The sequence below is a fragment of the Streptomyces sp. JLBJ103 genome (assembly GCF_058215575.1).
This window is the reverse complement of the sequence record NZ_CM177089.1, coordinates 172156-287498: the sequence shown is the minus strand read 5'-3', so window position 1 is coordinate 287498 and position 115343 is coordinate 172156. Positions and strand designations below refer to the sequence as shown.

95 protein-coding genes and 6 pseudogenes (2 of these 101 only partly in view) are annotated in these 115343 nt (G+C 70.1%); 51 read left to right on the top strand and 50 right to left on the bottom strand.

From position 1 onward, the window contains the following. Positions 1-254 carry the start of a GNAT family N-acetyltransferase gene (locus AC4BEG_RS01155; RefSeq protein WP_490704017.1) on the bottom strand. The gene continues 325 nt to the left of window position 1, outside the view, so the window shows 254 of its 579 coding nt (coding positions 1-254); the start codon lies at positions 252-254; its stop codon lies beyond the left edge, outside the window. 274 nt (positions 255-528) lie between these two features. On the opposite strand from AC4BEG_RS01155, the gene AC4BEG_RS01150 reads away from it, so the two are divergent. From AC4BEG_RS01150 to AC4BEG_RS01140, 3 genes are all read left to right on the top strand, one after another. Next, positions 529-972 carry a PTS sugar transporter subunit IIA gene (locus tag AC4BEG_RS01150; RefSeq protein WP_490704016.1) on the top strand — a complete coding sequence of 148 codons (444 nt, stop codon included), beginning with the start codon at positions 529-531 and terminating at the stop codon, positions 970-972. A gap of 78 nt (positions 973-1050) precedes the next feature. After that, positions 1051-2739: a phosphoenolpyruvate--protein phosphotransferase gene (gene ptsP / locus AC4BEG_RS01145; protein WP_490704015.1), complete on the top strand. Its 1689-nt coding sequence runs from the start codon at positions 1051-1053 to the stop codon at positions 2737-2739. 36 nt (positions 2740-2775) lie between these two features. Further along, complete coding sequence (locus AC4BEG_RS01140; RefSeq protein WP_490704014.1) at positions 2776-3846, top strand: SIS domain-containing protein; 1071 nt, start codon at positions 2776-2778, stop codon at positions 3844-3846. 48 nt (positions 3847-3894) lie between these two features. Here AC4BEG_RS01140 and AC4BEG_RS01135 read toward each other — a convergent pair whose 3' ends face one another. Beyond that, positions 3895-5187, bottom strand: a complete 1293-nt coding sequence (locus AC4BEG_RS01135; protein WP_490704013.1) for a hypothetical protein — start codon at positions 5185-5187, stop codon at positions 3895-3897. A 204-nt stretch (positions 5188-5391) separates the two neighbouring features. Here AC4BEG_RS01135 and AC4BEG_RS01130 point away from each other — a divergent pair, with 204 nt between their 5' ends. Further along, positions 5392-5532, top strand: coding sequence for a hypothetical protein (locus AC4BEG_RS01130; RefSeq protein WP_490704012.1), 141 nt, complete (start codon positions 5392-5394; stop codon positions 5530-5532). On the opposite strand, the gene AC4BEG_RS01125 is transcribed toward AC4BEG_RS01130, so the two are convergent. The 4 genes from AC4BEG_RS01125 to AC4BEG_RS01110 all read right to left on the bottom strand — a co-directional run bounded on the left by AC4BEG_RS01125 (position 5513) and on the right by AC4BEG_RS01110 (position 9176). Continuing rightward, positions 5513-6322 (bottom strand): VOC family protein, encoded by an 810-nt coding sequence (locus AC4BEG_RS01125; protein WP_490704011.1) that lies wholly within the window; start codon positions 6320-6322, stop codon positions 5513-5515. The genes AC4BEG_RS01130 and AC4BEG_RS01125 overlap by 20 nt on opposite strands. 49 nt (positions 6323-6371) lie before the next feature. Next, a complete protein-coding gene (locus AC4BEG_RS01120; protein WP_490704010.1) occupies positions 6372-6545 on the bottom strand; it encodes a CsbD family protein in 174 nt (57 codons plus the stop codon). Between the two features lie 217 nt (positions 6546-6762). Beyond that, on the bottom strand, positions 6763-8352 hold the full coding sequence (locus AC4BEG_RS01115) for an FAD-dependent oxidoreductase (protein ID WP_490704009.1): 1590 nt from the start codon (positions 8350-8352) through the stop codon (positions 6763-6765). 248 nt (positions 8353-8600) lie between these two features. Beyond that, positions 8601-9176 carry a TetR/AcrR family transcriptional regulator gene (locus AC4BEG_RS01110; protein ID WP_490704008.1) on the bottom strand — a complete coding sequence of 192 codons (576 nt, stop codon included), beginning with the start codon at positions 9174-9176 and terminating at the stop codon, positions 8601-8603. A gap of 102 nt (positions 9177-9278) precedes the next feature. Between AC4BEG_RS01110 and AC4BEG_RS01105 the strand changes: the two genes are divergently transcribed. Further along, on the top strand, positions 9279-9725 hold the full coding sequence (locus tag AC4BEG_RS01105; RefSeq protein WP_490704007.1) for an anthrone oxygenase family protein: 447 nt from the start codon (positions 9279-9281) through the stop codon (positions 9723-9725). A 94-nt stretch (positions 9726-9819) separates the two neighbouring features. On the opposite strand, the gene AC4BEG_RS01100 is transcribed toward AC4BEG_RS01105, so the two are convergent. Next, positions 9820-10527, bottom strand: a complete 708-nt coding sequence (locus tag AC4BEG_RS01100) for a class I SAM-dependent methyltransferase (RefSeq protein ID WP_490704006.1) — start codon at positions 10525-10527, stop codon at positions 9820-9822. Positions 10528-10734: 207 nt separating this feature from the next. Here AC4BEG_RS01100 and AC4BEG_RS01095 point away from each other — a divergent pair. Both AC4BEG_RS01095 and AC4BEG_RS01090 read left to right on the top strand, forming a co-directional pair. Further along, positions 10735-10834: pseudogene (locus AC4BEG_RS01095) on the top strand (DUF2662 domain-containing protein); the annotation flags it as partial. Between the two features lie 106 nt (positions 10835-10940). Beyond that, entirely contained in the window at positions 10941-11111 is a 171-nt protein-coding gene (locus AC4BEG_RS01090; protein ID WP_490704005.1) for a hypothetical protein, read from the top strand. A 12-nt stretch (positions 11112-11123) separates the two neighbouring features. On the opposite strand, the gene AC4BEG_RS01085 is transcribed toward AC4BEG_RS01090, so the two are convergent. Continuing rightward, complete coding sequence (locus AC4BEG_RS01085; RefSeq protein ID WP_490704004.1) at positions 11124-12041, bottom strand: alpha/beta fold hydrolase; 918 nt, start codon at positions 12039-12041, stop codon at positions 11124-11126. 131 nt (positions 12042-12172) lie between these two features. Here AC4BEG_RS01085 and AC4BEG_RS01080 point away from each other — a divergent pair, with 131 nt between their 5' ends. Then, positions 12173-12811, top strand: coding sequence for a TetR/AcrR family transcriptional regulator (locus AC4BEG_RS01080; protein WP_490704003.1), 639 nt, complete (start codon positions 12173-12175; stop codon positions 12809-12811). A 176-nt stretch (positions 12812-12987) separates the two neighbouring features. Here AC4BEG_RS01080 and AC4BEG_RS01075 read toward each other — a convergent pair whose 3' ends face one another. Both AC4BEG_RS01075 and AC4BEG_RS01070 read right to left on the bottom strand, forming a co-directional pair. After that, the gene (locus tag AC4BEG_RS01075) at positions 12988-13503 is read right to left on the bottom strand and encodes a nitroreductase family protein (RefSeq protein WP_490707327.1); all 516 of its coding nucleotides are present in this window, start codon (positions 13501-13503) and stop codon (positions 12988-12990) included. Next, positions 13481-13669, bottom strand: a complete 189-nt coding sequence (locus tag AC4BEG_RS01070; RefSeq protein ID WP_490704002.1) for a nitroreductase family protein — start codon at positions 13667-13669, stop codon at positions 13481-13483. Before AC4BEG_RS01070 ends, AC4BEG_RS01075 begins: the two co-directional genes overlap by 23 nt. Before the next feature lie 576 nt (positions 13670-14245). Between AC4BEG_RS01070 and AC4BEG_RS01065 the strand changes: the two genes are divergently transcribed. Together AC4BEG_RS01065 and AC4BEG_RS01060 are read left to right on the top strand one after the other, a co-directional pair. Next, complete coding sequence (locus AC4BEG_RS01065; RefSeq protein WP_490704001.1) at positions 14246-14467, top strand: alpha/beta fold hydrolase; 222 nt, start codon at positions 14246-14248, stop codon at positions 14465-14467. Positions 14468-14625: 158 nt separating this feature from the next. Beyond that, positions 14626-15852, top strand: coding sequence for an NHL repeat-containing protein (locus AC4BEG_RS01060; protein ID WP_490704000.1), 1227 nt, complete (start codon positions 14626-14628; stop codon positions 15850-15852). Positions 15853-16101: 249 nt separating this feature from the next. Here AC4BEG_RS01060 and AC4BEG_RS01055 read toward each other — a convergent pair whose 3' ends face one another. After that, complete coding sequence (locus AC4BEG_RS01055) at positions 16102-16665, bottom strand: PadR family transcriptional regulator (protein ID WP_490703999.1); 564 nt, start codon at positions 16663-16665, stop codon at positions 16102-16104. 121 nt (positions 16666-16786) lie between these two features. Here AC4BEG_RS01055 and AC4BEG_RS01050 point away from each other — a divergent pair, with 121 nt between their 5' ends. Further along, entirely contained in the window at positions 16787-17353 is a 567-nt protein-coding gene (locus AC4BEG_RS01050) for a hypothetical protein (RefSeq protein WP_490703998.1), read from the top strand. A gap of 224 nt (positions 17354-17577) precedes the next feature. Here AC4BEG_RS01050 and AC4BEG_RS01045 read toward each other — a convergent pair whose 3' ends face one another. From AC4BEG_RS01045 to AC4BEG_RS01030, 4 genes are all read right to left on the bottom strand, one after another. After that, positions 17578-27405, bottom strand: a complete 9828-nt coding sequence (locus tag AC4BEG_RS01045; RefSeq protein ID WP_490703997.1) for a Tc toxin subunit A-related protein — start codon at positions 27403-27405, stop codon at positions 17578-17580. Positions 27406-27422: 17 nt separating this feature from the next. After that, positions 27423-34991 carry a SpvB/TcaC N-terminal domain-containing protein gene (locus tag AC4BEG_RS01040; protein WP_490703996.1) on the bottom strand — a complete coding sequence of 2523 codons (7569 nt, stop codon included), beginning with the start codon at positions 34989-34991 and terminating at the stop codon, positions 27423-27425. Positions 34992-35271: 280 nt separating this feature from the next. Next, on the bottom strand, positions 35272-36432 hold the full coding sequence (locus tag AC4BEG_RS01035) for an alkaline phosphatase PhoX (protein ID WP_490703995.1): 1161 nt from the start codon (positions 36430-36432) through the stop codon (positions 35272-35274). Positions 36433-36622: 190 nt separating this feature from the next. Then, complete coding sequence (locus tag AC4BEG_RS01030; RefSeq protein ID WP_490703994.1) at positions 36623-36835, bottom strand: hypothetical protein; 213 nt, start codon at positions 36833-36835, stop codon at positions 36623-36625. A gap of 227 nt (positions 36836-37062) precedes the next feature. Here AC4BEG_RS01030 and AC4BEG_RS01025 point away from each other — a divergent pair. Beyond that, a pseudogene (locus tag AC4BEG_RS01025) lies at positions 37063-37398 on the top strand (ACT domain-containing protein); the annotation flags it as partial. A gap of 341 nt (positions 37399-37739) precedes the next feature. On the opposite strand, the gene AC4BEG_RS01020 reads toward AC4BEG_RS01025, so the two are convergent. The 5 genes from AC4BEG_RS01020 to AC4BEG_RS01000 all read right to left on the bottom strand — a co-directional run bounded on the left by AC4BEG_RS01020 (position 37740) and on the right by AC4BEG_RS01000 (position 43804). Continuing rightward, positions 37740-38903: a M20 metallopeptidase family protein gene (locus AC4BEG_RS01020; protein ID WP_490703993.1), complete on the bottom strand. Its 1164-nt coding sequence runs from the start codon at positions 38901-38903 to the stop codon at positions 37740-37742. Then, positions 38900-40048, bottom strand: coding sequence for an amidohydrolase family protein (locus AC4BEG_RS01015; protein ID WP_490703992.1), 1149 nt, complete (start codon positions 40046-40048; stop codon positions 38900-38902). Before AC4BEG_RS01015 ends, AC4BEG_RS01020 begins: the two co-directional genes overlap by 4 nt. Next, positions 40038-41345: a type I glutamate--ammonia ligase gene (locus AC4BEG_RS01010; protein ID WP_490703991.1), complete on the bottom strand. Its 1308-nt coding sequence runs from the start codon at positions 41343-41345 to the stop codon at positions 40038-40040. Before AC4BEG_RS01010 ends, AC4BEG_RS01015 begins: the two co-directional genes overlap by 11 nt. Beyond that, the gene (locus AC4BEG_RS01005; protein WP_490703990.1) at positions 41342-42817 is read right to left on the bottom strand and encodes an APC family permease; all 1476 of its coding nucleotides are present in this window, start codon (positions 42815-42817) and stop codon (positions 41342-41344) included. The genes AC4BEG_RS01010 and AC4BEG_RS01005 overlap by 4 nt, the downstream gene beginning before the upstream one ends. A 105-nt stretch (positions 42818-42922) precedes the next feature. Next, entirely contained in the window at positions 42923-43804 is an 882-nt protein-coding gene (locus AC4BEG_RS01000; RefSeq protein WP_490703989.1) for a MurR/RpiR family transcriptional regulator, read from the bottom strand. A 414-nt stretch (positions 43805-44218) separates the two neighbouring features. On the opposite strand from AC4BEG_RS01000, the gene AC4BEG_RS00995 reads away from it, so the two are divergent. Then, positions 44219-45784, top strand: coding sequence for an alpha/beta hydrolase (locus tag AC4BEG_RS00995; protein ID WP_490703988.1), 1566 nt, complete (start codon positions 44219-44221; stop codon positions 45782-45784). 959 nt (positions 45785-46743) lie between these two features. On the opposite strand, the gene AC4BEG_RS00990 is transcribed toward AC4BEG_RS00995, so the two are convergent. From AC4BEG_RS00990 to AC4BEG_RS00980, 3 genes are all read right to left on the bottom strand, one after another. Further along, complete coding sequence (locus AC4BEG_RS00990) at positions 46744-47208, bottom strand: GNAT family N-acetyltransferase (RefSeq protein WP_490703987.1); 465 nt, start codon at positions 47206-47208, stop codon at positions 46744-46746. After that, on the bottom strand, positions 47205-47816 hold the full coding sequence (locus AC4BEG_RS00985) for a TIGR03086 family metal-binding protein (protein ID WP_490703986.1): 612 nt from the start codon (positions 47814-47816) through the stop codon (positions 47205-47207). Before AC4BEG_RS00985 ends, AC4BEG_RS00990 begins: the two co-directional genes overlap by 4 nt. 174 nt (positions 47817-47990) lie before the next feature. Then, a complete protein-coding gene (locus tag AC4BEG_RS00980) occupies positions 47991-48890 on the bottom strand; it encodes a LysR family transcriptional regulator (RefSeq protein ID WP_490703985.1) in 900 nt (299 codons plus the stop codon). Positions 48891-49104: 214 nt separating this feature from the next. Between AC4BEG_RS00980 and AC4BEG_RS00975 the strand changes: the two genes are divergently transcribed. The 4 genes from AC4BEG_RS00975 to AC4BEG_RS00960 are packed head-to-tail and all read left to right on the top strand — an operon-like array spanning position 49105 to position 53865. Next, positions 49105-50382: an MFS transporter gene (locus tag AC4BEG_RS00975; protein ID WP_490703984.1), complete on the top strand. Its 1278-nt coding sequence runs from the start codon at positions 49105-49107 to the stop codon at positions 50380-50382. Between the two features lie 43 nt (positions 50383-50425). Next, positions 50426-51796, top strand: a complete 1371-nt coding sequence (locus AC4BEG_RS00970) for a M20/M25/M40 family metallo-hydrolase (RefSeq protein ID WP_490703983.1) — start codon at positions 50426-50428, stop codon at positions 51794-51796. Between the two features lie 45 nt (positions 51797-51841). Beyond that, complete coding sequence (locus tag AC4BEG_RS00965; RefSeq protein ID WP_490703982.1) at positions 51842-53068, top strand: CaiB/BaiF CoA transferase family protein; 1227 nt, start codon at positions 51842-51844, stop codon at positions 53066-53068. After that, positions 53065-53865, top strand: coding sequence for an enoyl-CoA hydratase/isomerase family protein (locus AC4BEG_RS00960; protein ID WP_490703981.1), 801 nt, complete (start codon positions 53065-53067; stop codon positions 53863-53865). Before AC4BEG_RS00965 ends, AC4BEG_RS00960 begins: the two co-directional genes overlap by 4 nt. Positions 53866-54427: 562 nt before the next feature. On the opposite strand, the gene AC4BEG_RS00955 is transcribed toward AC4BEG_RS00960, so the two are convergent. Next, entirely contained in the window at positions 54428-55900 is a 1473-nt protein-coding gene (locus tag AC4BEG_RS00955; RefSeq protein ID WP_490703980.1) for an MFS transporter, read from the bottom strand. A gap of 299 nt (positions 55901-56199) precedes the next feature. Between AC4BEG_RS00955 and AC4BEG_RS00950 the strand changes: the two genes are divergently transcribed. Beyond that, positions 56200-57060, top strand: a complete 861-nt coding sequence (locus tag AC4BEG_RS00950) for a helix-turn-helix domain-containing protein (protein ID WP_490703979.1) — start codon at positions 56200-56202, stop codon at positions 57058-57060. A 28-nt stretch (positions 57061-57088) separates the two neighbouring features. On the opposite strand, the gene AC4BEG_RS00945 is transcribed toward AC4BEG_RS00950, so the two are convergent. Together AC4BEG_RS00945 and AC4BEG_RS00940 are read right to left on the bottom strand one after the other, a co-directional pair. Next, positions 57089-58444 carry an aldehyde dehydrogenase family protein gene (locus AC4BEG_RS00945; RefSeq protein WP_490707326.1) on the bottom strand — a complete coding sequence of 452 codons (1356 nt, stop codon included), beginning with the start codon at positions 58442-58444 and terminating at the stop codon, positions 57089-57091. A 67-nt stretch (positions 58445-58511) separates the two neighbouring features. Further along, positions 58512-58964 (bottom strand): FAD-dependent oxidoreductase, encoded by a 453-nt coding sequence (locus AC4BEG_RS00940; protein ID WP_490703978.1) that lies wholly within the window; start codon positions 58962-58964, stop codon positions 58512-58514. 352 nt (positions 58965-59316) lie between these two features. Between AC4BEG_RS00940 and AC4BEG_RS00935 the strand changes: the two genes are divergently transcribed. Next, positions 59317-60744, top strand: coding sequence for an IS110 family RNA-guided transposase (locus tag AC4BEG_RS00935; RefSeq protein ID WP_490701905.1), 1428 nt, complete (start codon positions 59317-59319; stop codon positions 60742-60744). Here the strand turns inward: AC4BEG_RS00935 and AC4BEG_RS00930 are convergent. Further along, on the bottom strand, positions 60727-61458 hold the full coding sequence (locus AC4BEG_RS00930) for a flavin monoamine oxidase family protein (RefSeq protein ID WP_490707325.1): 732 nt from the start codon (positions 61456-61458) through the stop codon (positions 60727-60729). The two genes, AC4BEG_RS00935 and AC4BEG_RS00930, sit on opposite strands and share 18 nt — an antisense overlap. Here AC4BEG_RS00930 and AC4BEG_RS00925 point away from each other — a divergent pair. Together AC4BEG_RS00925 and AC4BEG_RS00920 are read left to right on the top strand one after the other, a co-directional pair. After that, positions 61438-62187, top strand: a pseudogene (locus tag AC4BEG_RS00925) (3-hydroxybutyryl-CoA dehydrogenase); the annotation flags it as partial. The gene AC4BEG_RS00930 and the pseudogene AC4BEG_RS00925 overlap by 21 nt on opposite strands. 45 nt (positions 62188-62232) lie before the next feature. Continuing rightward, positions 62233-62520 carry a TetR family transcriptional regulator C-terminal domain-containing protein gene (locus AC4BEG_RS00920; protein ID WP_490707324.1) on the top strand — a complete coding sequence of 96 codons (288 nt, stop codon included), beginning with the start codon at positions 62233-62235 and terminating at the stop codon, positions 62518-62520. A gap of 93 nt (positions 62521-62613) precedes the next feature. Here the strand turns inward: AC4BEG_RS00920 and AC4BEG_RS00915 are convergent, their stop codons facing one another. Next, positions 62614-64581 carry a carbohydrate-binding protein gene (locus AC4BEG_RS00915; RefSeq protein ID WP_490703977.1) on the bottom strand — a complete coding sequence of 656 codons (1968 nt, stop codon included), beginning with the start codon at positions 64579-64581 and terminating at the stop codon, positions 62614-62616. A 235-nt stretch (positions 64582-64816) separates the two neighbouring features. On the opposite strand from AC4BEG_RS00915, the gene AC4BEG_RS00910 reads away from it, so the two are divergent. From AC4BEG_RS00910 to AC4BEG_RS00885, 6 genes are all read left to right on the top strand, one after another. Continuing rightward, complete coding sequence (locus tag AC4BEG_RS00910) at positions 64817-66178, top strand: ABC transporter substrate-binding protein (RefSeq protein ID WP_490703976.1); 1362 nt, start codon at positions 64817-64819, stop codon at positions 66176-66178. Continuing rightward, positions 66175-67101 carry a carbohydrate ABC transporter permease gene (locus AC4BEG_RS00905; RefSeq protein WP_490703975.1) on the top strand — a complete coding sequence of 309 codons (927 nt, stop codon included), beginning with the start codon at positions 66175-66177 and terminating at the stop codon, positions 67099-67101. The genes AC4BEG_RS00910 and AC4BEG_RS00905 overlap by 4 nt, the downstream gene beginning before the upstream one ends. Next, positions 67098-67925 (top strand): carbohydrate ABC transporter permease, encoded by an 828-nt coding sequence (locus tag AC4BEG_RS00900; RefSeq protein ID WP_490703974.1) that lies wholly within the window; start codon positions 67098-67100, stop codon positions 67923-67925. The genes AC4BEG_RS00905 and AC4BEG_RS00900 overlap by 4 nt, the downstream gene beginning before the upstream one ends. A 2-nt stretch (positions 67926-67927) precedes the next feature. Then, positions 67928-69694 (top strand): glycoside hydrolase family 36 protein, encoded by a 1767-nt coding sequence (locus AC4BEG_RS00895; RefSeq protein WP_490703973.1) that lies wholly within the window; start codon positions 67928-67930, stop codon positions 69692-69694. Positions 69695-69696: 2 nt separating this feature from the next. Beyond that, positions 69697-70686 carry a LacI family DNA-binding transcriptional regulator gene (locus AC4BEG_RS00890; protein WP_490703972.1) on the top strand — a complete coding sequence of 330 codons (990 nt, stop codon included), beginning with the start codon at positions 69697-69699 and terminating at the stop codon, positions 70684-70686. A gap of 184 nt (positions 70687-70870) precedes the next feature. Then, positions 70871-71968: a fatty acid desaturase family protein gene (locus tag AC4BEG_RS00885; RefSeq protein WP_490703971.1), complete on the top strand. Its 1098-nt coding sequence runs from the start codon at positions 70871-70873 to the stop codon at positions 71966-71968. 34 nt (positions 71969-72002) lie between these two features. On the opposite strand, the gene AC4BEG_RS00880 is transcribed toward AC4BEG_RS00885, so the two are convergent. Both AC4BEG_RS00880 and AC4BEG_RS00875 read right to left on the bottom strand, forming a co-directional pair. Further along, on the bottom strand, positions 72003-74390 hold the full coding sequence (locus tag AC4BEG_RS00880) for an ATP-binding cassette domain-containing protein (protein ID WP_490703970.1): 2388 nt from the start codon (positions 74388-74390) through the stop codon (positions 72003-72005). Between the two features lie 215 nt (positions 74391-74605). Then, positions 74606-74698, bottom strand: a pseudogene (locus AC4BEG_RS00875) (VOC family protein); the annotation flags it as partial. A gap of 189 nt (positions 74699-74887) precedes the next feature. Here AC4BEG_RS00875 and AC4BEG_RS00870 point away from each other — a divergent pair. The 5 genes from AC4BEG_RS00870 to AC4BEG_RS00850 all read left to right on the top strand — a co-directional run bounded on the left by AC4BEG_RS00870 (position 74888) and on the right by AC4BEG_RS00850 (position 78033). Continuing rightward, positions 74888-75262 carry a helix-turn-helix transcriptional regulator gene (locus AC4BEG_RS00870; protein ID WP_490707323.1) on the top strand — a complete coding sequence of 125 codons (375 nt, stop codon included), beginning with the start codon at positions 74888-74890 and terminating at the stop codon, positions 75260-75262. Positions 75263-75272: 10 nt separating this feature from the next. Further along, positions 75273-75689: a VOC family protein gene (locus AC4BEG_RS00865; protein WP_490703969.1), complete on the top strand. Its 417-nt coding sequence runs from the start codon at positions 75273-75275 to the stop codon at positions 75687-75689. Between the two features lie 117 nt (positions 75690-75806). Beyond that, positions 75807-76697 (top strand): YwqG family protein, encoded by an 891-nt coding sequence (locus tag AC4BEG_RS00860; RefSeq protein WP_490703968.1) that lies wholly within the window; start codon positions 75807-75809, stop codon positions 76695-76697. A 27-nt stretch (positions 76698-76724) separates the two neighbouring features. Continuing rightward, on the top strand, positions 76725-76859 hold the full coding sequence (locus AC4BEG_RS00855) for a hypothetical protein (protein WP_490703967.1): 135 nt from the start codon (positions 76725-76727) through the stop codon (positions 76857-76859). Positions 76860-77031: 172 nt separating this feature from the next. After that, positions 77032-78033: a pyridoxal-phosphate dependent enzyme gene (locus AC4BEG_RS00850; protein ID WP_490703966.1), complete on the top strand. Its 1002-nt coding sequence runs from the start codon at positions 77032-77034 to the stop codon at positions 78031-78033. A gap of 25 nt (positions 78034-78058) precedes the next feature. On the opposite strand, the gene AC4BEG_RS00845 is transcribed toward AC4BEG_RS00850, so the two are convergent. Beyond that, positions 78059-79735 carry a serine/threonine-protein kinase gene (locus AC4BEG_RS00845; protein ID WP_490703965.1) on the bottom strand — a complete coding sequence of 559 codons (1677 nt, stop codon included), beginning with the start codon at positions 79733-79735 and terminating at the stop codon, positions 78059-78061. A 158-nt stretch (positions 79736-79893) separates the two neighbouring features. Here AC4BEG_RS00845 and AC4BEG_RS00840 point away from each other — a divergent pair, with 158 nt between their 5' ends. The 6 genes from AC4BEG_RS00840 to AC4BEG_RS00815 all read left to right on the top strand — a co-directional run bounded on the left by AC4BEG_RS00840 (position 79894) and on the right by AC4BEG_RS00815 (position 87490). Beyond that, the gene (locus AC4BEG_RS00840) at positions 79894-80445 is read left to right on the top strand and encodes a TetR/AcrR family transcriptional regulator (protein ID WP_490703964.1); all 552 of its coding nucleotides are present in this window, start codon (positions 79894-79896) and stop codon (positions 80443-80445) included. A gap of 20 nt (positions 80446-80465) precedes the next feature. Then, on the top strand, positions 80466-82163 hold the full coding sequence (locus AC4BEG_RS00835) for an MFS transporter (protein WP_490707322.1): 1698 nt from the start codon (positions 80466-80468) through the stop codon (positions 82161-82163). Between the two features lie 312 nt (positions 82164-82475). Continuing rightward, a complete protein-coding gene (locus AC4BEG_RS00830; protein ID WP_490703963.1) occupies positions 82476-83747 on the top strand; it encodes a haloacid dehalogenase-like hydrolase in 1272 nt (423 codons plus the stop codon). 201 nt (positions 83748-83948) lie between these two features. Next, the gene (locus AC4BEG_RS00825) at positions 83949-84938 is read left to right on the top strand and encodes an FkbM family methyltransferase (protein WP_490703962.1); all 990 of its coding nucleotides are present in this window, start codon (positions 83949-83951) and stop codon (positions 84936-84938) included. Positions 84939-85090: 152 nt separating this feature from the next. Beyond that, the gene (locus AC4BEG_RS00820; RefSeq protein WP_490703961.1) at positions 85091-85648 is read left to right on the top strand and encodes a PadR family transcriptional regulator; all 558 of its coding nucleotides are present in this window, start codon (positions 85091-85093) and stop codon (positions 85646-85648) included. A gap of 117 nt (positions 85649-85765) precedes the next feature. Further along, entirely contained in the window at positions 85766-87490 is a 1725-nt protein-coding gene (locus AC4BEG_RS00815) for an acyl-CoA dehydrogenase family protein (protein WP_490703960.1), read from the top strand. A gap of 159 nt (positions 87491-87649) precedes the next feature. Here AC4BEG_RS00815 and AC4BEG_RS00810 read toward each other — a convergent pair whose 3' ends face one another. Then, positions 87650-89200 carry a hypothetical protein gene (locus AC4BEG_RS00810; protein ID WP_490703959.1) on the bottom strand — a complete coding sequence of 517 codons (1551 nt, stop codon included), beginning with the start codon at positions 89198-89200 and terminating at the stop codon, positions 87650-87652. Positions 89201-89384: 184 nt separating this feature from the next. Here AC4BEG_RS00810 and AC4BEG_RS00805 point away from each other — a divergent pair, with 184 nt between their 5' ends. Beyond that, entirely contained in the window at positions 89385-90632 is a 1248-nt protein-coding gene (locus AC4BEG_RS00805) for a PucR family transcriptional regulator (RefSeq protein ID WP_490703958.1), read from the top strand. Between the two features lie 28 nt (positions 90633-90660). Here the strand turns inward: AC4BEG_RS00805 and AC4BEG_RS00800 are convergent, their stop codons facing one another. The 4 genes and pseudogenes from AC4BEG_RS00800 to AC4BEG_RS00785 all read right to left on the bottom strand — a co-directional run bounded on the left by AC4BEG_RS00800 (position 90661) and on the right by AC4BEG_RS00785 (position 92930). Then, positions 90661-91047, bottom strand: coding sequence for a PPOX class F420-dependent oxidoreductase (locus tag AC4BEG_RS00800; protein WP_490703957.1), 387 nt, complete (start codon positions 91045-91047; stop codon positions 90661-90663). Between the two features lie 218 nt (positions 91048-91265). Next, positions 91266-92159, bottom strand: coding sequence for an alpha/beta fold hydrolase (locus AC4BEG_RS00795; RefSeq protein WP_490703956.1), 894 nt, complete (start codon positions 92157-92159; stop codon positions 91266-91268). Between the two features lie 76 nt (positions 92160-92235). Next, a pseudogene (locus AC4BEG_RS00790) lies at positions 92236-92415 on the bottom strand (SAM-dependent methyltransferase); the annotation flags it as partial. A 38-nt stretch (positions 92416-92453) separates the two neighbouring features. Next, entirely contained in the window at positions 92454-92930 is a 477-nt protein-coding gene (locus AC4BEG_RS00785; protein WP_490703955.1) for a DUF6233 domain-containing protein, read from the bottom strand. 100 nt (positions 92931-93030) lie between these two features. Here AC4BEG_RS00785 and ku point away from each other — a divergent pair, with 100 nt between their 5' ends. Then, positions 93031-93936: a non-homologous end joining protein Ku gene (ku, locus tag AC4BEG_RS00780; protein WP_490703954.1), complete on the top strand. Its 906-nt coding sequence runs from the start codon at positions 93031-93033 to the stop codon at positions 93934-93936. Between the two features lie 157 nt (positions 93937-94093). Here the strand turns inward: ku and AC4BEG_RS00775 are convergent, their stop codons facing one another. From AC4BEG_RS00775 to AC4BEG_RS00765, 3 genes are all read right to left on the bottom strand, one after another. Further along, positions 94094-94549, bottom strand: a complete 456-nt coding sequence (locus AC4BEG_RS00775; RefSeq protein WP_490703953.1) for a bacteriocin immunity protein — start codon at positions 94547-94549, stop codon at positions 94094-94096. A gap of 104 nt (positions 94550-94653) precedes the next feature. After that, complete coding sequence (locus AC4BEG_RS00770; protein WP_490703952.1) at positions 94654-95322, bottom strand: response regulator; 669 nt, start codon at positions 95320-95322, stop codon at positions 94654-94656. Beyond that, entirely contained in the window at positions 95319-96482 is a 1164-nt protein-coding gene (locus tag AC4BEG_RS00765) for a sensor histidine kinase (protein ID WP_490707321.1), read from the bottom strand. Before AC4BEG_RS00765 ends, AC4BEG_RS00770 begins: the two co-directional genes overlap by 4 nt. On the opposite strand from AC4BEG_RS00765, the gene AC4BEG_RS00760 reads away from it, so the two are divergent. The 3 genes from AC4BEG_RS00760 (at position 96366) to AC4BEG_RS00750 (ending at position 98536) form a co-directional block, all read left to right on the top strand. Continuing rightward, entirely contained in the window at positions 96366-96803 is a 438-nt protein-coding gene (locus tag AC4BEG_RS00760) for a GlcG/HbpS family heme-binding protein (RefSeq protein ID WP_490707320.1), read from the top strand. The genes AC4BEG_RS00765 and AC4BEG_RS00760 overlap by 117 nt on opposite strands. A 152-nt stretch (positions 96804-96955) precedes the next feature. After that, entirely contained in the window at positions 96956-97435 is a 480-nt protein-coding gene (locus AC4BEG_RS00755) for an HIT family protein (protein WP_490703951.1), read from the top strand. A gap of 255 nt (positions 97436-97690) precedes the next feature. Continuing rightward, complete coding sequence (locus AC4BEG_RS00750; RefSeq protein ID WP_490703950.1) at positions 97691-98536, top strand: hypothetical protein; 846 nt, start codon at positions 97691-97693, stop codon at positions 98534-98536. A gap of 56 nt (positions 98537-98592) precedes the next feature. On the opposite strand, the gene AC4BEG_RS00745 is transcribed toward AC4BEG_RS00750, so the two are convergent. Beyond that, positions 98593-98952 carry a zinc-binding dehydrogenase gene (locus AC4BEG_RS00745; protein ID WP_490703949.1) on the bottom strand — a complete coding sequence of 120 codons (360 nt, stop codon included), beginning with the start codon at positions 98950-98952 and terminating at the stop codon, positions 98593-98595. Positions 98953-99014: 62 nt separating this feature from the next. On the opposite strand from AC4BEG_RS00745, the pseudogene AC4BEG_RS00740 reads away from it, so the two are divergent. Beyond that, a pseudogene (locus AC4BEG_RS00740) lies at positions 99015-99545 on the top strand (LLM class flavin-dependent oxidoreductase); the annotation flags it as partial. Positions 99546-99794: 249 nt separating this feature from the next. Here AC4BEG_RS00740 and AC4BEG_RS00735 read toward each other — a convergent pair. Beyond that, on the bottom strand, positions 99795-101132 hold the full coding sequence (locus tag AC4BEG_RS00735; RefSeq protein ID WP_490703948.1) for a M64 family metallopeptidase: 1338 nt from the start codon (positions 101130-101132) through the stop codon (positions 99795-99797). 402 nt (positions 101133-101534) lie between these two features. On the opposite strand from AC4BEG_RS00735, the gene AC4BEG_RS00730 reads away from it, so the two are divergent. The 4 genes from AC4BEG_RS00730 (at position 101535) to AC4BEG_RS00715 (ending at position 105773) form a co-directional block, all read left to right on the top strand. Next, positions 101535-103454, top strand: coding sequence for a collagenase (locus AC4BEG_RS00730; protein ID WP_490707319.1), 1920 nt, complete (start codon positions 101535-101537; stop codon positions 103452-103454). Positions 103455-103578: 124 nt separating this feature from the next. Then, positions 103579-104151, top strand: a complete 573-nt coding sequence (locus AC4BEG_RS00725) for an O-methyltransferase (RefSeq protein ID WP_490703947.1) — start codon at positions 103579-103581, stop codon at positions 104149-104151. 92 nt (positions 104152-104243) lie between these two features. Next, complete coding sequence (locus tag AC4BEG_RS00720; protein ID WP_490703946.1) at positions 104244-105311, top strand: hypothetical protein; 1068 nt, start codon at positions 104244-104246, stop codon at positions 105309-105311. A gap of 141 nt (positions 105312-105452) precedes the next feature. Next, positions 105453-105773 carry a hypothetical protein gene (locus AC4BEG_RS00715; RefSeq protein ID WP_490703945.1) on the top strand — a complete coding sequence of 107 codons (321 nt, stop codon included), beginning with the start codon at positions 105453-105455 and terminating at the stop codon, positions 105771-105773. Positions 105774-105845: 72 nt separating this feature from the next. On the opposite strand, the gene AC4BEG_RS00710 is transcribed toward AC4BEG_RS00715, so the two are convergent. Beyond that, positions 105846-107297, bottom strand: a complete 1452-nt coding sequence (locus AC4BEG_RS00710) for an amidase (RefSeq protein WP_490703944.1) — start codon at positions 107295-107297, stop codon at positions 105846-105848. 137 nt (positions 107298-107434) lie between these two features. Between AC4BEG_RS00710 and AC4BEG_RS00705 the strand changes: the two genes are divergently transcribed. Continuing rightward, on the top strand, positions 107435-108055 hold the full coding sequence (locus AC4BEG_RS00705) for a TetR/AcrR family transcriptional regulator (RefSeq protein ID WP_490703943.1): 621 nt from the start codon (positions 107435-107437) through the stop codon (positions 108053-108055). A 9-nt stretch (positions 108056-108064) separates the two neighbouring features. Here AC4BEG_RS00705 and AC4BEG_RS00700 read toward each other — a convergent pair whose 3' ends face one another. From AC4BEG_RS00700 to paaA, 8 genes are read right to left on the bottom strand one after another with little or no spacing between them, the layout of a single operon-like run. Then, complete coding sequence (locus AC4BEG_RS00700) at positions 108065-109357, bottom strand: kynureninase (protein ID WP_490703942.1); 1293 nt, start codon at positions 109355-109357, stop codon at positions 108065-108067. 35 nt (positions 109358-109392) lie between these two features. Beyond that, positions 109393-110199 carry an alpha/beta fold hydrolase gene (locus tag AC4BEG_RS00695; protein WP_490703941.1) on the bottom strand — a complete coding sequence of 269 codons (807 nt, stop codon included), beginning with the start codon at positions 110197-110199 and terminating at the stop codon, positions 109393-109395. Next, positions 110192-111037 carry a tryptophan 2,3-dioxygenase gene (locus AC4BEG_RS00690; protein ID WP_490703940.1) on the bottom strand — a complete coding sequence of 282 codons (846 nt, stop codon included), beginning with the start codon at positions 111035-111037 and terminating at the stop codon, positions 110192-110194. The genes AC4BEG_RS00695 and AC4BEG_RS00690 overlap by 8 nt, the downstream gene beginning before the upstream one ends. 29 nt (positions 111038-111066) lie before the next feature. Next, positions 111067-112158, bottom strand: coding sequence for a 2Fe-2S iron-sulfur cluster-binding protein (locus tag AC4BEG_RS00685; protein WP_490707318.1), 1092 nt, complete (start codon positions 112156-112158; stop codon positions 111067-111069). Positions 112159-112173: 15 nt separating this feature from the next. Continuing rightward, on the bottom strand, positions 112174-112653 hold the full coding sequence (gene paaD, locus AC4BEG_RS00680) for a 1,2-phenylacetyl-CoA epoxidase subunit PaaD (protein WP_490707317.1): 480 nt from the start codon (positions 112651-112653) through the stop codon (positions 112174-112176). Positions 112654-112667: 14 nt separating this feature from the next. After that, entirely contained in the window at positions 112668-113444 is a 777-nt protein-coding gene (gene paaC, locus AC4BEG_RS00675; RefSeq protein ID WP_490703939.1) for a 1,2-phenylacetyl-CoA epoxidase subunit PaaC, read from the bottom strand. Continuing rightward, positions 113434-113736, bottom strand: coding sequence for a 1,2-phenylacetyl-CoA epoxidase subunit PaaB (paaB, locus tag AC4BEG_RS00670; protein ID WP_490703938.1), 303 nt, complete (start codon positions 113734-113736; stop codon positions 113434-113436). The genes paaC and paaB overlap by 11 nt, the downstream gene beginning before the upstream one ends. Beyond that, a complete protein-coding gene (paaA, locus tag AC4BEG_RS00665) occupies positions 113733-114740 on the bottom strand; it encodes a 1,2-phenylacetyl-CoA epoxidase subunit PaaA (RefSeq protein WP_490703937.1) in 1008 nt (335 codons plus the stop codon). The genes paaB and paaA overlap by 4 nt, the downstream gene beginning before the upstream one ends. Before the next feature lie 217 nt (positions 114741-114957). Here paaA and AC4BEG_RS00660 point away from each other — a divergent pair, with 217 nt between their 5' ends. Both AC4BEG_RS00660 and AC4BEG_RS00655 read left to right on the top strand, forming a co-directional pair. Then, complete coding sequence (locus AC4BEG_RS00660) at positions 114958-115206, top strand: acyl carrier protein (protein ID WP_201875923.1); 249 nt, start codon at positions 114958-114960, stop codon at positions 115204-115206. Further along, on the top strand, positions 115206-115343 hold the start of the coding sequence (locus AC4BEG_RS00655) for a class I adenylate-forming enzyme family protein (protein ID WP_490703936.1). The gene runs 1344 nt beyond the window's last position; the window shows 138 of its 1482 coding nt (coding positions 1-138); it begins with the start codon at positions 115206-115208; the stop codon falls past the right edge of the window. The genes AC4BEG_RS00660 and AC4BEG_RS00655 overlap by 1 nt, the downstream gene beginning before the upstream one ends.

The following is a 115343-nucleotide window of genomic DNA, read 5'->3' as shown; positions in this document are numbered from 1 at the left end:
CCGCAGACGCCGACGATCGCCCCGTCGAGCACGATCGCGTAGGAGAAATCGTCCCCGTCCGCCCAGCGCTGGGCGCGGCGGGCCAGAAAGGTGGCCGTCCTGGCCAGGCTGTGCTCAGGGATCCAGCGCACCCATGGGCGCAGGTGCTCCAGCGACTCCTCGATGACCCGGAAGAGCTCCGGAAGGTCCGCCTCGCCGTTGAAGCTGCGCGGTGTCAGGTCGCCCAGCTCGATCACCTGCGGTGGAAGGTCCATTCCAGAAGGATTGTCTGCGGCTGCTCCGGCGGGCAACGGGATTTCGCAGCACGCCCCGCTCGTACTTACCGGTCTCGGCGAGGACCGGGGCCAGATGCCGCTGCCGAACAAGGCATTGCTTGGGGTGGGTGCAGAACGTCACGCACGAGGTTCCGCGGGCGGCGGCCTCCGTGCTACAACTGGTCTACACCACTGAGCGGCGCACCTCATGCGCCGCTCAGCACCCCCATGGATCAGGCAACGGGCGCTTGCCGCGTTGTTCAGGAGGGCCATCGTGACCCGTGTGACGTCACCGCTTGCCGGGCGGGCCGTCGGCTTGGCGGCAGTGCCGGACCCCGTCTTCTCGGCGGCGATGGTCGGTCCGGGCACCGCCATCGATCCGGTCAGGGAGCCGCAGGAGGCGGTCGCGCCCCTGGCTGGCGTTGTGCTGTCCCTGCACCACCACGCCTTCGTCGTGGTCGACGACGAAGGACACGGTGTGCTCACCCATCTCGGCATCGACACCGTGCAGTTGGGCGGCGCGGGCTTCGAGCTCCTGGTCGGCAAGGGCGACACGGTGATCCGCGGCCAGGGTGTGGTGCGCTGGGACCCCGCCGCCGTCGAGGCCGCGGGCAAGTCACCGATGTCCCCGGTCGTGGCGATCGAGGCCGACTCCCTTTCCGATGTCCGTGCCGATGGTGAGGTGAAGCCCGGCGACGGTCTCTTCCTCTGGACGTGACGCCGCTGCCGTCAGCACGGCGGCGCGCAGGACAACCAGACCCGCGGCGCGGACGCCGCACGACCGGAGACAGGTGAGATGGGAACAACGCTGCGAGGCGTCGGTGTGAGCCACGGAGTGGCGATCGGCGAGGTACGCCGCATGGGCACCGCGGTGCTGGAACCGCCGGCCGAGCGGATAACCGAAGGGGAGGCGCCTCGCGAGCAGGGCCGGGCGCGGCAGGCGGTGGAGGCGGTGGCCGCCGACCTCGTCACTCGTGGCCACCTCGCCGGTGGCGAGGCTCGGGCGGTCCTCGAGGCGCAGGCCATGATGGCGCGGGACCCGGAACTGCTGGCCGACGTCGACCGCCGGATCGTCGCCGGAAGCACGGCCGAGCGCGCCGTGTACGACTCCTTCGCCGCCTACCGCGCGCTCCTCGCGGCCGCCGGTGAGTATCTGGCGGGCCGGGTGGCCGACCTGGATGACGTACGGAATCGGATCGTGGCGCGGTTGCTGGGTGTGCCGATGCCGGGGGTGCCGGACAGCGATGAGCCGTATGTGCTGATCGCCCGTGATCTGGCACCGGCGGACACCGCGCTGCTCGACCCGACGCTGGTCCTGGGCTTCGTCACCGAGGAGGGCGGGCCGACCAGCCACAGCGCGATCCTCGCCCGCGCCCTGGGAGTTCCGGCCGTGGTCGCGCTGCCGGACGCGGCCGGGCTCGCCGACGGCGTTGTTGTCGCCGTGGACGGGAGCACCGGTGAGGTCGTCCTCGGACCGAGCGCGGACGAGCGCGCCGAGCTCGAGCGGGCCGCGGCCAAGCGCACGGCGGCACTCGCGACGGTGTCCGGTCCGGGCGCGACGTCCGACGGCCACAAGGTGCCGTTGCTGGCGAATGTGGGGGGTCCGGCGGATGTGCCGGCGGCGGTCGAGGCGGGTGCGGAGGGGGTGGGGCTGTTCCGTACCGAGTTCCTGTTCCTGGACGACAGCGCCAAGGCGCCGTCGGAGGAGAAGCAGACCGAGGCGTACCGGCAGGTACTGGAGGCGTTCCCCGAGGGCCGTGTGGTGGTACGGGTGCTGGACGCGGGCGCGGACAAGCCGCTGGACTTCCTCACCCCCGCCGAAGAGCCCAACCCGGCACTGGGCGTACGCGGTCTGCGCACCCTGCTGGACCACCCGGATGTGCTGCGCACCCAGCTGACGGCACTGGCCAAGGCGGCCGAGGGACTGCCGGTCTATCTCGAGGTGATGGCCCCGATGGTGGCCGACCGGACCGACGCGAAGGCATTCGCCGACGCCTGCCGCCAGGCGGGCCTTCAGGCCAAGTTCGGCGCGATGGTGGAGATCCCCTCCGCCGCCCTGCGAGCACGCTCGATCCTCCAGGAGGTCGAGTTCCTCTCGCTGGGCACCAACGATCTCGCGCAGTACACCTTCGCCGCCGACCGCCAGGTCGGCGCCGTCTCCCGGCTCCAGGACCCCTGGCAGCCCGCACTCCTGGACCTGGTCGCGGCATCCGCCGAAGCCGCCAGGGCCGAAGGCAAGAGCTGCGGCGTATGCGGCGAAGCAGCCGCCGACCCGCTGCTGGCCTGCGTCCTGACCGGCCTGGGCGTCACCAGCCTCTCCATGGGCGCCGCATCCCTCCCCTACGTACGCGCCACCCTCGCCAAACACACCCTCGCCCAGTGCGAACGCGCCGCCGCCGCAGCACGCGCCGCCGACACCGCCGAAGAGGCACGACAGGCTGTGCAGGCGGTGCTGTCCGGCGAGGGTGAGCAGAAGATGCCGTAACCACTGCCGTAACCACACCACCGGGAGATCCACCCCATGACCACCCCGCGTCCGCTCCGGCCGGACACCCAGCCCGGCCGGATCATGACCCGCGAAATGGCCCAGCAGCCCGAGGTGTTGCGGCGGATCCTGGACGAGGGCGCTCCGAGGATCCGGCGGATCGCGGACGCCATCGCCGCACGCGATCCGCGCTTCGTCCTGCTGACCGCCCGTGGCACCTCCGACAACGCCGCGCTCTACGCGAAGTATCTGATCGAGGTTCTGCTCGGCAAGCCCGCCGGACTGACCTCGATGTCCACCACCACCGCGTACGGGGCCCGTCCGGACCTGACCGATGTGCTGGTCATCACCGTGAGCCAGTCGGGCGGCTCGCCCGATCTGGTGGCCTCCACCCGCACCGCACGGGAGGCCGGTGCGATCACACTGGCCGTGACCAACAACGCGGATTCCCCCCTCGCCGACGTCTCCGAGTTCCATATCGACGTCCTGGCAGGACCGGAGAGAGCACTGCCCGCCACCAAGACCTACACCGCGGAACTCCTCGCGCTCTTCCTGCTCGTCGAGGGACTGCGCGGCGGCGACGGCTCCGCGGCCAAGGCGCTGCCGGAACTGGCCGAGCGGATCCTCGCGCGACAGCCGGAGGTCAGGACACTGGCGGCGCGCTACCGCTTCGCCGAGCGGCTGGTGCTCACCTCACGCGGCTACGGCTACCCGACCGCGAAGGAAGCCGCGCTGAAGCTGATGGAGACCAGCTACATCCCCGCGCTGTCCTTCTCCGGCGCGGATCTCCTGCACGGACCGCTCGCGATGGTGGACAACGTCTCACCGGTCATCGCGATCGTTCCCGAGGGGAAGGGCGGCGTGGCACTCCAGCCGGTGCTGGACCGGCTGCGCGGCCGGGGCGCCGATCTGGTCGTCATCGGCAGTGAACGCGAAGTGCGGCAGGCGTCAGTGGGCTTCGTCCTGCCGACCGCCGATGTGGCCGAGGAGGTGCAGCCGATCCTGGAGATCATCCCGCTCCAGCTGCTGGCCTACGAGATCACCATCGCCCGCGGCCAGGACCCGGACGCGCCGCGCGCACTGGCGAAGGTGACGGAAACCCGCTGACGCAGACCCGAGCCGACTCCGATGACGCGGGTGGCGACCCTGGCAGCCTCAGGAGATTCCGGGAGTTCCCAGGACCTCCAGGGCCTGGCGGAAGTCATCGAGGGCCGCCTCGAACTCCTTGCACGCGGTTCGGAACGTTGATCGGTCGGTCAGGGCCGTGGCCAGGATCGCAGCGCCCTCACCCGTGTTGTGCTCGTACAGCCGACGGGCCAGATCCACACCTTCGTCGAACAGATGCCGCACCTCGTCCGCGAAGAGATGGGTGCGCTTCTCCCAGTAGACGGCCGAACGGATCGTGAGGGCGCGGTGCAGCCGTATCAGCTCCGGCAGATGCCGCCACGGATCCTCGGCGGCCCGCGCCTCGAGGTCGCGCAACTCCTCCGTCAGGTCGTCACATTCATGGAAATGGCGCTGCCTGACGCCAGGGGCCCAGTCCATGGGCGTGGCACCCAAGGGTGGCCGCGGCTCGGACGATGCCACCGACCGCTCGCTGTCCGAGCCGGACAGCGAGAGCAGGACCGCCCAGAATGTGGCCTGGTATCCGCTCCAGGACTTCCGCTCGCCGGTAGCGGCCAGCTCCGTGAGCAACGCCAGTGCCTCGTGCCGAACGACAGTGGCCTCACCACGCCGCCCACGGATGTCGAGCATGTGCGCGTACCGGATCAGCGCATAGAGGTGGCAGGCCATCGGCCCACGGTCGTTCGCGGCGTCGGCCGCTTCCAGCCTCACCAGTTCCTCGAAGGCGGCGAGCGCTTCCCCGGACCGCCCGGCGGGATCGAGAGCTCCGACCCACTCCAGCAGCGACCAGGCGTAAGCGCCACTCCTGGAACCCTTGGGCCGGAGCGCCGCGACCCACTCCGTCAGAGCGTCCGCGGCCTCCGAGTAACGGCCCTCCTCACACAGACCCGCGGCCCAGACGGACAGACCCTTCACCGCGCGATCGCCGGATGCCGCCGCCTGTTCCCGTCCGACCGCCACCATCTCCGCCCGCACGGCCAGCCCTTCGGCACGTCGCCCCAGCATGTACAGCTGCCCCTGGTAGGCATCCAGCGCCCGGTAGAGCACATCCGGGCGTACGGGCTCGGCGGGATCGATCGCCCGCGCGGCGGCCACGGCCTCCTCGAGGAGCGCAAGGCGCTCTTGAAGCCGGGTGTCGTACAGGCGGTCATAGCTCAGCTGGTGCAGGGCGCTGACCAGGCGGGGGAGATAGGCTGCGGGGTTGACCCGGGCGAGGATCCGGTAGGCGTCGGCTTCTTCGCGCGGCGTACGTCGTCCGGATGCCAGAAGTACGTTCCGCGCCCTGAGGATGTCGTCGCGATCGACCGTCACCGTGTTGTCCATGTCGGCGATTCTGGGAGTCGTGGACAGGCCCCGACAAGGCTGATGAGGTGTGCCATCCGCCCTACGAAAAGCGCCTCTGAGCTGTCATGATGGATATGTCATCGCTCGTCGGCGGTCAGGCCGCCCGGGTGGCGATGGCATCTGACACCCTCCCCGCATGACGACTCCGATCGTCGAGATCGACACCGAGTCCACCAACCAGGCATGAGTGGCCGCACTCTCACCGAGGCGCGTGCAGCCGATCTCGCCTCCTACGAGGACGACCCGGCAGCGGAGTTCGCACGGCTGGCCGACCGGCTCACTCCAGGAGACGCCCTTCCCTCAGTCACCCGGTGGTCACGTTGAACCAGCCGCCGACGGAGTCGCGCAGAGCCGCCTCGCGCCTGGTGCCGGAGGCGGATGCGGACGGGGCCACGTCCACGGACCCGCCCGCCGCGCGGGCAGCGGCCACGGCGGCATCCACATCGGCCACGTGGAAGTGCACACACCAACGGGGCCGCACCTGCGGGTCAGGCGCCGTTTCGACGGCGCCACCGCGGATCGCCACGGCCCTGCGGCCCGCCTCGCACACGACCACCTCCCCGTCCTCGTACTCCACCGTGCAGGCGCTGTCCTCCGTGGTCCAGCCGAAGATCTCGCCGTAGAACAGCGCGGCGGCGAAGGTGTCGCGGGTGCGCAACTCCAGCCAGGCGGGTGCACGGTCCTGGTCCCTTGGCCAGCCGGGGAACACCGATCCCTCCCAGAAGCCGAAGACCGCCCCGTGGGCGTCCGAGGCCAGTGCGATCCGGCCCGTACCGAAGGACAACGGACCGACCCCGACCGTTCCACCGCGCTCACGGATCCGCGCCGCGATGTCATCCGCGCCGCTGGTGGCGAAGAAGGGTGTCCAGTGGGCGGCGGCACGGAGTCCGGACCCCGGTTCGCCGATACTGGCCATGGGGTCTCCGCCACTCAGGGCGATCAAGAGATCCTCGGCCGCTTCGCCGGGGCGCCAGCTCCATCCGAGGACGGCGCTGTAGAAGTCCCGCGTCTTCCGGAGGCTCGGGGTGGTGAGGCTGACCCAGCAGGGTGTGCACGGCCGCTCATGGCCGCCAGATGTCATCACACCGACCTCCGCCTTCGCGAGCTTCGCCATTCCGGCCGGAATCGGTGCCTTGCGGGGCTCGGCGCCGCGGAACGCGCGCTCAACGCCGGAACATGTCCTTGATCTTCTCTCCGACCTGCTTGGCGCCGCCCTTGGCCTGGTGGCCGTGGCCCTCGGCTTCGACCTTACGGTTCCCGGTGGCCCGCCCGAACACCTTCTGGGCTTGGCCCTTGAGTTCCTCAGCCTTGTGGGCCATCTTCTTCCCGACGTTCATCGGTGGTCGCCTCCCGTCGTGATCCGTTGCGTTGCTCGTCCCTCGCGGAGCGTGAGGCTCGGGTCGCACCCCTTCCATGGAAATCCCGGATCACATCAGTGTCAACGCGAGTTGCGCCGCACGGGCCCGTGACCGACCGCCATCGGGCCGGGGAGCCGGCCGGGCAGCGAGGCGATCAGCCCGTGCGGGAAGATCCGCGGCGCGGGCGGATCGGGGTTCATCTCGCACCTTGACCGTTGCCTCCCGCGTCGCGCGCCCCGGGGGCGTGGTCCTCGGGCCGCTTCAGCGGGCGTACCGCCGGGCCCTGAAGCACACTGCCGTCAACGGCGAACCGCGAGCCGTGGCACGGGCATTCCCAGGTCCGCTCGGCGTCGTTGAACCGCACCAGACAGCCCAGGTGGGTGCAGCGGGCGGTCAGCGTGTGCAAGGTGCCCTGCTCATCGCGGTACACCGCCCGCTGCCGTCCACCGAGCCGGACGACCGCCCCGCCACCGGGCGGGATGTCCCGTACCGCGTCCGCGCCGTCCCCGGACAGCCGGTCGCCGATGAAGTGGCGCGCGGCGGTGGCCTGGACCCGCAAGAGCGCCGGGGCCTCGCGCACCGGGTTCAGCCGCCGCGGATCGTACACCCGCTCCCACGGGACGGGCTGTCCCGTGAACCGCGCGGCCAGCAGCCTGCCGGTGAGTACGCCACCGGTCATACCCCACCCGGCGAACCCCGTGGCCACGAAGGCATGGCGGGAGGCGGGGTGCAGCGGGCCCACATAGGGCACATGATCAGTGGTCCAGTTGTCCTGTGCCGCCCAGCGGAAGGCGGGTTCGGCGCCGGGGAAGCGGTCATGTGTCCAGTCGATCAGGCGCTCGTAGCGCCGCTCGACGTCACCGACGCCAGGGGTGAACTTCTCCCCGGTGACGATGAGCAACCGCTGTTCCTGCCGGTAGGGCGTGGTGCGCACCGAGCGGGTGCCGTCTTCCGGCGTGAGATACATCCCGCGCGGGGCGCGGTCGGACGGGAGCACGGCGGCAACGACGAGCTCCCGTTTCACCTCCAGACGAGGGAAGAGGAGGGCTCGGTCGAAGATGGGGTAGGCCGTGGCCACCACCACGTCGCGGGCCCGCAACCGTGCTCCGCGGTCGGTGGTGAGGTGGCACGGATGGCCCTCGCTGAGGTTCACCACGCGTGAGTGCTCGAAGATCAGCCCTCCCCGCGCGACCAGGTCCTCCACCAGGGCCAGCAGATACTTCCGGGGGTGGAACTGCGCCTGCCCCGCCACCTCCACCGCCCCCGCCACCGGGAAGGGCAGATCGGTCCCGGTCGTGAATGAGGCGTCCAGCCCGGCCGCCGATGCGGCCTCCGCCTCGGCGCTCACCTTTTCCAGGGTTTCCTTGCCTTCGGCATAGGTAAAGGCGGGGCACTCCTCCAGATCGCAGTCGATTCCGAGCTCGGCGGTCACCTGCCGCACCCGGTCCACGGCGTCGGTCTGCGAGGTGGCGTAGAGCCGGGCGGCTTCCTCGCCCCGGGTGGCACGGATGTCCTGGTAGGCCAGTCCCTGGAGGGCGGAGAGCTTGGCTGTGGTGTGGCCCGTGGCCCCGGCGGCGAGCCGGTCCGACTCCACCAGCGCCACCCGGCGTCCGGTGCGGGTCAGCTCCCAGGCCGTGCAGATGCCCGCGATGCCCCCGCCGACCACGGCGACCTCGACATCAGGAGCGCTGCCCTCCCAGCCCGGCTCCAGGGCTGGGTAGGAGGGTCCCGGCGCCGATGCCATCCAGTAGGACGAGGGCGCGTACCCGGTGGGAAGACTCGTCATCACCAGCTCCTCTCCCGGTTCGATTCCGGCCGCGGTCCTGCCCCCGGGTGCCCGTGAGACCGGCCCTGACACGTGGGCCCGGGACGGTGCCGGCCACCCCGCAGACGCCCCTACGCGGCCCGACCGGAACGCGGGCGCCGCACGGCCCGCCGGCCGGCTGCGCCGGGCGTTGGCTTTCGCGCTGAACGCCCACGGACCGAGCGCCCGGAGTCGGGCTAGGCCGGGCGCCGGTGCCGCTCAGGCCGCTCTCAGCGGCCTGAGAATCGGTCCACCAGGAGGTCGAGCCGGCGCGAGGCGTCGTCCCGGGGGAGCCGGCTCGAGCGGGTGAGCGCGACCAGGCCGTGCAGGGCGGACCAGAACACCTCGACGAACAGGGCGGGTTCGGTGTCGCCCGCGACATCGCCGAGGGTGTCCAGCAGTGTCCCGAACGCCTCGCGCAGTGGCGCGGGGGTGGCCTCGTCGGCGAAGGCGAGGCCGGTGTCGAGGAGGAACATCGCGTCGTAGAGCGCGGGGTTGCGCTCGGCGAAGTCCACGTACGCGCCCGCGAGCGCGGCCACCGCCGCTCGCCCGGCCGGACCGTCGGCCACCGCGTGCCGCATGGCCACGGTCAGTTCGGTGAATCCCTCCAGGGCTACGGCCCCGACGATCTCGCGCTTGCCGCGGAAGTGGCTGTACAGCACGGGCTGGCTGTACTCGATGCGCTCCGACAGCCGACGTGTGGTCACCGCGTCCCAGCCCTGGGACTCGGCGAGTTCGCGGGCTGTCGCGACGATCAGCTGGTGGCGGTGTGCTCGCTCGCGCTCCTTGCGCTCCTTTACCGACATAGGTGAATTCTAGCATCGCTAGACATCCGAGCGATGCGTGGTCTAGCATCGCATCAGAACCTAGCGGCGCTAGAAGTTGCGCCGGGAGCCTCGGGAGGGGACATGCAGAACACACTCGCCGTCGTCACGGTTGTGGTCGTCGGCCTCATGGTGGGCGTGGAGTTCGCGGTGGGGGTCTTTCTCAACCCGATCTTCAATCAGCTGCCGAACAACGGCGGCCTCGTGGCCCGCAGTGCCGGAGCCCGGATCCTGGGCAGGGTAATGCCCTTCTGGTACATCGGCTCGGTTGTGCTGGGCGCGGTCTGGTCGGTGCTGGCCTGGGGCGAGACCGGGGCGGGACTGGTCGCCACGGCCACGGCCCTGCTCGTGCTGAGCGTGCTGATGTCCATCGCCCTGCTGGTCCCGATCAACTCCCGCGTCGCCCAGTGGACGACGGACAGCCTCCCGGCGGACTGGAAGGAGCAGCTCGGCAGTTGGGACCGGTTCCACTACGTGCGCATCGGTGTCATCGTCACGGCGTTCGTCCTGCTGGTCCTCGCCATCGCGTGACCCGCTCCGGAATCCGCGGAACCCGGGCTCCGTCCGCCCACACACTCCCGTTCCTCCACGACGCTACCTTCGCGCGGCGCGCTCCCCGGTCCGCTCACGGGCCCGGGGAGCGCGCCGTGTCCGCTGCGTCTTCCACGTGGTCGGCCTCAGGCCGATGCCATACGAGCGTGTAGCGCCAGAACAGCCGACGGCGGAGCCGGGCGCCGGGCAGGATGTCACGAGCCTGGCGGACGATGTCGGGGAAGCTCATATCCGCCGGTCGGGTCCGGGCGGTCATCGAGGGTGGCCGGGGTGCGTGGCGGCCCTTGTTCTTGATCCAGCCCGTGGCGGCGTTGAGCGGGATGGCCGCGGCTCCGAGCAGATGGTCGACGGGAGTTGTCGGGCGGGCAAGCCCGACCACCGCCAGGATCCCGCCGGGTGCCAGGTGGCCGCGGAAGACGGTGAGCGCGTCGGTGAAGGGCAGATGGTGGATCGTGGCGACGCAGGTGATGATGTCGTAAGAGCCGTCGGGGATCCCGGTCAGCGCGTCCGCGACCGTGAACGTGACGGGTGTTGCCGGATCGGTCAACTCCCGGGCGCGGGCAGTGATCGCCGGATCGGAGTCGATTCCCCGCACCGTGGCGGCGCGCGTGGCCAGGAGTCTGGCCAGATCACCACTCCCGGAGCCGATATCCAGGGCACTGCCGGGGCGTCGAGGGAGTTGCCGCAGGATCCACCGGTGGTAGTGGGCGTTGTGGTCCCAGGGGTGGGCGGCGTTGAACTGGTCAAGCGCCCGCAGGACGCGGTCTGGGAGTGGTGTCATGCCGTCCAGTCCACCAAACCTCCCTAGGTTCCGCACAAGGACTTGTCCGGCCGGTCAGGGGAGTGGCAGGGCCCGTCCGGCGAATCGAGTGACCAGCCCGCCCGAACCGGCGCCGTCACGCTCGATGTTCCGATTTTCGCGTGGCTGCACGCCACGATCGTTCCCTAGGGCGCGGGCCGCGGAGCCCGTGTGGGGTCGACCGCCACCCACGGTGAGATCCGGGCGGAAATGCCGTCGGCAGTCCAGGATTTGGGGTCCACGGACGGCATCGTGGTGGACGGACAGCACCCTCTTCGCGCTACGTTCCCCGAACACGTGGCAGGAGCCCGCACCGCACTGCGTCTCCCAGGCCCGGAGGGGGGCGGGGTTTCCGTGCCGTGTTCCCGTACGCCCACGGACGAGAGGAACGTCGCATGGCGAAACGCAGCGTGAAGTGGTGGAGGAAGTATCCGGTCCGCCGGGCCGGGACGCGCAGGGAGACGGCGTTCGACCCGCTCCCGGCCGAGTTCCTGCGGGGCGTGGCCCACAGGCTCGGCAGTGGCGCGGTGACTCTGCTCATTCTGTGGTGGGAGACCCGCCACTGACCCGGTCTGTGGTCAGTCGGTGGAGTGCATGAACTCCAGCATCCTGCGGTTGACTTCCTCCGCGTGGTCGATCTGCGGTCCGTGGCCGGTGTTGGAGACGATTTCGGCCCGGGCTCCGGGGATCACCCGCGGGACGCGCTCGACCTGCCGCTGCGGGTGGACCAGGAGGCTTCGCTTGCCGAGGACCAGGTAGAGGGGCGTGCGGATGGTGGCCAGTTCGTCCTCGGTCAGGGGCAGCGGTGCCGGGCGGCGTATGCGATAGGAGCGAACGCCCAGATGGATCATGGCGCGCAGCTGCGGTACGACAAGGACGGGCTGTTCCAACCAGGCCGCCAGGCGCGGGCGCAGTGCCTTGGGCGCGAAGGTCGCGAAGAGGCTGACGAAGATCCATGCGAAGAAGCGCAGTCCCACCTTCTTGAGACCGCCGGGGTCGAGAAGGGTGACCGAGGCGAGGCGGTCTGCGCTGCGGTGTGCCTGGTTGAGGGCGAGCCATCCGCCGTAGGAGGAGCCGACGAGGTGGACGCGGTCGAGGCCGAGTCCGGCGAGTGTCTCCTCCAGCCACTGTGCGGCCCGTTCGGGCTGGTGGATGGCTTCGCGCTGCACACTGCGGCCAGGGTCGCCGGGGGTGTCGATGGCGTAGACGGGGCGTTCGGCGCTGAGTGCGGGGGTGTTGGGATACCACATCGCGGAGCAGCTTCCGGCGCCGTGCACCATGACGACCGGGGTGCGCGAGTCGCCGGAGGGGTTGTCGGGTCCGTACCGGTAGACGTGTGTGGTCCCGAAGCTGGTCTCCACCTCCATCTCCGCGACGGCCGGCGCGCCCATGGCGTAGAGGGCGTCGCATGCGGCGAAGTAGCGCTCGCGCAGGTCGTCGTTCACATAGCGCCCGACATCGCGCCGGGCACGGTCGCGGGTTGTGGTTCTGGGCACGGGTGGCCACCTCCGGGTGTGATCCCCTTGTTCGTGGTACGACCGTATCACCAACGTGGTACGGCTGTACCATGACGGTGTTCCGGCCCGGTGCGGGCACGTCAGTACAACCGATGAGCGGAGAGCGGCCGATGCCGAAGCGTGTGGACCACGCGGAGCGGCGTACCGAGATCGCCGAGGCACTTCTGCGGGTTGCGGGGCGACGCGGGCTGCATGCGGTGGGGATGCGGGATGTGGCGGCGGAGGCCGGTGTGTCGCTGCGGCTGGTGCAGTACTACTTCCAGACCAAGGAGAAGTTGCTCTTCTACGGACTGGAGTATCTGGTCGCGAGGTTCCAGGAGCGGGTCGCCGCCCGGATCCGTGCCGCCGGGGACGGCCCTGGCCCGCGCGCGACGGTCGAGGCGCTGCTGATGGCGTCCTTGCCGACCGACGAGGAGAGCCGTGTCTTCCACCTCGTCTACACGTCCTACACCATCCTGGCCGTGACCGACCAGGCGCTCGCCGCTCAGCCCTTCATGAGCAACCCTGACGCGGCCGAGGACAGCGTGACCGGCCTGCTGGCGCAGGCCCAGGAGGCGGGTCTGACCCGGCCCGGTGTGGACGCGCGGCTGGAAGCCGTCAGTCTGCTCGCGATGTCCGCGGGACTGGGCACCAGCGTCCTCGCCGGGCAGCGCTGTGCGCGGTCCGCCGCGGCGGTTCTGGAAGCCCACCTCGACCGGATCTTCCGGGACGGCGGGGCGGGTTCACCCGCGCGGTCCGCGCGGGAGTGATGTCACCGCGCCGCCGCAAGTCCGCGGCCGGGTCAGATCCCGCCCCGGGGCGTCCCGCGACCGCTCGCCACCAGGGCGTACACGAGCAGGCCGAACGACGCGGTGGAGATGACCGCGCGGACCACTCAGCGCGCCGCCGCCCGTCCGGGGTGTTCGGGTCGGCCCACGGGGTGCTGCTAGCTGTGGAAGCGGGTGGTTTCCGCCAGTTCCGCGCGGGGCATCCGGTCCTGGTTCCTGGGGGATGACTCGTCGGCGTAGCCGAACGAGATCCCGAAGATCAGCTTGTTGTCGCTGATGCCGAGCGTGGCGCGGATGGTGTCGCAGAAGAAGCCCAACGATCCCTGCGGACAACTGGCGACGCCATGGGCGGTCATGGCCAGCATCAGGGTCTGTGCGTACAGCCCGGTGTCATTGGCCATCCGCTCTTCCGCGTTGGGCGGCATGAACATCAGCGCCACATGCGGGGCGCCGAAGAACCGCAGGTTGTCGCGGAGGATGACATGCCGTCCCTCGTGGTCGTCCCGTGCGATGCCCATGGCGCTGTACATCCGCGCGCCCATCTCCTGGCGCCACCGGGTGCTGTTGCCCGCGTACATGTCGTCGCTGTAGGGGTAGTCGAAGGTGAACGCGTTCTCCTCCTTCGCGGCGAGAAGGGCCTTGCTCAGCCGGTCACGGGTACCGCCGCTGACCACCTCGACCAAGCCAGGGCTGGGTATTGGACGAGGAGGGTGCCGCACCGGCCAGCGTGAAGATGTCATGCAGTGTTTTCTCCGGGACGGGGTCCGGGAGGAACGCCCGGGTGGCGCGCCGGCCGCGGATGAGCCGCTCGGCACATTCGGGCATGAGGGTGGTGGACATGCACATCGCTTCCTTGAGGTGTCACGACGGGGGAGGAGCGGGGCGGCACGCCCATGCCGTGGGAGAAAACGCTGTGCCGGACGCCGTCCCCCGTGGTCTCCTCGGCTCCTGCCCGCAGCAACTTTCGCGTCGCTCCGACCCCGCCCGATGAGTAATTTCTACTCGGTCGGAGGCGGCGGCCCGATCAGCGAGCCCTCGGTCGGCAGTGAGTAATCGCTACTCGTCTTCCGTCGCACCACCCTCGCTCTTGGTTCCGCTTCGGTGTCGACCGGCTACGTTGTGTGAGGAGAACGCCTCGAGCAGACAGGACTTTCGTCTCCGGGCCTTTCGGAACAGGGGTGCTGGTGTGGGAATCGAAGAGAGTCTCCCGAGCGGTTTTGCCCTCACGACCGTTGAACTCCTCGCGGGAGCGGCACGCAAGTCGTCGAGGCCCGCTTCAGCGCCTACGCGCCGTTGGCCTGACGTACCGAGTACGACCTGGAAGGGTGCCGGGCCATCCTCACCCGGGAGTACGACCGCGCGACCGACCCCTGGCACCCGGACGCCAGCCGGCTCGCCATCGCCGCCACCGCGGCCGTGGGCGACCTTGTGCCCAGGTTGCGCGCGTTGGCCGTACCGACACTGGTCATCCATGGGGCGGACGACCCGATCATCCCCGCCGAGCACGGCCGGGCACTGGCCGAGACCATCCCCGGAGCCGCGGGGCTGTTCATCGACGGCCACGGCCACGTCTGCCCCAACGCCGCGGTCATCGAACAGCTCCGCGCGGCCATCGTCGACATCACCAGCGGGAGCTGAACCACTCAGCCCGCCTGCCCGGTCCTGGGTGCGTCCGCCCGGACACGCCCCGCGCCTGCCGTTGGGGTGGATGCGGGGTGGGCCGGTGGCGTGGTGCGGACGGGGGCGGGCCGCGGGTTCCTAGGGTCGATCGTCCGTCCAGAACAGATGGGTGTGTCATGACCCGCTTCCCCACAAGACACCGACTGACCGCGCTGTCAGGAATTCTGGCGCTGTGTACGGCAGGCATCGCACCGGCGACCATGGCCACGGCCGTGCCTCCCGCCTCCGGCCGGCGTACCGTCCCCCTCTACGTCTCCGAGTACACCGACAACACCGTTCTGAAGGTGGCCACCGATGGCAGCGGCCAGACCACCGTTCCGGCCACCGGCCTCACCCGCCCCACCGGTCTCGCGCTCGACACCGACAACAACCTCTTCATCTCCGATACGGGCAACAACCGGGTGGTGGAGGTCCCGGCGAACGGCAGTGGCCAGACCACTGTTCCGACCACCGACCTCAACCGCCCGATCGGGCTGGACCTCAACCGCGGCGGCGACCTCTTCATCTCGGACAGCTTCAACGACCGGGTGGTGAAGGTCCCCGCGAACGGCAGTGGCCAGACCACCGTTCCGACCACCGGACTGCTCCACCCGGACGGCCTGGCGCTCAACGCCGACGGTGACCTGTTCGTCGCCGACTTCATCAACGACCGCGTTGTGGAGGTGCCCGCCGACGGCGGCCCCCAGACCACCGTGCCCCTCATCGGCCTCTCCCAGCCCACCGGGCTCGCGTTCGACCGGGCCGGAAACCTCTACGTGTCCGACTCGGGCAACAACCGGGTGATCAAGCTACCTGCCCGCGGTGGCTCTCAGTGGACCGTCCCGACGACCGGGCTGAACAGCCCGCAGGGGCTGGCCCTCGACGCACACGGCAACCTGTTCATCGCCGACTTCGGCAACGACCGGGTGGTGGAGGTCCTCGCGGACGGCGGCGCCCAGACCACGGTCCCCATCACCGGGCTGCACACGCCCGTCGGACTCGCCATCCCGACCGCGACACACACCAAGTCCACCCGTCTCACAGCGGCCCCGGCCACCGTGCAACGGCATCTGACACCCCCGTACCTGAAGGTCAGGGGGCTGTCCGCCACCCTGACCACGGCACAGGGCACCCCGCTGCGCGGTCAGACCATCCGGTTCACCGACGCCTCCGGTACCCGGAAGCTGTGCACAGCGGTGACCGGCGCCCGGGGTACGGCACGGTGTGACGCGACCCTCCACAGCGGCAGACGTGCCGGCTACGACGACTTGCGCCGCCACGGCTACCGCGCCGGTTACGCGGGCGTCTCCCCGTACAAGCCCAGTTCGGCCACCGCACCCGTACGGTCCGGACGCGGTCGCTGAGGACACCATCAGCCGGATCCGCCTGCTCCCGCTCCCGCCGGGGGCAGGCGGATTCCTGTTTTCTGGGTGATGCGCCAGAGACGGCGGGGGAGATCGCCTTCCTCGAAAGCGTGGACCTCGTCGAGTGTCCAGCCCACGGCGAGGTCGTCGACGAGATGGCGGGTCGCGCCCGGCGCGCGGTGAGGTCGCCTTTCGTGGCGGGGCGGCGATGGCCGGTTGACGAACACCTCGGGATCGTTCGACTAGGGCCTAGGCCGGTGCCGCGGGTCCGGGCGGCGGGGAATCCGCGCTCTCGTCGAGGGCGCCGACATGCTCGGCGGCCCAGCGGGCCCACTCCTCGTGCATGACGGACTGTCGCGCGCCGTACTCCAGGACGATCCGGCCGTAGACCGACAGCGGGCCGTCGTCCCAGTCGATGGACTCCTCCATCTCCTGGTAGGCGGTGCGGCGCGCGGCGGCGCGTGATGCCTCGGCCTCCAGGTAGGTGACGGCCTCCAACCGGGTGAGCCGACCGAGGAAGAACACGCGCAGCAGGGTGTCGCTGCGGCGGGTCGTGGTGGGTGGTGTGCCGGTCAGCCAGCGCCGCAGCTCGGCCTTGCCGTCCTCGGTGATGGCGTACTCCTTGCGGCCGCGCGGGCCTTGGGCCGTCACCGCCACCAGGCCCGCGTCGGAGAGTTTGCCCAGCTCCCCGTAGACCTGGCTCTGGGTGGCCGCCCACACGTTCGACAGCGAGGTCTCGAACAGCTTCATCAGGTCATAGCCGCTGGCCGGGTGGTCGGCCAGTAGCCCCAGTACGGCATGGCGAAGACTCATGACCTCCACTTTACCTTCCACTGTTGACACGTCAATGCGGGACCTTCTACTTTTGACATGTCGGAATGAGAACGTCGCCGCGAGGGGACGAGAGGGCCGCACGGCCCACAGAGGAGCGGATATGAACTACCTGCGCGGCTTCATCCCGTGGATCGCCTTCGCGGTCGTGTCCTCACTGGGCTGGCAGTGGGGTGCGCTGGCGGGCCTGATGATCGGGGCTGGGCTGCTGGTGCAGCAGCGCAGATCGGGCGTGGAGGCGGACGCCCTGGTGCTGGAGGGCAGCACGGTCGTCTTCTTCGCGAGCCTGACCGCGCTCGCCTTCGCCCGTCCGCACAGCGCCCTCGAGTCCTATGGCGGAGCGCTCGCGCTGGGCTGGCTGGCCGTCACCGCATGGGTGACGGTCGCCGTGGGGCGGCCCTTCACCACGGGCATAGCCCGCCGCCAGGCGCCGCGAGAGGTGTGGAGCACCCCGCTGTTCCGCCGGATCAACGTGGTGATCACAGCCGCCTGGGCCACCGCCTTCACCCTCTCCGCCGCGGCCCTGGTCGCGGTCCACGCCGAGGATCTAGGTGATACAGCCTCAACGGCGGTCCAGGTGGCCGGGTTTGTCCTGCCCGCCATGTTCACCGCCCGCTACCCCGAGCGCGCCCGTGCCCGCGCCCTCCAGCAGAACGCACCGGGGACCTGAGCGGGCGCGGCGCGCCGCGATGAGGGGGCGCCGCTGGGATGATGCCGCCGTTCCCGGCGCGCTGGGCCAAGGTGTGGCCCAACGCGCCGGGAATGAGCCGTTGCCAGGCGTCGGCACCGGACGCGGCCCGGCAGCCGTCCGTGCCCTTGCGCTGCCGGGGCCTCATGGCAGGCTGGGGACCATGGGCGGACCGCAGCCTTCAGAATGGGCGGGGATCCGCCCGGTCAGCACACCTCATACGCGCACAACAGCAGGATGCGTGTCACCTCCGGCAGCAGGGCGGGGAAGGAGAAGGTGCCGAGGTCGCCTTCTCCGGTGCGGACCAGCGGACCGAAACCGGGGTCCTGGAGGACCCCGTGGAAGAGGCCCGGCCAGTCGGCGCCCGCCACACAGCGCACCTCGGTGGCGGGGCACCGGTCGTCGGAGTGATGTCCGTGGGGGCGGGCGGGGGTGAAGCGCAGCAGGCGGTGTTCGCTGGGCACCGCGTCGGCCGTCTCGAAGAACAGCTCCAGACGGCTGACGCGTACGTCCGGGCCACCCGGCAGGAAGGGGAACATCCCCCGCCCGAGCCTCAGCGTCAGTTCGTGGTGCCGGTCCTCACCGTGCGGGCGCTGGAAGGCGTGCCAGGCCGATGTCATGTCGTGCCGTACGTCGAAGTACCGCAACCCGGAGCCGGGCAGATGGCGATCCGTGATCTCCTCCGCCGCGTGGCGTAGGGCATCCCCGCCCTCGCGCGCCGTGTAGTTGAGATGGAGCAGGACGTCCGCCACCGTGTCCAGGTCGAACTGGTTGTTCCGCGGGCGCATTTCGATGCGCCACCGGCTCACCGCACCACGGAATTCGAAGGGCAGCTTTCGCTCGTCCCGGAAGTTGAGCTCGAACATGCCCGTGTCGTTCTGCCCGGTGGAGGTGGCGATGGCTTCGGTGGCGAGATATTCGTTGACGACGCGCGGATCGTCCGGCAGGGCCGGATAGCCGTTGTCCGGTCCCTCCTCCCCGCAGCACCCGGCCGGTGGCACGGTCAGCTCGGGGCTGATCCTGGTACTGCTGCTGAGCAGTGTCAGCCGACAGTGCACCCCCGCGTACGGGCCGACCACACAGGGGATGGTGAGGCCGACGTTCCTGATCCGCCTCAGGTAGTGGCCGTAGTCCTGGTCGAACATCCACTCCGCGAGCTCGAATTCGCACTCACCGGTGGCCTGGAGCAGCAGGAACTGGAGGGGGAAGTCCCGTCGCAGCGAGAAGTGCTTGGTCAGTTCGTACTCGCGGAGATTCTCGTCGAGGTAGGAGTGTTCCATCTGCCGCAGGGCGAGCTGGAGCCGCTCCCCGGCGAGGAGCCTCTCGCGCAGATCGTAGCCGTCCTCCACCGGCAGGAAGTCGCGCACGGTGTGTCCCCGCTCGATGTTGAACGCCCGCTGCGCCTGCCGGGTCGCGTGCACGGCCAGCTCGTACAGCTGGTCGTACAGCGCCGCCGTCTCCTGCTGGAGGTACAGATAGAGGTCATGGCTGGTGAACTTGGAGCGCAGGAAGTCCTGGACATCGACGGAGTGTTCCAGCTGCCGCTGATGGCTCTCCAGCTCGCGCAGCGCGATGCCCCGACGGCGCTCGGCCGCGAGGATCTGCCGCTCCACCTGCTCCAGTTCGATGTCCAGGACCTCCACCTGGTGGCGCCACTCCTCCTCGCGCCGCTCCCAGCCCGCCTGGGTCAGCCGCAGCCCCGCCGTGGTGTTCGCGATCTCGGCGAGGCCGTTGGTGATCCGGGCCGCTGCCGAGAACACGCCGCCCAGCTTGGAGCCCACCGGCGGCTGGATCTGGTTGCAGGGGAACCCCACGAACATGTCCGGGATCAGTCCCATGATCTGCGCGATGCCCTCGGTGACATTGCTCGCCGTACGCAGCGCGAGGCCCGTACCGGTGAGGTTCTCGTACTCGATCTCCTTGCTGATCAGACCGTGTTCGACCAGCGCGGCGTAGTAGTTGCGGCGGGTCTGTGTCATCTCCTTGGTCTTGCGCAGTGCCTGGAGCTGCCAGTCGGCCTCCCGCCACTGCTGCTGCCGGACCTGCGAGGCGAGGGCCAGCAGCTGGCTCTCCTGGGTGGCGCGCAGCGAGGCGAGGTACTCGGCGTCGCCCTTCTCGTACGCGGTGAGCAGCGCGGTGCCGAGCGTGCGCACCTCACCGGTCAGCTCCACGGCCTTCTGTACCAGGAAGACAAAGCGGTACGGGCTGGGCGGCGCACACCAGTCCGCGTCGTCCGGGCAGGGCCGCGCGGATGCCCTTCCCGCGTCCGGCCACGCACCTGGGTAGGGCAGGGCCGGTCGGCGCAGCCGATGGGCGTCGAGACAGGCCCGGATCAGGCCCTGACGGTCGGCGGTGCGGTCGTAGAGCGCGACGAGCCGGGGATTGAGCGGCGGGGCGAGCGGAACAAAATCCGCGACGGTGTCCGGTTCGCGGCCCGCTTCCGCCCGGATCGTACGGGGCCGGGCGCCGAGCAGCCTGGCCGCGGTGTCGAACAACAGCCGGGCGTGGCCGAACGCTTCGGGCGTACCCCGCTGGAGCGCCGCATCGCCCCACTGGAGAAGTGTCTCGGTGTAGTGCAGGACGATCGACCGCTGCCTGGCGTCGTCCCCGGCCCCGTACAGCCAGTCGGAGTCCGAGGACAGTGGCGCGAAGGCCAGTTCGTACCACTTGAGGGCGGCCTCGAACCGGCAGCGGGCCCGCAGTGTCCCGGCGACCGTCACGGCCGGGGCGAAAGGCGAGGCGGGCACCAGTGGAGTGCCCGGCGCATGGTAGGCGAAGTACGGGTACGCGGGCAGCGCCCCCGGGTAACGGGGCGTGTCGCCTGTAGCCGGCTCCACCACCAGCGGCAGTGGAACGGCGGCATCCGTAGGGAGGTCGTAACGGAAACCGGCCGTGGCACCCAGATGCGGTGGTGGCGCGATACCACCGGTCACCCGGAACGTCAGCGAGTCCGCGGTGCGGCCGACGAATTCCAGATCGCCGCTGTCGTCCCCGTCGCCGATCCGGACGGCCTCGGCCGACCTCCGTGGTTGCAGGAACCGGCCGTTGTGGACCCGGCACCATGCCAGGCGCACGGCGCGCCCGCTGTCCCAGTGCAGCAGCCGGGGCAGTTCGCCCGGCTGGTGCCAGGGCCATTCCGCCTGCTGTTCCTGCTCCTCGTAGTGCCGGACGTCGACCGTCCAGAAGTAGTACTCGTCGACCACCGCCGACGGCGGGGCGCCACAGTCGGCGCAGCAGATCTCCGCGCCATCCGCCGGGCGGGGAGCGAACCCCATGGCCGCGGGCGGCTCGCAGGCCGCGGCCACCCGGATGAACCGGGTGCCCAGGCGCACGGCGGCCTGGATCCACAGGGAGATGTCCGCATCGGCCCCGCCGGACTCCCCGCGCGCCGTCAGCCGCGGCCCGTCGCCGTCCTGACCGCCCTCGTTGTCCCCGTTTCCGCTGCCGCCTCCATCACCGGCGGAGAGCCCCACGGCTGCCAGCCATGACGGTGTGGCGGACCACTCCGGTGTGCCCAGCAGATCGAGACCCTCCCTGGCCGGGTCGAGTCCCTGGATCCCGGCGGGCCGGTCCGCCTGGAGCGGCGTCAGACCCGGGTGGACGGGTGGCCGCCCTCCGCTCCAGTGCTCCAGACCGCCGGGCAGCGGCACGGTGAGCGTGGCGCCCCGCAGTTCGGCTTCCAGGAGACGGAACCCTTCGCCGCGCCGGGCCTCTTCCAGCTCCTCCCAGTCGATCCAGTTCTCCCGGTAGAGCTCCCGCCGGGTGCAGGTCTCCCACCGCCGGTAGTCGGCGAAACGCCGCTCCCACAGCAGGGAGAAGGCGGGCGTCACGGTGAACCGGGGCTCCAGGCCGAGCTGGGCGCGCCGGATGAACAGCTGGACGGCGCCGATCGCCTCCTCGATCCGGGTCGTCCGCTCGCACAGCCCGGCCTCGACATCGAGCAGCAGCACCTCACTGAGCTGCCCCGGCTCGGAGACCGACGCGCCGTCGGGCAGCGGCACCCGGTCCATCGCGCACAGATAGGCGTGCAGTGCGGCTCTGGCCCGCTCCCGCAGCCCGTCGTTGAGCCGTTTGACGTCCTCGTACCGACGCGGCTGACCGTTTTCGAAGCAGCCTTCGCGGACGAACCGGGTGAGGTTCTGATTGCCGGTGACGGTCTCTCCGGCCGGGAGCGCACCTGGGTCGTCGGAGGCCCACAGATCGGGTCGGGCGCTCTGGAGGTCCTTGACCAGGAAGTGGCGGCGCAGCGCGCGGATCCAGGTGTCGGCGTGCCAGACGCGGATGGCCCAGCGCTCGTCCTCCAGGTCGGCGCTGGACACCTGATGACCGGGGAAGTAGCGGAGGACGAGGGGAGTGTGCAGCAGATCCACCCCCATATGCCGGAGCAGATGGGCCGGATCGTCCGGGTGGTTCTCGGCGGCCTCGTGGAACAGGAGCCACAGTGGACGCTCGGGCGCCGTGACCGCGTCGCGGCGCACGACGGTGTAGTCAAAGATCCGCTCCCACCAGTCGAAGAGCGCCTGCCGACGGCGGGGCGAAGGGTTCATCCGGCGGTCCTGGGCGGGAGCCGGGGGGCGGTAATTGTCCTTCAAGGGAAGGAAGTTGACGTCCAGGAAGGCGCGGTGCACCCGGAAGCCGCCGCCGTGGCGGTAGTACGAGGTGCCGGTGAAGTCCTCGGCGTGGGCGAGCAGATAGCCCAGCTCGGACTGTCCGTCGTCGGCGGCGGGACGCGCGGACAGCTCGAATCGGCTGGTGAACAGCAGGGCCTTGAAGGCCCGCTGATAGGTGCGGCGGATATCGCGCAGGGTGCTGGTGAACCGGCCGCGCAGAAAGCTCCGGGCGGCGCCCCGCACACACAGCCCCTCGTCGAGCGGCCCGTCCTTGCGGTCGTGGAACAGCCGCTCATAGGGGAGCGTGACCAGCTCGCCTCCGCTGTCGGGCCCCGCGTACGCGACCTCGAACCCGCCGGTGGCCGGGCAGACGTCCTCCGGGCGCGCGAACTCCGGCCGTGGCTGCGCCAGTTCGACGACCAGCTGGTACACGCCACGGCGCAGCGTCAGCGGGGCGGAGCAGTCCGGCGGCGCGGTCTCGTCCGGCCAGTCGTGGCTCAGCAGCACCCAGCTGCGCTGCCCGCGCCGCAGGGACACCCGCCAGCGCTTGCGGTGCGCGGCCGCGGCGTCGGGCGGCTGTCCCACGGGGGCCGGGGCTCCCGCCCGGAAGGTGTAACCGCCCTCCTCATCGATCAGCAGCGCCCCGCTCCACCGCGCGGTCCAGCCTTGCGCACTGCCCAGCGGCCGGCCGTCAGGGTTGGCGAGCGCCAGGCCGTTACGGACGCTGACGAAGCGCTTCTGCGCTTCGCTCAACGTCACGTCGAGGCCAGGCAGTACGGTCGGGAGCTGCACCCCCGCGGCGTCCACCTCCGGTCCGAAGGCGGACATCGGCCCGCGGAGCTCGCGCCAGACGGTCGGGCCGCCCTCCGGCGCGAGTTCACCCAGCAGCCCGGTGCCGGTGAGACCGAGCAGGGCCGCGAAGGCGCCGCCGGTCGGCTGGTCCGGCCAGGTGACGGCGGGCCGCTCGCCCGAGTCGGACTCCCATGGGCCGAGGGCGCGGTTCTCATCGGCGTACAGATGCCCGAGCAGCGTCCAGGCCAGATCCGCCGCGCCGCAGTCGTCGCCACCGTTGTCCCCGGGGCGTCCGATCCACTCGGCCACATGTCCGGCCAGGTGCTCGGCGATGATCCGGCAGCGGGCGTGAGTGCGGGCGAACGAGCGCTGGAAATACGCCCAGCGGTGGCCTTCGTCGGGCTCCTGGAGCAGCCGCTCCTCGGCGTCCGCGAGGTTGCCGAAGAGGAAGGCGAAGGGCGCGAGATCGGCGCGTGGCAGGAAGTACAGCTCCCGTACCGCGGTCTGCTCCGCGGGCTTCAGCTGGCGGACCCGGCCGAGTTTCGCGATCACCGCCTCATCGGTCAGCGGCAGTTGGGTCCACAGCTGTTCGGCCGCGGTGTCGTAGCGGAACGGACCGTCGGGCGGGGTGTTCCACATCAGCGGGGCGGTGTCCGCCGATGGCAGCCCGGTCCGGTACTGCCGGTCGGCGATCGGCACCGGAAGCCCGCAGGTCTCCAGCACCGAGGGGAAGAAGTGTGTACCGAGGGACAGCAGCGGATCCGGGGACCCGCTGGGTGGTGTGAAGCCGAACTCCCCGCGCAGGGTGGTGGAGATACGGTCCCAGGACCAGGCGGCGGCGTCCTCGTCGGACACCTCCACGGCGAGCAGCGCCCGGCGCAGATCCCACAGCGAGAAGCGCGTCTCGTCGTCGGGCAGGCCGAGGGGCGAGTCGAGCGCCTCGTTCCCCGGCTGGAGCGGGAACGGATCGTCGCCGTCCAAGTGATCATCGGTGGTGAACAGGAACAGGATTTCTCCGATGCCGAAGTCGGAGGCGTAGATCTTGCCCAGGACCTCGGCGAACCGCAGGGTGTGCGTCGGGCGCGCGGACCAGGTGTCGGCCGCTGACCCGGGATCGAAACCGGCCAGCCGGGAGAGCGGGCCGAGGTTCTCGGCGAGCAGCTTGCGGAATTCCGGTGGGCGGCAGCCGCAGCCGTGCCGGGCTCGCGCATGCCACTGGACCTGGTCCAGCAGCTCGTCGACGGCCCAGTCCCAGTGGGTGGCGTCCGGCCCTACCCACAGCGCCAGCAGATGCGTCCGCCGCTCACCGGTCTCGCCGGGCGCGGGCGGACTGCCGTCGGTGAGGGCGATCCGGAAGTCGTCGCGCAGGAGCTGGAAGGCGGCGAGCTGCCGGAGGAAGCCCGGGGCGACGGTCCCCTCGGCGCCGAACAGTCCCAGCACCTCGCAGATGTCCCGGAGTTCGGCGAATCGATACCCGCCGCCGGGCAAGGCGCGCAGGGTGCGCCACAGCCGGATGAACACCGCCAGCCGACGGAGCGCCTGCTCAGGGTCCTGGGGATCGGTGAACCGGATGCGGTAGTCGGTGAGATGGCAGGGCTCGCAGTCGGGGAACGGCAGGCAATCGTCGACGTCGTCCCGGACAGCGGCGTCGTCCCGCACACCGCTGGCGTCCCCGTTGGTGTCCCGCGCGTCACTCGGCAGATAGGCGCAGAACCGCACGTACGCGGACCGCCACAGCTCCAGGAACGCGCAGTAGCTCAGCCCGGTGCGCGCCAGGAACTCCGGAAGCCGTACGACGATCCGGGTCCAGGGCCGGTCACCGACCGTCTCCGCCGGAAAACCGTACAACTCCCACAGCGGGAGCTCACCCGTGCCGTAGAGCAGCTCGGCTTCCTCGGGAGTGATCCCGAGGTACTCATGGGCGAGTTCGGCGCGCACCGGGTAGCGCCACAGATGGCGCTGGAAGCCCGCGGGCTCGGCTGCCGGGTCGAGGACCAGCTCGGTGATGTCCGCGCGGAAGCGGCGCATGGTGGCGTATCGGCTGGTGCGCAGATGTCGGAGATAACCGCGGTTGATGTCGAGGGCCTGTGCGTACGGCAGCGCCGGGGCGGAGAAGTCCTTGCGCAGGATCTCGTAGGCACCGGGTTCGGCGACCGGGGTCGCGGGGGTGGAGTGCTCGGGCAGCGCGGCGAACAGGGTGGGCGGGTCATGCGGCGATCCCAGGGTGTGGCCGCCCAGCTCCGTGCCACTGGTGTTGTACACCGCGCCCACCGGGTCGCCCGGATGGGTCGCGACGGCCTCCAGGCACTCGTTGACGAGGTCGATCACCGGCAGCGGAGTGGACAGATTGGCCTCGGACGCCAGGAGTTCGCCCGCCGGGCCGCGGCGGGCCGCGAGCAGATCGCCCACATCGCTGAAGTCACCGCTCGGTGTGGGGTCCTCACACGTCGAGCGGGTACTGAGCCGGAGCAGTTGCTGTAAGTAGGCCATCGGTCCCAGCGGTGAGAGATGGTCCGGCGGCCGGCAGTCGACGAGCCGTCCGCCCGGATTGACGGGCACGAAGCAGCCCGGCTCATCGTCCCCCGCTCCGTCTCCCCCCTCCGCGACAGCGGTCGCCGCCGCGTGGAGGAGCGGGGCATCCTGGTGGACTACGGTGCCGGTGAGCGCGCGGGTGAACTCCTCGAGCGACAGCTCCCGCACCTGGGCACGGCTGGTGAAACCGCGTGCGTAGAGCGCTTCCATCGCGGAGAACCGCCGGTCCCCCGCCGGGATCGCCTGGGCGAGCAGGGTGAGTTCGTCCACGGCCCGGATCAGCTGTTCCAGCCAGGCGCGTGCGTCGTGGTCATCGGGGAACACATCGGTGACGGCACCGTGCATCCGGTCCTCGTCCCAGGGCTCACCGAAGGTGAAGTCCGGGCCGTAGAAGCCGGTGAAGGCGGTCAGCGGATCCCGGTGGAGCTCCCGGAACCGTGGGGGCAGCTCCGGCTCGGGAGCCTCCCGGTCGCCGGTCTCGGTGGTGAGGGCGAAGAACTTGGCGACGTGCCGGATGAACGCGTTCACCCGGTCCTGTGGGCTCCCCGCGATGATGAACGGCGGCAGCAGCGTGTCGTCGATGCCACCGTCCGGTGTGCGGAACAGGGCGCGCCAGTCCTCGGCCTTCTTCTGGGCCAGCTCCGCCGCCGAGCCGACGGCGAACGAGGTCCTGATCCTCTCGACCAGCGTGTCATGGCCGCCGGTGAGGGCACGCAGCACCAGCTCCAGATGGGCGGCCAGATCGGCCGCGGAGGTCAGCCCGCCCCAGAAGGCGGCGATGTCCTCGCCCTTGAACGCCAGATGGCTCTCGAGCAGCGTCCGCACATGGTCGGCTGTGAGAGGCGTGGCCGGGCCCGTGGCTGCGCCCAGCGCGCGCAGCCGTCGCGCGGCCTGGTTGATGTTCGTGTGCGTGGTGGCCAGGGGCGGTTCGAACCCCACACCGTCCTGGTCGGCGGCCTCCTCGAGCACCCCGAGTGTGATGGCGGTCCGTAAAGTGTCGCGGGTGTGCTTTTCGTCCGCGAGGACGGCCAGTTCGTACCGCCGGTCGGCGGCCACGGAGGTGGGCATGGTCGCCGACAGGACGTAGAAATACGCGGCCGGTACGCCGAACCGGGGCTCGGGCAGCGCTCCGAGGCCATTGAGGATGACCTTGGCCTCCCGGTATCGGGCTCCGGTGCCGGTCGGGGGAGCGGTGAGCTGGACCGGGAAGTCCAGCCCGGCCCGGTCGGCCTGCCGACTGCGCGCCTCGGCCGCGACCGCGCCGCTCAGCGCGAACACAAACCCGGCCAGCCGCTCGGCCTCCGCGTTCCCCTTCGCGTAGTACGCCTGCCGCTCGCCCTCGAAGCGGCGGCGGGCCTGTTCGCTCGGGTCGTCGTCGCCCTTCTTGCCGGTGTACATCGCTTCGAGGGAGCGCGTGGACTGGTTCGGGACGGCCGGGTTGTAGGGATCGGGTACCGGCAGCGGGCGCAGCGCGTTGTTCCAGACGATCTCGTAGGCGACATGCCTGGCCTGCTGCGGGGTGAGGGTGGGCAGGGCGTCGGTGTCCCCCGGATCGTGCCCGAGCACATCGGTGACGGCCCTGCGCAGGTCCGCGAAGCGCGGCGGGGTGCCGTCGGCGGGCAGCTCCAGGGGGTTCTGACTGTCGAGAGCGGCGGCGGGCAGCGGCAGGAACAGGCTCGGGCCGAGGAGGGGATACGCGGCCAGGGGCAGCGGCCCGTCGTGCTGCTGCTCCGGCACGTTGAAGTACACCTGGCGGTGGACGATCTGCTTCCCGGCCCGGGTGATCTCCAGCCGCAGATCGCGCGTCCCGTGCTCGGGGTGGTCCGGTGGGTCGGGCACCTTGATCACCGCGGTGGCCACGGCCAGCGGTTCGGCCGGGACGGGCGGCAGCCCTCCGCCGGGCGGACTGTAGTGCTGCACGATCGTGGTGCTCGTGTCCGGCGGGGGCTTGTAGGTGGCGGTGCCGACGAGGATCCCGTCCAGCGGTGTGCTGAAGGTCAGATCCCATGCGGTGATGCTGAGCCCGGTCAGATAGCTGGTGAAGTCCTCTCCCGCGACCGGTTCGACCGGATGCAGCCGCAGCACGATGATGGACGCCATGGAATTCAACCCCCCTGTCAGCGGTCCCGCGACGATTGCGAGGCCGTGAGGCCAATGGTGAGGTTCCGGTACAGCTGGTGTGTCGCGGGTTGCGTGTCCGGAACGAAGGTCGTGGGCGTCGCGGGAACCACCGTGCTTCCGTGCAGCGTGCTCGGGTTCATGTAGTCGGTGGTCATCAGTGTCGGTTCGGTGAACGCGGTGACGGTGCGTTCGGTGCTCTCCGCCAGACTCCTGAGCGCAGCCGGATCCTGTGCGACCTCACACGCCCGGATGGTCACAAGGCGACTGGGATTGGCCTCGATGAGCGGCGCCAGATCTCCGATCGGCTGCATCGTGCCGTTGATCTCCACACGGCCCGGCTCGCCGTGCGAGTTGAATACCTGCCGGTTGTTCGGGATCGAGCGGTCCAACTCCGAAGCTTCAAAGGCGTTCGCCTGGATATCGACGTCATCGGACAGCGCGGTGACCCGCCCTCGGGTCAGTGCGCCCCGCGCCGAGCGGACTCCCGCCACACCCAGGGGCACGGCACCGCCCAGAGCGGCACCCAGGCCACTCGCGGCCCCGATCTTCCCCAGGTCCGTGTCCTCACCGCGCAGCTTCTGCCGGGTGAACTCCGACGCTCCCGCACCCACGCCTCCGCTCACCGCGCCGATCCCCACATTCCTGGCCACACGTCCGGCCTGAATCGCGGTCGACGTGGCACGGGAGACAGCGGGGACGGCGGGGTTGCCCGAGGCGACCGCGTGGGTCGCCAGGCGCGCTCCCAGCGCACCGCCACGCGCGGCCTGGGTGAGGCCACCGGCCAGCCCTCCCGTCACCGCGCCACCGATGGCCCCCGTGATCAGTCCCTCCCCACCGGCCCGGGCGATGGCTTTGCCGCTGAACTCCTCGTTGCCCAGGCCCAGCGCACGGCTGTTGACCGTTTGCCGGGTGGTCTCACCGACCAGGCCGGATGCCAGCCCCCCGGCGGCCCCGGCGGTGGCGCCGACGGCCACTCCGCTCACCACCGCCGCACCCGTGGCGCCGAGGCCGACGGAACCCGCCGCGGCCGTCGCCGCGGCGGCGACGGCTGGCCCGGCGACACCCGCGGTCACCACCGTGACCGCCACACCGACCACCACCACAGCGGTGACCACGGCGACCGTGCGCCAACTCGGCATCTCCCACATGCCGGTGGGGTCCTTGCTGCCGACCGGTCTGTCACCGACGTAGAGATAGAGGTTGTGCGCATCCTCGATGCCGATGGGGTCGCAGCTGGTCCACCGTCCGAGCCATGGGGCGTAGTAGCGGAGGCCGTGGTAATAGAGGCCGGATTCCTCGTCGCGCTCCTCGCCGGTACAGCGATAGCGCTTGGGCGCCTCGACGCCGCTGCGCACGGCTTGGTAGGAGGTGGACCCGTAGGGGTAGTACTCCTCGTAGGAGATCACCGCGCCGGTGGCATCCAGTTCCAGGGCCACCGAGCCCAGATGATTACCCAGTTGGAAGCGGACCAGCCGGTGCGGAGCGGGATCGATGCCCTCGGTCCGGGTCTCGACCAGTGCGATGCGCCGCTTGTCGTCGAGGATGTGCAGGGTCTCGCGTTCCAGTGAGACGGCGCCCCCCGTGCCGTATTCACGGTAGATCTCGAACGCGCTGAGATAGATCCGCTCATGCGTCCGGACACCGGCCGGTCCGTCGGTGACCTTCCGCACGCGCTGCCCGGTGGCGTCGTAGACGTAGTACGTGGTTTCCGGGCTGTCCCCGCTCTTCACCACCTGACGTGCGCTCGCACACAGCTGATCCTTGAAATCCCAGCACATGAGGGGGAGTTCGGGCAGTGCGGTGATGTTGCCGTGTGTGTCGTAGCCGAACCGCTGGAGGGCCTCGTCCGGATCCGCCGTGGTGCCGGTCAGGCGGTTGCTGGAGTGCTGCGGCTCCAGCTGACTGGGTTCCGCGTAGCGGTAGGCGCGCGTCCAGCCGGGCCGGGACGGGTCGTCTCCCCGGTGAGCCATCGAGAGGATGTTGCCGACGGCGTCGTAGACATAGCGCTGGACGTAACGGCCCAGGGCGCGACCGTCGCCCGGGTGCGCCAGGCGCACCCGCGGGGTGTCGTCCTGGCTGGTGGGGACCGGAGCGCCGGCCGCCTGGCCCAGATGCTCACGGCCGGTGGCCTCGGTCAGCCGGTACAGCGCGTCGTAGGTGTAGTCCGCGCTGGGGTCCACACGGCGGTTACGGAAGAAGACGGTCTGCTGGGCGGTGTCCTCGATGCGGGTGATGTTTCCGGCTGGGTCGTAGGTGTAGCCGAGGTCCTGGAGCGCCGTGCCGCCGCGTGTGGTGCGCAGCCGGGCCAGCCGGAAGGTCAGCGGATCCCAGGCGTAGTCGGTGCGTACGCCGTTGCCGTAGGTGATCGAGGTCCGCTGGCCGCGAGCGTTGTAGTCGATGCCGGAGACGAACACGGTCGGTTCCGGTGCGCCCCGCAGCCGGGTGGCGAGGTGTTCTAGGAGGTTGGCCTCGTTGTACAACGGGCGGGTCACACTGCCGTCCGGACCGGTCAGTTCCACCGGGCGGTTCAGGGCGTCATAGCGTGTGGCACTGGTGTACTCCCGGTCCTCCAGCTCCACATCGCCCGCCCAGTCGGGGGACCGGCGGTATGCCACCGTCAGCCGCCGCCCGGCCTCGAGCAGATTGCCCTTGAAGTCGTAGGCCGCGCTCGTGGCGACGCCGGCGCCGTCATACGAACGGAACACACGGCCGCGCAGATTGAGGTGCGGTGCGTCCGGGACGCCCTCGCCGTACTCGGTGATCTCGTGCAGGATTTCGCCGGGCAGGTCGCCGCCCCCCACAAAGCTGCGGACCGGGCGGCGCAGCGCGTCGTACTCGGTGCGGAACCGAAAGCCCCTGCCGTTCCAGGAGTACACCGGTTTGCCGGTGACATCGTTGAGCACCAGACGCTCTCCGGCCTCCATACTCGCCTGGCGCACCCGCCCACCCGGCATCGCATAGGCGTACCGCATCACCGCCCGTCCCAGCGCGTCGATCACCTCGCGTTCATTGCCCTCGATGTCGAGCCGGGTGCGCGTCAGGTACCAGGCGGAGCCCTGGTCCGCCAGGGCGAGGAAGGTGCGGCCGAGGGTGTCTGCCCAGGTGCGGGTCGGCGTCCCGGCGTGCGCCGCGGCCTTGTGGGCCGCCGTACGCTCGGCGGGACCGAGATCACCTTCGGCGCGACGGTCGTACCAGCTTCGCCAGCCGTGGCCGCGGGCCAGGAAGCGGTGTACATAGCCGCCGATGTCCCGGTCCTGGCGAGGGTCGGCCAGCACCGTGTCGTTGACGTCCCAGTCCGCCCGGCCCCAGGGGTCGAAGACCGTCTTCTCCCAGGTGTCATCGGGGTGCAGGGTGGCCACCACCCGGCCGAGCGGGTCATAGAACAGCACCGGGCTGATACCTGCCATGACCGCGAACTCGAAGGTGTGCGTGGCGGAGAAGAACGGCTCGTACTTGCGGATCGGTTGGCCCTTGTTGTTGAACACCGTCCAGCCGGTACCGACCCAGCGTGGTGCGATGTCCGGGCCGCTGTCGATCAGCGGGCCGGGTTCGGCCTGCACCTTCTTCTGGATCTCCCGGCCGAATCCGTCGGAGTAGGACAGGCTGTGCTGGATCCGGGTCCGCTCGCCGTCCGCGAGGTCGGAGACGTGGGTCTCACGGGCCAGGGTGGCCACCGCCGGGCAGCCGGGGCGCTCGTGGTCGCGGGTGCGGACGTAGCCGAACAGATCGTAGAGCAGGCGGGTGGTGGCGCCGCCGAGCAGCGGGTGCGCATCGCTCAGCGGGTCATGGAAGTAGGCGGTGACGGTTGCCTCGTCCGGGTCGGGGTCGAAGGCGTCGAGCGTGTCGCCCAGGCGCTCCTCCGGTTTGCCCCGGACCGCGGTGCCGACCACCATGCCGAGCGCGTCGAAGACGGCCTCCGAGCGGTTGCGGTTGGGGTCCATCACCATGCGCGGCTGGAGTACGCGGTAGTCGTTCCCCTTGCGCAGGAGGCGGTCCTCGGGGTCACGCTCACCTGCCGTGACCACATTGCCCACCGCGTCCCGCACCTGCTGGACCAGTAGGTCGTACGGGTCGTAGGCCACCTCGGTGACCGCGCCGAACGGATCCTGGAAGCGGTGGGGGAGGAAGAAGTGCCGCCGGGCGTGGTCGAGTTCATCGACGCCGACCGAGGAGTAGAAGACCCGGCCGGACGAGATCCACCAGCCGTCATGGCCCTCCAGCCGCACATAGCCGCCGGTGCCGGAGACCACGGTCTCGTCCACCCGGTCGCCGTACAGCTCGGCCAGCAGCCCAGGAGTGAAGGCCAGCCGATACCCGGCGTACGGCAGCGCTTTCGGCTCCAGTGTGCCGAGCGGCAGCGGCCCGGTGAGGTCATCACGCCGGAACAGCGTGCGGCTGAGCTCGATCAGCCGCCGCGCCGGCTCGCGCGGGCCGGCGTCCCACTCCTCGTACGGCAGTTCACGGGTGGTCGTGGCGAGCGCACTGTCCAGCTCGTCCGGGGCGAACAGGGGGCCGTCCGGGCTCAGGGCCAGCAGCTCCCACGCCCGGGTCTCGCAGCGCACCGGCGTACGGTACGCGTCCGGCTGGTCCAGCGCATGGGTGTAGCCGTGCTCGGTGTGCACCACATGGCGCCGGTGCTGCTGTACCCGATCCTCGGAAGTGAGCGCCGGGTCCGGGTCGGGATGGCGACGGCCGTATCCGACCGACGCCGAGCGCAGCACATTGCCGAAGTCGTCCACGGCCAGCACCAGTTCATGGCTGAGCCGGGGGTCAGCACTCGGTCGTCCTTCGACGTCGTACAGCTTTCGCTCGTGGTGTGCGGTGAGGGTTTCGCGCGGGTGGGCGAAGAACACCGCGTACGGCGGTTCAGCACCGGGCGGTTGCTCCCCGTGGGCGTGGCGCAGCAGTCTGACCGTGTAGTTGCGCTCGATCACGCTGTACGGCCGCGACTCCGCTTCCGTGCCGTCGAGCGCGTACACCTCCTGGCGCAGCATCGAGCCCTTGAGCGCGCGGTACGCCTGCCGCTCCTCGTCGGGGGTGAGCGGCACCGGGGGCAGGGTGGTGCGGGGGAGCAGCGGGTGCCCGGAGTACTCGCGCGCGAACTGCCGGGCCAGGCCACCATCTTGATCGACCGCGCCGGTGTGGAACCAGGTCCGGGTCAGAGCGGGCGGGACGTGGTGTGCCTCGTCGGCGTTGCCGGCGCCGGACGCGGCCAGCGCGGCGAAGCTCTCGGTGTCCCACTGCTCCACCATCCCGAAGCCCCGGAACTCGCGCTCCGCCCCGTCGAAATGGCCGTGGTGGTAGGCGTACCGCGTGACAAAGCGGTTTCCACTGATCCGGTCCAGGGTCTCGACCCGCTCGACCACCTGGACCGGAAACGGCAGCCGGGTGAGCCACGGCCTGCCCGCGGCCTTGTCCTCAAGGTGGAACCGGGTCGACGGCGCGTAGCTGACGCGGGTCTCGGCCCCCAGGTTGTTGCGCACCTCCACCAGGAGATGCGGTTTGTGGCCGCCCATCAGGTCGATATAGCGGACATGGCGCCCCGCGTCGCCCGGCAGGGGAGAGGACCACACCAGACAGGCCGTGCCGCTGCCGAGTAGATCCACCACCGAGACCTGGGAGACGCTGTCCGCCCGTGGGAAGGAGACCGGCAGTTCATGGACCGGGGCCCAGGAGTTCCCCGAGCGGTTGGCGTAGAGACGGACCGCTGAGCGGTGGAGGTAGATGAGGTCGGTGGTGCCCGAGCCGTCGATATCGGCCAGCCTGATCCGCCGAGGGTCGAACTGATCCGGCTCGTCCAACCATGGTGCGCCGTCCATGTCGACCTTGGCTCCGAACCGGCCGTAGCCAAGACTGGGCCAGTAGCACACCTCGCCATTGCGGATCCGGACCAGATCGGACAGTCCGTCGCCGGACATGTCCGCCAGGTGGATCGACTGCTCGGCGTCGGCGAGCACCACGCGGGGTCCGTGCTCCTCGTCCAGGGGCGGACAGGTGCGCCGTGCGGGCCCGAATCCCTCCTCGGCCAGTGAGGAGTGCCAACTGAGCACGTCCTCCTCGGTGATCAGCACATCGGCACGGCCGTCGCCCGTCAGGTCCACCAGGCGCAGTTGGGGATCGCGCCAGTCCACGGTGGGCAGCGCGGAGAACGGCCGGAAACGCGACCAGTCCCGCTCCTCCGTGCGCTCGTGGAAGCCGGGTGCGGTGCCGCCGAAGTCGACGAGGTCCAGGCGCCCGTCTCCGGCGAGGTCGACGAGCTGGGGGCGCACCCCGCCCCGTGCCCCGGTGGACGGCCGGGTGGCGACTTCCCGCAGGGGGCCGTACCGGCCGCCGCCCAGAGCCGATGCGTAGAACCAGCCGCCGCCCTGCTCGGTGAGGACGCCCGCGATGCCCTCTCCGTCGAGATCGACCCACTGGTACCCCGGTCCGTCCGGCCCGGCCGGAAGGTGCTCCAGACTCTCCGGGGGCAGTGCACGCGGCCGAGTGTCGACGACGGCCTCGCTGTAGCGCAGCTCCAGCGGGGGCATCGGCTTCCGCAGCAGGCCGCCCCCGTCCCGGCGCCGGTACCCGGCCTGGGTCACCGATACGAGGAACGAGGCCGTCGGGTCCTCGCGGTAGGAGAGGTCGGTGGAACGGACCAGACAGTCCTGGCCGACCCCCGGTTCGCCGGGGAAATGATGGAACATCAGCACCCGGCGGCACAGCCGGTGGGTACGGATCTCAAAGCCCGCGCGGTGGCTGGAGAACGCGTCCTCGCGGCACCTCCAGGGGCTGGTGCCGACCGGGCGGGGATCGTCCCCGTCATGCTCGCCGTAGTCGAGGACGAGCTCGAACATCCACCTGGCCCGGGACAGATCCGGGTCGATCAGCCGTGAGGGACGATTGCCGTACGTCACCCGCTTCAGATATCGGTTGGCCGCACGGTCCCTCGGCGAGCGGTGCCGTTCATGCGCGAGCCAGGGATCGATTCCCTCGGAGTCCTCCGGCTTGTACTCGTAGACCACGGCATTGCCGGTGTCGTCATAGCTCTCACAGATCAGCCAGCTGAAGACACGGCCGCTGTCCGCCGGATCGGCGATCCGGCTGTCGGCCGTGCGGCCGTAGACGGTGGTGACGTTGCCGGGTGAGACCGAGCGCCAGTGGGTCTCGCCCGAGGCCGCGTCCGTCCATCTCTCGATCCTGGCGAACAGCCCCTCGATGCGCGGGCGGTACCGCCACACCTCGTAACCGCGCCCGGCTTCCACACGGGACAGCGGCTCGGGCTCGGGGACCAGGTCCTCCGCCCCGGACAACGTGAACACGTCCTCGGCGGTGGAGCGGGAGACGTACTGCGGCAAGCCCTTGTCCGTCTTGCGCGTGATCGCAGGCAGGGATAATCGCCAGCCGAATCCGAACGGGCCGTTGCCCGCCCCGGAGTCGTACCGCAGGGTGAACGACGGCCCGAATCCCGCTCGCCCGGGGCTGGTGGACAGGGGCACGGTCAGGGTGCCGGTGCCATTGACCGCGTTGCTCTCGAACTTCTCCCCGATCCCGCGAACGGCCCCGCCCGCCTTGGGCAGTGACACGGTCGGTGGCTGGAACGCGCCCGCACCCGTGCCCGGTGTCGTGTCGAGCGCGGCGGTAGCGCTATCTGCTGGTGATGGGCGTGACGAAGCAACGGCGTCCCACATGGTGATCCCCCCGAACCCCTGCGTGCATATCGCATATGCCTGTACAGCCCGCGACAAAGATGACTGTAGCTTTGCGATAAATGCGAACCAATACCCTGTTCGGGTGAACTGTGATGGGGGCCGGGTCGGTGGTCTCGGGCGGGGCCGGCGCCCCGTCCGAGACCACGGATCACACTCAGCTGCGGAACGGTCCGGTCACTTCGTAGGTGATGCCGCCCGAGGAACTGCCGGTGGTCCCCCGCTGCGAGGAGAAGTACAGGCGGTCGCCGCCCGGCGAGAAGGCGGGACCGGTGATCTCGGAGCTGGACTGCCCCGTGATGCGGAGGAACGGCGCGACCACATCATCCGGGGTGATGATGCAGATCTCCATGTTTCCGCCGTCCTCGGCGACGAAGAGGTCGCCGGAGGAGGAGCCGGTGACGTTGTCCACCCCGGTCAGCGGCGCGCCGCCGCCGGTGACGAGGGAGTCGTCGTAGGCCAGCTCATAGGTGTTGTTGGTGAGATTGAGCTGCCACACGCGGTTGTCGCCCTTGGTGGTGAACCAGACGGTGTCGTTCGCGTAGTGGCAGCCTTCCCCGCCGTTGAACCGCTTGGCGCCGGAGACCTGGTTGCGGGTGACGGTGGGGGAGCCGTCGGGGTCGGGGACGTTGGCCCAGGAGAACGAACCGGAGGTAGCCGTACCGGCCTTGAGGACCTGGAGCGTGCCGGACGAGAGATTGCCCCAGGTGGTGGGGAGGAAGCGGTAGAGGCAGCCGTCGGTCTCGTCCTCGGTCAGGTAGATGGCGTGGCGGACCGGGTCGGCCGCGGCGGCCTCGTGCTTGAACCTGCCCATGGCATCGCGTCGGGTGGCGGCGTTCACGCCCCACGGGTCGGTTTCGTAGACGTAGCCGAGGCTGACCTCCTCGCAGGACAGCCAGGTGTTCCAGGGGGTTCTGCCACCCGCGCAGTTCTGGCGGGTGTTGGACAGGACACGGTGGGCGCCGGTGATAGTGCCCGAGGAGTTGAACTTCACGGCCCCGACGCCGCCGCCGGGGTTGATCTCGGAGTTGGAGACGTAGATCCATCCACTGCCGTCGGCGAAGCAGGCTCCGCCGTCGGGAGCGTTGTGCCAGGTGTACGACGAGCCCGCGACCGTCTGTCCGGACCGGGCTATGACGCGGCTGCTGAAGCCGCTGGGCAGCTGAATGCCATTGGCGTCGGCGGATCCCAGCGCTCCGTATGGGCCGGGACCCGGCTGGGCCGGGGCGGCGTATGCCGCCCCGTGCATGAGGGTGCCACCGAAGGCGGCGGCCGACGTGCCGATGGCTGCTCCGCGCAGAAAATTGCGACGTTTCACACTGACTCCACGGGGTGACGAAATCCCGCCGCTCCGGGGCGGACGGCGGGGTTCGCGGAGGACAGTAGGGGAGGGCGGTCACGGAGAGCAGTTGACGGCACATCAACACTTGATGAATCACGGCCGGTACTGGTCGGTCCTGCCGTTGCCCTGCGTTTTCGTTCCGGCGGGCCGGGTGGCGGCGCGCGGGCTAAAGGGAAGCCACGACGTCGCCGGCCAGGATCTCAGGAGGGTTGGGGAGCAGCGACGTGAGGTTGTTGTCCCGCACGAAGTCCGCCGCCTTCTCGACCGATTCCTGGGCCCCTGCCTCGTTTTCGAAGACGCTGGTCGAGACCATGACCCCGTTCCCGGCGTCGACCCAGTAGTAGGCCAGGTGGCCAGGGATCTGTCGGATGAGCGGCACAAACCCCTCATTCACCCGACGCCCTGCCTCGGCCGGATCGGTCACCCCTGTGTACCGTCTGACGGCTGCGTACACGGCTGATCTCCTCACGAGTCGGCGGCATCTGCTGCGGAAACGCCGTACCCCCGCGAGGTGTGCTCCGCTCGCGAGTCGTCCGGCAATCACCGGAAGGGGCCGACCGGTGGTCCGAATGGCGGCCCCGCAGACACGCTCGTGGCCGGTGGCGAGTGGCCGGACAGTGGCCCGGGACGGTCGAGGGCGACGTTCCCCCGGGGCTGGTGCCGGTGGTGACCGTGGCCGAGCCCGAGGGCCTGACCCTGGTCGTCCCCGTGGAAGCCGCGGACGCGGCCGGGCTGTCGTACGACTACGTGGCGGGCTGGATCACCCTGCGCGTCCACTCCGCGCTCGACGCGGTCGGCCTCACCGCCGCGGTCGCCCGGGTACTGGCTGAGGCGGGTCTGAGCTGCAACGTCGTCGCCGGGTTTCACCACGACCACCTGTTCGTACCGCATGAGCACGCCGGGCGGGCGCTGGCCCTTCTGGAGGACCTGGCACGGCGCTCGCCCTGGGCCCCCGCAGTGGTCGGGCGTGGCAATGATGCCGGACGCGCGACCGGGAACGCCGCCATCGATCTGGCCGGTGGCGGCGTTCTCGTCCTCACCGCCGTCCGCGAGGCCGACCGGACCGGCCGCCTCTACGGCAACGCTCCCATCGCCCCGGACCATCGCACGTCCGGGGACGCCGATGCGCTCACCGACGACGTGGCGTGGCCACGGTCCATCGGCGTGCCACCCCGCGGGGGACACCGAGCGGACGGCTGAGGGCCGTAGGGGGCCGTGCGTTGGCGTGTGTGCCGGTGCTGGTCATGACGGGGGTCCTTATGAGTGGAGCGAGGTGGCGGGGGTCAGGTGATCAGTTCGGCGGCGGCCAGGTAGCCGGCGAGCATGGCGTGGGCGACATCCCGTATCCGCTCGTCCGCCGGCAGGAAGGTGGGCGAATGGAGCTGTTCGGAGCCACCGTGGGTGCCCACGAACATCATCAGCGAGGGCAGATGTTCGCAGAAGAAGGAGAAGTCGTCCGAGCCCGCGGAACGCAAGTCGTCACCGGCGCGCAGGTAGAGACTGCCGAGCAGGGGCCGGGTGGCGGCGGTCAGCGACTCGTCGTTGTGGAGGACGGGCTCTCCGTGGTCGATGGTCACCTCTGCGGTGCAGCCGTGGGTCTGTGCCACCAGCTCCGCGACCTCGACCAGCCGGGAGTGCAGGATGTCGCGGTCACGACCGTCCAGCGCTCGCAGTGTGCCGCGGGCTTCGGCGGTGCCGGGGATGACGTTGGCAGCGGTGCCTGCTGTGAGGGTGCCGATGCTGAGGACGACATGTGCCATGGGGTCGGTGCCGCGGCTGACCAGGCTCTGGAGGGCGACGACAACATGTGCCAGGGCGACGACGGGGTCGCGGGTGAGGTGCGGGTAGGCGGCGTGGCCGCCGCGGCCCCGTACGCTGATCGTGAACTCGTCGGCCGAGGCGTTGACACCACCGGGGGTGCAGGCGACGGTGCCGACGGGCAGCAGGGGTTGGACATGTGCCCCGATCACGGCCCGGCAGCCTTCGCGCTCGAGGATGCCGTCTTCGACGATGCTCCGGGCGCCGGAAGGATAGGTTTCCTCCCTCGGTTGCAGAACCGCCAGCAGCGGGGCGGGGCCACCACTCCGGTCGACGGCGCGGGCCAGCGCGGTGAGCGCGGCCAGATGTACGTCGTGGCCGCAGGCGTGCATGATCCCCGGGTGCTCGGATGTCCAGGGTGCGCCCGTGGTCTCCTGCACGGCGAGTGCGTCGAGTTCGCCGCGGACCGCGACCGCGGGCCCGGGGCCACCGACCCGCACCACGGCCCCGGTGTCGGCGACCTTGGTGGTGGGGCCGGTGGGCAGCGCGGCGAGCAGCAGATCGCGGGTGGGGGCTTCGGCACCGGACAGGCAGGGACGTGCGTGAATGCGGTGGCGCAGTGCCACGGCGGCCGGCAGTTCCTCCTCCAGCGCGGCGGACAGCGTGGCGAGGTGGTGGTGTTGGTTCATTCCGCGGTCTCCAGCCGGTAGACCCGACGGGCGTTGTCGCGGCCGGTCATGCGCACCACTGTGAGGGCGTCGTCCACGTTCCATTCCCCGCTGTCGGTCCAGGCGCTGATGGCTCTGGCCATACCGCGGCGCCACAACAGGGCGCCGAGATAGTGGAGTTCGGGCGGCCCCCATGCGTCGGAAGAGAAGAGGATCTTGGCGAAGGGAGCGAGTTCCAGCGATTCGGCGATGACGGCGTCGGAACGCACACCGGTGTAGTTGATGCCGAGGCCGACATCGAAGTACACATGCGGGAACACCTGGGCCAGATAGCCCGCGTTGCGCTGGAAGGGGTAGCAGTGCAGCAGCAGCAGGTCGGTGCCGTGCGGCTCGACGTTCTTGATGAACCGGGTGAGCAGCAGCGGGTCGCACCGATGGAGTTCGACATCCGGGTCGCCGTACCCGGCGTGCAGTTGGATCGGCAGCCCCCGGTCGACCCCGCACCACAGGGCGAAGCGCAGCAGAACCGGGTCGTCGACGCGGATGGTGCCGGTGTCTTCACACGCTCTGAGCCAGGTGTCCGCCGCGGCGGACACCTCGCGGTCATGGGGGCGTGCGGGGTCGAAGTCGAAGCCGTGACGGTAGGCGATGATGCTCTTGAGGCCGACCGCGGTGGCCGTGCGGGCGGCCAGGGTCTCGCGGAACCGGTCGGGAAGGGCGGTGGCGGTGACACCGGTGCGCACCATGTCTTCCAGTACGGTCTCCAGGCGCACCACTTCGTCGACACGGCGGCTGGAGGCGGCGGCCATGCCCTGGAGGCCGAGGATGTCCTCGCCCTTGTAGCCGGTCTCCAGCAGATAGTGGCCGATGCCGGAGGCCTTCAGCAGTCTGCGGTTGACCTCCTCGGTGCCGAGTTCGTGGCGGCGGGCCAGGTATGTTTCGGGATCGGCGTGGGGTGCGAGGCCGAGGACGGGGGCGCACCAGCGGCGGACGGCGAAGCCGATCTGTGAGTCGAACTGGGTCATCCACGACGGGATCGGGCGGTCGGACTCGGTGAGCATCTCTTCCAGCGCGGCACGGTCGGCGTCATGGCGCAGGGCGCCGTGCACATGATGATCCACGAGAGGGAGCCGCTCGATCTCGGCGGCGAGCCGGTCAGTAGACATTCCGCACCCTCCGGATGCGCTCCGCGTCGTCCAGGCCGTCGAGCTGGGCGAGTTCGGACCGTTTGACGGACAGGTGGGTGGCCAGGAGCCGCGGGTCGAACCAGGACCGGACGGTGTGGTCCTTCTCCAGGGCGTCCAGGGCCTCGTCGAGGCTCGCGGGCAGGGGCGGGGCCTGGGCCAGTACGGACTCGTCGGTCTCCTCCGGCCACACGGTGGGCTCGTCGTAGTTCCGGGTGAGGCCGGCCAGACCGGCGCGGATCAAGGCGGCCAGCGCGAGCCAGGGATTGGCCGTGGCGTCGGCGGCGCGGTACTCCAGGTTGAACTGTTCGGCGGGGTCCGAGCCGCCCAGTGCGCTGGTGGGACAGATACGCAGCAGGGCCTCGCGGTTGCGCTCGGCCAGGAACGCCCCGCCGCTGCTCCAGCGGTGCGGTGTCAGGCGCAGGAAGGACACCGGACTCGGCGCGGTCAGGCTGGTGAGCGCGGCGGTGTGGGCGAGGATGCCGGCGCTGAACCGGGCCCCGGTGGAGGAGAGCCGCCCGGGGCGCTGCGGGTCGTACAGAGCGGGGCGGCCGTCCGCGTCGCGCAGACTCAGGTGGATGTGCACACCGTTGCCGACGCCGGTGGTGGCGAGGAGCGGGGAGAAGGTGACGGGCAGACCACGGCGCCGCGCCAGATCACGGACGAGTTCCTTGAGGAGCACGGCACGGTCGGCCGCGGCCAGGGCCTCGGCGGGGCGCAGGGTGACCTCGAACTGGCCGTCGCCGTACTCGGGAATCCAGGTCTCCGGCTCAAGACCGGCGTGTTCCAGCAGCCGTACCAGATCCGTGCCGAAGGGTTCCGCGTCCCGGAAGCGCCGCAGCGAGAACGGGGCGCTCTCGGGCAGCCCGTCGACGACGAATTCGTGCTCGAAGGCCGCGACAACCTCCAGCCCGGTCTGTTCGCGCAGCTCCGTCAAGGTGTCGCGCAGGAAGGTACGCGGGCAGCAGGCCCAGGGCTGCCCGTCCGGCAGCGTCTGGTCGGCGAGGTAGAGCAGCATTCCGGGTGCGGTGCTGTCGGCGGGAATGCCGACCGCGGTGGCGGCGTCGGGGACCAGCCGGATGTCGCCCCGGGAACCGAAGACGTTGTCGGGGGCGATCGGCCCGAACGAGGAGATCGCGAGGTTCGCGGGGACCCAGCCGGTGCCGCTGCGCAGTACCGAGTCGTGTGCGGCGGAGGGCACTGACCGGCCTCGCACCAGGCCGGCCAGATCGCAGGTGGCGACGAAGACGGTGGTGGAGCCGTCGGCGAGGGGTGTCATGAAACCACCTTGATGTTGTCAGCGGTCGGCTCGGGGCCCTGCTGCTGTTCGTCGCCGGTGTCCCCGTTCAGCTCACTGGTGAGGCGGGTGCCGATGCGCTGTGCGAGCGAGGGAGCCAGCAGGATGATGGCGACGCCGGTCAGGCACCAGGCCGCGGCGATCCAGGGAAAGTAGGTGTAGGGCGCGCTGAGCCCTACGGCCTGCTTGAAGAAGACGAAGCAGAGGTAGCCCAACCCGATGAGGGGGATGGGGAGTTCGCGGCGGGGGATGCTGCCGCGGCCGGAGAGGGTGAAGACGATCACGCCGGCTCCGGCGAGGGCGTAGACCACCAGGACGCACAGCACGCCGATGGTCGCGTACCAGTAATAGGTGTCGAACGCGGAGGTGCCCAGGCCGTACATCACCAGGGTGAAGGTGATTCCCACGCCACCGCACAGCCACAGGGCCCTGGTGGGGGCGCCGGTCGTGGGATCGGTCCGGGCGAGCGCCGGCGGACCGAAGCCGTCGCGGGCCAGGGCGAACACCATGCGGGATGCCGCGGCGGAGGAGGACAGCGCGGCGGCGAAGGCGGAGGCCACCGCGGTGAAGGCGACGACGAGCGAGAACCAGGTGCCCAGATAGCTCTCGGAGAGCGTCACCAGCGCTGATTCCGCACCGGCGAACGCGCTCACCCCTTTGTCGTCGGTGCCGAAGCCGATGGTCTGGACGAACATCATCAGGATGTACAGAACACCGGTGAGAAACACACTGCCCACCAGGGCGCGCGGGATGTTGCGCCGGGGGTCATCGGTCTCCTCGCCCAGGGACGCGCAGGCCTCGAACCCGGCCCAGGACAGGAAGGCGAAGACCGTCGCGGTCATCACGGCGCTGTAGGTGGCGGCGCCGGGTGTGAACACCGACAGGTCGAACGACTGGTGGCGAGGGGCCGACCCGGTGCTGGTGCGCCCGATCACGACCGCCGCGAGCAGCAGCATGGCCACGATGCCGATGCCTTCGACGATCAGCAGGGTACGGGCGGTGATCCGGGTGTCACGCGAGTTGAGCGCGGTGACACCCAGGCCGGCGGCGATCGCCACGGCGACCCAGGGGCCTGTGGACGTCATACCGAAGGCGTGAAGGAACGCGTGGGCGAAGACACCCGTCGCGGCGAGGGTGCAGACGAGGAAGGCCAGGTAGGTGCCCAGCAGGGCGAAGCCGCCGAAGAAACCGGCGCGGGGCCCGATGGTCGCCCCGGCCAGGGCGTAGACGGATCCGGCGTGGTGGAAGTGCTGGGTCAGCCGCCAGAAGCCGTAGCCGACGACGGCGACACCGAGGAGCCCGAGCAGGAAGACGAGGGGCACCGCCTTGCCCACGGTGGCCGCGACCCCGGCACCGTTGAGACCCATGGCCAGGGTGGGACCCATGAGGCCGACGGAGAGAGCCAGCGCCTCCCAGAGGCGCAGTTTGCGTGGCGTATGAGGATGATCGGGCACGACGTACTCCCGAGCAGAAGGGGGCCGCGTGACCGCGACCCGGGGACCCCCTCATGAAATATTCATTACATGTGGCAAGTCAACGGTGATGCTGAAACAAAATTTTCATGAGTCCTGGGTTCCGCCCCGCAAGGTGCCCTCCGCCGCCCGCATCCGCTCCTCGGCTGCCGGGCCCAGGCGTGCGTGCACAGCGGCGACCAGGGTTTCCACCAGTGCCACGGGGGCCACGATGCTGTCGAACGGACTGGGCGCCTCGACCCGCGCGGGGAGCACCACATCGGCGAACTCGGCCGCGGGTGACAGCCACGGGTCCGTGAACAGCACGATCTTCGCCCCTCGCGCATGGGCGTGCCGGGCCAGCTCCACGGTGTCGTCCTGATAGCGGCGGAAGTCGAAGACCACACACACGTCCCGGCGGCCCACATCCACCCGGAACCCCGCGTCCCGCCCCGGGGTGGGGGTGTGCACGATCGTTCCCGGACGCAGCACCCGAAGGTGCAGATCGAGGTATTCGGCGAGGAGTTGGGAGAAACGGCCGCCGAAGCATGCGATCCGTTTGGTCGGGTCGCAGATCAGCTCCACCGCGCGATCGAATTCCTGCTCGGGAAGGGCGGCGAAGGTCTGCCCCAGCGTGGTCGTGCCCACCTGCCGTGCCGCCTCCACCAGCTCGGAGGTCGGTGAATCGGCGCCGATCACCGGTGCCAACGTCAGCGGCGACGCCTGGCGCGCCTGCACCTCCTCGCGCAGCGACTGCTGGAACTGCCGGTATCCGTCGAACCCGAGCCGTGCGACAAAACGCACGACGGTGGGCGCGCTGACTCCGGCCTGGGAGGCGAGCCCCGACGCGGAGTTCAGCCCGGCGGCCGGATAGTTGGCGGTCAGCTCGCGGGCGATCTTCATCTCGGCCCGGGAGAGGCCGCCCTGTACGCGGCGTAGCCGTTCGGCCACGGTGACGCCCAGGCCGGCGGGCTCCTCCGCACCGCTCACCGGCTCCGTGCCCCCCAGGAGGCGGTTCGCATGATCGCTTCGGTCTCCGGCCCGGTCGGCCATGGGCTTCCCCTCTCCACGCTGTGTGCCGCGACGATCGTTCCACACGCGCGGGGGGCCGAGGAGGTACGCGAGACCTCGCGGTAAGTGCCCCGGCGTCCGCGCGCCGGACCTGGGAGGTCGGGTGTCGGTGGCGCTGGAATGCGCGCCTCCTCGGACGCGCCGGGACACGGTGCGCGCACCTGGCGGCACGGCGAACGCCGCACACGGTGAATCTTCGCGCACCACATGATGAGCGCGTCACCGTGGCGCGAGGTGCCGACATGCCGCCAACCGCCCATCGGCGGCCCGCTGTTACCTCGCCATCATGTGGCCACCAAGGCACCATCACATGGGGCCGCGATCCTGACGGGCATGAAAGATTCGAATGATCGTGCCGGAGCGCATGAGGCGGGTCCGGTGGCATCCTCGCGCAGGCGGCGCACGGTCCGCCTTACCCATGCGTCGGCGGCCGGGGTCCTCGCCACATCACTTCTGGTGATCCCGCAGTTCGCGTGGTCGAGCCCGAGTGACAAGCCGAACGCGGACCCCGCGTCGCCGACGATCCACTGGTCGGCCTGTCCGAAGGCCGAGCCGCCCATGCCCGATCCGAGCAGGCGAGCGGAGTGCGGCACGGTGCGGGTGCCGGTCGACTGGGCGCGTCCGGACGGACCGACGATGAAGATCGCGGTCGCCCGCCAGAAGGCCACCGACCCCAGCAAGCGGATCGGGGCGCTGCTGTCCAATCCGGGCGGGCCCGGAAGCACGGGTCTGGACGACGCCTATTACGCCGACACCCCGGTCGAGGGCTACCGCAAGAGCATCAGAGAGCGGTTTGACATCATCGGCTTCGACCCGCGCGGTATCGGCCGCAGCGGAGAGCTGCGGTGCGATGACCGGCTCGCCGAGAAGATTCCCACCCGTCCGAAGAACGCCTCCGAGTTCCAGCGCATGCGCGTCCTGAACAAACGGCTCGCGGACAGCTGCCGCGAGCGCAGCGGCCCGATCGTCGGCCATATGGACAGCGAAAGCGTTGCCCGCGACATGGACGCGATCCGTGCGGCTCTCGGCGAACGGAAGATCAGCTTCCTTGGCCACTCGTACGGTACGCGCATCGGCGAGCGCTATGCACGCCTCTTCCCGCAGAACCTCCGGGCGCTGGCCCTCGACAGCGCCATGGACCCCTCCCGTCCCGGTGCTGAGCGTTTCCTCATGGACGGCACCGCCGCCGCCGACAACGCGGTGCGGCAACTGGCGAAGTGGTGCGACAAGGATGCCTCGTGTGCCCTGAAGGGCAAGGACGTGGAGGCCGTTGTCCGCGGGCTCTTCGCCCGTGCGGACGCGGGCACGCTGTTCGAGCCCGGGCCGCACGGCCCCACGCGGAAGAAGGTCACCGCCCACCAGCTGTCCGGCTTCCTCACCGACTACCTGAGCAAGTGGAATCCACAGACCACCGCTGAGCAACTTGCCGCACTGCACAGCGGCAAGGGGAAGGTGTCCTGGATCGACCAAACCTCCCCGGAGCTCGCCTGGCGCTCGGTGATCTGCCGCGACGACGACCTCCGGCTGCGTGACTACGCCCACTATCGCGCCCTGCTCCACCGAGCCGCCGCCGAACACCCCAACACCCGCTACAACGCCCAGGCCCTGGACATGGTCCTCGGCTGCCAGGGGTGGCCGGTGGCAACCAAGCCGCAGCCGACGCAGAACAAGGGCGCCCTCCCGCCGGTCCTGGTCGTGAACGCCACACACGATCTCGCGACGCCACTGGCGGGCGCACAGCGCATGGCACGGGAGTTCCCGAAGGGAAGGCTCGCCGTCCTTGATTCGGTGGGCCACTGGCTCTACCGCAAGTGCGAGTCGCCCCTCCCGGCACGGGCGATCGACACCTATCTGCGGACGCTCAAGACCCCGCCCCCCGGCACGGTCTACCACCCCTGAGAAGGCTCCGCCGCGCATACGGCGCCGGGCACTTCTGGTTGCCGCATCCCCTCGGCCGACGCCACCGGCCGAGGGGATGCGGTACGCGGGCATCGGCGTGAACCTGAACTCTCAACGGGCGTTCGCCCGCACCACTTCGGAGGCTCTGAGGACCTTCCCGGCCGCGTCCAGTGCCTTCACCTGGAAGTAGGGGCCCCTGGCGCGGGTCGTGACCGCCGTCTCGAATCCGCCACGGGGAGCGGCCCGACCACCACGGAGAGGGAGCGGGGGGCCGGTCCGGCGAGCACCTGCCAGGCTCGTGTCCGCGTCGAGCCGTTCCACGACGCGTAGACCACGCGATGGCCGTCCCGCGTCCGTACGGCCGCCTTCGGCGGGTAGTACGGGGTGCCCACCCACGCCTGGCGAAAGGCCCGGTAGGAGATGTCCGAGCCCGGCATCCTGGCGTCGTAGAGCAGGTTCCGCGAGGGAGTGTTCTCGGTGTTCCCGGCCTCGGCGTACTCCGAGTAGTAGGACTCCTGGCCCCATCCGATGAACTGGTTGCCGCCCGGGAGCGCCTGGGTGTTGCCGCGACGCCGCGAACAGCGCTGATACGAGCCCGTAATTTCCGCTCAGCCATTGTCGTCTCCTTCAGCCGGGCATCCCGGTCCGGCCCATGTGTACGTGCGGCGCTTTCTGATGACGCCAGACAATACGTCCGGCCGCTTCTTTCCCCTTGACCGCTTGGGTAGGCCGTTTCGGGCGGTTTTGCCGCGCTCACCGAATACCTGGGAATCCCCATGGCTCACCGGAGGCATACGGCGGCGGGCGCGGGGCTCCGCGCATTCCGGAGAGCTGTCCGGTGGAGGAGATCCGCCGCCGTACTGCCGTTGGCCGCACTCCTGGCGGCGGGTGTTGTCCTGAAGCGGGCGGCGGCGGGATGAGTTCCAGCACTTCGACGGCGTGTCCGAGCCCGGATCTCATCAGGTGTCGAGCGACAGTTCCCACACTTCCTCCGGAGGCTGGAAACCGGAGCGCCGGTAGAGGGAACTGCTGCGCTCTGAGGGCCAGACGATCAGGGTGTCGTAGTCAGCGCCGCGCGAGTGCTGTGTGAGTGCTTCGAGGAGGGCCGCACCAACACCCTTGTTCCGTCGGGATGGTGTGACGTAGAAGTTCGTCACATAGCCGATCGGGTTGTTGTCGCCGTACGGCTCCGGCATCCGCTCCACCAGGTTGAGGAAGACATGGCCACAGATCTCGTTTCCGGTCTCCGCGACCCAGGCGAGCCACCGGCCTTCGCCGAGCCGGTCGCGGATCCAGCGCTCGGTCTCTTCCAGCGACCGGTCCGCAACCGGGTTTTTTCGACGGGCCCGCGCCCATGCGTCGATGGCCGCGATGAGGACGGTGGCCGGACGCCCTGACCGGTGGGCGTCCGGCCCACGGGTCACACCTGCGCCGGACTCCAGTCCGGGCGACGGCCGAGGTAACGCAGCAGTGCCGCCACGTCGTCGTCGCCCTTCTCGGCAGGGAGCTCCGGACCGAAGGCGAAGCCACGCAGTGGCTCGACGAGTTGCCGTGCCGCGGCGAGCAGCGGGCGGGCGAGGTCGGCGGTGAGCGGCGACGGCTGTCCGGCGGCTATGGCGATGTCCCAGCCGTGGACGGCCGCGTCCAACGCGCAGGCGGCAGCGCCCAGTTCGGCCGACATCTTCTGCGGCGGAATCGGGACGGGCACCTCGGCGGTGTCGCGTTGCACCCCCGCCCATGCCTTCGCGGCACTGGAAAGCGCCGGCTCCAGCACATCCTCCGGCGCTCCCTCGAAGGCCGTGGCGGGCTCGAAGGGGTTGTACGCCGGTCCCGGCTCGCCGGTCAGAAACGCCGCGTACGCCTGCTGGTCTCCGGCCGCGTGCAGCAGCACCTGCGCGATGTTCCAGCCGTCGCACGGAGTCGGCTTTGCCCAGTCGGCGATGGGAATCTCTCGTACCGCACTGCGCAGCGCCCGGTGCGCCGCCTCCAGTAGCGGCCAGTCCGTGTGTGCCGCCTCAGCCCCGTTGGTCATGCTGCCCTCCTGATCTGCGGAGAAGCGCGTTGTGCACTTCTTCGCGTCAACCTGGCACACGCTCTGGCGCGTTGTCCGACGTTTACGCGATCCTGTTCGATCACGTGCTCGGCTCGTCCAGGGCTCCAGGGCTCCAGGGCTCCAGGGCGTCCCCTCAGTGGCGGCGTCGGTCACTCATACTTCGATTTCGGACAGCCGCTGAATCAGGTGGTCGGCGAAGGAGCTCACCACCTCCGGAAGCCGACGGCCCACCATGGCCTGGATCTGAAGGGTACGCAGGTGCATTTCCGGGTTGAGGAGGGCGATGGCCTTCAGCCCCTCCATGCGCAGGCGTTCATGCACGCTGATGTGACCGATCAATGACACGGCGTTCGCCTCTTTGACGAACGTCGCCAGCGTGGTGGAGCTGGAACTGACCAGCAAGGGTTCGAAGGAAATGCCCTCGATCGAGCAGCACAGGTCGAAGAGACGTCTGTTCGTCGTGCCTTCCTCGGTGAGGGCGACCGGATAGGGCAGAAGGTCGTGCAGGCGGATTTTGTCGTGCTGGGCGAGCGGGTGATCGGACCTGACCATGGCCTGGATCGGGGCGCGCTGGGCGTGTACGACCCGGACATCGGGAGTGGGCGCCAGGCTGAATGTGACGGCCAGGTCGGCCGAGCCGTCCTGGACCATCCGGGTGGCCTGCGAGGGGGACACCACGGGCAGTTGGAAAGTGGTCTCCGGATGGTCCTCGCGAAAGGACGCCATGGCATGCGGAAGGAATTCCTGTGCGGCACCCTGTGAACTGGCCACGCGAACGGTGGACCCCATGTGACCGCGACCGCGGATCTCCGTGAGGACCTGATCGGTTTCCAGTGCGGCCCGGCGCGCATAGGCGGCCAGGAGCGTGCCGGCCTCGCTCGGCACCATTCCGCGTGGTCGGCGCTCGAAGAGCGCCACCCCGATTTCCTGCTCGAGTTTGCCGATCTGCCGGCTGATGGCCGAGCCCGCGACCATCAGCCGCCTCGATGCCTCATTGACCGAACCGGTGCGGACCACTTCCAGAAAGTATTCAAGAGCCGGACTGTTCAGCATGCCCTCAGCATAGATATGCGTTGCCGTTCCGGCAATGAGGTGTTCGATAAGTTGCGATTGTGTGAACGCCCCGACGGCTCTAGCGTCATCGCCCAACGAGCTCACGGATTCATCCGCCGCTCCGGACTCGTTCATCGGCGGTTCCACCCTGCGCGACAGTTCCCCTGCTCGACCTGAGGGAGTGACACTCATGAAAACCGCTGGAGAGACACGGATGGACACGAAGGACCCTGTCAGCAGACGTCGTACGCGCCGTGCCGTCCTCGCGGCCACGGCCGGAAACACCCTTGAGTGGTACGACCTCACCACCTACGGATTCTTCGCGGTCCCGATCTCCAAGGCGTTCTTCCCGTCCGGCGATCCGACGGTCTCCCTCATGCTCGCGTTCGGCACCTTCGGAGTGTCGTACCTGGTCAGGCCCCTGGGCGCGCTGGTGCTGGGAACGTACGCGGATCGCACCGGACGCAAGGCCGCGCTGCTGCTGACCATACGGCTGATGCTGATCGGCACCCTGCTGATCGCTCTGATGCCCACCTACGCGTCCATCGGCATCGCCGCACCGGTTCTGATTCTGCTGGCCCGGCTGATACAGGGTTTCTCCGCGGGCGGAGAGTTCGGCAGTGCCACCGCGTTCCTGGCCGAGCAGACACCCGACCGGCGCGGATTCATGGCGAGCTGGCAGTTCGCCTCGCAAGGTTTCGCGACGCTGCTGGCCGCGACATTCGGCACCGTGCTGACCATGAGTCTGTCCGGGGACCAGCTGGATTCCTGGGGCTGGCGCATTCCGTTCCTGTTCGGTCTGCTGATCGGCCCCGTCGGATACCTGATTCGCCGCAACCTTCCGGAAACCCCCGAATTTGTCGAGGCGTCCGACACGGGCGATGTCACCACGACCCCGGTCCGGCGCGTACTGCGGGACCAGAAACTGCCGGTGCTCCTCATGATCGGCGCACTGGTGATGTCCACCGCGGTGACCTACGTGATCGTCTATATGCCGACCTACGCGGAGAACGTCCTCGGCCTGCCGTCCTCCGCGGGCTTCATCGGGGCGGTGGCATCCGGTGTGGCACTGACCACCGTGACCCCGCTGGCCGGCCATCTGTCCGACCGGTTCGGCCGCGTCCGCGTCATGCTGATCGCCGCGGCCGCGATGATGGTCAGCGTCTACCCGCTGTTCCTGCTGCTCACCGGCAATCCGTCGCTGCTGGTCATGGGCGTGGTGATGTTCCTGATCGGTCTGCTGAAGGCCTGCTACTTCGGTGCCTTGCCCGCCCTGATGTCCGAAGCCTTCCCGACCGCGACCCGCAGCACCGGGCTGTCCCTGAGCTACAACATCGGCGTGATGTCCTTCGGCGGCTTCGCTCCCGTGATCATCACCTGGATGATCAGCGCCACCGGCAACCGCCTCTCGCCCGGCTTCTACATCCTGGCGACCGGCGCGCTGAGCATCTCCGCCCTGCTGGCCGGCCGCCGCCTCCTCGCCCTGCGCTGACGCAAGCCCCCACAAGACACCGACCACAGAACGAGGTCACACGATGACGGACGCCGCCACCCTGCGCGCCCAGCTCCCCGGCACACCCCACGCACTCGTGCATGAGCGCCAGGACGAACTCCTCGCCGGACTGATGGAGTACCTCAGCCAACCCAGTGTGAGCGCGACCGGCGAAGGCTTTCCGGACGCGACCGACCGCGCGCTCGAGGAGGTCAAGCGGGCCGGTCTGACCCCGTCGGTACTCGACGGCGGGGGCCGTCCGCTGGTGGTCGGCCACCGGGCCGGGCCCGAAGGGGCGCCGCATGTCCTGATCTACGGCCACTACGACGTACAGCCCACCGGACCACGGGAGTTGTGGGACTCGGACCCCTTCGTGCCCGTGCTGCGCGACGGGCGGATCTGGGGGCGCGGCACCGGCGACAACAAGGGCCAGCACTACGCGCACCTTCAGGCGCTGCGCCTGTTCGACACATACGCCGGCGGACTTCCCTGTACGGTCACGGTCCTCCTGGACGGTGAGGAGGAGATCGGCAGCCCCACGCTGGCGGACACCCTGAGCGCACACCGTGAGCGCTTCGACTGCGATCTTGTCGTCTGGAGCGACCGTTCGGTGCACGAATCCGGAGAATGGTGCGTCTCGCACGGTGTCCGTGGCATGCTGCGGCTCCGCCTGCGCGCCACCGGCCCCAGCCGTCCTCTGCACTCCGGCAACTTCGGCAATGTTGCGCCCAACCCGGCATGGCGGCTGGTCCAGGCGCTGGCCAGTCTGAAGGACCCCAGCGGCCGGGTCCTGGTGGAGGGCTTCGACGACGGCCGTGAACCGCTGTCCGACGCTGACCGCGCCGCCTTCGCCGCACTCCCGCTGGACCTGCCCGAGGTGCTCGGCGACATCGGGCTGACCGAGATGGACCCCGCCTTCGACGGACTGTCCTTCTATGAGCGCCTGGCCGACCGTCCCACCTTGACGATCAACGGGATCACCTCGGGCGATACGTCCCGGACCATCATCCCGGACACCGCGGAGGCGGGAATCGACATCCGGCTCACGGCCGGACACGACCCGCAGGCCGTATTCGAGCGGGTGGCCGCACACCTGCGGACCCACGCACCCGATGTGACGCTCACCAAGCTCGGTGGCGTACCGGCGTCACGGACCCCGATCGACAACCCCCACACACCCAAAGTGGCACGGGCCATCTCCCGGGTCACCGGGCGCGATCCGCTGCTGATTCCCGCGTACGGCGGCACCCTTCCCGACTGGATCTTCACCGGGATCCTCGGTGTGCCCAGCATCGGCCTCCCGCTGGCCAACCATGACCAGGCCAACCACGCGCCCAACGAGAACCTGCGCGTCGACTACTTCCTCGACGCCACCGCCATCTGCATGGAACTGCTCCTCGAACTGGGCTCCTGACCCTCCGGTCCCGGTGACCCACGGGAAGAAAGGCGCAACACCACGATGCGCAACGCACCACACCACCGGTCCTGGCTCGTCCACGACGGTGTACTCGCCGGACTGAAGGTCCTGGACCTGTCCCGCATCCTCTCCGGTCCGTTCTGCACCATGATCCTTTCCGATCTGGGCGCGGATGTGATCAAGGTCGAGGACACCGTCTCCGGCGATGACACCCGTGTTTGGGGCCCGCCCTTCCAGGGCGAGGACGCGGCGTACTTCCACAGTGTCAACCGCAACAAGCGGGGCATCGCGGTCGACCTCAAAGACCCCGACTGTCTGCGCCTGATACGAGAGCTGGCCGCCACCGCCGACGTGGTCGTGGAGAACTTCCGGCCCGGCACCGCGGCCCGCCTCGGTCTGGGGTACCAGGACGTCCGCGAGACCAACTCCGGCGTTGTGTACGCCTCGATCAGCGGCTACGGGCAGACCGGCCCGTACCACGGCGAGCCGGGCTACGACGCGATCGCACAGGCCGTCAGCGGCGTGATGAGCGTGACCGGTGAACCCACCGGACCACCGGTGCGCTTCGGGGTGTCACCCGCCGACCTCGCCGCCGGGATGTGGGCCGCCATCGGCATCCTCGCCGCTCTCCGCAACCGCGAGCACACCGGCACAGGGGAATGGGTCGATGTCTCGCTGCTGGACGGGCAGGTGGCCTGGCTCAGCTATGTCGCCAGTGGCTACTTCGCCTCGGGCGACACCCCGCGGCGCCACGGTTCGGCCCACCCGGCGATCGTGCCCTACCAGGCGTTCCCCACCGCAGAGGGACACCTCATGGTCGCCGCCGGCAACGACGGGCTGTGGCGGCGCTTTGCCACCGCGATCGGCCTCGCCGGACTCGTCGACGACCCGCGGTTCGCCACCAACCCCGACCGGGTCCGCCACCGCGCGGAGCTGCTTCCGCTGATCGAACGCGCACTGCTGGAACGCGGCGCAAAGGAATGGGCCGTGCTCCTCACCGAGGCGGGGGTACCAGTCGGACCGATCAACACCGTCGAGGAGGCCCTCAGACATCCCCAGGTACTCGCGCGCTCCATGGTCACCTCGATCGATCACCCCAGTGCCGGGCCGCTGCGCACCATCGCCTCGCCCATCAAGCTGGCCGACCACCCGGCGACCGTGCGCACACCGCCTCCCCGGCACGGCGAGCACACCGAGCACATCCTGACCGCCCTCGGCGTCGACCCGCGTCAACTGGCCGGTCTCCGTGCGCGAGGGGCCGTGAAGTGAACTCCTCGCCCGCGTCCGGACTCGCCGTCGCCACATCCGGGTCCGGGGCGGTCGCCGAGATCCGGGTCGGCGACGGGACCCGCCGCAACGCCCTGCCCGGCTGGGCCTGGCAGCGCCTGGCCGCCCAGGTCGAGGAGCTCGGAGCCGCCCCGTCGCTGCGGGTGCTGGTGATCCGCGGAGAAGGCGACACTTTCTGCGCCGGCTCCGACATGAGCGACTGGGCGGACGCCGGCACCGGGTACGTCGAAGAGTCCTTCGCCCACATGGAGCGGGCGTTCAGGGCGATCGAGGAGTGTCCTGTCCCGGTGATCGCCGAGATCCGTGGCGCGGCCGCCGGTGCCGGATGCCAGCTCGCCCTTGCCTGCGACCTGAGGCTCATGGCGGACAGCGCACGGATCGGCATGCCCATCGCACGGCTCGGCATCCTCGCCAGCCCGGCCTTCGCCGCGCGCATGGTCGCCGTGGCCGGGCCGGCCGCGGCACGGGAGCTGCTCTACACCGGGCGGCTCATCGACGCCTGTACCGCGGTGGCGCTCGGGCTGGCCGACCACACCGTGACAGAGGCCCAACTCACTGCCCACACCGGTCGATTGGCCGCGGACATCGCAGAGCATCCGCCGTCGGCGATCCGGGCCGCCAAACTGGCGGTCACCGCCGCGCTGGAACCCCAGCGGAGGGCCACCGCCATCAACCCACGGCCGGCGGTGGCACGCCCCCACTTCGACCGGGCGATCGCGGCGTTCCTCGGTCGGTCCTCGGCAGCGGTACCGGCTCCGGCAGATCGTCGGCGGCTGTAGACCCGGGGAGGTACGCGCTCCCGCCGGTTGCCACCCCGGGGCTGATGGTCGCGATCGGACATCGATCCAAGGCCGCTCATGGGACGCGTTCTTCGGGCCTGCGTGGCCGTCGTCGTGCGGTCGCGGGCACGCCGCGGTTATGTCGTCGCGGGCATCGGCCACAACTATGAGGCCGCCGGTACCACCTTCCCCGGTGACCGGACGACTCCCTGTGTGGCGTGTGAGGACCGGACTATCCGAAGGTCGGAGCCGTTCGGGCCCAGGACGCCTCCTTCGTCCTGGACGAACTCACGGGCGCACACCCGGTGTGGAAGGGCATCCGCATCAACTCCGACCGCGTCGCCATGGTGGGCCACTCGGCCAGTGGTTTCAGCACCGTCCCCGCCATGGTGCGAGCGACTCGGCGTCCCCCTCCAGCACCTCGACGGCGACCGCTGCGACCGCGCGGTGCGGGCGTACGTGGCGGCGTTCCTCGATACGCGCCTGCGCGGGCGGCCCGATCCGTTGCTGAACGGGCCGCCCGCGTGATACCCGGAAGTGAGGTTCCATCAGCGGTAGCCGCTCAACTCCTGCTGTCCCGCGGCAGCAACGCCCTGGCCACCACCGAGGTGACGCAGAGCAGCACCCCCACCGCCACCAGACCCACCCGCATTCCCGGGAGCGAGAACGCCTCGTCTCCGGAGGTGGCGAGCAACGACCCGAAGAAGGCGACAACAAGCGCGCCGCCGGTCTGCCGCAGGGCGTTGAGCAGGCCCGACGCCGTCCCCGCCCGCTCACCCGGCACACTGTCCATCAGCAGGGCGGTCAGCGCGGGCACCGCGAGTGCCCCACCGATGCCGGTCGGCGCGAGCAGCAGCAGGACCAGCCACAGCGGTGTGTCCGCGGTGAGCGGCAGCAGGGCGAACATCGCCACGGCCAGGATCACTTGGCCCGTGACGATGACGGGCCGACGACCGATGCGTTCGGCCAGCCGCGGGGAGAGCAGGTTCGTGGTGGTGATGAGCGCGGACAGCGGGACGAACATCAGCCCCGTCGCGAGCCCGGACATCCCCCGCAACTCCTGGCAGTAGAGGCCGAGCAGAAAGACCACACCGTAGAATCCGGCGTTCATGGCGAAGCCCACGGCGAGCGACACGGACACCTCACGGCGCCGGAGCATGGCCGGTGGCACCATCGGCGCCCGGTGGCGTCGCTCCACCCACGGGAAGGCCAGGGCCCCGACGGCCGCGGCGGCGAACCCGCCCAGGGCCACCGCGCTGGTCCACCCCTCGTGTCCGCCCTCGATCACACCGAGGGCGAGACCGGCGAGCGCCACCACCGCGGTGATCTGGCCCGGCAGATCCAGCGGAGCGAGCCTGCGCGGTGAGCGCGCCACCCAGGTGAGCAGCAGCAGGATCACCGCCCCCACCGGCAGGTTCAGCAGGAACACCGAACGCCAGCCGGCGGCCTGGGTGAGAACCCCGCCCAGCACCGGACCGGCCGCCATCGCGACCGAGCCGCCGACCGTCCACAGGGCGATGGCGCGGGCGCGGTGCCGGGCGTCCGGGTACGCCTGCCGGATCAGGGCGAGCGAGGCGGGCAGGACGATGGCCGCCGCGCCGCCCTGGAGGACCCGGGCCGCCACCAGGGTGCCGATGTCCGGGGCGAGGGCGCAGCCCAGCGAGGCCAGCGTGAACAGCGACACCCCCCAGCCGTACGCGCGCCGCGCCCCGGCCCGGTCGGCGAGGGCGCCAGCGGACAGCAATAGGGCGGCGAACATCAGGGTGTAGGCGTCCACCACCCACTGGAGGCCGGACATCCCGGCGTGGAGGCGGTCGCGGATGGCGGGCAGGGCGAGGTTCACGGCGGACACGTCGACGGTGATGACGGTGAAGCCGAGGAGGGCGGCGATCAGCGTGACCCCGGGGCGGCCGCCGATGGCGTCACGTCCGCCATCGGCCGTGCCGGCGTCTGTGGCGCCGGGCGGCGCGGGAGGCGCCGGCAACGGGTCCGGTGCGGGGGACGGCACGCGGTCGTGCCCGGCGGTGACGCTCACAGATGACTCCTCAGTGAGAAGGGCGGGCGCGAAGAGGGCTTCGGACCGGCCCGTCCCGACCGGGAACCGGACCGCCCCGGACAGCACTTCGCGGAAACGGCGCGGCGGAACGGACACCGCCCCCACGTCCGCGGTCCGGTGCCGTGCACCCCCTGGGACCGCGGGGACGGGCCGTTCCGCGACACCGCCCACTCTGCCGCCGGGCCGGGTGGCGCGGCAGGCCGCCGTTCGCCGGGGCGCCCCGTTCCAGGTCCTGCCACGGCCCCCCAGCAGCCCCGGCCTCCTGAGACAATGCTCGGATGAGCGACGGCAACGGTGGTACGGAACTGGGCAGATACCTCAGGGCGCGGCGCGCGCTGGTGAGCCCCGAGGAGGCGGGGCTGCCGCCCGGCGCGGGCATCCGCCGCACCCCCGGCCTCCGCCGCGAGGAACTGGCCACGCTCGCCGGTGTGAGCGTCGACTACTACACCCGCCTGGAGCGCGGGCGCGAGACCAACCCCTCCACCGCCGTCATCGACGCCATCAGCCGTGCCCTGAGGCTGTGCGCCGACGCCCATGAGCGGCTGCACGACCTGGCGGAGCTGGCCTCAGGGCGGTTCACCGACCCCCGGCCCGTCGGCGACGACACCGTGCGCACGTCGGTTCACCAGATGCTGGAGCGGCTGCGGCCGATGCCCGCGTACATCGTCGACCCGTACAACTACGTCCTGGCCGCGAACGCGCCCGGCCGGCGTCTCATGCCGGGTCTGTGGGACTGGCCGCCGGAGCAGCGCAATCTGACCCGGTACGTCTTTCTGCACCCCGTCGGCCGCGCCCTGTGGGTCCCCTGGAAGGAGTCGGTCACCGAGTCGGTGGCCGGTCTGCGGGCGGTCGGGGGCGCCGACCCCGATGTGCCGCGCCTGGCCGGTCTCGTCGGTGAACTGCTGCTGAAATCACCCGAGTTCGCCGAGCTGTGGAACCGGTACGAAGTCCGGGAGCGCGGCGGCGGTACGAAGTCCTTCCAGCACCCCAAGGTGGGCGCGATGACGCTGACGTTCGAGGTGATGACCCTGGCCCGCAGCGGCGGTCTGCGCATGGTCGTCTACCAGGCTCCGGCGGGCTCCCCCGACGAGGAGGCGATGCTCCGCCTGGACCCGGCTGGCCGCCCCTCACCCCGGTGAGCGGTCCGCCCCCGGGTGAGGGAGTGGCTCACAGCATCAGATGCTTGGGCTGGGTGTAGTCGAGCAGCCCGCCCAGCGACAGATCGCTCCCGTAGCCGGACTGCCCGACACCGCCGTGCGGCAGCTCGGAGACCGTGGTGCCATGGGTGTTGACCCAGACGATCCCCGTGCGCAGGGCCCGGCCCGCGCGCATGGCGCGGTCGTGGTCCCGCGTCCACACACTGGCGGCGAGCCCCTGGGGCACCGCGTTGGCCAGGCGCAGCCCCGTTGCCTCGTCGGCGAACGGCTGGACGGTCACCACCGGGCCGAACACCTCGCTCTGGACGATGTCGTCGCTCTGGCGCACGCCCGTCACCACGGTCGCCTCGTGGAAGAAGCCGGGACGGTCCAGGGCTGAGCCGCCCGCCACCACCTCGGCGTGGGGCGGGAGCCGGTCCAGCGCGCCGCGTACCGTGCGCAGATGGTCATCGCTGTTGAGCGGCCCGAAGTCGGCGCCCGGGTCATCGGGGCCGCCGGGGCGCTGCCGTGAGGCCGCGCGGGCGAAAGCGTCCACGAAGGCATCGTGGACCCGCTCGTGCACCAGGATCCTGGTGGCGGCCGTGCAGTCCTGTCCGGCGTTGTAGAAGGAGAGCGACGACAACTGCCCGACGGCGTCGTCGAGAGCGGCGTCCTCGTGTATCAGGACCGGTGCGTTGCCGCCGAGCTCCAGATGGAGCCGCTCGAGGTCGGCGGCCGCGGCGGCGGCGATCTCCCGCCCGGCGCGGGCGCTGCCGGTGAGGGCGACCAGCCGCACCGCGGGGTGCGCGACCAGTGCCTGTCCCGTGTCGCGGTCGCCGCACACCACGTTCAGCACACCCGGCGGCAGATGCTCCGCGGCGAGCCGCGCGAGCGCCACCGTGGACCGCGGAGTGGTGTCGGAGGGTTTGAGCACCACGGTGTTGCCCGCCGCCAGCGCCGGGGCGATCTTCCACACCGCCATCATCAGCGGGTGGTTCCACGGTGTGATCTGCGCGCACACCCCGACGGGTTCACGGCGCAGGACCGAGGTGCGGTCCGGTGTGTACTCGGCCGCCGCGACACCGGGCAGGTTGCGGGCGGCACCCGCGAAATAGCGCAGGACGTCGATGGTCGGGGGCAGTTCGTCGTGCCGGAAGGCGGCGTACGGTTTGCCGGTGTCGGCGACATCCGCCTCCACCAGCGCGTCCGCGTGCCGCTCCATGGCGTCGGCGATCCGCAGCAGCGCGGTCTGCCGCTCCAGCGGTGTGCTGAGCGACCATGTCTCGAAGGCATCGCGCGCCACCCGGCACGCCGCGTCCACATCCGCCGGGCCGGACAGCGGAGCCGTGCCACCGGCCGCGCCCGTCGCAGGGTTCACCAGCCGCATCGTCGCACCGGACACGGCCGCCGCATCGGCGCCGCCGATGTGGTTGACGACAGAGGAGGCCCTGTGGTCAGCCACGGCGGAGCACCTCCCGGGCCGTGGCGCGGCCGGTGCGCACCGCGCCCTCCATATAGCCCGCCACCCACTGGTCGGAGCCGCAGACATAGAACGGCGGTTCGTGTGTGCCGTGCAGCGGTCCCACGGCCATGACCTCGCCCGGCGGCCACTGGGTGACATATCCCTGGGTCCAGGGGTCGGTGCCCCACAGCCGCAGATGGCAGGCGAGCGGTGGACGGGCGCGGTCGCCGAACATTCCGGCCATCTCCGCCAGCAGTTCGGGGGCGCGCAGCCGCGGCGGTGTGCCCAGCAGCACCCCGTAGCGCTCGGGAGGGACGAGAGCCGACAGCACACCGCTGCTCTGCGGCCAGGTCGAACCGAGCACACCTTCGCACTCCGACAGTCCGCTGAGACCGGCGTCGCGCCAGAACGGCTCGTCGTAGACGGCGGTGAACTTCGCCGCCACCGCCTGGCGCTGGCGGTGCAGCGAGGCGAGCCGGGGCGCACTGACATTTAGCTTTGGAGATGGCCCTCCGGGATCTTCGGGGGCTGCGTAGGGTGCGTCGGGTCCGGTTCTTCCGGCACGGCTGGATCACTGACCGAAGCGTCTGCTTGCAGGCGACTTCTCAACGTTGATCGACGGCTGGTTGAACCTCCCGACGCACGTGCGTCCCTGTTGGGAACTCGTGGCCGCGGCGAGCGCGGACCGCTGCTACCGAATGTCCGGTCAGCACAACCCTGCGGAACACGTGCCACGCGGGTCGTGGTGGAGGGGCTGGACAAGCGTCAGCCTGCCGCTGCACCAGACGGGAAGCCTGTTGAGACTGCACCTGGGAATCGATGTGGCCTGCCGGGCCTCGCACCGGGCCACCTGCACCGACGCCACCGGAGAGATCCAGTTCTCCGGACGGCGCTTCACGACCACGCCCGAAGACCTCGAACGGTTATGGGACGGACTGCCCGGCACCGACGACGTCGTCGTCATCATGGAGCCGACCCGCAACGCCTGGGCCCCACTGGCCGCGTGGTTCCAGCACCGCGGCGCCAAGGTCGTCCTGGTGCCACCGGAACAGTCGGCGGACCTGCGCGACTACTACTCCAAGCACACCAAGAACGACCGCCTCGACTCCCGGGTCCTGGCGCGGCTTCCGCTGCTGCACCCCGAAGGGCTGCGGGAGCTGTCGGACACAGGTCCCGCCAACGCACTGCGACGAGCCGTCCGCCGCCGCAGCACGCTGGTCGAACGCCGCACCGCCACCTTCTACCGGCTCGATGCCCTGCTGGAGCTGCTCGGACCCGCCTGGGCCGATGCCCTGGGCACCGGTGCCTACTCCAAAGCGGCTCTGGCCGTGCTGGCGAAGACCGGCGCCGACCCCCACGCCATCCGGCGGCTGGGCCGAAAACGACTGGCCGCCATGCTGATCCGGCACAGCCGCGGACAGTGGCGCGAGGAGCACGCCGAACAGATCGTCAACGCCGCCCAGCAGACCCTCAAGCTCTGGCCCGACGACGCCCTGGATTTCGCCGAACTCGCCGAGGACATCGCCGGCGAGGCCCATATGGCCGCTCACCTGAACACGCAGATCACCACCCTGGAGGACCGGATCGCCGTCCTCTACGAAGAAGCCGACCCAGGCCAGGTCATCGCCTCCGGGCCCGGCTTCGGCGTGACCACGGCCGCGGGCATCCTGGGCAGGCTCGGAGATCCGAACCGCTTCGCCAGCCTGGCCGGCATCCGCGCCTTCACCGGCCTGGTCCCCCGTGTCAGCCAGTCCGGACTGACCGGCCGCAACGGACCGCCCACCCGCCAAGGAGATCCCGGACTACGCGAGACCCTGTTCAAGGCCGCGGATATCGCCCGGCACGTCGATCCCACCCTGGCCGCCCGCTACCACGATCTCGTCGCCAACAAGGGCAAACACCACAACTCCGCCCTGTGCACACTGGCCGCCGCACTGATCACCCGCCTGGCCGCCTGCTGGCGCAACGGCACCCTCTACGAGCTCCGCGACACTGACGGCCGCGAGATCACCGAGGCCGAGGGACGACAGATCTGCGCGACCCGCTACAAGGTCGACAAGGCCGCCCGAGCGAAGGTCCACGTCCGACGCCGATCCCAGCAGCTGAAGAACCCAACGACGAGCCGGCGCGAGAAGGAGTCACGAAGTGCTCCGGCAACCGGCCCGTCGACAACCACCCTACGAACCAACCCTCAAGAACACCATGAGCTACTTGACGTCCGTTAGGAACTCACCGGTGATCGCGACCGAACGCAGCGGGCCCACCGGCAGGGCTCTGACCACGGCCCTCGCGGTGAGGGTCTCGCCGGTCGCCAGGTGTACGGCGCAGCGGCCGGGGGCGACCTCCAGCGCGGCCACCGGTGACCTGAGGCGGATACGTCCACCCAGTTCGCGCCCCATGACCTCGGCGAGGGTGGCGGACCCGTCGGCCGCCCGGAGCCCTTCCCAGTCCTCGTAGTCGTAGTGGCCACTGCTCGGTACCGCGGCGTTCTTGCGGAGCGCCGCCATCAGCGAGGTCCGTTCGCAGGACCCGTCGGCCAGGGCGAGTTGGCCGATCTCCCACAGCCGGACGACGGCGGGGGAGGCGTGCCGGGACCGCAGCCAGCCGCCCACCGAGAGCCGGTCCAGGGCGGCGGCCTCCGGGTGCGCCCAGGGTGCGTCCGGGGCGACGCCCGCCGCCAGGGCCACGAACTCCGCGCTGAGCCACTTGTGTTGGGCCAGGTCGCCGGGGCCGAACCAGTGTGGCGGATCCCTGGCGGACCGGCCCTCCGGAGTGGCCCGGATGATCTCGCCGGGCTCGTCGACATAGCTGGGGACCAGCGCCAGGCCCAGCTTCTCGGCGAGCGCCAGATACGCGGTGTGGGCGCGGCCCACCACTTCGCCGCCCAGCTGGACGGTGCGGCCGTCCGGCAGCCGGGTCTGCTCGACCCGGCCGCCGATCCGGTCCCTGGCCTCCAGGACCAGGACATCGGCGCCACCGGCCGCGGCGGACTCACCCCCGCCCTCCGCGACGAAGCCCTGGCACTGATCACCGTCACCGACGACCTGGACGCACTGCACGACCGTGATCTGGTCGTCGAGGCCGTGGCCGAGGACGAACAGGTCAAGCTCGATGTGTTCACCCGCCTGGATGCCATCCTCACCTCCGGCGACTGCATCCTGGCCACCAACACCTCCGCCATCCCCGTCATCCGCCTGGCCACCGCCACCTCGCGCCCCGGCCATGTGATCGGGGTGCACTTCTTCAACCCGGTACCCGTACTGCGGCTGGTGGAGCTGGTGCCCTCCCTGCTCACCTCGGCCGACACCCTCGAGCGGGCTGAGACCTTCACCACCGGCACGCTCGGCAAGGAGGTCGTCCGCGCCCCCGACCGCGCCGGATTCGTGGTGAACGCCCTGCTCGTCCCGTATCTGCTCGCCGCCATCCGCATGGTCGAATCCGGCATCGCCACCGCCCAGGACATCGACCGCGGCATGGTCCTGGGCTGCGCCCACCCGCTGGGCCCGCTCGCCCTGGCCGATCTCATCGGCCTGGACACCACCCACGCCATCGCCGACTCCCTCTACGACGAGTTCAGGGAACCGCACTACTCGCCGCCACCGCTGCTGGCCCGCAGGGTCGACGCCGGTCTGCTCGGCCGGAAGTCGGGGCAGGGCTTCCACAGTTACCCGGACCGCACACCCACACCCGGCACGGCGGTTCCGCGGCCGGAGCTGTGGGTCCGGTCGCTGCGCGACGAGAAGACGCGGCTGTTCGCCGTCGATCTGTACGCCCAGCTCCACGCATGGGTCGGCGGAGCGATCGAGCAGGGTGTGGCCTCCGGCGAATTCCGGTCGGCGGACGTCGACCGCCTCAGCACCCTGGTGCTCGCGCTGAGTGACGGCTACGGCATCCGGCTGATGCTCGGCGATCCCACGGCCGACGTGGACGATGTGCTGGCCGCCATCTGGCGGCCGGTCGCGGAGGAGCTCGGCCTGCCGCCGGACTTCCCCGAGGTCTGACCCGCGGCCGCGGCCCCGCCCGTGGAGCGGGCCGCCGCACCGGAGTTGGGCGGCATCCGGTGCGGCGGCGGTTCGGGAGAGGGGAGGGGCGGGTCAGCCGACCCGGACGGTCCTGGACGTTCCGGGGGCCACGGAGACAACGGCGTAGGTGTAGGTCACGCCGTCCACCGTCTTGGTGCGTACCGGGCGCTTCTTCCCGTCGACCGTGATCCGGCTGTGCTTGCCGGAGAATCGGGCCTCCCAGGTGTAGGCGGCGGCTCCGGAGGTGTGGGCGAGGGTGGACGAGGCGGTGCCGTCGTGACGCAGGCTGAAGGTGTTCTTGCCGATGCGCAGATCGTCCAGCTTCAGCCAGTCCATCCCGCTGGGCAGCCGTGACTGGGTGGTCAGGGAGCGGCGGGGCGCGTCGGGCGCGACGCCCATCAGCCCCTGGACCGTCTGGCTCAGGAGGGTGAAGGACACCTCGGGGTAGTCCCCGTTGGGGCCCTGACGGCTGACGGTGTGCTGGGTGTTCCGCTGGTCGTAGATGTGGCGCATCCACTTCCAGGCCGTGTCCGCGCGGTTGTTCCGGAAGAAGGTGTCGGGGAGGTAGGTGAGGGCCTCGATGTTCCCGGGCCTGCCCGAGCCGCTCGCCTGCTCGTCGATGTAGTCGAGGTAGGCGTCGTTGCGGGGGCCGGGGTCGATGATGCCCTTCATCGGCATGAACCAGCTGTTCTCCTTGCCCCAGCCGGTGACCGCCGTGCCATCGGTGCGGTAGGCGCGCACCATGGACGCGCCCGATCCGTCGCCGCTCCAGGTGGTGTTGAAGTACTCCTTGAGCTGCTTGGCCCGTGCGGCGGACGCGGCCTCGAGGGCGCGGTCGCCCTTGTCGTGTGCGAGCTCCGCCAGCGCGCGGTACGCCTGGTACTGCGCCGCGATGCCGTCGCCGGCCTCGGCGAGGTGTTCGTTGCCCTCCTCGTTGTAGCTGGCGGCCCCGGCGAAGATGCCCTTCCCGGTGCCTTCGGCCACCTTGACCTTCCCGTTGTCCTTGGTGCCGTTGTGGAGGTCGACGAACTCCTCGGTCGCGTGGCGGTAGTAGTCCCAGAAGGCGGTGTCGTCGAGATAGGCGCGGTCGCCGCTCCAGCGGTAGGCCTCATTCGCCTTCTCCACCAGTTCGAAGGTGGCGGGCACTTCGCGGACGAAGTCGTCGGGGCCGTGGTAGTCGATCGCGTGCGCGGTGGTGGTGTCGAAGTTGAGCGCCCAGACCGGGTAGTAGCGGTGCTCGGCCGTGGCGGTAGCGGCGTAGGAGCGGAGCATCGCCTTGTTCTCGGCGCCGAGCCCGAGGACGGCGGCTCCGCCGAGCTGGTGGGCGAAGTCGCGCGAGTAGTACGCGCTGCGGTGGGCGTAACCCGCCCAGTAGGCGGGGCCGTAGGTACCGGTGCCGGTTCCCGACCGGTTGTTCTCGTCGACGTTCAACGGGCCGGTGGTGCCGGGGAGTTGCACCCAGCTGTTGGCCTTCCGCTTCGACCAGGTGAACATCTCCACGATCCTCGGGTCCGAGGAGCTGATGGTGGGGTCCACCGGGGATGACGGCGACACCATGACGTCGTCGGCGTTGACCCAGCCGTCGCCGGACTCGAAGGCGATCTCCAACGTGTCGTCGGGCTTCAGAGCGACCCGGCTGATGGTGTAGCGGGCGTACGTCGGGCGGCTGGGCAGCGCGACGGAGTCCATGACCTTCCCGTTCACCCGCGCCGTGAAGTGGGCTCCGGGCCCTCCGGTGGCGATCCACGCGGAGAAGTCATAGGTGCCGGACCGGCGGGCCGTGATGGTCTGGGACGCCTTCTTGTCCGGACCCCCGTCGAGGTAGAGCAGCCGGTTGCCGCCGTGGGGCAGGTTGGTGGCGGTGCCCGCGCCGGAGGTGAGGGTCCAGCCCGTGCCCTCCTGCTCGAAGCCGGGGTCGGTGACGGTCAGCGGAGCCGGTGGGGTGGCCGCGGCGGACGCCCCTCCCGTCGGCAGAAGCGTTACGGCGAGCACGCTGAGCGTGGACAGCGCGGACAGCACGGACAGGCGGGAAGGTCTCATCTCTTTCTCCCGGTCGTCATCGGCGTGGACGGGAGCCGGGCGGCCCTTGGGGCGGTGACGCTAGCAATCGGCCATCAGCCTTGCAATGTGCGTGCGCATGCTTTCTTTAGTGACCTCAAGGAACAAAATAAAGTGTGCAGAAAGATTGCAGTGAATCCTTGCAAGTACTACGTTCCTGGCGTCACCCCTCGTGCCACGGCGCGGCTGTGCGCGCAGCCGCAGACAGGGATCAGCCATGAACGTCTCTCCCGTGAACACCCCCCTCGGTATCGACCGCCGAAGACTCCTCCAGCTCGGCGGCGCGCTCGCCGCCGCCACCTCGCTCTCCGCTTGTTCCGGCTCCGGCTCCGCCGGGACCGGCGGCGCGGGCGACAAGAACAAGGGCTCCATCACCGTCTGGAGCTGGCAGGAACCGGCCAAGGCGCTGAGGGCGCTGGTGCCGGAGTTCCGCAAGAAGCACCCGGGTATCAAGGTGACCGTCCAGGACATCGGGAACCCGGCCATCTGGGACAAGATCACCACCGCCATGGCGGCCGGAGGCGAGGGGCTCGCCGATGTGCTGCACATCGGCGTCGACTACCTCCCCGGCTACACCGAGAAGTTCCCGGACGGACTCGCCGACCTGGGCGAGCTGGGCGCCACCAAGTACCGCGGAGCCTTTGCCCCGGGCCTGTGGCGCACCGTCTCCCCGGACGGCAAACGGGTCAACGCCCTTCCCTGGGAGGCCAATTCGGCGGGCTTCTGGTACCGCGCGGACCTCTTCGAGAAGGCGGGTGTCGATGCGGGCGCCCTGGCCACCTGGGACGACACCATCGAGGCCGGAAAGAAGATCAAGGCCAAGACCGGCACCCGCCTGATCGGCATAGACAAGCCCGCTTCCCAGGCCGACGCCGCCAACTTCTTCCAGATGCTCCTCCAGCTCCAGGGCACCTTCTACTTCAACGCCGACGGTGACATCACGCTCGACTCCCCGGAGGCGGTGCGTGCCATGAAGATCATCAAGCGGCTGAACGACGCCGGGCTGGTCAGCGACTTCTCCGGCGGCTGGAACACCATGGTGCGATCGCTGAAGAAGAGCACCGTCGCCGTGCAGCCCTCGCCCACCTGGTTCGGCGGTGTCATCGAGCGCGAGGTGCCCCAGCAGAAGGGCAAGTGGCGCGTCCAGCTACCCCCGGCCGTCCGCCCCGGCGGCTCCCGTTCGGCCACCGTCAACTCCACCCACCTCGCCGTCGCGGGCAGCAGCCCCCACCAGGCCGCCGCCTGGTCCTTCGTCGAGTACGTCCTCACCCGCCCGGCCTCACAGGCGAAGATCTACCGGAGCGCGGCCATCGCCCCGGCCCTGATGAAGGCGTACGACGACGCCGCCTTCCACGAGCCGTCGTCCTACTTCGGCGGACAGAAGCGAGGAGAGGTCTTCCTCAAGGCGCTCAAGGCGCCCTCCCCGGCGTTCAACTACTCCGCCGACTACGCCCGTGCGCTCAAGGTGGTCACCGACGCCCAGACCAAGGTGCTGCTCAAGGGTGCCGACCCGGCCGACGTGCTGGGCGATGCCGCCGACCAGCTCGGCAAGCAGACCGGACGGAAGATCGTCCGATGAGTGCGGTCCTCCACAAGGCGCCGGCGGCAACCGCCCCCGCCAGAGCGGCCGGAGCGAGGAGGAACCGACCACGCGGGCGCCTCGCCCCCTACCTCTTCATCCTGCCCGCCCTCGCCCTCTTCGCGGCGTTCAAGCTCTACCCCATCGGCTGGTCCTTCGTGCTCAGCCTCCACAAGTCGGTGGGCGGCGTCGACACCTTCGTGGGCGGCGACAACTACCGGCGGCTGATCGACGATCCGCTGTTCTGGACCGCGCTGAAGAACACCGCCGTGGTCCTCGCCGTCCAGGTCCCGGTGATGCTGGCACTCGCCACCGGACTCGCCGTCGCGCTCAACTCCACTCTGCTGCACGGGCGTTCGGTCTTCCGGCTGGGCTTCTTCCTGCCGATGGTGACCGGTCTGGTGGCCTATGGCATCGTCTTCTCCGTCCTCCTCCACCAGGAGTACGGCCTGGTCAACTGGTTCCTGGAACTCTTCGGCGCCGACGGCGTCCCCTGGCTGACCGACCCCCTCTGGGCGAAGATCTCCATCGGCCTCGCGCTGACCTGGCACTACACCGGCTACAACGCGGTGATCCTGCTGGCCCGGCTGCAAACCGTACCGAAGGAGCTCTACGACGCGGCCGCCGTGGACGGAGCGGGACCCTGGCACACCTTCCGCCATGTGACTCTGCCGGGGCTCCGCCCCGCACTGCTGCTCACCACGGTCCTCTCCACCATCGGCACCCTGCAACTCTTCGACGAGCCGTACATCCTCACCGGAGGCGGCCCGGACAACGCCACCCTGACCATCGGCGTGTACCTCTACCAGACCGCCTTCAAGTACTTCGACTTCGGCTACGCCTCGGCCATCGCCTACGCGCTCGCCGTCCTCATCGGAATCCTCGGACTGATCCAGTTCCGGGTGCTGGGAGACAAGTCGTGAGACCCGCACAGCGCCGCAACGGCATCCTGCTGACCTCCTCGCTCGCCATCACCCTGGCCGCGGTGGTCATCCCCCTCTACTGGCTGATCATCGCCAGTACCCACAGCAGCAACGAGATCTTCGACAGCCCCCCGCCCCTGCTGCCCGGCGGCCACCTCCCGGAGAACCTCGACACCCTCCAGCGGACCGCGTCCTTCGGCCGCGTGGTGCTCAACTCCACGCTGATCGCGGCGATTTACACCCTGTGCGCCGGCGCGGTGTGCACTCTCGCCGGATACGGCTTCGCCAAGTACCGCTTCAAGGGCCGCGAAGCGCTGTTCGGACTGCTGATGCTCGGACTGGTGATCCCGGTCCAGGTGACCCTGATCCCGCTGTTCAAACTGATGGCGCAGCTGGAGTGGCTGAACACCTACCAGGCCGTGATCATGCCGAATCTCGCCCTGCCGTTCGGCATCTTCCTGATGCGCCAGTCGATGGCCGCCCTCCCCGACGAGCTGCTCGACTCGGCCCGGATGGACGGCTGCGGCGAGCTGCGACTGTTCTGGAAGGTGGTCCTCCCGCCGATGAAACCCGCCCTCGCGGCGCTCGCCATCTTCCTCTTCCTCTACCAGTGGAACGACTTCATCTGGCCGCTGGTCGTGCTGCGCGACAGCCAGTCGTTCACCATCCCCGTGGCCCTCGCCGCCCTCCAGGGGCTCAACAACACCGACTACGGGGCCATCCTCACCGGTACCGCCGTCGCCGCGGTGCCCATGGCCGTCGTCTTCCTCGTGCTGCAACGCCACTTTGTCTCCGGCCTGCTGGCCGGCGCCGTGAAGGAGTGACCATGTCCCACGCGACCCACCAGGCCGTCACCACCGCGGAGCTGGCTCCCGCGGCCTGTGAGCCGCTGCTCGACGGAGTGAGCATCGCCGTGTTGGCCCCCGGCGCGGACGTCTCCTGGGACCTTGTCGAAGAGCCCGGGGGGCCCAGCACCCTGTGGCTGCGGGCCGACGGCGCCCCCGTCGAGGTGCGGTTCTCCGTACCGCTCGGGGACGCCGCCGGGTACTGGCATCCGCGCGTCGGATGGCATCGCACCCTGCTCGCCGACTGGGAGGGGCGGTCGGTGGCCTCCCTGGTCGACGGACACGCCGCCGGGTGCCTCTACGACCACTCCGGCGCCACGCTGCTGACCTTCGCGGCCGTCGATCCGGTCCCGGAGACCACGCTGCGGTTCGGGGTGTCGGAGGAGAACGACACCTATGTCGTCCATCTCCATCTGCCCGCGTCGGACGGCCCGCACCGGTTGCTGCTTGTACCGCGCGCGGAGTCGGTCGCCGCGGCGCTGCGCGTCCTGCGCGCCTGGTTCACCGCCGAGGTGGCGGCGCTGCCGGTGCCCGACAGCGCCCGCACACCCGTCTACTCCACCTGGTACGCCTTCAACCAGCAGGTGGACGCGGTATCCCTGGAGACCCAGGCCCGCCTGGCCGCCGAACTCGGCTGCGGAGTGCTGATCCTGGACGACGGGTGGCAACGCCACGGCCACGGGCGCGGCTACGCGGGCTGCGGCGACTGGGAGCCGGACGAGGCCAAGTTCCCCGACTTCACCGCACATGTCGCCCGGGTGCGCGGCCACGGACTGCGTTACATGGTCTGGATCGCCCCGCTCCTGCTGGGCCCACGGGCCGCCTGCCACCGGGTGTGGGCACCGTACGCCACGCGCCCCGCCACGTCCCCCGGCGCCGCCGTCCTGGACCCCCGCCACCCGGAGGTGCGCTCCCGGATCGTCGAGCAGTGCGTACGCCTGGTGCGCGACCACGGACTCGACGGTCTGAAGGTGGACTTCCTCGACCAGGCCATGGTGTACGCGGGCGACGGCGCCGGGGACGTCGGCGCTGCCATGGCCCTCCTCCTCGCCGACCTGCGGTGCGCGCTCCAGGCCGTCCGCCCCGATGTGCTGCTGGAACTGCGCCAGCCGTACACCGGTCCCGGTATGGCCCCGTACGGCAATATGATGCGCTCCTTCGACTGCCCGGCGGACGCCACCGCCAACCGGGTCCGCACCATCGACACCTCACTGCTCACCGTCGGCGGCGCGGTCCACTCCGACATGCTGCTGTGGGATCCGGCCGCCCCGGTCGAGGCCGCGGTGCGCCAGCTCATCGGCACCTTCCACGCCGTTCCGCAGCTCTCGGTGCGGCTGGACCGGCTCCCCGCGGCCCACCGTGAGGCGATCGCGTTCTGGCTCGCCGAATGGAGCCGTCTGCGTCCGCAACTGCTGGACGGAACAGTCGAACCCGGGCGACCCGACGAGCTCTACACGCTGGTCCGTTCGACCGCCGACGGCGTGTGCGTCATCGATGTGCACAGCGATCGCGTGGTGCCGCTGCGGCCCGCCGGGCAGTACGAGATCGTGCTGGTCAACGGAACCCCGGCGGACCGGCTCACCGTGGCGGCGGGCGAGGACTCCCGCACCGTGGACATCACGGTGCACGACCCCCGTGGCCGTATCATCGACCGGTGCCGGCGGGTGCTCACACCCGGCGTGCACACGGTCCCCGTACCGAGCATGGGACTGGCCACACTCCGGATCAGGGAAGGCGGCACACAGTGAAGGTGGGGATCACCGAGGTCGCCACGCGGGCAGGGGTCAGCGAAGCGACCGTCAGCCGTGTGATCAACCGGCGGCAGGGCGTCTCCAAGAAGACCCGCGACACCGTCGAGCAGGCCATGGCCGAGCTCGGCTACGAACGCCCGACCCAGGGCCAGTTGGTCGCCCTGCTCACCGAGCATGTGTCCAATCCGTTCTTCGCGGACGTGGCCGAGCGGATCGAGTCCTCACTCGCGCCCCACGGACTGAAGTCGGTGGTGTGTCCCGCGTTCCCCGGCGGTGTCCAGGAGCGCGACTTCATCTCCTCCCTGGTGGACAAGGGCATCGCGGCGGTGGTGTTCCTCTCCGCGTCGAACACCGTCGAGGGAGCGGACGTCGAGACCTACGAGATGCTGCGCACGCGCCGTATTCCGTACGTGGCCATCAACGGGGAGTTCGCGGACGGTGTGCCCGCGCCCGTGTTCTCCACCGATGACGTCCTGGCCGCCGAACTGGCCGTCGACCACCTCCACCGGCTCGGACACCGCAGGATCGGCATGGCCTCCGGCCCGGTGGGCAACCACCCGGCCGACAAGCGGGTCGAGGGTTTCCGCACGGCCATGGCGAAGCGCGGCATCGAGGACCCCGAGCGCTGGGTGATCCGGCAGTCGTACACCGTCGAGGGCGGCCAGTCGGCCGCCACCACCCTGCTCGGCCTCGGTGCCACCGCGATCGTCGCGGCGAGTGACTACATGGCGCTCGGCGCCATCCGCGGGGTGCGGCGCCAGGGACGCTCGGTGCCCGGGGACATCTCGGTGGTGGGCTACGACGGGACGATGATCACCGAGTTTGTGGACCCTCCGCTCACCACGGTGCGTCAGCCCGCCGACCGGCTCGCGCTGGAAGTCGGCCGTACGGTGCTGGCCCTGGTCAGCAATCGCGATGTGCCCACCGGGGAGCTGCTGTTCGACCCCGAGCTGGTGATCCGGGCCAGCACGGGCCCGGCCCCCTCCTGACCGCGTCCATGGCGCGTTGGACGGTCGGGGTGCCAGGAGGGGGAGAGGTGTAGCCAGCCCCCCTGAGGAACCCGGGGCTGGCCCCCATGCGGTCGGGGTGGTGCCGCCATAGCGCCGACCGGTCGTCGGTCCGTACGTTCTTGCAGGTCAGAACGTTGCGACCGATACACGACCGGAGCCCTTCATGCCTCAGGCCACCGTGCCGTCCGAGCCCCGCGCACTCGACCGCGGCACCGCGCTGCCGGGGAGCGAGTTCGCTCCCCTCCTGAGGGAGGTCAGGAGACAGGGGCTGCTGGAGCGCCGCAGGGGCTGGTACACCCGGATGATCACCGTGAACCTCCTCGCCCTGGCCGCAGTGGTGACGGCGATCGCCCTCGCCGGGAACACCTGGTGGTCGCTGCTGCTCGCCCCGCCGCTCGCCGTCCTGTCGGCCCGCACCGCCTTCGTCGGCCACGACGCCGGACACGCCCAGATCGCCGCCGGCCGCCGAGCCAACCGGGCCCTCGGGCTCCTCCACGGCAATCTGCTCCTGGGGATGAGCTACGCCTGGTGGAACGACAAGCACAACCGCCACCACGCCAACCCCAACCACATCGAGAAGGACCCCGATGTCGGCGTCGGCGCACTCGTATGGACCGCGGAGCAAGCCGCTGAACGCCGCGGTTTCGCCGGCTGGGTGACCCGTCATCAGGCCCGGTTGTTCTTCCCGATGCTGCTCCTCGAGGGCATCGCTCTGAAGGTGAGCAGTGTCCGGGACCTGCGACGGCAGCCCGTTCGCGAACGGGCCGTCGAAGGCGCTCTCCTGGCGCTGCACGCGATCGGCTACGCAGCCCTGCTGCTCACCATTCTGCCGGTGGGCAAAGCCATCGCGTTCGCCCTGCTCCACCAGGCGCTCTTCGGGCTCCATCTGGGTATGGCCTTCGCCCCCAACCACAAGGGCATGGAGATGCCCGACCCGGCGGGCGAGCGCTGGGGCCATCTGCGCCGACAGGTTCTGACCTCGCGCAACGTGCGCGGCGGTGCGGTCACGGACTGGCTGCTCGGCGGGCTGAACTACCAGATCGAGCACCACCTCTTCCCGAACATGCCCAGGCCCCACCTCAGGCTCGTACAGCCGCTGGTGCGACAGCACTGCGGGCTCCTGGGCCTGCCGTACGCCGAGACGGGGCTGCTCGACTCCTATCGACAGGGGCTGCGGCACATGCACACGGTCGGCGCTGCGGCCCGGCCCGAGCAGGCCCAGGTGGTCGACACATCCGCCACCGCGCTGGACGAGACGTAGGCGCACCCGTGAACACGATGCGGGCGCGCGGTCGTCAGGCGCCGACGTAGGCCGCGAGGTGTTCGGCGGTGAGGGTGGAGCGGGCGGTGACGAGGTCGGCGGGTGTGCCCTCGAAGACGATCCGGCCGCCGTCGTGGCCGGCGCCGGGGCCGAGGTCGATGATCCAGTCGGCGTGCGCCATGACCGCCTGGTGGTGTTCCACGACGATGACCGACTTACCGGAGTCGACGAGCCGGTCGAGCAGGCCGAGCAGCTGCTCGACGTCGGCGAGATGCAGGCCGGTCGTCGGCTCGTCGAGGATGTAGACGCCGCCCTTCTCGGCCATGTGGGTGGCCAGCTTGAGGCGTTGCCGCTCGCCGCCGGACAGCGTGGTGAGCGGCTGGCCGAGGCTGAGGTAGCCGAGCCCGACGTCGGCCAGCCGCCCCAGGATCCGGTGGGCCGCGGGTGTGCGCGCCTCACCGGCGGCGAAGAACTCCTCGGCCTCGGCCACCGACATCGCCAGCACCTCGCTGATGTCGCGGCCACCGAGGTGGTGGTCGAGCACCGCTGCCTGGTACCGCTTCCCCTCGCACTCCTCGCAGGTGGTGGCGACGCCCGCCATCATCGCCAGGTCGGTGTAGATGACCCCGGCGCCCTTGCAGCCGGGGCAGGCGCCCTCGGAGTTGGCACTGAACAGCGCCGGCTTCACGCCGTTGACCTTCGCGAACGCCTTGCGTATCGGCTCGAGCAATCCGGTGTACGTCGCCGGGTTGCTCCGCCGGGAGCCGCGGATCGCGCCCTGGTCGACCGACACCACACCCGCGCCGGCGGGGATCGATCCGTGCACGAGGGAGCTCTTGCCGGAGCCGGCGACGCCGGTGACGACGACCAGCACCCCGAGCGGGATGTCGACGTCGACCTCGCGCAGGTTGTGTGCGGTCGCGCCACGGATTTCCAGTGTGCCGGTGGGCTTCCGCACCGTCTCCTTGAGAGCGGCCCGGTCGTCGAAATGGCGGCCGGTGACGGTGCCGCCTGCCCGCAGCCCCTCAACGGTGCCCTCGAAGCAGACGGTGCCGCCCGCCGTACCGGCGCCCGGCCCGAGGTCGACGACATGGTCGGCGATCATGATCGTCTCCGGCTTGTGCTCCACGACGAGCACCGTGTTTCCCTTGTCCCGCAGCCGCAGCAGCAGGTTGTTCATCCGCTGGATGTCATGGGGGTGCAGGCCCGCGGTGGGCTCGTCGAAGATGTAGGTGACATCGGTGAGCGAGGAGCCGAGGTGGCGGATCATCTTGACGCGCTGCGCCTCACCGCCCGACAGTGTGCCCGACGGCCGGTCGAGCGAGAGGTAGCCGAGCCCGATCTCCACGAACGAGTCGAGGGTCTGCCGCAGCGTCGTGAGCAGCGGCGCCACCGAGGGCTCGTCGAGGCCGCCGACCCACGCGGCCAGATCGCTGATCTGCATCGCGCAGGCGTCGGCGATGTTGATTCCCTTGAACTTCGACGACCGGGCTCCCTCGCTGAGCCGGGTGCCCTCACACTCCGGGCAGGTGGTGAAGGTGACCGCCCGGTCCACGAACTCCCGGATGTGCGGCTGCATCGCCTCCCGGTCCTTGGAGAGCATCGACTTCTGGATCCGTGGGATCAGCCCCTCGTAGGTCATGTTGATGCCCGCGATCTTCATCCTGGTCGGCTCGCGGTGGAGGAAGTCGTGCAGCTCCCGCTTGGTGTACGTGCGGATCGGCTGGTCCGGGTCGTAGAAGCCCGACTCGCTGTAGAGCCGGTAGTTCCAGCCGCCCGTCTTGTAGCCGGGGACGTTGATCGCGCCGTCGGTGAGCGACTTGGAGTCGTCGTAGAGCTGGGTGAGGTCGAGATCGGTGACCGTGCCCCGGCCCTCGCAGCGCGGACACATACCGCCGGTGCGGTTGAAGGTCGCCTTCTCGGTCTTGCGGTCACCGCGCTCGACGGTGATCGCGCCGCTCGCCCGGACCGTGGGGACGTTGAAGGCGAACGCGCTGGGCGGGCCGATATGCGGCTTCCCCAGCCGGCTGAAGAGGATGCGCAGCATCGCGTTGGCATCGGTGGCGGTGCCGACCGTGGAGCGGGGGTCGCCCCCCATCTGCCGCTGATCGACGGTGATCGCGGTCGTCAGGCCGTCGAGGACATCGACCTCGGGCCGTGCCAACGTCGGCATGAAGCCCTGCACGAACGCGCTGTAGGTCTCGTTGATCAGCCGCTGTGACTCCGCGGCGATGGTGTTGAACACCAGCGAGCTCTTGCCCGAGCCGGAGACGCCGGTGAACACCGTCAGCCGGCGCTTCGGGATCTCGATGCTGACGTCCTTGAGGTTGTTCTCGCGTGCACCGTGCACGCGGATCAGATCGTGGCTGTCGGCAGCGTGCGGCGCGGGCGACGGCGTGTCCGTCCTCGTGGTCATGCTCATCGTGTCTCCATGTGTCGGACGGAGCCCCCCGGGGCGGTCTCCGTCGGCGTCGCTTGGCTGCGTCCGACCAGCCTCGAGCAGTATGTCTGGTGTTCCTTGGTCGGCACGGTCGCGGCAACCGATCGCTTTTCTACCTGATCGGGGCGCGATGGGGGAGGTGTGGAAACCAGTAGTCCGGTGTGCGGGACGAACCCGGTTCAGTACCGCTCGTTGAAACGGACCTCGAAGCCGAGGGTGTCGCGATGGAAGGCCAGGGAGGCGTCCGGGTCGTCATGCGGAAGGAAGGTCCTGTGAATGGTGATGTCCATGGCGATGACGCTAGCCATGGCCGCGTGACCGGCGCTTCTCCATTCCTGACCGGTCCGGACACCGCACCGCCACGGGGCGTGGGCGGTGCCACGGATCCACGGCGGCGGCCTCGGCCGCTGTGGGAAACTGCTCAGGTGAAACGGCAGAACCTCGACGACCTCGTCCGGCTGCGGCGGGCCCGCGACCGGATGGACCGTGACTATGCCGAGCCGCTGGACGTCCCGGCGCTGGCGCGTGACGCCCTGATGTCGGCGGGCCACTTCTCCCGCAGCTTCCGCGCCGCTTTCGGCGAGACGCCGTACAGCTACCTGATGACCCGCCGCATCGAGCGGGCCAAGGCGCTGCTGCGGCGCGGCGACCTCTCGGTGACCGAGGTCTGCTTCGCGGTCGGCTGTACCTCCCTGGGGTCGTTCAGCTCGCGCTTCACCCAGTTGGTCGGCGAGAGCCCGAGCGCCTACCGGGCCCGGAGTCATGATCACGGCGCTGGCATCCCGGCATGCATGGCCAAGATTCACACGAGACCGGTCAGGAATGGAGAAGCGGGCAGGACCGCTCGGCCGTAGCGTGAGCGTCATGGAAATCAAGCTTTCGCAATGCTTCATCGCCGTCGACGACCACGACAAGGCGATCGCCTTCTACCGCGATGTACTCGGCCTCGAGGTACGCAATGACGTCGGATTCGAGGGGATGCGCTGGGTGACCGTCGGGGCGCCCTCGCAGCCGGACGTGAACATCGTCCTGGAACCGCCCGCCGCGGACCCGAACACCTCGCCCGCCGACAAACAGGCCATGGCGGAGCTGATGGCCAAGGGTCTGCTGCGCGGCGTCATCTTCGCGACGGACGACTGCGACGCCACCTTCGAGCGCGTCAGCGCCGCGGGCGGCGAGGTGCTCCAGGAGCCCATGGACCAGCACTACGGTGTCCGCGACTGCGCGTTCCGCGACCCGGCCGGCAACCTGTTGCGCTTCACCCAGCCCCTCGGGAAGTGAGCCCTTGGCGGGAGCCGCGCGGGTCGCTCGGCAGGATCCGCGCGGTGGTGGCGGCGATCGGCCACTGCCCGAGCCCCGGACGTGGGGTTGTCAGTGGCGAGGGCCAGGATGGCCCACATGACGACGACCTCGCGCCCGGCAACCACGTTCGACACCCTGCGCTCGCTCGCCCGCACTCACCTGTCCTCGCAGGACGCCGAGCGCTGGACGGGCCTGCTCCGGCCGGGTGTCCGGCTGCGCAGAGCCGAGGCCGGTGAGCCCGTCGTCGGACAGCTCGGCGGAGTTCCCCGGCTGCCTGAGGACGTGGCGTGGCCCGTGTGGGAGGAGGAGGGATGCGCGATGTCCTTCGTGGCGATGCTCAACTGCGCGGCCCTGCGCGCCATCGCCGCCGCACAAGGCTGCGAACTCCCCCTGGCCACCGATGGCCGGCTCGCCTTCTTCACCGGTTTCGACGAGGCGGAGGGCCGGGTCGTCGATGCCTACGACCGTGACACCTGGGCCGGTGCGCGTGTGCTGCATCTGCCGCCCGAGGAGCCGTCGGCCGTCGAACGCCCGGCTCCCGAGGATGTGGAACCCTATGCCGCCGTGCCTCTCACCGCCGTGCCGGGCCCGAGCATCCCGGGCAGCGACTCTCCCGCGTCGGCCTCCGCCTTCGGCTTCGAACGCTGGCAGGACCAGTACCAACACCCGGCCACCAGCGGCCCGTTCAGGCGCGCCCTGGAACCGCATGAGCAGCACAACGGGCACCAGGGTCTCGGCCACCCGCAGAGCATCCAGGGCGCCGTCGAGGTGGAGGTGGCTCAGGGCGTCCTGGGCGGCCGACTGCGCCGGGACGACCCGCAGATCGTGGCCGAGGCCGCACGCTGGACGCTGCTCGCCCAGTTCGACAGCGACGATGACGCGGGAATGTTGTGGGGCGACTGCGGCGTGCTGTACTGGCTGATCCGTTCCGAGCATCTCGCGGCGAACCGCTTCGACCAGGCCGTCCTGACCATGCAGTGCGGCTGAGGGGGCCGCCATGCCGAGGGACGGCGCATGATGCGCGGCTACTCGGGCCCCTCGGGTGAACTGCGCGTGTTCGGCGAGAACGCCCTTCCGGCGGAGCTGAAGCCGGCGCGGCCACAGCGGCGGCCGACCGCGGAGGTACTCGGTCTCATCGACAGCGGGTGACGACCGCACCGGCGCTGGCGGGCGGCGGCGGAACTCTCGGGGAGCACGCGGCTCTTCCGGTAGGGTCCGGCCTATGAGTGCGGTTGATCCCCGTGTGTGGGCAGTGGATGCGCTCCGGCGCATACAGGCAGACGGTGCGCGGATCACCCCCACTCCGCTTCGCCCACTTCGTATGCCCGCGCTCGACGGGATCGACATCTACCTCAAGGACGAGTCGGCACTCCCTTCCGGCAGCATGAAGTACCGCTTGGTGCGTGCCATGTTCTGCAAGGCGGTCGCCGGCGGAGAAGTCGGCGAGAACACACCGGTGTTCGCGGCGACGGGCGGGGCGGTCGCGGTCGTCGGTGCCCGCTTCGCGAAGCTGCTGGGCCTGCCCTTCACGGCCGTCGTGCCGACGAAAACGCCGACCCATCTCCTGGACCGGATCGAGCGTGAGGGCGGGCGGTGGCAGGTGGGGGAGCGGCCACCGGCCGCGGTGCAGGAGGAAGCCCGTACGTTGGCCGAGCGCCATCGTGGCTACGTCCTGGACCACTTCGCCGACGCGGAACGAGCGGTGGCCGCCTGCGGCGGACCGACGATCGCCGACGAGATCTTCGGTCAGATGCGAGGACAACCGCACCCGGTCCCGGAGTGGATCGTGACCGGCGCCGGAACGGGCGCCACATCGGCGACGATCGGGCGGCACCTGCGGCGGCACAGCCATGCGACCCGGCTGGCCGTGGTGGATCCGGAGCACTCGGCCTATTTCCCCGCGTGGACGAGCGGATGCGACGACTACACCACGGGGATGCCGTCGCGTATCCCCGGCATCGGCCGTCCTCGCGTCGGACCCGGATTCACACCGGACGTGATCGACCTGGTGATCCCGGTGCCGGACGCGGCGTCCATCGCGGCGATGCGCTGGCTGCACACCGTGGCCGACATCAAGGCCGGACCGGCGACCGGTACCCATCTGTGGGGGGTCTGCCACCTGGTGGCGCGGATGCGCGCGGCGGGAATACAGGGCAGTGTCATCACCCTCGTCGGCGACAGCGCCGAGCCCTACCGGACCACTCACCTCAGCGCGGAGTGGGTTCACGCCCAAGGTCTCGACCCCGCGCCGTACGAGGCCGATCTCGAGCGCTTCGCCCGCACCGGGAAGTGGCCGCCGGGGCACGACGCGACCCGTGCGTGATCCATCGCGTTTCGTGCCACGCTGCTCACAGGTCGATGGGCAGGGAAGCGAAGGAGGCCGACGGTACCCACCGCTCGCCGCCGTACTCGGAGAGAGCTTCCATCAGGTCCGCCCGCTGTCGCTCCGTCATCGGCCCGAGGACACAGATGGGGGTCCTCCCGTTCGGGCGGGCGCTGAACGTGCTCGGCTCGGCGTAGATCCATCCTGCCGGTCGCAGCGTCGTCGGCCGCCTGGCGCCGGACGCGAAGTCGATATGAACTCCGGTGAACTGATAGGGCAGTGCGCCCGGGATCTCTTCGATGGCGACCCTCTTGATCCGGTCCCAGGGAAACTCCTGCCGTCCCGCGACGCTGTGGGTCACGATGCCGTGGGGACCGACGTGCAGCGCCCACTGAGCTCTCTTCTTGCGTCGGCGTGCGTGCGCCACGTCGTGGAGGGAGGAGGCGCATGCCGTGGTGAACGCGAGGAACGCGGCAGCGGCGATGATGCCACCGAGAATGAGAAAACCGGTCCAGTCGCTCTGGTTGAAGTCGGAATCCGAGTTCAGGTGCCCCGTACGGAACGGGTAGTCGATGAGCCATGCCGCCACGAGCGACAAGCCCACCGCCAAGCACCAGAACCGGAGTGGGCTCGATCTGGCCGTGTAGGTGGACAACGGCTCCTCACCTGTCCAGGTTCCCTGGAACGGTGGAGCGGAGCTGGGCAGACGCCGCGTCCGCGTTGATGTAAGCCCGGGCGGCCGCTCGGACCGGAGGACGTCCCTGAGTGGCGACCTCGCGATGACTTCCGCGCCCGCGAGCACCGCCCTCATCGCCCCGGCCGTCCTGGCCAGCAGCACCTTGCGGGCCTCGGCCGGACCGAACTCCGTGGTCCGGTCACCGGTGGCGAGGGCGGTCCGGAGGCGGCCGATGCGTTCGAGGACCAGTCGTGCCGACGCGGGGCGGTGCCGAGGCTCACGAGCCAGGAGTTCGGCGACCAGAGCCATCAGCGCGGGCGGCACGTCCGGGCGGAGCGAGGCAAGCGGGGGTGCGTCCTCGTCCACTTTGCGGCGCACGATCGCCAGGGCGTTGTGCCCGGTGAACGGCGGCCGCCCGGTGAGCATGGCGAACAGCACCCCGCCGAACGCGTACAGGTCCGAACGCTCATCGCCGCGTTCGGTGAGGAACTGCTCGGGCGCGCCGTATTCGGGGGTGCCGGCCGGGGTCAGCTGGGAGGAACCGGCCACGGTGACCATGGTCTGGATGAACCCGGCGATGCCGAAGTCGACGACCTTCACCTGCCCGTCGGGAGTGATCATCACGTTGTGCGGCTTGATGTCGTAATGGATGACACCGGCCTGATGCGCGGCGACCAGTGCCGCGCAGATCCCATGGGCGATCTCCAGCGCCCGGCCGGGGGACAAGGGACTCTCCTCACGGATGTGCTCCGCGAGCGTTGCGCCCTGGACCTTCTCCATGATCAGGAACAGTGCGTCCTCATGAACGCCGCGGTCGTGGAGTGCGACCACGTTGGGGTGGTTGACCTGCGCGGCAGCCACCGCCTCGCGCTCGAACCGCAGGGCGAGCTCCGGGTCAGGGGCATCGTGGAGGGCGAGCAGCTTGACCGCGACATCGCGGCGCAGACCGCGGTCCCTTCCGGCCCACACCTCGCCCATACCGCCACGGCCGAGCCGTTTGATCAGCTCGTACCGACCTGCGATCAACTCCCCGCGTTCCAACGGTCCCCCTTGGGCCTGAGCATGCTGGAGTCAGGATACGAGCGATGCGGCCCAACAGAACGTGAAATGAGCACTCCCCTCTGTGATGACTCGTGAACGTATCGCATGAGACATCCACGTCTCACATGGGTTACTCTTGTCTCATGTCCGTTGATCGTGAACACGTCCTGAGTGCCGCCGCCGATCTGCTCGCCCGCAAGGCCACGGCTTCCATGGACGAGATCGCCAAGTCCGCCGGAATCAGCCGTGCCACCCTGCACCGGCACTTCGCCGGACGGGACGCGCTCGTCCAGGCGCTCGGCCTGCTCGGCGTCCAGCTCGTCGAGGAACGGCTCGCGGTTGCGCGAATCGACGAGGGGGACCCCGTGGACGCGGTGCGTCGGCTGGTCACCGAGGCCCTGCCGGTGTCGGGCTTCCTGGCCTTCCTCTACGGCGAGAACCAGCTGTTCGAGTCCGACGCCATGAACGAGGGCTGGGAGCGCATCGACGAACAGGTGGGCGCGCTGTTCCGGCGGGGCCAGGAGCAGGGGCTGATCCGGCTGGACCTGACACCGGCCTGGCTGACCGAGGCGCTGTACTCCCTCATCGCCGCCTCGGCCTGGAGTGCCCAGGAGGGCAGGATCGCGTCCAAGGACGCGGGTTACATGGTCTCCGAGCTGCTGCTCGGAGGGATTATTCGGAGTGTGGAGAAGTGAATGGCAAGACCCCCGAGCGCCTGACCGGTTCGGGCCGCACCGCGCCGCGGCCCGGCTCGGCCAAGGGGATACCGGGCCGCTGGCTCGCCCTGTCGGTGCTCATCCTGGCCGTGTTGCTCGTGGCCGTCGACGCGACCGTCCTCGGCCTGGCCACGCCGTACCTCAGCGAGGACCTGGAGCCGACCGGCAACCAGCTGCTGTGGATAGGCGATGTCTACTCGTTCGTCATCGCCGGCCTGCTGGTGTCGATGGGCAGTCTCGGTGACCGCATCGGCCGCAAGAAACTGCTCCTCATCGGCGCCACCGCCTTCGGCGGGCTGTCGGTGCTGGCCGCGTACGCCACCTCGCCCGAGACGCTGATCGCGGCCCGTGCGCTACTCGGAGTGGCGGGCGCGACACTGATGCCGTCGACCCTCGCCCTCATCCGCAACCTCTTCCCCGATCCGAGGGAGCGCAGTGTCGCCATCGGCGTCTGGGGCGCCGCGGCATCGGCGGGTGCGGCGGTCGGACCGGTCGTCGGCGGATTCCTGCTGGGGCACTTCTGGTGGGGATCGGTGTTCCTCATCAACCTGCCCGTGATGGCCGTCCTCGTCCTTGTCGGCGTCAGACTGCTGCCGGAGTCGAAGAACCCCGACCCCGGCCCCTGGGATCTGCCCAGCGTGGGCCTGTCCCTCGTCGGCATGATCGGCGTTGTCTACTGCGTCAAGGAGCTGGCCTCGCACAACACCGGAGGGGTGGCGATCGCGGCCGGTATCGTCGGTGCCCTGTCGCTGCTGGCGTTCGTCAGGCGCCAACTCACCCTCCGGACACCGCTGCTGGACATGCGGCTGTTCCAGCACCGCGGCTTCTCCGGCGCGGTGCTGGCTGACCTGCTCACCATCCTGGGCCTGTCCGGTCTGGTCTTCTTCCTGTCGCAGTTCCTGCAACTGGTCCAGGGGCGGACACCGCTTCAGGCAGGTCTCGCCGAACTGCCCGCGGCCATCGGCGCCGTGGCGGCGGGGCTGGTCGCGGGTGCGGCGGCCCGGCGCTATTCCGTCCGCGTGATCGTGGCCGGAGGGCTCGCGGCTATCGGCGTGGCACTCGCCGCGCTGGTCTTCCTGGACGCGCACACCGGTTTCCCGGTGCTGGGCGCGGTGTTGCTGGTGGTCGGCGTCGGCGCGGGCTTCTCGTTCACGGTCACCGCGGATGTGATCCTCTCCAGTGTCCCCAAGGAGCAGGCGGGCGGCGCGTCCGCCGTTTCCGAGACGGCCTACGAGCTCGGCGCGGCACTCGGTATCGCCCTCCTCGGCTCCGTGGTCACCGGTGTTTACCGGGGCTTCGACACACCCTCGGGCGTACCGGCGGATGTGGCCGCAGCGGCCCACGAGTCGCTGGGCGGCGCGGCGGAATCGGCCGCCGATCTGCCGTCCGGCCCCGCCTCCGCGCTCCTGGCCTCGGCGCAGGAGTCCTTCGTGGACGGTCTGCGGATCGCCTGCGGTGTGGGTGCGGTGGTGCTGCTCGCGACGGCGGTCGGGGCGTGGTTCCTGCTGCGCGGGCAGACGCTCCAGGACGGCATCGACGAGAGCGAGGCCGGGCAACTCGCGAGCGACGACGGGCTCATGGGTGGTGACACCGACGGTGACCACCGCGGTGGCGATGGCGACTCCCGTGGCCGACGAGCTCAGGGCGCTTGCGACGTCCGGCCGGAGAGCGCGGCCGAACCCGCCATCCGCCGCTGAACAGGCCCCAACGCCCGCGGCGTCGGCGCGATCCGGGTGGCCGGGCCAGGATCTCTTGAGCGAACAGTTCATCCTCCGACGGGCTTTGAGGCCCGGACGTCCTGGGGGCGCTGACTTCCGGTCCGGTGGCACACCCACCGGACCGGAAGTCAGCGCCCCCGATCACTGTCCTGTGCGGACCTACTTCTGCGGGATCCCCTGACTCGGTACAGTCCATGATCCACGCCGAGACGATGGTCCCTGTCTTCGGCGACGCACGCGCTCGTACCCCCAGGAGGCCCCATGCTCCGTAAGCAGGTTCTCAGGCCGGCGATGACGTGTCTGGCATTCGCGCTTGCCGCCACCCTCAGCGCCCCGATGACCGCCACGGCCCGTGACACGTCGGCCCCCCGGGCGTCGCGTACCGAGTGCCCGCAGCTCAGCAAGGATCTGCCGTGGTACGGCAACAACCGCGCCAGACTGCAGCGCATGATCGACGAACGTGGCATCTGCGGCCAGGGTTCCCGCACCGGTGCGCCGAGGCCGGTGGCCGCGTTCGACTGGGACAACACCGTCGTCAAGAACGACATCTCCGACGCCACGCTCGCGTGGATGCTCAAGCACGACAAGATCCTCCAGCCCACCAGCTGGCGTGCCACCAACAAGTGGATGACCGACGCCGCCCACCGCGCCCTCACCCGCGCCTGCGGCACCTCCGTACCGGCGGGCCGTCCGCTGCCGACCTCGACGGACACCGACTGCACCGACGAGATCCTCGACGTCTACGCGGACGAGAAGACATCGGCCGGGGACACCGCCTTCAGCGGCGTGTGGAATCACCGCAGGACCGTTCCCTCGTATGTCTGGATCACCCAGCTGTTCGCCGGGCACACCCCCGAGCAGCTCACCGCCTTCGCCCGTAAGGCGCGCGCCGAGAACCTCGCCGCACCGATCGGCACGGAGCAGACGGTCGGTACGCACAGCTGGGCCGGTTATGTGCGCTACTACGAGCAGCAGCTCGACCTCATCCGCACCCTCCGGAAAGCCGGATTCGACGTCTGGGTGGTGTCCGCCTCCGCCGAGCCGATCGTCCGGGCCTGGGCCCCGGGCGCCGGATTCCCGGACGACCGTATCGTCGGTATCCGCAATGTCGTCAAGGACGGCAAGCTCACCACCGGTGTGCAGGGGTGCGGCGACGTCGCGGACAACACCGGCGGTGACGCGCTGACGTACATGGACGGCAAACGCTGCTGGATCAACAAGGGCATCTACGGCATCAAGGGCGCCGAGGCATGGCGGAAGCAGGACCCCGCGCACCGTATCGCCTTCGGCGCGGGCGACGCGGAAACCGATGTCACCTTCGTCAATGACGCCACGGCCGGGCATCTGGCCATCAATCGCAACAAGACCGAACTCATGTGCCGCGCCTACGACAACGCCGACCGGCGGTGGGTCGTGAATCCCATGTTCATCGAGCCGAAGGCGCGTCAGAAGACCCCCTACCCCTGCGCCACCAAGGGGCATATGAACACCGATGGTGTCCAGGGTCCGCTGCGGCGCCCCGACGGCTCCGTCGTCCCGGACCAGGAGGACCGGGTGTACTGAGGCACACCCTGAGCCTTGGCCAGTGACGATCATTGAGTAGCGGAACGGGGCATTGCGGGCGGGCTCGGTCACCGGGCCCGCCCGCTGCTGGTGTGCGGTGGGGCGCCGCCGGGGCGGGTGAGGAGTGGGCGGCGTTGCGGATGTGCGCCAATTGGCTGCAAGTGGGGCTCTGAGACGGCTGATCCCTGCGACGCTGTCTGAATGAGGACTCTTTACAGAAGACTGCTCCATGTGCTTCCCCGGCTCGGGGTGCATGTGCTCGATCTCGGCTCGGGTACGGCCGTGCTGTCCCGGCGGGGTGAACGCGTGCGTGTTCCCGTGGGCCGGGAAGCCGATCTGGTGACCCGCGGCAGCGGCCGGTACACGGTGGCGCGGATGCGCGGGGGCATGTGGGTGGTCGCCCGCGGCCGTGGCGATCCGTCCGGAAAGTTGACAAATGTTCCGCTCGGTGACACCGGGGCCCAACTCCTTGTCGACGAGAGTGGTTCCGCCGATGAACGCTCGCTCCAGCTGGCGGCGGCCTCGTATCTGTGCGCTCACCATGTGGCCGGACTGCTGGAGAAATACGGTGTGAACTGCGTCTTCGACGTCGGTGCCAATGCCGGTCAGTACGCGAAGCGCCTGCGTCGGCTCGGTTACTCCGGCAGAATCGTTTCCTTCGAGCCCACCAAGGACACGTTCGCCACGTTGCAGCAGGCCGCGGAGGCTGATCCGGACTGGTGGGTGTATCCCTTCGGTCTGGGGCGCGAGGATGCCACCGCAACCATCCACGCGGACTGGAACACCATGAACTCGCTGCTTCCGCCCAGCGATTACGGCAGGGACCGCTATCGGCGGTTCGCGAAGACGCGCACCGAGGAGATCGAGATCCGCAGGCTGGACGGTGTGATGGACGAAGCGCTGGCCGGTCTGGCCGAGCCCCGGCCCTATCTCAAGATGGACACCCAGGGGTACGACCTGGAGGTGTTCGCGGGCGCCGGGGACCGGATCGGCGACTTCGTGGGGATGCAGTCGGAGGTGGCGGTGCTGCGGCTCTACGAGGGGAGCCCGCAGATGAGCGAGGCCATCGCCGTGTACGAGGGCAGCGGGTTCGAGATCACGGGCATGTACCCGGTGACCCGCGAGGAGACCACGGGCCGGGTGGTGGAGTTCGACTGCGTCATGATGCGCGCGGCCGCCGCCCCTGGCTGAGCCGACGGCGTTTTTCTGCCGAGCCCCGGACCGCAACGGAACAGCATCCGCAACGGTCCGGGGCTCGGTCCGTTCCCGGCCGCGAAGGTGAACCACGCCTCATTCCGAGCGGTGTTCTTGCTATGCAACGAGTTGCATAGCAACATCGAGGCATGGCGCTCGAACACGCGATCCTCGTTTCCCTGCTGGAGAAGGCGGGCTCCGGCTATGAGCTGGCCCGGCGGTTCGAGCGGTCCATCGGTTACTTCTGGACCGCCAGCCATCAGCAGATCTACCGCGTCCTCAAGCGCATGGAGAACGATGGCTGGATCGAGGCCCGCGAGGTGTCGCAGCAGGCCCGGCCGGACAAGAAGGAGTACTCCGTCGCCGAGCCCGGCCGGGCCGCCCTGTCCCAGTGGCTGCACGAGCCGATCGAACCCGAGAGTGTGCGGCACGACCTCGCCGTGAAGATCCGCGGCGCGGCCTTCGACGATCCGGCCGCGCTGATCAGCGAGGTCGAACGGCACCGTGAGGCGCACAGCGACCGGCTCACCCGCTATCTCGCGGGTGAACAGCGGGACTTCACCGGTCCTGAGGCGCCCGCGACCCTCACCGCCGGGGAGTCGCTCCAGCATGTCGTCCTGCGCGGCGGTATCGCGTACGAGCAGATGACACTCGCCTGGCTGGACGACGTACTCGCCACGCTCCACCAGCTCCGTACCGAGCGCTGAACCCCGGGCGGCCGAGACACCCGCCGCCGTGCGGTCCGCACCGCCCGCCCGCACCCGCCGCAACCCGCGGCCGCTCCACCCACCCCCGCAACCCTCAAGCCGGAAAGGCGACCTTCCGTGGCCGACGCAACTCTGTTCAACCCGCGCACCTACGACCCGGCGCACTTCGACCCCGAGACCCGCAGGCTGTTGCGCGCCACCGTCGACTGGTTCGAAGACCGCGGTAAGCGCCGGCTGATCGAGGACTACCGCACCCGTGCGTGGCTGGTGGACTTCCTCGCGTTCTCCGCCAAGGAAGGGCTCTTCGCGACCTTCCTGACTCCGGCCTCCGCCTCCGCCGAGGGGGAGGAGGACAAGCGCTGGGACACCGCCCGGATAGCCGCCCTCAACGAGATCTTCGGCTTCTACGGGCTGGACTACTGGTACGCCTGGCAGGTCACCATCCTCGGACTCGGCCCCGTCTGGCAGAGCGAGAACACCACCGCTCGCGCCCGCGCGGCCGAACTCCTCTCCCAGGGCGAGGTGTTCGCCTTCGGTCTGTCCGAGAAGGCGCACGGCGCCGACATCTACTCCACCGACATGCTGCTGGAGCCGGACGGTGACGGCGGCTTCCTGGCCAGCGGCTCCAAGTACTACATCGGTAACGGCAACGCCGCCGGGCTCGTCTCCGTCTTCGGTCGGCGCACCGATGTCGAGGGTCCTGACGGCTATGTGTTCTTCGCCGCCGACAGCCGCCACCCGGCGTACCACCTGGTGAAGAACGTGGTCGACTCCTCGAAGTACGTCAGTGAGTTCCGCCTCGAGAACTACCCCGTCGGCCCCGATGACGTACTGCACACCGGCCGTGCCGCCTTCGACGCCGCCCTCAACACCGTCAACGTCGGCAAGTTCAACCTCTGCACCGCCTCGGTCGGCATCTGCGAACACGCGATGTACGAGGCCGTCACCCACGCGCACCACCGCATCCTCTACGGCCGTCCCGTCACCGCCTTCCCGCATGTGCGTCGCGAACTGGCCGACGCGTACGTCCGTCTGGTCGGGATGAAGCTGTTCAGCGACCGGGCCGTGGACTACTTCCGCACCGCGGGGCCCGACGACCGCCGCTATCTCCTCTTCAACCCGATGACGAAGATGAAGGTGACCACCGAGGGCGAGAAGGTCATCGACCTGATGTGGGACGTCATCGCCGCGAAGGGCTTCGAGAAGGACACCTACTTCTCGCAGGCCGCGACCGAGATCCGGGGCCTGCCCAAGCTGGAGGGCACCGTCCACGTCAACCTCGCCCTGATCCTGAAGTTCATGGGCAACCACCTGCTGGCCCCGGCCGAGTACGAGCCCGTGCCGACCCGCCTGGACGCGGCCGACGACGCGTTCCTCTTCCGGCAGGGTCCGGCGCGTGGCCTGGGCTCCATCCGCTTCCACGACTGGCGCGCCGCCTACGACGCCTACGCCCACATCCCCAACGTCGGCCGCTTCCGGGAGCAGGCGGACGCCCTGTGCGAGTTCGTCATGACCGCCGCCCCCGATGAGGGGCAGAGCAAGGACCTGGACTTCCTCCTCGCCGTCGGCCAGCTGTTCGCGCTGGTGGTGTACGGCCAGCTGATCCTGGAGCAGGGGCGTCTGACCGGTATCGAGGAGAACGTCCTCGACGAGCTGTTCGCGGTCTTCGTACGCGACTTCTCCGCCTACGCCGTCGAACTGCACGGCAAGGACTCCGCCACGGCGGAGCAGCAGCGCTGGGCACTGGGCGCGGTCCGGCGCCCGGTCGTCGACGAGGCCCGCTCGGCCCGCGTCTGGGAGCGGGTCGAGGCGTTGGCCGGAGCCTACGAGATGGCTCCCTGACCGGAGTCGTTCCGAGGGCCCGCCCCCGGCCCCCCGCCCGTGCGGTAGGCGTGAGGTGACCTTTCCGCAGGGCGGGGCGGGGCGGGGACGGCGAAGGCGCCTGCACCGGGTGGTACCGGGCAGGCGCCTTCGGTCTGGCGGGGTGCGGCCCCCGCCGGTTCAGGCCGGGGGCAGCTTTCCGCGCCCGAAGAGCTTCCGCTCGTCGTGCAGGGCGAACGGTGTGGTTCTCAGGTCGGCGATGGTGATGCCGAAGATCTTCAGCTGGAGCATCAGCTCGGTCTTCAGGTCGTAGCCCGCGCTGAGCGCCCACGCCGGGGTGCTGCCGCCGGTGGCCGCCGCCGCGCGTCCGGTGAGGTACACGGACAGATCCCCGCCCACGCCCGCGGTGTCGTACAGGAACACCTGGGCGCGTACGCCGACCCGGGCCGTCGCGGTGGCCGCGCCGCGGACCTGGGGTGCGCCGCCCTTGGTCTGCTGGTGCGCCTCATGGAGCGGCTGCCAGCCGTCCTCGCGGTCGTACCGGGCGCCGACGGCGAACGAACCGGTGGTGCGCTGGTCCGCGTCGAGCACGATGCGTCCGCCCGCGGTGAAGCGATAGGTGAAGGTCACCTCGGTGCTGACCACGACCGGCACCGGGCCTATCCAGAAGACGTGGCGGCCGGTGACCGCCGCCAGCGGCACCGCGACCTGTCCGGTGTCGGCGGTGTGCCGCACCTTCCCGTGCACCTGCCAGCCGTAACTGTAGGAGCCGCCGAGGCCGACGGCCGCGCGCTGCGGCAGCAGACTGTGCCCGGCACGCCGGTCGTACTGGAAGATCAGCTCAGGCCGGAAGGCGATGTCACCGGCCAGCCGCGCGGGAGACTTCCCCGTCGCCTCCACGCCCTTGGGCAGGGGCACATCGACGCCCAGCCGCAGGGCGTCCATACCCTTCGCCGCGCTCGACGGCAGCGGACCGCGCGGGGTGGCACCGGCCGCGTGGTGGCCGAGCTGGGTGTGCGCTCCTCCGGCGTCGGAGGCCGACGGGGTCGGTGACGCGCCGTCAGGAGTCCCTTCGCCCGTCCCCGCGGAAGCGCTCGCCCCGTCGGACGGCACCGGGCTCGCCCCCTGCGACGGCGTCGCGGAACCGCCACCGCCGTCCGCGCCGGACTCTCCGCCGTCGGACGGCTTCCGCACGGTGACGCCGGAGGAGAGCGGCTTGACGCTGAGTTCGCCCGCGCGCAACGCCGCACGCTGGTTCACCTTCTGATCGCCGAGCAGCTCCGAGAGGGTGGCGGGCGCGGTGGTGACCCGCGTCTCGCCGTCCTGGGAACCGGAGACGGTGCGCACCTTGAACAGCGCGCCCGCCGGGGCCTTGCGGCTCGGCGCCGCGGCGATGACATCACCCGGGCGTACGGACTTGCCGGCGGACGGCTTGAGCACCGCCCGCTTGCCGGGAGCGTCGTACGACGACAGCTTCACCGCGACCGAGCGTCCCGAACCGCTGGGCGTGACCGAGGGCTTGGCGGCGACGGCACCGCCGTCCGCGCCGGGGGCCGCGTCATCGGTGCCCGGTACGGTGTCCGGGCTCGGGGAGCCCGCGGCTCGGGTACCGGCCGGGGAGGTGCCGGAGTCCGGGGAGTCCGAGAGCAGTGCGTAGCCGCCGAGGGCGGCGGGGACCAGTACGCCGAGCGCAGCGGCGGGCACCACGATGCGGCGCCAGGAAACAGCCATGGGATTCCTTGGGGGTGACCGAGAGGGAACAGCAAGCCCGCGCACCCCACCACGACGGATCCTGATAACAGCTCAGAAATTATCAAGGATCGAACATCTGTAGGGGTTCGGGCGGCTTCCTCGTAGCATGGCGGCGAATGATCACTTTCGCCATGGAGAAAGACACCGAGTCGGGAGGGGACGGGTGGGGGGTTCCACAACGGTGCCGGAGGCCGTCACCGCGCTGCACGATCGCATCGGCGCGCTCACCGATGAGGTCATCGCCGCCCTCCGGGGCCAACTCTCCTCCTACGCGGCACAGTCGCCGGACAGCGTCCGGCCGGGCGTGAGGGCCGCGGTGCGCAACGGCCTGACGGTGGTGCAGCGTTGGTCCGTCGAGGAATACCGTGTGCCGCGGAGCGGCGGGCGCGATCCCGGCCACTCCTACGACCTGCCCGCCGGATTTCTCGACGAGGTCGCCGCCCTGGCCCGGGTGTTGCCCGTCGAGGACATCATCTCGGCGTACCGCATCGGATCGGACGTCGTCTGGCGGCGCTTCGGTGAGGAGATGGCGGCCCGGAACGCCACCGCCGAGGAACTGCTGCCGATCGCCGAGACGCTGCGGGCCTGGACGAACGCCACCACACTGCGCATCGTCCGCAGCTGTCACGCCGCGGCCCGGCAGGAGGTGCCGACCGAAGGCCGGAACGCCGTACTGGTCCGTGCGCTGCTGCTCGGCGAGGCGCGCTGGGACGACCCGGACAACGGGGACGCGGACGCCGTCTGGGACCGGAGCGCGCTGCGCCTCCCTTTCCGCGCACGTCTGCCCCTCACCGGCCCCGACTCAGCCCGTGCCGCCCGGCCCGCCCCCGGCGCGGACCCGGGGAAGGAGGCCCTGTCCCGCGCCCTCGACCTCCTGCGTCCCTGGCTCGCCCGGGACGCGGTGGGCAGCCCCTTGGCGACCACGGTGGACGGGGACGCGGCCGGGCTGCTGGCCGCACGCCCGAGCGGGCTGTGCCACGGCCTGGTGGTGGGCCTGGGCGCCCCGGCCGCCCGGTCCGCTCTCGCCACCGAATTCGCCCGCGCCACCCAGGCGCTGCGCGCCGCGGTCGACTCCGGGTTCGCCGGGGTCTTCACCCGCGAGGAGCTGGGGTTGCGGGCGACGGTGGTGGCCATGCCCGCGGTGGGTGAGCAGCTGGTGCGGCTGCGTCTGGAACCTCTGGCCGAACGGGGCGAGGACGGCTTCCAGTTGGAGGAGGCGGCCGCCGCCTACCTCCGCCAGGGCATGCGCCTGGAAGCGGCCGCACGCAGTCTCTACGTTCACCCCAACACGTTGCGCAACCGGCTACGCCGCTTCGAGGAGCTCACCGGGACCAATCTGCGCGATCCGGCGGATCTGGCCGAGGTGTGGTGGGCGCTGGCCCACCGCCGTATCCACGGCCCGGCGAGCTGAGGTACAACGCGGCGGCCGAGAGGGGGCGTCAGGGCGCCGCCGAGATACGGATGCCGACCGTGCCCTCCTTGCCGCGCCGCAGCCGGCTGCCGAAGAGGGTGAGGCGCCCCAGAAGACCGTACTTGCGTGCCACGAGCCCGCGGTAGCGCTCGGTAGTGGCCGCGTCGCATACCTCCGCGACGGCCGGCCGCTGCTCGCCCGTGGGGTTGCCCCGCATGTCACAGGGGCCCACCAGCACATCACCGCGGTTGCGGATCCGCTTCACCTTCCACGAGTCGGCAGCCGTCCACACCCCGAGCGCCACTCCGTCGGACACCACCCACACCGGGGTGGCAACAGCCGAGCCGTCCTTGCGGTAGCTGGTGACGAGCAGATATTTACCGGTACCGAGCCGTTCCAGCCACGTCTCTTCCATACCGGAAGTCTAGGTCTACCGCCCTGGCGCAGGGCGGCCACACGGTACCCGCCCAGTGCGGGATCGCGGCCGGCTCGGGCAGCGTCTGATGGGACCGATCGAGCGTTGTTCCCGCGCGGGGGTACGGGGGCGGACTGCCCGATGAACAGGGCAGGCCGAGCGCGCCACTGGTGCCGGACCGGAGGCCCTGGACGGCGCGATGTCCCGTTGGCAACGAGCTACGTGATCGGCCGGAAACACCCCCGGGTGAGGAAGGTCGCGACGGTCCGGGTGAAGCGGACGGGGTCGTCAAGCCATGGGTAGTGGCCGGCGCCCGGCTGGACCGCCAGTTCGGCGCGGGGGAACAACTTCGCGATGTCGGCGGCGACATGGGGGCGCGGGCCGCTGTCCAGTTCACCCGCGAGGACCAGCACCGGCGCGTCCAAACAGGAGATGGCGGCGCGGGTTGCGACGGAGTCGAAGGCGCCGGACGACGCATAGACGTCCGCTGCCGGCTCGTTGGTCTGTTCGGCGTCGGCTGCGGCATGTGCTTGGGCGGTGGCGTCCCAGCGGCCGTAGAAGAACGGGGCAGCAGCGTCGAAGTCGGCGTCGGTGGGGGATCCGGACCAGATGGCTTCATAGGCATCGCGAGCCGCCTCGTACCACGGTTCGGCCGCGCGCAACGCCACGACCTCCCGCCGGTGCTCTGCGGTGAAGTCGACACCGAGGGCGCGAGCGCGGGCTGTGATCAAGCTGAGCGTGCGGATGCGCCGCGGGTAGCGGGCCGCGTAGCGGATGGCCAGATCGCCGCTCGCCGAGTGCGCGAGAACATCGACGCTGTCCCACCCGAAGTGGTCCCGGAGGGCCTCGACGTCGTCGACCTGCCGGTCACAGCGGTATGTGGCCGGATCGCGAGGGATGTGGGAGTCACCGGTGCCCCGCGGGTCGAGCATGACCAACTGCCGTCGCCTCGACAGTCCACCGAGGTCTCCGAGGTAGGCGGACGCACGCATCGGTCCACCGGGCAGGCAGAGCAGCGGCTTGCCTTCCCCGGTGATGTGATAGGCGAGCTCGGTCCCGTCGGCAGCGGTGAGCGTAGGAATGGCGCCATCCTCATTACCGGGAAGGATCACAGCAAGCAGTTTGTTGCGCCCGTGCCGACGTACCGGCACCGTTGAACGTCCCCTTCAGCTCAGGCGATTGCCTCAGCTACGTGCCTTTGTGCATCAGCGGATGACCCCGCCGGAACCGTTCCTCCTCGCGCGGCTCCCGCAACATCCGGCCCACCTCGATGAATCCAGCCTTGCCCGCCAGCCCCGCGAGGTCGTCGATCGGCCACCGGTAGGCCATCGTCACCTTGTGGTCGAACGCCGTAACCGGCTCACCCTGCGGCGAGCACCGCGCGATCCAGCGGAAAAGCGTGCGGATCAGCACCGCAGGGCCCGCTCCGGACGGCAGATGTCGCACATCGCCACGTCCTCGGCGCCCGCGCACAGCTCGACTGCCTGCTCGGTGGTGATGCGGGTGTGGCTGTCCCGGGCCTGCCAGCAGTCGCGGCGGTGCAGGCGGCGGGCGGGGGCTTCCTCGCTGTACTGGTGGAGCTTTTCGACGACCCACTGCCGCCCCGCCACCGCTCCGACCGTCGGCAGCCGGCTGTAGTTCTCGCCGGGGATCGGGGTGATCCGCTCGGCGGGGACGCTGATGGGGGTGGGGGCACCCATGACGGTGGTGCTGCCGTCGGCGTGCTCGTGTCTGGCCGGGAGGATGGCCTCCGCCTCGAACCACCAGGCGCCGTCGGCCGTGCGGGTACGGGCGGTGACGATGACGTCCAGCTCCTGGCCGTCCGGGAGCTCGGCCCTGGCCCACGGCCCGGCCTTCGACCGCCACTCGTCCACACTCACCATTCGATCCTACGTTCGAATGCTGGTGCGGGGTGACCAGGAGCGTGATGTGCGGACCTCACCTACGCTGGACACTCCCAGGGGGGTGCCTGTGGAGGTAGCCATGCGCCCCGTATGGTCCGGTGCCGTGTCGTTCGGGCTCGTCACGATCCCGATCAAGGTGCTGCCCGCCACCGAGGACCACTCGGTGTCCTTCCGGCAGATCCACACCGCCGACGGCGGGCGGATCCGGTACCGCAAGGTCTGCGAGCTCGACGACAAGGTCCTGAGCCAGGACGAGATCGGCCGGGCCTACGAGGAGAGCAAGGACAACCTCGTGCCCATCGCGGACGAGGAGCTCGACCAGCTGCCACTGCCGACCGCGAAGGCGATCGACGTGCAGGCATTCGTTCCCGCCGATTCCCTGGATCCGATCCGCTTCGGACGCCCCTACTATCTGCAAGGCGACGGAGCCGTCGCGGCCAAGCCGTACACGCTGCTGCGAGAAGCGCTTGAGCGCAGCGACAAGGTGGCCATCGCCAAGTTCGCGTGGCACAACCGTGAGCGGCTCGGCGCGTTGCGCGTTGTCGGCGATGCCATCGTCCTCCAGGCGCTCCACTGGCCGGACGAGATCCGCTCCAGCGAAGGGCTCGCGCCGAAGGACGTAGACCTCTCCGACTCCGAGGTCGACGAAGCCATCACCCTGATGGACGCCATCGGAGGGGCGGAGGTCAGCCAGTACCGCGACCAGTACCGGGAAGCCGTCGAAGCCGTCATCGAGGCGAAGGCGGCAGGCGTGGCGCCTCCGGAGATGGAGGCGCCGGTCGGGCCCGAAGGAAAGGTCGTGGACCTGATGGCCGCCCTGAAGGACAGCGTGAAGGCAGCCAAGGAGGCTCGCGGCGAGACCGGCGGCAAGGGTGAGGTGCGCGCGATGCCGTCCACGAAGAAGGCGGCGGGCAAGAAGACCGCCAAGAAGACCGCCAAGAAGGCTCCGGCGAAGAAGGCGGCCAGGAAGCGGACCGCGTCCTGACGGCGCGCACCTCCGTCAGCCGGGCAGGAACGCGGTCGGCCGCGCCGGGTGTGTGGAGGGTGGGTTCCAATGACGTCCGAGGTGGCTGAGCCGGACCGTGCGGTGCTGGTGGTGGGAGGCATGACGGCAAAGCGCCGCCCGGCCGACGCCTGGCACCTCAGAGCGCGAACGGCTGGTATCTCAGGGCTTCATCGACGATCTCCTCCGCAGCTGCGTCCTGGAAGTCGCCCGAGCGATGGAAGATCAGGTCACTGACCCGGGGATGCGACACGTTCGCTTCGAGGAGTCGCAGGTAGTAGTCGCTCTCCGGGGGCGCAATCAGGACTCTGCGGACGATCTCGACGAGTTCGTCCCGCGATATATCCGCAACCCGCGGCCGAGCGGGCCTGGCCGCCTCCTTGGCGAACTCCTCAACAGACCTGCTGCCGTGGTACTCGACGAAGTCGAGCGCCGCATAGTCGTGGCCCGTCCTCGCGTTGAAGGACCGGATCGCCTCGTCAGCGGCCGTGGAACGGCTCGCCACCAGGTCGGCGATCCGGTCGATCTCGTAGCTCAGCTCATCGAGCTGTTGCCGGCTCACCGGCGGGGGCAGAAGCTCCGGTCTCAGGTCCACAGCCCGAATGATGTCCCACCGACGCCGACACGCCGGAGCAGGGTTCTCTCAGCGCTGCCAGTTCCCATCAACGGAGCCGAGAACCGGCCATCGCCGCCGCCGGGTCACGGCAGCAGCCGCTGTTCCTTGGCGACCGCCACCGCGCCCGCGCGGGTGTCCACTCCCAACTTGCTGTAGATCCGGCCCAGATGGGTCTTGACCGTGGCGTCGCTGATGAACAGGGCACGGGCGATCTCCCGGTTGCCCAGCCCGCGGGCGAGCTGGCCGAGGATGTCGAGCTCCCGGTCGGTGAGGGTGGGGCGCGGCCGCCGCATCTGCGCCATGACCCGGTGGGCAACGGGCGGGGACAGCGCTGTACGGCCCGCCGCGGCGGCCCGGATCGCGGCGAACAACTCCTCGGGCCGCTCGGCCTTGAGGAGATAGCCGGTGGCCCCGGCCTCGATGGCACGGGTGATGTCGGCGTCCGTGTCGTAGGTGGTGAGTACCAGGACGTGCGGGGCGCCGGGCCCGGCCGCGGCGATCCTGCGAGTGGCCTCGATCCCGTTGATCCCGGCACCGAGCTGAAGATCCATGAGGACCACGTCGGGCCGCAGGACGGCGGCCATGGTGACCGCCTCCTCGCCGTGGCCGGCCTCGCCGACGACCTCGATCCCGTGCGCGCTGCCGAGCAGGGCCCGCAGCCCCGCCCGTACCACGGCGTGGTCGTCGCAGAGCAGGATCCGGACGGGGCCGGACGGGGGCGTCGGGCAGGTGCCCGAGGGGGAGGCGGTCATGGGGTGGTCTCCAGGGGGACGGCGGCGGACAGGACGGTGCCCTCGCCGGGCGCGGATTCGATGGTGAGGGCGCCGCCGAGCTGGGCCGCACGGGCGCGCATCGCGGGCAGACCGTGGCCCCGGTCCGCGACGGGGCGCACTGCCCCGGCCGGGAGGGTCTCCGCGACCGGCCGGCCGGCGGCCGCGTCGAAGCCCCGTCCGTCGTCGGCAATGTCGAGCACCACCTGATCGCCCAGGAAGCTCAGCGTCACGGCGGCGGTCACCGCGCCGGAGTGCTCGCGGATGTTGGCCAACGCGCCCTGGGCGATGCGCAGCAGTGCGGACTGCACCCGGTCCGGCAGCGGGGCCGGGTCGCCGTCGAGATGGAACCGGACCTCCAGTCCGGGGCTCTGCTCGCGCGCGGCGAGCAGCCGCAGCGCCTCGTGCAGCGGCACACCGTCCGCCAGCTCCGCCGGAGCCAGGTCATGCACAAAACGGCGTGCCTCGGCCAGGTTGCGGGCGGCGATCTCGGCCGCCGTACGGACGTGGCGGCGGGCGGTCTCCGAGTCGTCGGCCCAGGTACGGTCAGCGGCCTGGAGCAGCATCTGCTGGCTGGACAACCCCTGTGCCAGGGTGTCGTGGATCTCCATGGACAGCCGCTGCCGCTCGGTGAGCGTCCCCTCGCGCCGCTCGGTGGCGGCCAGCTCCTCACGGGTACGGATCAGGTCGTCGATCAGTGTGCGCTGCCGGGCGGCCTGCCGCTCCATGTGCAGGAAGACCGCCGTGGCGATGGCGGCCACGGCGGGCGGGGCCAGCAGCAGATAGGGATCGAAGCCGCCCGCGAGCCGCAGTTGGGCGGCGACGATGAACGCCGTCAGGAGCGCGACGAGCAGCAGGGCCGCCCGCACGGGCAGGGTGCGCAGCCCGGTGTAGAACAGCGGGACGGCGCACCAGGCGAAACTCGGCGCGAGCAGCACCAGGACCACCCAGATCACGACGACCGCGCCGAACCGGCCCAGGAGCGGTGTCCGCCCGGTGCGCGACGGGGAGGGGGACGACGACGCATCCCGGAGCGGGGTGGAACCGGACCGGGCGGGCCCGCCGTGCGGCCCGCGATCCGGCGGCCGGGGGCCGAGGACCGGCCCCAGCGCGTACAGCGTCAGCAGCGCCGCGCCGAGCAGAAGGTGTCCGTCGCGGTGGTCGACCGCAACGGCAACACGGTGGTCACGCTGCGTGGCGACGGCGTGGGCCCGCAGTCGTACGCCTCGGCCGAGCGGAAGGCGTTCACCGCCGTCTCCTGGAACGCCCCGACCTCCGAGCTGGTCAAGCGCCTGGAGACGGCACCGCAGCTCAAGGACATCCCCGGCACCCTCTTCCTGGGAGGCGGCGCCCCGGTCAAGGCGGCCGACGCCCCCATCGCGGGTATCGGCGTCGCCGGGGCACCGAGCGGTGACCTGGACGAGAAGTACGCCCGTGCGGGCGTGGCGGCCGTCTCCGACTGACCGCTGAACCTTGAGGGCCCGCGGACCGGGACCGGGCCCGTGCGCCCTCGTCCGAGCCCCAATCCGTCTCCCTCCGCGCGTGGTTGGTCCAGGACGTGCGCGAGGAGAGCGAGGGCCGAGCCACCGTGATCCCGTCGGGGTAGGTTCGGGCCATGACAGGCGACTGGCGGACAGATCGAATCGGGGCTGCTCTGCGTGGCGAGAACCCGACCGTGCTGCGACGGCTCGAATCCGGTTTCGCCGGGATCGGCGACGTTCAGTTCCTGCCGGGCTACTCGGTTCTGCTCGTCGACGACCCGAGCGTCGAGAGGCTGTCCGACCTGCCGAAGGCCAAGCGGCTGTCGTTTCTGTCCGACATGGACCGACTCGGAGAAGCGGTTGAGCGGGTCTGTGGGCGCCTGGACCCCGATTTCCGCCGGGTCAACCTGGAGATCCTTGGAAACAAGGACCCGTTCCTGCATGTCCACGTCTGGCCGCGGTTCGCATGGGAGCCGCCCGAGCTGGTGGGCGTGCCGGTGTGGCTGTATCCGCGTGATCGGTGGAGTGATGAGCGGTTCAGGCTCGGCCCGCAGCATGATGTGTTGCGGGCCGCGATCGGGAGCGAACTGGATCAGTTGCGTTCGATGGCATGACGGCGCCGCGCGTCGTCCCTGGCTCCGTGACCCTGGGCCCGCCGGCCTTACGATCGGCGGGCCCAGGAGCGGATTTGGCGCTACCGCTCGGCGGTGTTCTGTTGTTCCTCGGGTCGGCGGCGTCGTCGGGGGACGGGGGTACTGCCGGTCCGGCACCACGGCTTGCCTTACGTGGCGCCGCAGTTGCGGCACTCGGCGCGGAAGAACACGGCGGCCGGGTCGTTGAAGCTGCTCTCCGCCGCATAATCGATGTCCATGCGAGACGTCAGGCTGTCGGAGCCGCCAGAGCCGACCGAGCACTACATCTTCAACGACAGCCAGACGATCGTGCTGGAGTGCGGATTCCAGTGGGAATCCATGGCCGACCGGAATCCCCTCGGGCTGGAGCGAATCGGGCTGGAGCGAACAACCGCTCACCGCGCTGTCCGAGCCCTGACCGAGCTGTGCGAGGGGCTCATCAGGCCCACGACGTTCGGTGTGACCAGAAACTGGGTGGACGAGTACAACTGGCCAGCCTGCGGCAATCCGCCGCGATGGAACTGGTTGCTGAAGACGCCGCAGTCGCCGCCTGACGCACACTCACTTTATGCGGACCCGCACGTCATGGAGACACCGACACTGGACGAGCGGTCGATGCTCACCGCTGTCGACCGCGTACTCGACGACCCGTGCGAGGTGCCCGAAGGTATGCGCCTGGCGTGGTCGGAGATGCACGTGGACCACACCTGGGCCCGGCTGCCCGCACCCGACCGGCACATCGAGAACGATGAACTGCGCATCGACGATCACGACAACAAGCTGCGTCGCGTTCTGGTCCCTCTTGAACACATGCACGGCCGCACCTGGGTGACCGTGCCCGAGCCCAGTGTGTGGTATCCGTTCCTGCTGAGGGTGAACAAGTCCTCGGGCACGGTGTACCCGGACGGGCTCGAGTACGACGAGTTCATCGAGATGACGATCGATGTCAACTGGTCATTTTGGTGGCATCCGGGGGAGGGACGAGCCATGCTCGAGCAAGCGGTGGACCGCCTCCTTCGGCAAGGATGGCGTGACGCAAAACCGCAATCCAGAACCCGGCAATCCAGAACCCGCCAGCAGTGATCAACGCCTGCCCCGCCTCGGCCCAGTCGAGATGACTCTCAGCGCCGGCATCTCGGTTACTTCCCGGACACGGATACCACCTGTTTGCCGACCACACCGCCTCGCTCGAAGCCCTGATGCGCCGAGGCGATGTCCGCCAGCGGATACACGCTGTCAATCACCGGCCGCAGTCCACCGGAGGTCACGTACGTGGCCAGGTCACGCAGGACGGCGGTATCCGGGTTGGAGCTCAACGTGCGGATGCGGCGGACGCCGTGCACACTCGACGCGGCGATCGCGGCCACCGAGGATGCCGACAGCGCGATGGTGGCCATCCTGCCTTCGCGGGTCAGCCGACGCCGGTAGCCGTGCAGTTCCGATCCGACCGTGTCCAGGATGACATCGAATGGTCCGAGCTGTTCCGCCGCGTGAATCATTCGGCGTGTGTGATTTCTTTGTATCACCCGCAAGCGCATCCCACCCCGCCTCCTCGGCTGCCGATTACGGGAGCTTCGGTGAGACGACCGACCCTGTCGTGCTCGCCGAGCGCCTGGACGAAGGCCTGGAACTGCTGGAGCGCTTCTGGTCGGGTGAGCCCGTGAACCATCACGGCCGGCACTACGAGGTCCGGGATGTAACGCTGTTGCCGGCCACGGTGCAGCGTCCCCGGCCGCCAGTCTGGATCGCCGGATTCTGGCCGCACCGTCGGCCCATGCGCCGGGCCGCCCGCTGGGACGGCGTGGTCCCGTTGTTCACCTCCGCCAGACATGGGCACGTCCCGCCTGTTGACGAGGTCCGTGAGCTGGTCGCCTACGTTCGTCGGCACCGGAGCGACCAGCAGCGGGGTCCCTTCGAGGTCGTCCTCGGCGGGGTCAGCCCTGGCGACAGGGCCAAGGCGCGCGACGTGATCGGGCCGCTCGTCGACGCTGGTGCCACCTGGTGGGATGAACGACAGTTCCAAGGCGGCGACGAACTCGATCGGCTCGCGCCCGTGCTGCGACGCATCGAACAGGGCCCGCCGATGTTCTGACAGTTCGTCACTCGTTTGGTCACTCGCGTCTTCATCACCTCGCCGCGCAAGGCGTGGTCTGGGCGGAACTCGTCCTGTCCCTCGCCTGCGGCCCACGGATCCAGTGGCCCAGAGGCATCAGCGCACCGCGCCACAGTCGGCCTGCCTCCCCGGCGTGCGGCAGCACGCCCGGCCCGGGAACCCAGCCCGGGACCGGGCGCGGTTGCGCTCAACTGCCGCTCTGGCGTCCCTGAATGGCCCTGCCGTGGGTCAGCGCGCGACCCGCCAGCTGCTGGTCTCCGTCAGCAGCGCGCGCAACCGGGGGTCGCGCACGGCGTCCGTTGGGTCGGTGGCGCGTACGGAGACGGTATGCGTGCGGCCGTCGGCGGGGACACCCAGGGCGCGCGGGGTCGGAGAGTCGGCATCGCGCGCCGCGACCGTCACCGGACGGCCGTCGACGGACCAGCGCAGTCGCACGCCGTGAGCCGCCTCGACGCTGATGCGCTGGTCCTTGCCGAGGGCGCGATCCGTGGGAGTGGTACCGGCGAGGACGGGCGCGTGCCGGTGGAAGCCAGCGATCATCGCCTCGCGTCCGGGCAGGTTGAACTCACGGCCCAGCGTGCGCATGATCGAGTTCTCGGTGGGGCGGTTGAGGCCGTGCGCGTAGTAGCCGCCGCCTTCGTACGCGTCGACGGTCCCGCCGTCCGGGGAGGTCTGGCCGAGCCAGCGGTACCACTTCGTCTGCTGGGCGCCCATGTCGGCGGCCGACAGCGTGCTGAGGTTGGAGCCGCCGGGCTCATCGCCCTCGTAGGTGCTCGACTCGTCGTACCAGTACTCGTCGGCGAGCTTGCCGAGCGAGTGGCCGGTCTCGTGGACGGCGACCTGGTCGGAGTCGGGGTGGTCGGAGGAGGCGGTGGCGATGCCGTCGTAGCCGGAAGGGGAGGTGATGTCGTTGTAGCCCGCGCCGCCGTACTTGGTGGAGTTGGCCAGGACGATCACGAGGTCGGGGTCTTCGGCCTTGCTCGCGTACGACTCGACCTTGTTGGTGTCGACGCAGAGCAGCCGCTCGGTGTTGGAGCAGAAGAACGACGAGCCGAGGGCGGTGTTCTTGACGACGTCGGCCGTCGGGTCGCCGGAGACTCCGGAGTCCTGGGAGACGGCGTCGACCGCCCAGACGTTGAAGAGGTCCTTGTACGAGGCGTACGGCTCGACGGCGGAGATCTTCGACCACTTGGCGCGCACGTCGGCGTGGAAGTCCTCCTGCTGGGCGGCGGTGTAGCCGTCGCCGATGAACACCACGTCGAGCTTGGACTCGACCGGTCCGTTCTGCACGATGGAGGTGACGTCGCCGTCGCCCTGGATCGTCGACCTCTCCTTCGTGGAGAGCGGGGCGGAGGCCGGGACCTCGGTGTGGCGGGGGTGGCCGTTCGGGCCGGTGAAGTACTCGACCCGCTGCGTGGGTTCGGGGCTCGCGGCCTGGTGCGGGTCGGCCGCGTTCGCGCCGCCCGCGGCGGCAAGGGCCGCGGCGGCGGTGACGCCAGTGGCCAGGGCGATACGGATGTGGTGCGTGCGGGTGGCCGTGCCGATTCTGGATATGCGTCTGCGCATGGGGGTGCGCCTCCCGAAGTGGGGTGTGCAAGTGGGGGGTTAAGCCGAGTTAAGGCCTGATTCAACGTAGAGACTCGCGGGGCGCTTGGCAATGGCCATGCCACATATGACGTTGTGGGGTGGCGGCGACTGGACGGGCCTGCCTCGGAGTGGTTCTGGCGACCCATCAGTATCGCCGCGTCTCAACAGGAGTATGCGCACCAGGGGTTCCAGGGCCATGTGAAATGTGCAATGGTACATGTCACGTACTCCCCGTGGGCATGTCAGTCGGGGAGGCTTGAACTCCCGCTGGTACCACGGTCTGCACACCCCCCACTGCCGTGCCCCGCACGGCTGCCGACCGGCCCGGAGGCCACCTTGATACGCAGATCCCCCACACGGAAACATCTCGCTCAGTTCGTGATGACGGCCCTGGTCATTTGTCTGGGGCTCGTCCTGGTCGCCGTCAACCCCGGCCAGGGGAACGCGGCCACCACCGCTGCCGCCCCTCAGGTCAAGGAGCCCAAACCGGGCTCGGGCCCTGCCCCGCAGGCCGCCACCCCCCGCACGGCCGCTGACCTGCGCGACCTCAAGGCCGAGCACGAGGCCATGGCGACCAAGGACCCCTCCCGGCGTGCCCCGTTGAGCAGCGACAAGCCCGCGCCCCGCAAGGCGAAGGGCAAGGGCCCCAAGGCGGCGTGCAACATCTCCGACTTCACCTCGAAGACCGGCGACGCCCTGGTCGAGCAGATCAAGAAGTCGGAAGTCGACTGTGTCAACTCGCTGTTTACGGTGACTGGTCAGGACGCCAAGGCGCTGTTCCGCGAGGAGCAGATGGTCACGGTGGCGAACGCGCTGCGCGCCAACGGCTCCAACTACCCGGGTGACAACACCACCTCGACCCACCAGGTGGTGCTGTACCTGCGCGCCGGCTACTACGTCCAGTACGGTCACCCGGACGATGTCGGCCCCTACGGCTCCGCGTTGAAGAGCGCCATCCAGGGCGGTCTGGACGCCTTCTTCGGCTCCTCCCACGCCTTCGACGTCACCGAGGCAAACGGCGAGACCCTGGCCGAGACGGTCACCCTGATCGACAGCGCCGGCGAGAACGTCCGCTACCTCGACAGTGTGGTCAAGAGGCTGCTCAAGGGCTACGACTCCTCGTACGACCCCATCTGGGGCATGCTCGCGGCCGTCAACAACTCCTACCGCATACTGTTTCGAGGGCATTACCTGCCCGAGTTCGTCTCTGCGGTGGAGTCCGACCCGAGCGTGCTCACCGTACTGCGCGACTTCGCCGTGGCCCACGACGATCTGCTCGGCACCGACAAGGCGTATCTGACCTACAACGCCGGTCGGGAAATGGGCCGTTTTCTCCAGCACGACTCGCTCAAGGAAACCGTCAGCCCGCTGGCCAAGGAGCTGCTCGACCGCAGCGACCTCAACGGCCGGACGGCCGCCCTGTGGGTCGGTGTGGCCGAGATGACCAATGAGTATGCGAAGGACAAGTGCTCCTTCTACGGCACCTGCGACCTCCAGAAGCGGGTGTACGAGGCGATCCTGAAGGCCAAGCACACCTGTGGTCCGAGCGTGCAAATCGTGGCTCAGCAGATGACCGATGCCGAGTTCACGGCCTCGTGCGAGAGCCTGCTCAACCAGGACCAGTTCTTCCACAAGGTGGTCAAGGACAACGGGCCGGTCAAGGACGATCACAACACCACCATCGAAGTGAACGTCTTCAACTCCTCCACCGACTACCAGACCTTCGCCGGGGTCATCTTCGGCATCGACACCAACAACGGCGGCATGTACCTGGAGGGCGACCCCTCCAAGGAAGGGAACGTGCCGCACTTCATCGCCTACGAGCAGCCGGACGGTGACAAGTTCCAGATCTGGAACCTCAACCACGAGTACACCCACTACCTCGACGGCCGCTTCGACATGTACGGCGACTTCGCGGCCGGACAGACCACCCCGACCGTGATGTGGGTAGAGGGCTTCGCCGAGTACATCTCCTACTCGTACCGCGATGTCACATACGACCAGGCGATCGAAGAGGCGGGCAAGAACACCTACTCGCTCAGCACCCTTTTCGACACCACCTACGAAAACACCAACACCACCCGCACCTATCCGTGGGGCTACCTGGCCGTCCGCTACCTGCTCCAGTCCCACCCGCAGGACGTGGACACGCTGCTCGGCCACTACCGCACGGGCGACTGGGCCGGTGCCCGCGCCTTCCTCACGAACACCATCGGCAACCGCTACGACGCCGACTTCGCCGCCTGGCTGAGCAAGTGCTCCGCCGGTGACTGTGGCAGCACCGGACATGCCAAGGCCTGACCGGCCTGACCGTCCGTTCCTCCGATGGGGCTCCGGAGCGGAGCCTCATCGGAGGAAGGGCATGGAAACCCCTGCGGGGGCCTCCGCAGGCGGATAGCGTCATGATTCACCGTGAAGAAGGGCTGTGATCATGGCAGAACGCGCGGTTCCGCCCCGCGTGGCGGTCGCGGAGCGTGGCGCCTCCGAGGCGGGGTTCAAGAAGAGCTGTATCCCTGAGGTGGGCAGGTTACTCAGCCTGGCCGCCGCTGCGAAGCCCCACGGGGTCATCGCTGAGAGCGGCACCGGCTCGGGAGTGGGCACCGCCTGGTTGCACAGTGGCCTTGGTGCCGGCGCGCGCCTGGTTACCGTAGAGCGTGACGAGGCGCTGGCTCGTCGAGCGGCCGGTGTCTTCGCGGACGACAGCCGCGTCAGCGTTCTCACGGGGGACTGGCGACTGCTTGAGCAGCATGCCCCCTTCGACGTCTTCTTCTGCGACGGCGGAGGCAAGCGTGACGACCCCCAGGGGGTCGTCGAGCTGCTTGCTCCCGGTGGCCTTCTCATCCTGGACGACTTCACCCCATCGCCCCATTGGCCGCCTCGTTTCGACGATGAAGTGGATGAGCTCCGCATGTTCTACCTCACTCATCCGGCCCTGGACGCTACCGAGGTCCTCACAACGCCAGCCAGTTCGGCGGTTGTTGGGGCACGTCGCCTGTAGCCGTGCGGACGCGCTGCCGACGGCCGCCGCGCCCACGGCCTCGAGGTGGAGGCGGCCGGGGACTGTCAGTGGCTGGTGGCAGGATCGCTGGTATGGGCTTTGTTCGTACCACTCCGCCGCGGCCGGTCGACGTCGCCGCGGTCTTTCCCGAGTTGGCTCCGTTGGCGCGGGCGGCGATTCGGTTGCATCCTCGCGCCGGGACGCCCTCGGTGTTCGAGAGTTCAGTGGGGGGTCCGTTGCTGTGGCCCGTTGAGGAGCCATGGCCGCACTGCGAAAGCTCGCACCGGGGCAGTGGGGTGTGCCAGTCACCGGCAGAAGTGCGGCTCGAGAGGCGCGTGCGAGCCCGGCGGCACCGTGATTCCCATGGTCCTGGGTACACGCCCGAGGAGGAGGCGATCAAGGAGCGGAACGACGCGGCGTTCATGGAGCGACTCGACGCCGGCCCCCCATGGCCCGCGGAGAGCCCGGTCCCCATGCTGCCCGTGGCCCAGCTTTATCTGCGCGACATACCCCTGTTGCGGCCGCCCGGCCAGGCCGATCTGCTCCAGGTGCTGTGGTGCCCTTACGACCACGAACCGTATGCCAAGCCTTCGACCGCACTGTTCTGGCGGTCCGCCGCGGAGGTCGGCGATGTCCTCGCCGTGCCGCCGGAGCCGTATGAGGCGGACTGGGAAGGCTATGTGCCGGAGCCGTGTCTGCTGGCACCGGAACAGATCACCGAGTACCCCAACAGCCTCGATCTGAGCGCGGAGGTGCGGCAGCTGCTGGGGGACTGGAGTCGATGGCAGGCAGCCGGCGTCGGTGTGGACAGCTCGTACGCGGACTATCCGGTGGAGTTCTATGACGGTGAGCTGGCTGACGCTCCCGGCTGGAAGGTCGGCGGCTGGCCCCCGTGGGGCCGCACCGACCCGTATCCCCGATTCTGCGCTGTCTGCGACGCTCAGATGGTCCCGCTGCTGACCATCGCCTCCTTCGAATGGGACAGTGGTACGCGCGGCTGGGCGCCGTACGAGGATCGAGCCGCCGCGTTTGCCGCCGGTCATGTCGCCGGCCAGGACCCCGCGCAGCCGACCGCGGTCGAAGTCGGCAGCACTGACAATCTGCAGCTCTATGTCTGCCCGGCATCTCCGGAGCATCCGCACACCGACCTGATCCAGTGAGCTGTCACTGAGTCCTCTTTCGCGAGGCCACACACACCGCAACAGCCTGGATGACTCATCAGATTCTCGCGCCACGCAACCCACTTCGATGCCCTGACGTCCAACTCCACGACGAACGACTGCGATCACGCGGGAGAGCACGTGGCGAAGAAGGACCGGACGGCGGACGCGGCGAGGGAGAAGGACCGCGAAAAGTGGATGGCGCGTTTCCAGGTACGGCTGGTCATGCAGCCGGGCGTGGACCGGGCAGTCGTGGTTCAGGCGGTCAAGGATGTCACGGCCCACTGCGCGGATACGGGAGAGCACCCGCGGACTGCCTTCGGCGACCCGGACGCCTACGCCGTGCAGGCCGCCGCGCGGCTGGTGCCGGCGGACCGGGCGGCGCGTGCGAGGCGGCACAACGGCGTGGTGGACGCGCTCGACTCGGTGTTCAAGGGGGCCAGGGACGTCGCCGGTCTGTGACAACCATCGTGCTTCGCCCGGTCGAAGCGGCAGGTCGGCCGAGGCCGAAGGGGACACCTACCGTGCTTCGGCTCAGGCGTTGCCGGGGGCGCCCGCCCACACGGTGGGGGTGCGCTGTGCCCACGGGGCGGCTTGTTCCAGCTGTCCGGCGAGGCGGAAGAGAACGTCCTCGCGTCCGTAACCCGCGGCGAACTGGATGCCGATGGGGAGCCCGGTGGCGGGGTCGGTCTCCAGGGGGACGGACATGGCGGGGGTGCCCGCGATGTTGAACACGGCGGTGAAGGGGGAGCGGTGGAAGAGCTGCTTGAGCCAGCCGAGGCCATCGGCGCCTTCGGCGCCCTTGGCGTAAGTGCCCAGGGGGACGGGCAGTTCGGGCAGGGTCGGGGTCAGCAGCAGGTCATGGCCGGTGAAGTAGCGGCCGATCGCCCGCGCGACGCTGTTGCGCATCGCGAGCGCGTGGACGAACTCGGCCCCGGTGACCCGCTGTCCGTAGGCGTAACTCACCAGTGTCTCGGGTTCGACGGTGGTGGCGTCGATGGGCCGGTCGAAGGCCGCGGCGAAGCCGTCGATCCAGGTCACCAGGTTGGCGGTCCAGAGGCGGGCGTTGGCCACGGCGAATTCCTCCCAGCCGACGCCGAGATCGACCTCGACCTCTTCCACCTGGTGCCCCAGTGACTCGGCGAGCCGTGCGGAGCGGAGTGTGGCGTCGATGATGGCGCTGTCGACGGCCCGCCCGCCCCATGGCCGCGTGAGGAGGCCGATCCGCAGCCGGCCCGGGGAGCGGGTGACTTCCTGCGCGTAGGGGCGCTCCGGCTGTTGGGCGGCGTACGGGTCGCCGGTCTCGGGGCCCCGGATGAGGTCCAGCAGCGCGGCGCTGTCGCGTACCGAGCGGCTGAGGGCGCCGTGGACGGCGAGCCCGTTGAAGACCTCGTCCGCGTCGGGGCCCATGGACACCCGGCCGCGGGTCGGTTTCAGTCCGAACAGGCCGTTGGCGGCGGCGGGAACGCGGATGGAGCCGGCGGCGTCGGTCGCGTGCGCGATCGGGACGATGCCCGCGGCGACGGCGGCGCCCGAACCGCCGCTGGAGCCGCCGGGACTGCGGGTCGGGTCCCAGGGGTTGCGGGTGGCGCCGTACAGGACGCCTTCCGTCGTGGTGCTGTACGCGAACTCCGGCGTCGCGGTGCGGCCGAGCGTCATCAGACCGGCGCGGCGGAAGCGCGTCATGAGGTATGAGTCGGTCCCGGAGATGTTTCCCGCGGCGAGACGGCTGCCCAGCTCCATGCGCTTGCCGGCCATCGCGACGGCCAGGTCCTTGATAAGGAAGGGCACGCCCGCCAGGGGTGTGCTGCCCGGGGTCGGTGTGTCCTGCGCGGGCCAGGTTTCGACGACGGCGTTGATGCGCGGGTTGACCGCATCGGACGCCCGTTGGGCGAGCGAGGCGAGTTCGGCGGGGGCCACTTCGCCACGAGCGACCAGGTCGGCCAGGCCGACGCCGTCGTAGGTGACGTACTCCGAGAGCTTCATTTTCCGTCCTTGCGGGGGAGTGTTGATACTCGCGAGTCTCGATCGATACCGATCGGTATCGCGTGAGACTGCTCGGTAACGTAACATGGGGGTTGGGGTGGTGCAACGCCCGAACGGATTGATGAAGGGCCCGCGTGATGAGCAGTCAGAGAGCCAGCAGGCACAGCAGGGTGGCCACATTGCCGCCCCGGGAACGGATCCTCGACGCGGCCGAGGAGCTCTTCTCCCGTGAGGGGATCAAGGGGGTGGGGGTACAGGCGATCGCCGACCGGGCCGAGACCACCAAGATGGCGCTGTACCGCCATTTCGCGACAAAAGATGCTCTGGTGGAGGAGTGGCTCCGGATCGTCGCCGCCGACTACACGGCCATGTTCGACCGGCTGGAGGCCGCACACCCCGACGACCCCCGGGCGCAGATCCTGGGCGTGGCACGGTCCATCGCCGCCGGACTGCCCGAAATCTCCTACCGGGGTTGTCCGTTCGTCAACTCCATCGCGGAACTGCCCGACCCCACCCACCCGGCACGCCTGCTGATCGCCGCCCACAAGGCGGGCCAGGCACGCCGGATGGCTGACCTGTGTGCCCGAGCCGGACTGTCCGATCCGGACGACGCGGCCGCGGAGATCACCTTCGCTCTCGAAGGGGCCCAGGTGACCGCCCAGAACGGATGCATCGAGCAGGTGGGCGAGCGACTTATGAGGATCGTCGAGGCCGTCCTGAACCGCCGAACGGCCCTCGGTGGCACGGACAGGGCCTAAGGCCGCGGGTCAGGTGACCGTGGCCCGTTGACGGAAGCGGTCCGCGCGGTGCTCACCGCCGCCCGCCACATCACGCAGATGCCTCATCGCCGTGAGCACATCGCCGTGCGAGAGGTAGAGCGCGTTGACGCCGAAGCGCAGCAGGTCGGGCGCGCGCATATCGCCGATGACGCCGCGCGCGGCGAGCGCCTGGATCATCCCGTACGCCTCGGGGTGACGCAGTACCGCCTGGCTGCCGCGCCGCTCCGGCTCGCGCGGGGTGACGGGCGTGAAGCCGAGCCCGTCGAGCAGGGTCGCGGCGCAGTCGAGCAGGAAGCCCGTCAGGGAAAGACTCTTGGCGCGCACCTGTTCCATCTCCACGCCGTCGTACGCGGTGAGCGCGGCCTCCAGGGCGAGCAGCGAGAGCATCGGCGGGGTGCCGATACGGGCCCGGCCGATGCCCTCCGACGGGACGTAGCCGCCGCTGAGGGCGAAGGGGTCCGCGTGCCCGTTCCATCCGGTCAGGGGATGGTCGAAGGCCGCCTGATGGCGGGCGGCGACGTAGAGGAAGGCGGGGGCGCCGGGGCCGCCGTTGAGGAACTTGTAGCAGCAGCCCACCGCGAAGTCGGCGCCCATCGCGTCGAGGCGCACCGGCAGCGCCCCGGCGGCGTGGCACAGATCCCACAGCATCAGCGCACCGGCGTCCCGCACGGCGCGGGTGATCGCCGCCATGTCGTGCAGCTCGCCCGTGCGGTAGTCGACGGGCCCATATCCGGCGACGGCCACCCGGCCGCCCTCCTCGGCGAGGAACCCGGACAGCTCCCGGGCCGGGACACGGCGCAGCTCCAGACCGAGCAGGCGGGCCACGGAGGCGGCGATGTACTGGTCGGTGGGGAAGTGGTCCGGGTCGGTCACCAGCAGGGGGCGGTCCGGGCGCGAACGGGCTGCGGCGGTCAGGGCGTTGAAAAGATGGATGCTGGTGGAGTCCCCGGCCACGGTCTGGCCCGGTGCCGCGCCGACGAGCCGTCCGATGGCGTCGCCCACCCGTAGGGGGGCCTGCCACCAGGCGTTGTCGTTCCAGGAGCGGATCAGGTCCGTGCCCCACTGCCGGTGTACGGCGTCCTCCAGGGCGGCCGGTACGGCGGCCGGCAGCGGGCCGAGGGAGTTGCCGTCCAGGTAGACGACGCCCTCGGGCAGCAGGAAGCGGTGCCTCAGCGGGGCGAGCGGATCGGCGGCGTCGAGCGCGGCAGCCCGCGCCGCCAGGCTCTCCGGCGCCTCGGTGAGCGGGGACGGTCCGGTGGGCACGGCGGATCCAGTGGGCATGGCGGGGCTCTCCTCCCGGTCGGGGTGCGGTGGCCTCATGGGTGAATCCGGTGCGCGAGACCGCCCAGTTCCTCGATGACCGCTCGACTCGCCCCGGAGCCCGGCTCGATGAGGGTGTAGTGGCCCGTCCCGGGCAGCGTCACAAGCTCCGCGTCCCGGTGCACGGCGGTGTAGGCGGTGAACTGCTCATGCGGCAGCTCCTCGTCCACCTCGCCGTGCAGCACCACGGTCGGTACGCCCGTGCTGCCCGCGTCGCGCAGCAGCGTGACCGGGTCCACCAGTGGCAGCAGCGGCTCCAGCCGGTCCGCCCCGCCCAGCAGTTGGTGTACCGCGTCGTCGCTGAGCCGCTCCCGTGCGCAGGCCGCCAGATCGGTGATCGGGGCCAGCGCGAGCACCGCCGACGGCAGTCGTGTGCCGTGCCAGGGCGCGTCCTCGGGCAGCAGGGCGCGCGCGGCCGCCCACAGCGCGAGATGACCGCCCGAGCAGTGGCCGGCCAGTACATACGGTCGCCCGTCCGGGATGGTGTCCAGCGCCAGCGCGATGTCGTCGAACGTCTCCGGAAAGCCGCCCGCGCCGCCGGAGCGGCGGAACCCCGGCAGGACGACGGTGAGTCCGGTTGCCGCCAGATGCGCCGCGAACGGGGTGAGATGCATCCGGTCGTAGCGCCAGTAGCCGCCGTGGAGCAGCACCACCATCGGAGCGTTCGCGTCCGTCCCCGGCCACATGTCGTACACCTGGTGGGGGTGTGTGCCATAGCTGCGGTGGACCGGTGCCAGTACGGGCCTCAGACCCAGCACCCGGCGCTCCTCCTCGGCATGGGCCGCGGAAACCTCCCTAGACATGGCCACGTGCGCTCCAGAGCTCGGGGAACACCGGACGTTCGGCGCGCTTCTCCAGCCACGACAGCCCGGAGGAACCACCGCTGCCCCGCTTGCCGCCCATCGCCCGGCGCACGGCGAGTAGATGGTCGGCACGCCAGCGCAGGACCAGTTCGGCGGTGTCGGTGAGCATCTCGCCCAGCGACACCAGCGGATCGTGCCGGGGCCCGGCGTAGATCCGCCGCCAGGACTCCTCCACTCCCGGGTCGGGCCGGTACTCCTCGGTCATGTCCCGCAGCAGGACATGCTCGGGGACGGGCAGCCCCCGCCGGTTCAGAAAGCCCAGTACCTCGTCGTACAGCGACGGCTGGGCCAGCGACTCCTGGAGTTCCGCGTAGACCACCGCATGCCCCCGGTGGGGCTGGATCAGCGAACGGGACTTGTCGCCGAGCAGGAACTCCATATGCCGGTACATCGCGGACTGGAACCCGGAGGCCTGTCCGAAAGCGGCACGGAAGCCGTTGAACTGAACTGGCGTCAGCCGGGCTATCGGGTACAGCGAGGCGTTGAGGGACCGGTGCGCGTCGCGACCGCGGCTCAGGGCGTCCATGGCCTCGTCGAGGTCGTCCTTCATCAGCGCGTCGCGCGCGGCCCGCCACTCGTGGACGATCAGCGTGAACCACAGCTCCATCACCTGCGTGGTGACGAGGAACCCCATCTCCTCGGGGGCTTGGGTGAGCGGCTGCTGGAGCGAGGACAGCACGGAGGCGTGGACGTAGTCGTCGTAGGGTGTCGACTCCTGGAAGCCGAGGAACGGGGCGTCCTCGACCAGGGCGGTTCCGATGGTGGGTTCGTCGGTCATGACATCTCCTGTCAGGCGTCGAAGTCGAATCAGGCGTCGAAGTCGAACTCGATGTCGTCCGATTCCGGCCGGGCGCGGCAGGCCAGGGTGTAGCCGGCCGCCAGTTCGTCCGCGCCCAGGGCGTACTGGCGGCCGAGGGTGACGCGGCCGGCGGTCACTTTGGCGCGGCAGGAGCCGCACAGGCCGTCGCGGCAGGAATACGGGGTCTCGGGGCGGGCGCGCAGCAGGGCGTCCAGCACCGCCCGGTCCCCGGGCTCCATGGTGGTCACGGTGGTGTGGCCGCCCAGCCGTGCGGTGATCCGTCCAGTGGTTCCCGCGGACCGGGGTGCGGGATCGTCCGGCCCCTCCTCTGGGAAGGCCGTTCCGGTGGAGAACAGTTCGAACCGCACGCGCTCCGGGTCGGCGCCCCATGCGGCGAGCGCCGCGCGCCCCTCCTCCACAAGACCCCACGGGCCGCACAGATAGAAGTGCGTATCGTCGTCGGGTTCGGCGCCCAGCAGCGCCAGCAGTCTCGGCAGCCGGTCGGCGTCGACGCGCCCGGACAGCAGATCGGTCTCCCGCTTCTCCCGGGAGAGTACGTGCAGGACGAAGAACCGCCCCGGGTGGGCGTCCTTGAGGTCCGCCAACTCGTCCGCGAGCAGCACCGACCGCGCGGTGCGGTTGGCGTGGACGAGCGACACCCGGCACGCCCGGTCGTCGCGCAGCGCCGCCTGCGCCATGCTCAGCAGTGGGGTGATGCCGCTGCCCGCGGCGATCAGTACATGGTGTGTGCCGGGCCGCGTGGCCAGCTGGAAGTCACCGGTGGGCGGGGCGAGTTCCAGCACATCCCCGGCGGCCAGGTCACGTGTGGCGTACTCGGCGAACCCGCCCGGCCCCAGTCGTTTGACCACCAGCCGCAGCCCATCGCACGCGCCGGGCGGGGGCGGCGGGCAGACCGAGTAGCTGCGGCGCAGCTCCCGCCCGTGCAGGACATGCCGGACGGTCACATGCTGGCCGGCCCGGTAGGCGAAAACGCCCGCGAGCGCCTCCGGCACCTCCAGGGACACCGCCACGGCGTCGTCCGTCAGCGGCTCCACCGAGCCCACCCGGAGCCGGTGCCAGCCCGTGGCCCGGCGCGTCATGTTCGTCACGGCGCCTCACATCGCTTTCAGCTGCGCGAAGGTCTCGCGGCACGCCGTACACACCAGCACGGCCTGGCAGCGGGTCGCGCCGAACGGGCTCTGCGGACGGGTCGCGGCCGAGCCGCAGTGCGGGCAGGGCACGCCGAGACCGAGCCGCACCGGCAGCGGGCCCGTGGCGGGTCCCGGCGGGGCGATGCCGTGCTCGGCGAGCTTCCGCCGGCCTTCGGCACTGATCCAGTCGGACGTCCAGGCGGGCGCGAGCTCCTGCCGCACCCGTCCCTCCGGGTGGCCGCACGCGGCCAGCACCTCCCGGATGGCGGCCTCGATCGACGGCATGGCCGGACAGCCCAGGAACGTAGGGGTGATGACGACTTCCAGCACTCCGTCCGGCGCCGGTTCCACGGCGCGGAGCACGCCCAGATCGGCCAGGGTGACCATCGGCAGCTCCGGATCCGGTACGGCCGCCACCCGAGCCCGTACCTCCCCGGCGGCCATCGGCGGTGCGGTGCTCACCAGGTGCCTCCCGGGTACTGGCGGCGGACCGACTGGAACTCCGCCAGCAGCGGGCCGAACGCCTCCGTGTGCAGCCCCGAGCGGCCGCCCGTCGCCACCCACGCTCCCGGCGGCACCTCCAGACCGGCTTCCGCCAGCACGGCGGCCGTCTCCCGCTCCCACGGCTCCCGCAGCCGTGCCGGATCCACCCCGGTACCGGAGGCGTCGAGCCGCCGGGTCAGCTCGTCGCTCTCGAACAGCTCGGCCGCGTACGGCCATACATGCGCCAGGCCCGCCCGCATCCGCCGACGGCTCTCCTCGGTGCCCCGGCCCAGCCGGACCGTCCACTGCGCGGCGTGCATCCGGTGGTACGCCACCTCCTTGGCCGCCCGCACGGCGAATGCCGCCAGTCCGGGATCGGCCGAGCGCTCCAGCTCCGTCCAGAGCAGCCGGCAGTGGACCGAGTACGCCAGCTGCCGGGCGATCGTCACGGCGAAGTCCCCGCCCGGCAGCTCCACCAACAACACATTGCGGAACTCCCGCTCCGTCCGGCCGTACGCCAGGTCGTCGTCGGTGCGGTCCGTGCCGTCCAGTTGCCCGGCGTGGGACAGCAGGGTACGGGCGTGGCCGAGCAGATCCAGGGCGATGTTGGACAGCGCCAGGTCCTCTTCGATCGTCGGCGCGCGGGTGATCCAGGAGCACAGCCGCTGGCAGAGGATCAGCGCATCGTCGCCGAGCCGCAGCGCGTACGCGGCCGTGTCGAGCTCATCCCGGGGGATCTCGCTAACCGTCATGGCCGTCCGTCTCGTTGAGGGGGACGTAGTGGTCCGGGTGCCGGAACGGCTTGTGCTCGGCGTTGGCGAACAGCGGGCCCTTCTCGTCCGGCGCGGAGGCCCGGATGTGGTCGGAGCGCACCACCCACAGGGAGACCGTCTCGCCCCGCCGGGTGTACAGATCCCGGGCGTTGGCGAGCGCCATGTCGGCGTCGGCGCCGTGCACCGACCCCACGTGCTGGTGCGCCAGCCCCCGGCGGGGGCGGATGAACACCTCCCACGGGATCCGGTTGCGTACGGTCTCCTCGCTCATGCCGCCTCCCCGTTTGCCGCCCGCTCCCCGTGTTCCGCCTGCCGGTCCGCGTAGGCGTCGACCGCCTCGCGCACCCAGGCGCCGTCCTCGTGCGCCGCCACCCGGTGGGCCAGCCGCTGCCGGGCGCACGCCGAACCGTCGCCGAGCACATCGCGGAACTGCTGCCAGTCCACCGGGGTGAAGTCGTAGTGGCCGCGCTCCTCGTTCCAGCGGATCGCCGGGTCGGGCAGGGTGACGCCCAGCCGCTCGGCCTGCGGTACGCAGTTGTCGACGAACCGCTGCCGCAGCTCGTCGTTGGTGTGCCGTTTGATGCCCCAGGCCATCGACCGCCGGGTGACCGACGCGCCCATGGCCGCCGTCCGCGCGTCGGCGCCGCCCGCCACCGTGTCCGGCGGCCCGAACATCAGAGCCACCGCCGGAAGCCACCACCGGTCCACCGCGTCCTGCGCCATCCGTTTCTGCTCCGGCGTGCCCCGGCACAGCGACCACAGCACGTCGTAGCCCTGTCGGACATGGAAGGCCTCCTCCTGGCAGACCCGCCGCATGGCCCGCGCGTAGGGCCCGTACGAGGTCTGGCACAGCGGCACTTGGTTGACCACGGCCGCGCCGTCCGTCAGCCAGGCGATCGCGCCGGTGTCGGCCCAGGTCAGCGCCGGGTGGTTGAACGTGGCCGCGTACCTCTGGTGGCCCCGGTGCAGCGCGTCCAGCAGCTCTGTCCGGTCCACGCCGAGCGTCTCGGCGGCCGCGTAGAGATACAACCCGTGCCCGGCCTCGTCCTGCACCTTCGCCAGCAGACTCGCCTTGCGGTGCAGTGAGGGCGCGCGGGTCAGCCACGCGCCCTCCGGCTGCATGCCGATGATCTCCGAATGGGCGTGCTGGGCGATCTGCCGCAGCACCATCCGCCGGTAGCCGTCGGGCATCCGGTCGCCCGGCTCGATCTGTTCGCCGGCGGCCAGCAGCGCTTCGAACCGCTCCTCGGGACACCCTTCACGCGTCTTTGGCACTTCACGCGTCTCTGGCACTGTCTCACTCCCTCGGTCACGGCGGCGCCTCGTGCGATGCGGCGCTTTGTGACATAAGGAGTGCGGGATGCCCGCCGGCAATCCCGTGACGAAGGACACGCGGGGAACCTGCCGGGGCGAGGGATTGTGCCGTGCCTTCGGTGCCTCTCTCCCCAATGCGGTCAATTGCCGTAGCTGTACGACCAGGGAAGGGCAACGCATGGGCACCGTACGGGAGATGCTTGTCGAACTCACCGGCACACCGGAGTTCGCCGAGGGCGTCGAGGACAACACCGACCTCAGCGCCAGCGGCATCGACTCCGGCGACCTGGTGCGCCTGGTGCTGCTCATCGAGCAGCGCACCGGCGTGGAGGTCACCGCCGAGGACATGGAGGGCCTGATCACCCTCGCCGACTACGAGCGGTTCGTGGCCGAGCGCACCGGCGCCGCACAGCCCGGCGGCGCCTGATGTGGCTCACCCAGCTGATGGAGCGCAACCGGCAGTGCTTCCCGGACCGCGCGGCCTTCATCGACGAGCGCCGTTCGGTCACCTGGGCCGGGCTCCACGACCGGACGGCGCGGCTGGCACGCGGGTTCGCCGCGCGG

Coding starts and splice junctions, on each gene's coding strand:
- AC4BEG_RS00995 (WP_490703988.1), top strand. CDS start 44,219: ATGAAAGATTCGAATGATCGTGCCGGAGCGCATGAGGCGGGTCCGGTG.
- AC4BEG_RS00830 (WP_490703963.1), top strand. CDS start 82,476: ATGACGTGTCTGGCATTCGCGCTTGCCGCCACCCTCAGCGCCCCGATG.
- AC4BEG_RS00885 (WP_490703971.1), top strand. CDS start 70,871: ATGCCTCAGGCCACCGTGCCGTCCGAGCCCCGCGCACTCGACCGCGGC.
- AC4BEG_RS01125 (WP_490704011.1), bottom strand. CDS start 6,322: ATGGCGAAGCTCGCGAAGGCGGAGGTCGGTGTGATGACATCTGGCGGC.
- AC4BEG_RS01100 (WP_490704006.1), bottom strand. CDS start 10,527: ATGACACCACTCCCAGACCGCGTCCTGCGGGCGCTTGACCAGTTCAAC.
- AC4BEG_RS01090 (WP_490704005.1), top strand. CDS start 10,941: ATGGCGAAACGCAGCGTGAAGTGGTGGAGGAAGTATCCGGTCCGCCGG.
- AC4BEG_RS00855 (WP_490703967.1), top strand. CDS start 76,725: ATGATGCGCGGCTACTCGGGCCCCTCGGGTGAACTGCGCGTGTTCGGC.
- AC4BEG_RS01050 (WP_490703998.1), top strand. CDS start 16,787: ATGAACTACCTGCGCGGCTTCATCCCGTGGATCGCCTTCGCGGTCGTG.
- AC4BEG_RS01135 (WP_490704013.1), bottom strand. CDS start 5,187: ATGGACAACACGGTGACGGTCGATCGCGACGACATCCTCAGGGCGCGG.
- AC4BEG_RS00965 (WP_490703982.1), top strand. CDS start 51,842: ATGCGCAACGCACCACACCACCGGTCCTGGCTCGTCCACGACGGTGTA.
- AC4BEG_RS01110 (WP_490704008.1), bottom strand. CDS start 9,176: ATGTCGGTAAAGGAGCGCAAGGAGCGCGAGCGAGCACACCGCCACCAG.
- paaD (WP_490707317.1), bottom strand. CDS start 112,653: ATGGCCGCCGGGGAGGTACGGGCTCGGGTGGCGGCCGTACCGGATCCG.
- AC4BEG_RS00945 (WP_490707326.1), bottom strand. CDS start 58,444: ATGCGGCTGGTGAACCCTGCGACGGGCGCGGCCGGTGGCACGGCTCCG.
- AC4BEG_RS00735 (WP_490703948.1), bottom strand. CDS start 101,132: ATGCGCAGACGCATATCCAGAATCGGCACGGCCACCCGCACGCACCAC.
- AC4BEG_RS01060 (WP_490704000.1), top strand. CDS start 14,626: ATGACCCGCTTCCCCACAAGACACCGACTGACCGCGCTGTCAGGAATT.
- AC4BEG_RS00950 (WP_490703979.1), top strand. CDS start 56,200: ATGAGCGACGGCAACGGTGGTACGGAACTGGGCAGATACCTCAGGGCG.
- AC4BEG_RS01115 (WP_490704009.1), bottom strand. CDS start 8,352: ATGACGAGTCTTCCCACCGGGTACGCGCCCTCGTCCTACTGGATGGCA.
- AC4BEG_RS00980 (WP_490703985.1), bottom strand. CDS start 48,890: ATGCTGAACAGTCCGGCTCTTGAATACTTTCTGGAAGTGGTCCGCACC.
- AC4BEG_RS00840 (WP_490703964.1), top strand. CDS start 79,894: ATGTCCGTTGATCGTGAACACGTCCTGAGTGCCGCCGCCGATCTGCTC.
- AC4BEG_RS00880 (WP_490703970.1), bottom strand. CDS start 74,390: ATGAGCATGACCACGAGGACGGACACGCCGTCGCCCGCGCCGCACGCT.
- AC4BEG_RS00825 (WP_490703962.1), top strand. CDS start 83,949: ATGAGGACTCTTTACAGAAGACTGCTCCATGTGCTTCCCCGGCTCGGG.
- AC4BEG_RS00975 (WP_490703984.1), top strand. CDS start 49,105: ATGGACACGAAGGACCCTGTCAGCAGACGTCGTACGCGCCGTGCCGTC.
- AC4BEG_RS00720 (WP_490703946.1), top strand. CDS start 104,244: ATGGGCTTTGTTCGTACCACTCCGCCGCGGCCGGTCGACGTCGCCGCG.
- AC4BEG_RS00750 (WP_490703950.1), top strand. CDS start 97,691: ATGCGAGACGTCAGGCTGTCGGAGCCGCCAGAGCCGACCGAGCACTAC.
- AC4BEG_RS00700 (WP_490703942.1), bottom strand. CDS start 109,357: ATGCCCACTGGATCCGCCGTGCCCACCGGACCGTCCCCGCTCACCGAG.
- AC4BEG_RS00910 (WP_490703976.1), top strand. CDS start 64,817: ATGAACGTCTCTCCCGTGAACACCCCCCTCGGTATCGACCGCCGAAGA.
- AC4BEG_RS00905 (WP_490703975.1), top strand. CDS start 66,175: ATGAGTGCGGTCCTCCACAAGGCGCCGGCGGCAACCGCCCCCGCCAGA.
- AC4BEG_RS00660 (WP_201875923.1), top strand. CDS start 114,958: ATGGGCACCGTACGGGAGATGCTTGTCGAACTCACCGGCACACCGGAG.
- AC4BEG_RS01020 (WP_490703993.1), bottom strand. CDS start 38,903: ATGAACCAACACCACCACCTCGCCACGCTGTCCGCCGCGCTGGAGGAG.
- AC4BEG_RS00705 (WP_490703943.1), top strand. CDS start 107,435: ATGAGCAGTCAGAGAGCCAGCAGGCACAGCAGGGTGGCCACATTGCCG.
- paaC (WP_490703939.1), bottom strand. CDS start 113,444: ATGACGGTTAGCGAGATCCCCCGGGATGAGCTCGACACGGCCGCGTAC.
- AC4BEG_RS01080 (WP_490704003.1), top strand. CDS start 12,173: ATGCCGAAGCGTGTGGACCACGCGGAGCGGCGTACCGAGATCGCCGAG.
- paaB (WP_490703938.1), bottom strand. CDS start 113,736: ATGAGCGAGGAGACCGTACGCAACCGGATCCCGTGGGAGGTGTTCATC.
- AC4BEG_RS01105 (WP_490704007.1), top strand. CDS start 9,279: ATGCAGAACACACTCGCCGTCGTCACGGTTGTGGTCGTCGGCCTCATG.
- AC4BEG_RS00915 (WP_490703977.1), bottom strand. CDS start 64,581: ATGAGACCTTCCCGCCTGTCCGTGCTGTCCGCGCTGTCCACGCTCAGC.
- AC4BEG_RS01055 (WP_490703999.1), bottom strand. CDS start 16,665: ATGAGTCTTCGCCATGCCGTACTGGGGCTACTGGCCGACCACCCGGCC.
- AC4BEG_RS01140 (WP_490704014.1), top strand. CDS start 2,776: ATGACCACCCCGCGTCCGCTCCGGCCGGACACCCAGCCCGGCCGGATC.
- AC4BEG_RS00870 (WP_490707323.1), top strand. CDS start 74,888: ATGGACCGTGACTATGCCGAGCCGCTGGACGTCCCGGCGCTGGCGCGT.
- AC4BEG_RS00745 (WP_490703949.1), bottom strand. CDS start 98,952: ATGATTCACGCGGCGGAACAGCTCGGACCATTCGATGTCATCCTGGAC.
- AC4BEG_RS01045 (WP_490703997.1), bottom strand. CDS start 27,405: ATGGCGTCCATCATCGTGCTGCGGCTGCATCCGGTCGAACCGGTCGCG.
- AC4BEG_RS00690 (WP_490703940.1), bottom strand. CDS start 111,037: ATGACCGACGAACCCACCATCGGAACCGCCCTGGTCGAGGACGCCCCG.
- AC4BEG_RS01070 (WP_490704002.1), bottom strand. CDS start 13,669: ATGTCCACCACCCTCATGCCCGAATGTGCCGAGCGGCTCATCCGCGGC.
- AC4BEG_RS00820 (WP_490703961.1), top strand. CDS start 85,091: ATGGCGCTCGAACACGCGATCCTCGTTTCCCTGCTGGAGAAGGCGGGC.
- AC4BEG_RS00800 (WP_490703957.1), bottom strand. CDS start 91,047: ATGGAAGAGACGTGGCTGGAACGGCTCGGTACCGGTAAATATCTGCTC.
- AC4BEG_RS01130 (WP_490704012.1), top strand. CDS start 5,392: ATGAGTGGCCGCACTCTCACCGAGGCGCGTGCAGCCGATCTCGCCTCC.
- ptsP (WP_490704015.1), top strand. CDS start 1,051: ATGGGAACAACGCTGCGAGGCGTCGGTGTGAGCCACGGAGTGGCGATC.
- AC4BEG_RS00985 (WP_490703986.1), bottom strand. CDS start 47,816: ATGACCAACGGGGCTGAGGCGGCACACACGGACTGGCCGCTACTGGAG.
- AC4BEG_RS00860 (WP_490703968.1), top strand. CDS start 75,807: ATGACGACGACCTCGCGCCCGGCAACCACGTTCGACACCCTGCGCTCG.
- AC4BEG_RS01015 (WP_490703992.1), bottom strand. CDS start 40,048: ATGTCTACTGACCGGCTCGCCGCCGAGATCGAGCGGCTCCCTCTCGTG.
- AC4BEG_RS00895 (WP_490703973.1), top strand. CDS start 67,928: ATGTCCCACGCGACCCACCAGGCCGTCACCACCGCGGAGCTGGCTCCC.
- AC4BEG_RS00865 (WP_490703969.1), top strand. CDS start 75,273: ATGGAAATCAAGCTTTCGCAATGCTTCATCGCCGTCGACGACCACGAC.
- AC4BEG_RS00730 (WP_490707319.1), top strand. CDS start 101,535: ATGACGGCCCTGGTCATTTGTCTGGGGCTCGTCCTGGTCGCCGTCAAC.
- ku (WP_490703954.1), top strand. CDS start 93,031: ATGCGCCCCGTATGGTCCGGTGCCGTGTCGTTCGGGCTCGTCACGATC.
- AC4BEG_RS00810 (WP_490703959.1), bottom strand. CDS start 89,200: ATGGCTGTTTCCTGGCGCCGCATCGTGGTGCCCGCCGCTGCGCTCGGC.
- AC4BEG_RS01120 (WP_490704010.1), bottom strand. CDS start 6,545: ATGAACGTCGGGAAGAAGATGGCCCACAAGGCTGAGGAACTCAAGGGC.
- AC4BEG_RS00770 (WP_490703952.1), bottom strand. CDS start 95,322: ATGACCGCCTCCCCCTCGGGCACCTGCCCGACGCCCCCGTCCGGCCCC.
- AC4BEG_RS00755 (WP_490703951.1), top strand. CDS start 96,956: ATGACAGGCGACTGGCGGACAGATCGAATCGGGGCTGCTCTGCGTGGC.
- AC4BEG_RS00685 (WP_490707318.1), bottom strand. CDS start 112,158: ATGACGCGCCGGGCCACGGGCTGGCACCGGCTCCGGGTGGGCTCGGTG.
- AC4BEG_RS00850 (WP_490703966.1), top strand. CDS start 77,032: ATGCCCGCGCTCGACGGGATCGACATCTACCTCAAGGACGAGTCGGCA.
- AC4BEG_RS00785 (WP_490703955.1), bottom strand. CDS start 92,930: ATGGTGAGTGTGGACGAGTGGCGGTCGAAGGCCGGGCCGTGGGCCAGG.
- AC4BEG_RS00710 (WP_490703944.1), bottom strand. CDS start 107,297: ATGAAGCTCTCGGAGTACGTCACCTACGACGGCGTCGGCCTGGCCGAC.
- AC4BEG_RS00695 (WP_490703941.1), bottom strand. CDS start 110,199: ATGTCTAGGGAGGTTTCCGCGGCCCATGCCGAGGAGGAGCGCCGGGTG.
- AC4BEG_RS01010 (WP_490703991.1), bottom strand. CDS start 41,345: ATGACACCCCTCGCCGACGGCTCCACCACCGTCTTCGTCGCCACCTGC.
- AC4BEG_RS00970 (WP_490703983.1), top strand. CDS start 50,426: ATGACGGACGCCGCCACCCTGCGCGCCCAGCTCCCCGGCACACCCCAC.